Raw genomic sequence first — 99,365 nt, 5'->3', positions numbered from 1 at the left:
GTCACGCTCGCTCATCGCAATCAATCCCATCCGCAATCTCCCAGGTCATCAAAACCCGGGGAGAGTGACATTCTTACTTTGCAGGATCAGGACACTTTAACTTTGCGGCTACACGATAAGATCGCGTAAGCGTTGTTATGGAACTTACAAATATGGTCCCGAGACAGGTCCGCGTGACCCAGTCGACGCGGGCCTTGGCGCAACTTCGAAGCTGTTGAATGCGCCCCCGGCAGACCCGGTGCGGTTCATGGTCCTCCCATGAGTATGTACAATTACAGCCAACTAAAGGAGCCAGTTCTTAGGGCGCAAGGCGAAGGTCGGCGTTTGTCCGCATGCATGTCATCGTTTTTCATGAAATTGTCTCTTAGGAATCATTTTTCATGAGCAAGGATCGGATTTCATGAGACGGCTATGGCCCAGCACGATGGAAAACAGCCAAACGATCCTGGGGGTTGCCGGCTCATCGGTGAAGACAACATGGAATTGGGCGAAATCCACCTGAGCTTGTTCGCCGGGAGCCGTTTCGACCCGAACTTCAAACCCGTGTTCGGAGGACGGGCGGACGTCTCTGAGAAAGTCCGTGACTGCAGTGTAGCCGCCGGAATATCCGCGTTCCTTCAGCTCCCGCAGGAGCCGCCGTCCGCTAAGACCGGGATAGGCCGCGGTCCATAGGCAAGTGCCTCAAGGCCCCGTTCGATATATTTGCGGATTGTCTTTCGATCGACGCCGGTCTGCCTGGCGATCGCAGACACCGACAAGCCCTGCCGGTGTAAATCTAAGACTATGACTATCTCCCCGAGTTTGATGACCGCCAATCCCCTCTCGACCATCGAGAGTAGTATCGGAGATGCCGTGCCGCCGGTCTTCCCGGGCGAGCGCCGAAAAGACCGGCGGCGTCCCTCAACTCGAGAAGATTCAAGTGGCACTTTTGGAGAGTATTGATCCGGTATCGACAGCAGGCCCAAGAGAGCGAAAGACCGGATGTCCTTCCTCGCTGACAACCTGATGGCCGACCTTGCCGTTACCCCCCGCGCGTTAGAATGAGCGAATGAACATTTCGAGCGGCGAAACACGGATTTGGCTGTCCTGTCAGGCACTCTGCGTAATGCGCAGCAAATGGGTCGCGCGTGCCTCGATTACACCGCGAATGGTCTTGAGAATCCCATGGGCGATACCCTCTTCCTTAACTGCCGCCAGCAGCTCGTCGGCCTCTCCGGTGATACGGCTTGCAAGCTCAGTCAGGTCTTTGATTAACAAGCGCTGCGCGCTCTTTGTGTCCGGCACCAGTGTTAGCCAGTGCTGCAACTGAATTGTGTCAGCAATCGATCGTCCACCAATCGGCATGGCGAGCTTTTTCGCCCCAGGTGCACCACTGTTTTGGTGTTTTTTGATCGGTGCGATGCCCCGTGGATTGAGTTTTCAAAGAGTTCAAATATTCTATGGCTCGCCCGACAAGAAAAAATGTTTCAAAATTAGAAGTATACTGAGTTCAACTAGGGAAGGACCGCATGCTCATCTATTCCGACGAGAATATTGAAGTAATTCACCGCGCGGGTTCATCGCCTTATCTTCTTGTCACCTTTAATGAGATGGAGATGCAGGCGAACGGCAGTCGGTTCTGGGCGCAACGGTTTTGCGAAAAAGCCGACATTGCCGCGCTCGGCTTCATCAGCCGGCGGCCTAATTGGTTTCCGGCAGCGAGCATCGTTAAGGCGGTCGACGCGGCGCAACCCATTTTGCGTGCCGCGCCGGAGCGTGTCCTCTACGGTCATTCACAGGGCGGCTATGCGGCGCTGCGTTATCGTCGGCGCTTCGACGCGACCGTCGCCATCGCCTTCTGCCCGCAAGCCTCGATTGACCCGAATGCGGTACCGTTCGATCGCCGGTTCACGCGACATTTCTCGCCCAAGCTCCACACCAGTATGGGGATCGCCCCCGACCAAGCGGCCGGCCGGGGCTATGTCTTTTTCGATCCGTTCCATTCGGTCGATCGCCGGCACGCGGAGCAGATCGCGGCGCTCCAAGCAGAGACGCGGCTCGTTCCGGTCCATATGACCGGACATGGCACCGTGCGAGCCTTCACTGGGACAGCGCGGGCTCTTTCGCTCATCGACTCTTGCCGAGCAGACAACCTCACGGGCCTACGGGAACTTGCCCGCGTGGTTCGTGTCGCCGCACCCATGAGGCCCTATCAAATCGCGGTCTCGGCAATCGCTCGCCATCCCGCTTGCGCCGACCGGTTGCAGGCTCGCTTTGGCGAGGGCTTCTCGCCCGTGGAGCGCGTTAATTTCCTATATCATCGGGCCAACCGTCACATCCGGGATAGTAAACTCGCTACCGCGCGGGAAATGCTTGCCGAGGCCGTGGCACTTCAGCCTGCCAATATCGGTTTTGTTCGCCGGCTCGAGGAGCTTGATAGCCGTATAGCCCGAGCCCGCGACGTGGCAATTTCTGGATGAGTGGCTCTTTATGAGTTCATCCTTCCAGCGGCTTTTGCCGCGGCGGCCACCGCGTCCCACTCCGCCAGCACTCGTTCCTGAGTGAACCGCCGCGCACTTTGTTCCGCGTCGCGCCCAAGATGGTATCGCAGCAGCGGATCCCGCAGGATCCTTCCAAGGGCCGTCGCCAGGGCGTCGATATCTTCCCGTTCGACCAGGATTCCATCTTCGCCATCGCTGATCATTTCCTCGGGCCCCCATTGGCACCGAAACGACACGGTGGGAATTCCGGCGGCCATCGCCTCCAGCAGCACGATCCCCCATCCCTCATAGCGAGACGAGAGCACGAACACGTCGGCTGTCTCCACCCATTCTCCTGGCCGCTTCGTGACGCCAGGCATGCTCACCCGGTCGGCAAGACCAAGCCGGTTCCTTTGCGCCTCAAGGTTTGCCCGCTCCTCCCCTTCCCCCCAAATGCGCAAATGCCACTCCGGCAGATCCGGCGCGATTTTGGCGAATGCCTCGAGCAGCAGGTCGAAGCCTTTTTGGTGGGTCAGGCGTCCGACGGCAGTCAACGTGTTATCCTGTCGTCTGCTGTTCCAACCCGGCGGCAGATCGGATGCATTAGGAACGACCCAGCCACGCTTGCGCATGATGGGTGGAAAGGTTTCGAGCGCCCCGCGCGTCATCGTTACCAAGCCGAAGGCGCGCGGGTAGAGCCATCGCTGCAATCGCTTCCAGCCGCGTCCAACGGGCTGCAGTTCGGGATTGTTGCGCTCGGAAACGATGATCGGCACACCAAGCCGCCAGCCCGCGAGCAGTGTGAGAACGTTTGTTCGCGTGAGGAAACTGAGGATGAAGGTCGGGCGGGACGCTCGAAGCGCGGCTGTAAGCTTTCGCATCCTGCGAAACGCCATCAGACCGGAATGAAGGTTCGATCGAGGCCGCCCTGCCCCACCGAGCCGCCAGATATCGATATGCGGATCGATCGGATAATATGCCTCCGAAGTCGGGGCCTCGAAAGTAATGATGGTTACCTCATGCCCTTGCCGTGACCAGTGATTTGCCACCAGGCTAACGACATGCTCGGTACCGCCGGCGCCGAGTGCCGGCACGACGATCGTGGTTCTGGTCGTTTTTTGGTCCGGATGGTCGTGCGCGCCACAATACGGGCTCGTTGCCATTCGTTGATGTTCCCCGTCGCGTTCCACACGTCCTCGGTCAATTAGATGATGGTTGTTACATTCCGGATCGCAGTTGCAGTGTATTCTGTTTTACCCGCTGCCGCGACGGCTTCAGTGCGCCGTCAGGGGGTGCCGATGAGCAGCATTTGCAGGGTGTAAAAGGGGCATCTCAAGCGTGTTCGGGTGACCTCTCATGCTGCGTTGGCGGACGCGTTCCTCGTTTCTCGCCGAAAATCCGGCAGAATCTGGTTTCGGTCCATTCTGTCGCGAGCAGACCGTATGCTCGAACCGATCGCAGCTCTCTGCATGCGCGAACGAGCTGCTGACCACGCGGTCACTTCGTAGCGCCCACGACGACGTTCCTGACGACGTCCGCGATCGTCCTCATTGCCTGCTCGTCGAAACTGGGATCCACCAGAAAGGCCAGGCTCGTTTCTCCGAGAGACCGGGCGACGGGAAGTCGGTGCGCCGGCACCATGCCGACGTTGATGAATGCCTGTTCCCGATAGATTTCCGAGCAACTGCCACTAAAACACGGCACGCCGCGGCCATTGATCTCCGCCACAAGCCGATCCCGGTTCCATCCGTCGCGCAGCATTTCTGGCTTCACGAAACTGTAGAAGCGATACCACGCATGGACGAACTCCGGCGGCGGAATTGGGGCGCGAAGCGCCGACAGATCCTTGATGGCGTCGTGAAGGATTGCTGCGTTGACCGCACGGATATCGTGAGTGTCGGCAAGCGTGGCGAGCTGCGCCGTCCCGAGCACTGCCTGTATCGACGTCATGCGCCAGTTGGTGCCGATCGTCTCATGCAGCCAACGGAACCCCGGGGGATGCTCCGTCTTGAACACGGCATCGTAGCTCTTGCCGTGGTCCTTGCGGCTCCAGGCGCGTTTCCACATGGCCTCGTCGTTTAGTGCGATCAGGCCACCTTCGCCGCCCGTCGAAATTATCTTGTCTTGGCAAAACGAAAATGCGGCGATCTCGCCGAACGTTCCGACGGGGTGGCCTGCTATGGAGGCTCCGTGCGCCTGGGCGCAGTCCTCGATCACCCAGAGATCGTTTTCGGCCGCCAGCGCCATGATTGCCGGCATGTCGCAGGGCCAGCCGGCGAGATGAACCGCTATAATGCCTCTGGTCTTTTTTGACAGGCAGCGGCTGATCGTCTCTACCGTGATGTTCTGGCTCTCCTCGTCGACATCGGCGAACACCGCCCTACCCCCGGCCATGACCACGCAGGATGCGGAAGCTATAAAGCTCCTGGGTGTAACGACGACCTCGTCGCCGGGCTGCAGGTCGAGTGCATGAAGTGCCAAGTCAAGCGCGACGGTTCCGTTTGCAAGCGCGATCGCATGTCGCATGTCCAGATAATGTTCATAGGCCGCTTCGAAGGCGCGAACGTGAGGTCCAGTCCAGGCGTTGACCTCGCCGGTTCGCAGCACGTTGCAGACGTCTGCGATCTGCTGTTCATCGTAGATGGGCCATCGATGCATCTGTGTCCCCCCGAACTCCACCCTGTCATGAGCGCGTCTGTGGCAGCATCCAACGAACAAGGACGAACGCTTCGGCCGCTTCGCTCATCACCGTCGCACCGCGCAATTGCGCCAGCGCCGACAGCGTTCTCGTCGATCGCTCGTGTGGCGGCGAGCGGATCTGGGACGCAAAACACTGCATTGCTTCGAGCTTCTTTTCGAAATAGCTCGAGATGTCGACGAAGACGTTCGGCGTGAAGCCCGGAGTCAGATAGGGCGCGTTCCAGTTGGTCTCGGACAATGTTTCATAGGCCAGTATGCGATGAGGGAAGCTTTCCTGGTGGGGGCGACTTGCCACCAACGCCGAAAGAAACGCCAACTGATGATCTCGATGAATGTCGCCGGGAAATGGCAGAAGAACTGTCTCGGGAGATAGGAGACGAACGAGATCCGAGAGCGCACTGTTGACGGCGGAATGCCCGGCCAGGTCGAGTCCAGCCGCTTCGAAACCGAGCCAGAATGTTTCCTCCACGCCTAGCAATGCGTGGGCCTGATTGGCCTCCGATCTGACTAGAGCGATGCTTTCCGAAGTGAAGGCGGGAGGCCGCCCCTCGGTTACGATCGCCACGAACACCCGCTCGCCTTCCGCGGTCAGTCGAGCGATCGTTCCGCCCGCTCCCAACACCTCGTCATCCGGGTGTGGCGCGATCACCAGGGTTCGGCCAAACGAGAGCGGAACAGGCAACGCAGGACCCCTCTTTGCCTTGGCTCGCTTGCTCATCGATGGCTTTCTCCTAGTGGTGCGAAAGGCGCGGCGGCGCCGTATCGTTCGGCGACATGACGCCGTGCCTCTGCCAAGTGCCTGTCGTTCCGCTTCTCGCCGGCGACAAGGGTGAGTACGGTCATGACGAGGATGCGCGTGTCGAGCCATCGACCCGCATGATCGACATACCAGATGTCGAGCGCCAGTTTCTCCTCGTTCGACAGGCGTGTATTGCCGTTGACCTGCGCCCATCCGGTGATGCCGGGCAGTACCCGGCAACGGACCCGGCCGAGCTCACCGAATTCCGCGATGGTTGTGGGACCAAGCGGGCGCGGTCCGACGAAGGCCATCTCACCCCGCGCGACGGAAAGGAATTGCGGCAATTCGTCGAGGCGCGTGCGTCGCAGAAACCATGTCAGTCTCGTCGCGCGCAGATGGTCGGGCAACAGGTGTCCGTTCGCATCGCGACCTTCGCGCATGGTACGAAACTTGACGATGGAAAATGGCTTAGCCCCGAGACCGGCACGCAATTGTCGAAAAATGAGTGGCCGACCGAGTGTGGCGAATACAATCGCGGCCGCCAACAGCATCAGCGGCAGGCAGAGGATAAGCAACACGCCGGCGATGAGAACGCTGTCTACCCGGCCATTTTCAGCTGGTAAAGCTATAGGGCCCATCTCGAGTGCATGTCGGCCGTTCCGTCTCAATCCGCTCTCCGTCACGTCGTCTGTTTGGTCGGCGGTGCCGCCGTGACCGTGCTTGCTTACATGCCCGTTATTGCCACCACCAAGACGTCGCCCGGCAGCATTTCCGTTAATGGGGAAGCCTCAATGCTCGCCGGCTTGCCGCCGACGGGGTTGCGGCGGATCTCGTAGGTGTAACTGATCTTGGTTTTGTTTGCTTCATCGGCGCTCGCCGCCGCCATCAGCAGAATTTGCTCCTGGGCAGCTTGCCTGCTCGCGATCAGTTTCTTGATCTCCACGTCGCGCTCCTGCAGTTGCATGAGAATTTCCTTCTCGCGATCCGCCCCGAGCTTGGCGAATTCCAGCTTCATTTCGCTCAGCTCCCGCCGTGAACGGGCAAGCGTCGCGAAGGTCTCAAGCAACTGGGACTTTTCGTTCGATGCGTTGCTCCTGGCGCGTGAAAGGTCGCTTTCGGTGTTGAGTTCACGCTTGCGCAGCGAGCTCACCCGCGCCAGGTCCTTTTCATTGATGTCGACCACTTCCTTTTGTTGAGCCACAAGTTGATCGAGGATGTCTATCGCGCCTTGCCCCTGGACAATTCCTTCCGACAAAATGGCGCTCTGTGATTTGTTGGCGGCGAGATCGGCACTCAGGATCTTTTCCTCGACCTCGATAACCCCTTTGAGAGGCAGGTCGGCGAGGTATCCCCTGGCGACTTCCGGCACGTCCTTCAGGTCGATCTTCGCGCTGTTCTTCAGTTGCGCAACCAGACGGGCAGCGTAAATCGCCTCATAGACGATTTGCGCGTCAGCTCCCTCAATCTCGCCGCGGAGCCTTGCGCGTGCCACGATCCGGTCGGACGGATTGACGGATGCGATCTGGGTGCCGCCAGCGAGACCCACGGCCTGTTCTACCGTCAGGCCGCCGTAGAAGGGGAAGGAACCGGGGCTTCGCACTTCGCCGAGAACGAAGATCGGACGAAACGTGGAGATGTTGAGCGAGAGCTTTGGATCAATCAGGATTTCCCGGGAACGGTACTCGGAGCGTAATTTTTCCAAGGCCGCGGTCACCGTCAATCCAGCGATCTTGACGGATCCAATCAAAGGAAATTGGGCATCGCCGTCGCTCGAAATCGTTACCGTCACGGGAATCTCGGCGTCGTCCAGGAAGTCGAAGGTGAGGATATCGCCAGTAGACAGCCGATAGTCGGCGGAAAGCCCTCCCCCCGTCGTCACGCTGAGCAGAAAACACAGGATCGCTGCGAGAAGATATTTGGAAATCCTTCTCGCCAGGCTCCTGTCGAATGAGCTCGTGATTCCGGTCATGCGATTGCGCCTCTCGAAAGAAAAGACAACGCTCGGAGATCGTATTGTCGGCGACTATATTCTGACGTTCGCCGAGCCGTCAAAGGATTTTGGTTGAAAATAAAAAGATGCGGTAACATTATAATACATATCCCGAAAGGGAGAGTAATTTCGATTTTTATTACCCCGATGGATTACCCCTAAAGAGCTACCTAGACTGTCCCTTCTCTCGCCGGCGCCCCCGGCATGATCTTCTGGAACGCGCGTGACGATCCGCAAGAAACTACGACGCGCCATGAAGGCGTTCGGCGACATCGCGAGGCGGGAAAAAAGCCTTAAGGAGAGGCTGCAGGCGGTCGCTCATCTGATGACGGGCAATTTCCTCGGCTCGATCATTGGGCTCGCCGGTTTTGCCTTGACCGCGCGCGCACTCGGTCCGGCCGACTATGGCATGTTAGCGCTGTGCTTCGCATACATAAGGGCGGTCGAGCGGCTGGTCAGCTTTCAGTCCTGGCAGCCGCTCATTAAGTTCGGGAGCGAGGCAAAAGAGGCCGGGCGTAACGACGATCTGCGCGCCATCTTGAAGTTTGGACTCCTTCTCGATGTCGCAGCCGCGATCGCCGGTTGCCTGATCGCAATCTTGCTGGTTCTTCTCGCCGCACCCTTCTTCGGCCTCTCGGAGCCGGTGAAAGAACTGGTACTCGTTTACTGCTTCGTCTTGCCTTTTCAGCTTTCCGGCATGCCGACCGCGGTCCTCAGGCTTTTTGGCAGGTTCACCTCCCTAGCCTACGGCCAGGTAATTTCGAGCCTCTTGCGCGTCATCCTCTGTTTTCTCGGCTACATAACCGGTGCTGGGCTGTTCGAATTCGCATTGATCTGGATGGCAGCGCAGATCCTGAGCGCCATTTCGCTGGTTACTTTTTCCCTAGTTGCCCTCAAGCGCGAAGGCTTGCTTCACGGTCTGGCGTCGGCGTCAATGGCACAGCTTCGGACCCGCTTTCCCGGCCTATGGAAATTCGCGATATCGGCGAATGTCTCGCTGACCATTCGCGCAAGCGCCAACGAACTTGACACATTGCTGGTCGGCTACCTCGCCGACCCGGCTTCAGCAGGGCTGTTTCACATCGCCAAGCGCGTCGGTCGCCTGGCGCAACAGGCAGGTAGCCAGGTCCAGACGGTGCTCTATCCTGAACTCGCTCGCGCATGGGCCGCGGGCGCGAGCGCCGAATTCCGGCGCGCCGTGTCCCAGACGCAGTGGCTGCTCCTTGCATTCGGCGTCGCGATGATAGGTGCATTCTACGTCTCGATCGAGCCGCTGCTGAAATGGACAGCCGGACCGCAATTCGTCGGCGCCGCGCCACTGGTGATTGTCCAGTCGATTGCCGTAACACTAACCCTCGTCGGTGCCGTCTTCCGCTCAGCACTGTTGGCGATAGGAGAGGAACACAGAGTCCTCACGAGCGTGTTGATTTCGGTCGTGGGCTTTTACGTGACGGCGTTGATCTTCATTCCGCAGATTGGCGCCATGGGCGCCAATGTTGCCCATATCGTCATGTCAGTCGTGTGGCTGGCGATGATGTATGTGGCTTATCGCCGGCGCATCTAGCCGAACATCTTCAGTCTGTGGGATAGCGTCCGGCGATGCGCTCTTCAGAAAGCCACTGCATGAAGTCGTCGAAGTTCGACCACCCGTTACCGTCGCCGTCGACCCAAGGGTCATTGCTGACCGCTGCGGCACCAAACTGCGGCTCGATCGCGTCGGCCATGCCGTCAACATCGGAATCGAGATAAGGCTCGCCATTGGCGATTTCCGGCAGGGCACCCGGCACGCTGACCATCTTGCCGCCGCCCTTCTGCCCGATGGGCCCGATTTCGGCGATCACCCGTGTGTCAACGCCATCACGCGGGAAGGCGCCCGCGGTCGCCGTGACGGAGGCATAGACCGCCTCGGCCGGCTCGGGATTGGCAATCGCCAACGGACAAGGCGGCTTGTCGACGACGAAGCCGAGCGTGTCGGGCGCGATCGCGACGATCGATTTTTTTCCAAAACTCCAGGTAACATTGCCGCTTTGGTAGAGCTTCGGGTTGTCGACACTGGCCGTGTCGTTCCAGTTCATCGCATAGGTGACTTCGTTGGTACTCGGGCCTGCCTTGAAGTAGTTACCGACAAAGGAGATCGGCGTCCCCCCGGGAAATTGCGAGAATATTTCGCCCCACTCGGACGCTGCGTTAAAGAAGAGATTGTTGACGATCTCGATGCATGAGCCGCCATAGTGGTTATTGTCCGGGTTCCTGTCTCTGTTGGAAACACAAGCATTTTTCCAGAAGCTGATGTTTTGTGGGCCCCGCGGATCCGAGCCGAGAAGCGCGCATTTGCTGTGCTTGTTCAAGCCTTCGGCAAACAGGGAATTGGCAACGGTTAGATCCGTCGTGGTGGCATAGGCGTTGAAGTTCTCATCCGTCGCCCAGGACGTCGACACGTGATCGACATAAACCAGCCGACTGTCCTCGATCGTCACGCCATCAACATTCGGTATCGAATTGGAAAACTGCGGCCGCATCCGCAGATGACGGATGATGACGTTGACTGATCCCTTGACGACGAAGGGCGTGTGTAGACCCTCGCTGTTTGTCTGGTCGATGGTCAGCAGGATGCCGCCACCCGGTGCCGTCTGGCCGAGAACGGACAGATTGGCGTTCTGGTCCCGCACAACCAATGAACTTTTCAGCTTGATGGTTCCGCCGACCTTGAACACGCAATTGCGCGGCCCACTGAGATCGATGCAGGCGCGCAGGCTACCGGGGCCAGCGTCGTTGAGGTTGGTGACCGGGATGATCGCCCCGCCCCTTCCTCCCGTTGCCATCTTTCCGTAGCCCTCAGCGCCCGGGAATGCCGGCTGTTCCTGTGCCAGGGACAGTCCCGCCGCCGACGTCAGCGCAAGGAAAGCGCCGGTGACCGCACTGCCCCTACGAAAGAAAGGCAGGCGAAACAACAAACAATTCGAATTCGAAACCGCCTTCGCTGCGTCTGTCATGTGAAATCTCCTGCTAGGGCTCCACATCGGTTCGCCGGGACAAGAAGGCTGGGCGAACGATAGTGGTTTTAACTCAAGTCAACGAAGGGCACCAGCCTACCCTCGAACTCGCTTTCGCAGCGTGCGAGGGTTTCACGACTTTTTCCATGAACACTGGATCTAGCGCATAGGTGCGCACTGCGCCGTGAAATAGACCCAACAATCGGAGTTATGCCGCCACCCGGCCAAGTAAATGTGCCCCGAGCCAGCAGTTGGCCCAAAAGGGGCAACGGGCTAGGGCGTGTCCGTCTTTGCCTGTTGCCACAAGTCGGTCAGCATCACGCCTTTCCTGCCCCAATTATCGGTATCTATTTCATCGATCACGACAAAGACATATTCGGGATTGCGGCCCAACTCTTCGACAAGAACCTCTGTCATCCTTCGGATGACAGCGCGCTTCTGATCGACGCTGGCGATCCCTTTTGCGATCTCAACTTTTACGTAAGGCAACGGCTAACCTCCGTGTTTCCAGACCGACTCTTGTCTCTTATGATGACTGGTCCTGGCACATGGTTGCCATCCCCGTCCTGTCCTCCATCACTCGGCACTGCAATAGGCAGCTCGGTCAAGGTGTAAGCGGACACCGCTTACGAAAAACCTACGCCACAGTATCCTAAACTCTCCGAAACTATCCCTCCCCTGTCACTCCCGGATTATCCTGTTACAAGCCCGTCGATGTTGTAGAAACAGGATGCTTATAGAAGGTGGGCAGAGGTTGTCCGTCGATTGGCACGGCATTCAATGTTGGATTACAAACGGTGATCAGACCGCATAACCGAATTTTCCAAGATCCAAGCCAGTTAGCTCCATAACACGGCAGTTGCTATCACGATAATGGCCGGCAACGAATGCGCGTATGTTACGGTCAATTTTCCTGTTTAGCCGTTCGTCAAATGATTGCGGAGTTAGGCGTTCGAAGACCGGCTTCATTCGTGCGAAACGCCGCGCGAAGCGGGGGATTTGAACTATCCCGCCGCGGCTGAGTTCGTTGTTGCTCATGAGACGGTTTGCAAAGCGTTGAACGAACTGCATCGTGACTGGACGCCTGCTGTTAGTGACGACCTTTGCTATCGAGGCGGGAGGCGGCATTTCCATGAACTGGCTGATTTGCCCCACGAAGCTTTCCAAGTCCCGCACCATCATCTCGAAAGGTAGCACTAGAACGCTGCCAAAGAGCTCCTGATAGTGCCGGATCAGTCGGTCGAACTCGTAGACTTCGAGACGGAACCCAGGCATGCGTCCTAATTGTGGTTCAGGCGTCTCAAGAAACCGCTGGAGCGAGAGATCCCCGCCGTCGGTAATGTACTGGCTATATATCGATCTGATCAGCGATACCTGCTCTCGCACCACGATCAGAATTCTTGCCGCGGGGAACGTACGCACGAGCCGGTCCGCAATGAGCATGCGATCATAACCACCGCTTGGCGGATATCCGGAGAGCCGTTCGTGGCTAAGGACGAAGCGCAGACCATTGTCGCGCGCGGTGTCGATATAGGGTAAGTAAAGGCTTCGGCACACAAAGGGGTCGAAGACGAAATTGTCGGGGAATGCGATGTCTTTCACAATGCGCGTTCTCGACCCGCCTATGTTGCTGGAGTAGCCATTGATGGGTTGGAAGCAATGGTCCTGAAGGTAGGTCGATCCGGTCTTGTGATAGCCGATATGGATAAGTATGTCGGCGAAATTTGCGTCCGCGGGTGCGGTTCCTCCGCTGTCATTCACCCGATCGAAGTTCATCTCGCCCCCTTCTCAGCGGGCGCCTTTGGCTCCGCCGGTTGGCTGCAGTCACCTGCCTGATGCAGGAATCCCATTTTGCCATGATGGTTTCGGTCGAAAAGCGGAGGACGGTTTGATAGCCGGCTTCCGCAAAGCTTGCGCGCAGGCTTTCGTCCAGCATCAAGAGCTTCAATGCTGCCGCTAAACTGTCGACGTCGTCGACGGGAACGAGAAGACCTGACACCCCGTCCTCAATGATCTCCGCCGGACCAAAGTCGCACCGAGTGGAAATAACCGCCAGCCCTGCCGCCATCGCCTCCATCAGAACGTTGGGAAATCCTTCATAACGCGAACTGAGAACGAATAGGGCGGCGTCATCAATCCAGGAGCCGGCCTTTGCCGTCACCCCTGCGAGCGAGATTCTGTCCTGCATGTGCCGAGCCCGGATCCTCTCTTGCAATTGATGTCGGTCCGGACCTTCGCCGTAAATCGTCAGGCACCATTCGGGAACCTCCGCACAGACATTGGCAAAGGCTTCAATAAGCGTATCAAAGCCCTTCTGATCCACCAGCCGCCCAACTGCCACGACACGTAAAGCTCTACGGGTAGGTTTAAGGATACGGCTTCGGTCACAAGGATTGCCGATGACGACCGCCTTTGTCCTCAGCGATGTGGGCAGAGTTTTGGAAATGGCCTCCGTTTGCATGATCAAGCGGTGAGCTTGGCTCAGAACCAAAGGTTCGATCATGTTCCAGAGAAAATGCTTGGGTTGAGCACCGGGATTGTTGCGTTCCGAAACGAGCACCGGAATGCCTAGGCCGCGCGTGGAAAGCAGGGAGACAATGTTGATCTTCGTCAGAAACGAAAGCACGACATCCGGGCGAAGCTTCCGGAGTTCTGCACGGAGGCGCAAAATCCGATTGACGGTTTTGACAGAGCTCCTTGAAAACGGGCCCTCTCGTGCGTCCGGCAATCGGTGGACAGTCACGCCGCTTGGCAAGGAAAAGTAAATGTCATCCTCATCTGAGCTGAAGGCGAATACATGGACTTCATCGCCGCGCGCGTGGCGGTCTTTCACGATGAGGCTGACGACCCGTTCCGTTCCTCCGGCGCCGAGGCCTGCTTCAACTAACGCAAGTCGCATGCTTCCTCACAATCGCACAGTGCTACCGTCGGTTTTGCTCGGCTGGGAATGATCGGGGCGTTCTTAAGTTTTGGCGTACTGCCAGCTTGATCAAGGCTCTCCCAATTCTCCACCGTTGCCTGAGAAGCGAGACGAGCGCGCGGCACCAATTTTCATCCGAAAGGCCCTATGCCTGTTTCAGCGCGGCAATGTGAATCAAGGTGTTAGTCTAGTTCAAAGTGCTCCTTGTAGTCCTGCTTGAGGCGGTCGGGCTGATCTTCCTTTCGAAGGACGCAGTTTCCAATGACAAGCCTTTCTATCTCGGTGCCCATGAAGCAGTGGAAAGCGTCTTCTGGAGTACAGACGATCGGTTCGCCACGCACATTGAAGCTCGTATTGACTAGAACCGGGCAGCCGGTGCGCGCCTTAAAGGCAGTCAGCAAGTCCCAGTAACGGGGATTGGTCTCTCTATGCACCGTCTGCACTCGGGCCGAATAATCGACGTGAGTAACAGCCGGGATCTGCGATCGTGAGACGTTCAGGCGGTCGATGCCGAATAATTCCTGCTCATCAGTGTTCGGTTGATGTCTTCGACTTTCCAATACGTCGCCAACAAGCAACATGTAGGGACTGTCAACATCGATATCGAACCAGTCCGATACATCCTCGCGCCTGACAGAGGGCGCAAAGGGGCGAAAGCTCTCGCGATATTTAACCTTGAGATTTAGCGTTCTCTGCATGGTAGGCGACCGCGGATCGCCCAATATGGATCGCGCCCCGAGCGCTCGCGGCCCGAATTCCATGCGGCCTTGCATCCACCCCACAGCCTTCTCCTCAACGAGAGCATCGACGGTGCTCTCGGTAACCTCGCTGTCCGAAAGAACGCCGTAGACGGCTCCGGCGGTAGTAAGGCGCTGTTCGATCTCTTTTTGGCCGTAGGCGGGGCCAAGATATGCGCCCTCCATGCTATCGCGACCATTGACCTTCCGACCATTGCTGAGGAAACCGTGCCAAACAGTAAGGGCCGCGCCAAGAGCACCTCCGGCGTCGCCGGCTGCCGGCTGGATCCAGATATTCTCGAATATGCCTGCCTTAAGGAGCTTACCGTTTGCGACGCAATTCAGCGCGACACCACCGGCAAGGCACAGGTTTCTTTCGCCCGTTTCAAGTTGTGCAAAGCGTGCGAGCCTCAGGACCACCTCTTCGGTCACTGCTTGGATGGACGCAGCCAGGTCCATTTCGCGCTGGGTTAAGGCGGATTCCGGTTTTCGTGGTTCGCCTCCAAAGAGACGATGGAAGGCCGGGGAAGTCATTGTAAGACCAGTGCAGTAGTCGAAATACTGTTGATCGAGGCGAAACGAGCCGTCCTCTTTCAAATCGATCAGATGATCCAGAATAGTTTGGGCAAAACGCGGCTGCCCGTAAGGTGCTAAGCCCATAAGTTTGTATTCGCCTGAGTTTACCTTGAATCCCGTGTAATAGGTGAAAGCGGAATAGAGTAGGCCCAGAGAATGGGGGAAGTGTATCTCCTTGAAAATGGCGAGGCGATCGTCGGTGCCATGCCCTATTGATGTGGTGCACCATTCGCCCACGCCGTCCATTGTCAGCACGGCCGCATTCGAAAAAGGAGACGGAAAGTAGGAGCTGGCTGCATGCGCCATATGGTGCTCGGTGAACAGGAGCGAGCCTGTCCACTCTTTCGAGCCAGCCAGTTTTCCCAGCTTCTGCCGCAGAAGTTTCTTTTGAAACAATTTTTCCTTGATCCATATCGGCATCGCGGTCTTGAACGAGCGAAAGCCTCTCGGGATCGTTGTGAGATAAGTTTCAAGCAATCGCTCGAACTTCAAGAATGGCTTTTCATAAAAGACGACGTGGTCGATTTCGCTCATGCCGCAGCCTGCCTCGGCCAGACAGTACTCAACCGCCCTCATTGGAAAGGCCGCATCGTGCTTCCTTCGGGTGAAGCGCTCTTCCTGCGCCGCAGCGACGATACGTCCGTCCTCGACTAAGGCCGCCGCGCTGTCATGATAGAAGGCCGAGATTCCAAGAACTCGCACTCACCCTCTCCGCGTCAGAACAGAGTGTAGATAAAGGGAGCAACCGCGGTGCCCTGGGTCAGGACCAAAAGAGCTCCAAAGACTGCGACCATGATAAAGACGGGCAGCAGCCAAAACTTCTTTCGGACGCTCATATAGTGGAAAAGCTCGCGTACCATTTCCATGTTTCGGTCCTTCTTCGACGTTCGATCACAGCAAAAAAACCGCGTCGTCAGAACTGATTTCGCATTGTGGACGGCTCCGCCTCTTCTAACGGATGGTTGACCCAATAGGTGACCGCCGCCCGGTCAAATTTCAGTGCGAGAGGGTCGTAACCTCGCATTCTCAGGAGCAACCCTATAGGCACGAACGTTGTTACATAGATGATGAGCATCACGACGGGATTGACGACCTTGAACAGGAGCAGGCCGAGCTTGCTCCAAATCTCATTGGGAATTGTGAGAGAGGCCGGGTAAATAAGAGCCAGCAAGACCAGAAGGCCACCGACGCTCGCAAAGCCCAACATGACCGGTGTCATTGTTCCGGTGATTATCCATCTCGCCACAACAAGGCAAAGGAGGATACCGCCCACCGTGTAACCGAAGTTACGATTCGATGGCCCTTGCGGAATATCCTCGAATAATTGCTCGTGCGATTCGCTCACTGTTTCTTGCCCAGAATGTACAGAACAGAAGACGGTAACGGGCGTAGCTCGATTATGATTTCATACGTCTGGCGGGGATTCAACAGGTGCGCAAAGTCTCGGTCAATATACCAATGGATATAGACGTCGCCCCACATTGCTTCTCGCAGTCACCTCATATTCGTTACCATCCTGGACGACCTATCGACGGTTTCCAAGTGTCGGCTAATGACATCAGCGGCAAAGGCTGCCCCCTCGCGGCTGAAATGGCTGTCCGGGGCATACATGCGCGCCGGGTCAGGTTTGCCCTCTAACGCATTGCGAAGATCAATGACCTCGATTCCCTCGGCCGCCGCGGCATCGGTCACGATTGTGCGGAGCTGATCGTATACGCGGTCTGTAGAAAATGGGCCGACGAAGCGGTCGACCCGCGGCACATATACAAGGGTGAATCTGCCGCCCCATGAGGCGGTTATTGTTTTAGCTCGGTGCAAGGTCTCCCTGAATTCCGGCATTTCACGAGCCGCCTTTGGGTAAATCAATCCGAGCCTAGTAAAAGTCTGCTGCAGGGCCAGGAAGTTTCGAAGCATCGCTGTTCTTGTCAGTATATCAATGTAGTTGATGGGCTTGCTGTTGTTCCGGTTCAAAATGACTCTGGCCTGAAGCGATGCCGGCTGTGCGGTTAACTGTGTGCCAAAGTGGGCGGCTGGCGAAAGCGCATCGCGCAGCCAAGGTTTGCTGAGCTCATTCTCGAAATTCTCCCAGTCATTGCCCTCGAAGAAAACCATCGCCACGTGGCGTGGTCGAAGGAGTGGCCCAAAGCGGCCCAGCGTCGCGAGCTCAAGCAAAGGGCCGTTGCCGCGAATTCCCGCGCCCGCCGTTGAAAAACCGCTGGCCCTTAGACGCGACGCAAGATCCTGGCCTGGTGGCAGGCAAAATCCCTCGACGAAGGAATCACCCAAAAGCATCAGGTCCATCGGGAGGTCGTAAACATCGTCCGGATTGTTGAAGCCATAGCGGTCCGCAGTGTACTTTATGATTTGATTGTCAGGTGTACACAGGACGACGCTGGTATTTGGGAAGCCCGACAAAAGGGCTGTCGATAGCTTTTGTGTTTGCAAAAAACGGTTCAGACTGCCTAGGGCGAAGCCTCGTACGATATTCTTGTCCTGCTCAACTGTTTCAGCCTGAGCAGGGTTGAGTTGACCCAGCATAGCCAGTCGCACCGAGATCGATTGGAAGGCGAGAAACGCCTCAAATGCGAAAAGGGCCACGAGAACGCTCAGACCGTAAACGCCAACAGCCATTGCAAAAGACGGTTTGGCCAACAAACCTATTCCCAGGAAGGCGATTCCAAGCAGGCCGGGGATGGCAACGTAGCGAATGAAAAGTGGAACATCCGAGGCAAAATCCCGGAAATTTAGGAGCGCATATGCGGGGCTCACCAGGAGATAAACTGCAATGAGCACGCAGATTAATATGCCAAGGTTTCTCTTGATCACAACGTTTCCGCTTTCTCGCCTTTGCGCTTCAAAGCTCGCTTCATGCAAACCGCGCCTCACGTCTTCCTAAGATCGGGTCTCGTTCGTCAGCCATTGCCGTTTCGCCAGGTTTGCGAGCTCCACCCGCGTTGAAATACCAAGTTTGCCGTAGATGCTGTGAAGATGAAGCTTGACTGTGCCGGGAGAAATTCCAAGCTCGTCCCCTATCGCCCTGCTACGCAATCCATCGGCGGCAAGACGCGAAACCTCAACTTCACGCGGTGTCAATGCTTGCAGCAGAGAGTTGTATTGGGATTCACGTTCGCGCAGCCGGTCCAGCGCACAGACCATGTTTCTGTCCGTAAAATATGTGCCGCCGGTGGCAACGGTCCGCAGGCAGTTAAGGAATATGGTCGGTGCCTGTTCCTTCAGTACGATGCCATTCACGCGATATTGCATTGCTATGGCAAGATCTTCGTCGCTGATATCCGCGGTAAGGACGACAATTGGCAGGTCCCACCCACGGGTGCGGATGTAATGAATGAACTCGAGTCCGCTCATTCCGGGAATTCGCAGATCTACGACGACGAGGTCAATCCGTTCCCGATCGATCGCAGCAATCGCGTCGAACGCACTTCGACATGTGACGACCACCCAGGTATTTTCCTCGGTCTCGATCATGCGGCGCAACCCGTCCAGAACAATCAGGTGATCATCGACAATGACAACGCGCAGGCTCATTGGTGCACCGGCAATCTGATCAAGATCCGTGTCCATTGCGCAACCCTGTCGATCGAAAGCTCTCCACCACGCGCTGCGGCGCGTTCGCGAAGGCTGCGAGGTCCGGTCTTGGTATTCTTCAGTTCCGCATGATCAAACCGTCGCTCAAAGCCGAAGCCTGATCCATCATCATCGACCGTTAACAAGATCGTACCGGCATCCAGTTGTAAGTTGATTTCAAGTGTTTTCGCACCACCGTGACGCACCGCATTGGCCGTCGCTTCGGAAGCCATGCGTATGAGCTCGTAGACCATCGTGGCGGGAAGACGCAGATCTATGGGGCTTAAAGCGAAGCGAATATCAATCGACCATTGCTTGCGCAAACGCCGAGCCAATGCCTCGAATTGCCGTGCTAAATGAGATTCGGCGAAGTTGCGGTATCCTTGGCCTGGTTCGAGCGCGCGGATGAAAGCGCGAAGTTCGCGTTGCTCATCGGCAAGCATGGCTTGGATGGCCGTCACACGCCCGTCGATCTGTTGATCCTCCCCGAGAGTGAACGAACGCAGGGACTGGAGTTGCAACGCCGTTCCGGCCAGAGCTTGAAGTACTCCGTCGTGAAGATCGCGCCCGATCTTGATACGTTCCTCAACAGCCGCTGCATCGCTAAGCCTGCGCATCAAGATAGCCTGCTCGAACAATGCTTTGATCCTGTCGGCGATGACCTCTGCAATGGCCACGTCGTCAAGCGAAAGTGTCGGTGGATCCAAGAGAAAGATGCGTGCCTCAAGATCACCCACTCGAAATTGCGCCGAGACCGCAGAGGCTATCGAAAAATCGCCAGCGAGAACAGGTGAAACAGGCGACACTGCGTCGGCCCATTCGTCGAAATATCCCTCGCCCCGGTGGATGAGGATTTGAGAATGGCTGGCGTCGGCGATTAGCAGGCTGGCGCGCTGCAATGGTTCCGCAACCCATGGCCAATAGGCGTCCGGCGGCAATTGCGTGACACTGCAAGCGCCATTCTCGCGAACTGCTACATAGGTCCATGGCTCGTCCGGGTCGCTCCAGATCAGGAGTGCGCGGGGCGAGCGCATCACGTGCGCTGCGTATTCAAGAGCGGCACCAGCGGGCCACTCGGGTCCTTCGGGTGTCGCAGGAGTTTTCTCCACCAGGCGCAGCATCTCCGCGCGAACTACTTCTTGGTGAGCCCCGAGCCAGACCAGTAGAACGCCGGCGACAGTCACGAATAGGATGTGTGAGACGTCCGTCGTCACGTCAGCACCGGTATCGAACGCTACCAGGCAAACAGGAACTGCCATGCAGATGAGCGCTGTCCAAAACGCACCTCGCCAACGCCAATGCAGCGTTGCACTCAGGAGAACGAAGGGCATGAATATGAAAAATGGACTGGAAGCGCCACCTGTTAGTAGCATGAAAAAAACAAAGGTAACGACATCCACCGCATGGCGTATCAGGGTGCCGCTTACACGCGAAATCTTACTTCGCCAAACATGGATTGCGCAGAGGATCGCGTATGCGAGGTAGACCGACAGAAATGGAAGTACAAACTGGGGAGGACGCGGCTGATGCATCGCGCCGAGCCAGGCTATCGAGAGGCTTGCGATCACTGACATGATACGGCCAATAGCAATGACCTTATCCGCACGTGCACGGTGTGTGTTGATCCAGGTCGTTCGACCGCGTGCTGCGTCCGCGTCGCAGGTGTTGCTAAAACCTTGGGGTCGAAGAGGCGAGGCAATGTTGCCCCTAAGTATGAAGTTCCGCCAGGCATTCATACGCATGGCCCGTCTCCAGCGATGACCGAGCTAGGGCCGCCTTACCCTCGCTCGTAAACGGCGCTCAGAATTAAGCTATTGATTGCTATCTGCTCTATACGAGACCGGCGGTTGCTTCCTCTCAGACACTGGATTTGCTGCATTCCAGCCTGAAACGCTTAATTACGTCAGCATAACATACTAAAAAATGAACTTAAACCGAATGATCAATTGCATAGCCTTGCCCGTGCCAACGACCGACTTTTTCAACGGGCTGGTAGGCCCATTTTCGCCAGCGTCGCCTTCTTGCTCATTTGGGATTCGGAGCAACTGACAATTGTCTTCTTCACAGCAGAATTGAAGTCTGAGTTATGCCGCGGAAATATGATGAAAGCTGTGGTGGCGCCAATCGACGGTTTCCGGTGGGGGAATATGTTCTCGTATAGCTGATAACTCGTCTGTGTCATTCGACTGCGGGGGCAAATCTAAATGGACCAGCTTGGGCGCTGCGCCATAATTTGCAGCGAAGTTGTAAAGAGAATTGCTCGCGAAATATACGATCGAAGCGGAAGTTACCGCTTCGCGCACTCGTTGCTCGTCGCCAATTTTTACGTAAAGCACGCCTGGGATTGACAGTGGCATTGTCCTGACGACCGGATCGAGAACCAAATTAACAGCCTGGTAGGTCACGTTGTTCAGGATAAATACGACGAGACCATACTGGCTTGACCGATAGCCTGCTTCGATCAATTCCGCAGGGACCCGCCCGTTCGATGGCATGATTTCGATGACGCTGCAACCTAACATGGTCAACTCCAGCCCAATCATTCCGACTTGGCAATACCGCCGTACGCAGGACAGTCATCGCACAGCAAATCACCCATCGGATTATCCGCCAGCCATTCAACAAAAGACTGTAACTCGTTCCCCGTTGGCAGAGTATATGTCGTTGGATATATCGGTGGAAATTTCCGATGCGAACGGGATGCACGGTCGTTTGCGCGGCACGTCCGAAACTGGGTGATATCGATGCCCGAATTGAAGAGCTGCGGCGGGAGATCGTTGTTCTCGGCTAGCAAAAATCGGCATTCGAGACGGTGATCAACGTCTACCACTCTGCGTTCGTTTGTGGGACTTGCATTCACAATGCCGCTTGATTGTCATTAGACCGCCTATCATTGGTCGAAGCGACGGGGCTGACCCAATGCGATACTTTTGATATCGGTTCCCAGGTTTCTAAATTTTCTGGCTCGATGAGCGCTTTGTGGCCGACGGCGACGATTTCGTCAGGCCGAAGCTTGCGGCTCAACTGGCCGGGATTGCTTGAAAATGCAAAACAAGCCGCCGTCTCTGCCTCAACCTACCAATTTCCAGCCCTCAGGGGTGGGTCTGCACATGAAGGCTGGACGGCTGACGATGGTCTTTACTGCAGCGGCGAGCGATCGACAGCCGGCAGTCGGATTGTAATGGATCATCGGAAGAACCCGCGTTAGATTAGCTCAACCGCAGAAAGGACCGTGGCTCCCAGGGAGAGGCGATCCGGGGAGAAGAATATCCTGAGCGACGTTGACCGTCTCGTAGTGGCCTATCCATTTGTGGGAGATGAAGTCGGCGGCAGCCACATCTCCGCCGTTGGTTTGATCTGTGCGCTCGATCAATCGAAATATAAACCACTTGTCATTCTGCATCAGCCCGGAAAGGCACTTGAAGCCTATCTCACAGAACGTGGAGTGTCTTTCGTCAAGTCGCCCGAAGTTGCGGTGATGTCGCCTCGCCATTCATATGGCGTGGCTGGCAAGCTCTCGCGCGGTTTTGGATATGCACGAACCACTGCGCTACTCAGTTCATTCCTTCGTGAACATGAGGTTGATATCGTACATACCAACGACGGCCAGATGCACGCGACCTGGGCCCTGGCGGCTCGCCTTTCCGGCGCGCGGCTGCTTTGGCATCATCGCGGCGATCCCGATGCCTTCGGCGTTAACGTCATGGCGCCTCTATTGGCAAATCACATTGTTACGGTCTCGCGCTACGTGCAGCCGACGCGGCCGATCCTGCCGGTTTCCCATAAGCTGAGCGTACTGCACAGCCCCTTCGATCACCCAACCATTTTGCCCGATCGCGAAGACTGCAGGCGCGAATTCGTCAGGGAACTCGACCTGCCCGAGGAAACCCGCTTCGTCGGCTATGTGGGGGGCTTGATCGACAGGAAGCGCCCGGTCAGGTTTGTCGAGGTCATCCACGCTTTCCTCCAGCGCTTTCCGGATTTCCCGCTGGTTGGCCTCGTCTTCGGAATCCCATCACCAGACCTTCCGAACCCGGAACCGGAGATGCGAGCGCGCGCGCTGGAACTTGGAGTCGAGCGGCGTATCAAAATGATGGGCTTTCGCGCGCCGGTCGCGCCTTGCATGAGTGCGCTCGACGCATTGCTGGTTCCGGCCATCAACGAACCCTTCGGGCGGACGTTGATTGAAGCCATGTTGCTCGAGACCCCTGTGATTGCGACCCGCCACGGCGGCAACATCGAGGCAATCGTCGACGGTGTGACTGGTTTCCTCGTTGAGCCTGAAAAGCCGGAGGCCTTCGTCGATCCGCTGGCGAGACTGCTGATGAACGCCGGGGAACATCGCCGCATCAGTTCGACGGCTCGTGAAAACGCTTTGACGAAATATGGCACCGAGGCTCATGTCAAAGGCATCAGCCTGCTTTACGAGCGCATCGTTGGACGCGAGTACCGGAGCTTTGGAGTAAGAAGGACAGCACCCTGAGTTTGGCCTTGAGGAGCAGACGATGGAAATGGGCGATATCAACTTCCTGATCATTGGCGCAACGAAGAGCGCCACCACCTGGTTGCAACAATCGCTGCAATTGGATCCACGTGTCCATATGCCGGATCCGGAGATCCATTATTTCAGTCGCTACCACGATCGCGGAGATGGTTGGTATCTGGAGAATTTCAAGCCGACCAGCGAGGGTCTTGTCATCGGTGAGAAGTCGAACTCCTACCTTGATACCCCTGCCGCCGCGGCGCGTATCCACCAAAGTCTGCCGCACGTCTTACTGGTGGCACAGCTGAGAAATCCCGTTGAGCGGGCCTATTCCGACTACTGCATGCTCCATCGCCGCGGCGAGGCGACTGGTGACATCGAGCGCTATCTCGATCCGCGCCAGGGTGCGGGCGGCAGGTTCCTCGAGGGTGGGTTGTATTTCCGGCAGTTGCGCCGGTTTCTCGAGTTCTTCCCTCGGGAAAGGCTGCTCGTTCTGTTTTACGAAGACCTCAAGAGGGATGCCGCCGGGCAGGTTCAGGACCTGCGGCAGTTTCTCGGCCTTGACGGAAACCCCGCTTTTGAGCCAGTCGCTCAGAGGGTAAAGGACAAGACCAAACCTCTGGTGGACGCCAGATTACGGCAGATACTCAAGCCACTTAAACCGATCGTTGCCCCCTTGCGTGACACGAAAGGCTTCGAATTTTTGAGATCAATGATCTCGGCAGAGTTCAAGTATGTACCGCTCAACAAGGAATTGACCTCGCGAATGATCGGTTACTATGAGGACGAGACCGACCGCCTTGCAGGTTTGCTTGGCCGCGACTTAGGCGACTGGTTGAAAGCCCCCATGGAAGATGTCAAGCGCCCATCGGTGTAGGCTTTTGGGGCGCCACCCATGGCTCGAACTCGGGTTAGGAGCGCCGGACCTGCAAACCCAAGTTGTCCGTTCTCCTCCATGAGCCCAACCTGCTCCTGAGCCAGTCATGCGGCGATCTCCACACCGGCTTTGGCCGATAGATGCCGGCAAAATTTAGGATGCTCCCGATGATCCTCGCGCGGCTTGTCGTTAGTCGCTCGACAAGGTCAAGGAGGTTCTTCTCGTAGGTCCGCTCCGCAGCGGCAACCACAAACACCGCATCGACATGGCTTGCGAGCCAGATCGCGTCGTCATCATTATCGGCCGCAGGCGTATCGACGATGATAAGATCGAAGTGCCTGCGCAGTTCTCCAAAAATACGCTCCTGATCCTGGAGCGTCAGACGCGAGGTGAGAACGTGAACAAAAGGAAAGTCAGGTGCTTGCGCGCTAATTGAGGTCAGATCGGTGGCGCCATCGGCCACAAGATCGAGATTGAATGGCCTTTGCGGCGCTCCGATCATCGTGGTCGCCCCCGTAGGGCCGGGGTCCATGTCCAGGATAACGGAACGCAAACCGTTCAGAGCGGCAACGGTGGCCATGCCCACGGCACAAGTTGTCTTGCCTTCATTGGCTGAAGGAGAGCAGAACATCACGACTTTGGATGCGTCCTGGCTCTTCCAGCCGAGACATAGAGAGCGCATTGAGCGTGCGAATGGTGAGCGTGGGTCGGCGAGAATGGAGCGATATAGCGTTTGATCCGGTTTCAACGTCGCCGTTAGATCGGGGATGGAGAGATAGTTCGGCTGGTTGACGATCGCTTCGAGCGTGCGGGCCGTCCGAACGCGTCCGTCCGCCGCCTCGACCGCCATCGCGCCAACCATGCCCAGCAGTAGCGAAGCCAAGCCGCCAATGGGAATGAGTAAGCCGGGCTTGGGAAACGACGGATCGATCGGAACTTCGGCGAACGACGCAATGCGGGCCGTGGCCTTGATCTCATCCTTCTCCGGATCGAGCGTGCCGAGTCTCAGGACCACTGCATCATAGCGCTTCTGCTCGGTCAGCAGGTCACGCTCCAATTCACGACGGCGAATTTCATCGAGATTTCGGTCCTGCATTTGTTTCTGCAGCCGACCGACTTCCTCCTGGAATTTCTGCACCCTGACGGTTGCGACTTTCGCATCGTTTTCCAGTTCCTGGAGGATGCGATTGATTTCACCTTCGATCACTTGGCGATTCGACGCCAATTCCGCATCGACCTCGACTACCTGGGGGTGGTTCTTGCCAAATTTCGAGGCAAGTTGGGCCCGGCCGCGTTCCAGCCTTCCTTGTTCGGTTCGCAGCGAGCCGAGCAGGTCCGACGTCATAACGCGGCCGGCGGAGTCGATGCCGGTCTTTGAAAGAATGTTCTTGGCCTCATTATACTTCGCCCATGCGCCGGCTTCGTCGACCCTCGCCAGAATGAACTGCTGATTGAGCTGTTCGGTGCGGGCACGCAGAACATCGTCGCGTGGATCGAATGTCAGGTCGCTGCGCATCGTGAAGTCGGCGATCTCGCGTTCCTTCTTGGCTATCGACTGCACTAGATCTTTGGCCTGGGTGCGAAGGGTATCGACAGTCGCATGCGCTGCAAGTTCTTTCATCTGGGTTGACCAAACCACGTAGTCCGCTGCTACGCCATTGGCGATCTCGGCTGCATAAAGCGCCAAGGGATGCTGAACGTAAATTGTCATCGCAAGGCTTTCGCCCTTGCGATCGGCAGAGATGGCAGCGGCGAGTTTTGTGATGACCCGATCACGGTTGACTGGGTCGAGGGTAGTGGGCCGATGAACATTCTGGCCCGCCGTCACGCGCCGCGGTCCTGCCTGCGCTTTGCGTGGAGACCACCGCCATCCCCAAAACGACGATGCGTCTTGCTGAGTGTCTGCTGACAATCTGGCATTGAAGTATGGGTCTTCCATCAAATTCAAGTCGTCAACCACAAAGCCGAGGAATTCGCGAGATTTGATGAGATCCATTTCGGTCTCCATCGCGGACTTGTCACGTTCCTGCTTTTGCAATTCGATGACGGCTTCGTACGGCCGGATATCGTTGCGGTCGAAGACGAGCGTCGAGGAGGCCGTATAGATCTTGGTGAGCGACAGGGTAATAATGGTAGCGAGCAGGGTGCCCGTCAGGGCTGTAATCAAGATGAGCTTGGCGTGGCGCCGGAAGAAGTCGACGATATCCGCAAGTTCATAGGACGAGGTGTCGCGCGAGACCGGCGGTACTGGTCCAAATCGGCGCCCACCCTTCTCATCGGCTTCGTACTCTCGGTCATATAACAGCATGATGGCCTATCCCGAGTCCTCCGTTGGAGCCATTTGCGTCCACGTCGGTCGGTCAACAAGTGATATTAGGCTTCACATTCGCCTATTTACTTGGGAGCAGTTTGGGAACAATGTCAAAGGGAATTTTAGCGGATTCATTTCAAGCATGTGTGCAAATATGTGGCCTGTAGAATAACGAACTCATTTCCCAATGGTTGTGGTCGACGTCAATGACGCACATGACACGAACGTCCGGTGTTCAGCCGATCTCCTCCGACCGACACACCTTTTGGCAAAGGATTGAATTCGCCTGTGCCGTGTGTGCCGTTTTCCTTTCGGCGGTGAATTTCTTGCGCACGAACATGTTCTATTTCACCTTGAGCGACTTGTTGTTTTGCGCCGCTCTTGGGTTGCGTGCGCTTACCGGTGGATTGCCGCTACGGCTGTGGGGGCGGGCATCGGCGACTGTGTGGCTTTGCGGTCTGGTGTTGCTGTGCTCCGGGCTGATGATCAGCAGCCTTCTGTCCACCGCCCCGATACGGGGCATCGTCATCGTCGGGCAATATCTGTTCGCCTATCTGGTTGTTGCCCTTGTTGTTTGCGGGCGCGATCTGGGCACCATGTGGACCTTCGCCAAGGTCTACGTAGCGTCGATCTTCCTCATGTGCTTGCATGGGATTTACCTGATCCATATCGATGGCCAGAAGAACACCGCTTTCGTAAGCGGCAATGGTCGCTTGACGGGATTTGTCGAAAGGGAGAACGAATGCGCGGCCGTAATCGCGCTTGCGATGCCGATGCTTATGTTGCTGGCTTCCAAGGGAAAAGTCGGCAAAGTCTATGCGATCGTCATTGGGGCAACCATGGCCTATGGCATCTTGCTGACGGGTTCGAATACCGGTCTTGCCGGCTTTGCGTTCACTTTCCTCGGGTTCATGGTCCTGAGCGGCAGCTGGAAGTATGTCGTGGTCGGCCTTGCCTGTTTGACACCCTTTGCCATTTGGATTGTGCACTCCGGCCGCGACTACCTGCCGGCGGTCTTTCAAAAACGCGTGCTCGGCGCCTTGGAAACGGGCGATCTAAGCCAGGCTGGAACCTTTGACCATCGCGTCGAATTGATGCATGAGGCCCTTGGTCGAGTGCAGGAGACATTGTGGATCGGTGTCGGCGCCGATCAATACCAAGTCACCAGCGCCATCAGGCAGCCCGTGCACAACCTGTATCTTTTGTTGTCGACCGAAGGCGGAATCATGGCCGCCATAGGTTTTGGTGTTATGATTGCTGCCACGTTTCTCCCGATTGTGCGGACGTATCGCGTGCCGGGAGGTGCAGCTTACGCTGCCTGCGCGCTTGTCAGCGTGTCTATGTTCGCGTTGATGGCTAATGCGTTTCCTCACCTTTATGGGCGGTTCTGGACTGTCCCAATAATCCTTACGCTAGGACTGGCAACAAGCTATTGTCGCGCTGTGGAGAAAAGGAGCATCGGCAATGGAGCGCTACCGCCTGCGCGAATATTGCGGGCCGGACGCCCTAGGTCAGGGTTAGGTCCTATTCGCTAGTTCGTGCGCGGAAACTGTTTGAAGGAACGCAAGTTTCTGTCGCAACGCAAACTGTCAGATGCGGTTCCAGTTGCTGAGGGCGAGGATAAGTGATGCTGGTCGAAGTGGAAGAATGCTTTGAAGCATTGCGTTGCCCGCGCACCGGTTCGAAACTGGCGCGCGTTTCACCCGATGTGCTGAAACCGGTCTGTCCCGAGAACCCCGAGATGTCCTATCGCCTGGTCGACGGCAAGCCGGTTATGATCGATTTTTCGGAATCCGTGTTTAGCGAAGGCGATTTCCTACGCTCGAAGGCGGCAAGCCCCATCGAGCGCAAACAATACGGTCGCTTGACAAGGTTCTTCAAGAAACTGCTCTCGCCGACAAAAAAGAGTACTGTCTCCAACGTCAATCGATTGGTTGATGACCTGCAGACGACCGCGGCCCGCCCGGCCAAGCTTCTTGTCATCGGCGGCGGGAGTATTGGCCAAGGAATGGAACCGCTCTATGAGCATCCGGAGATCAGCGTCTACTCCTTCGACGTCTATGCCTCCCCCCTCACCCAGTTCATAGCCGACGCCCATCAGATTCCCTTGCCGGACGACTTTTTCGACGCAGTGGTCATCCAGGCCGTTCTTGAGCACGTCCTCCAGCCTGCCCAGGTCGTGTCCGAGATCTGGCGCGTCCTGAGCGACAAGGGGCTCGTCTACGCTGAAACGCCCTTCATGCAGCAGGTGCACGAGGGAGCATTCGATTTCACCCGGTTCAGCGAAAGCGGCCATCGATATCTGTTCCGCTGGTTCGAGACGATTTCATCTGGGGCCAATGGTGGCCCCGGCACGCAGTTCATGTGGTCAGTCGACTATCTCGTTCGCAGTGTCTTTCGGTCGGTGATGCTGGGCAAGCTTGCAAAGCTCGCCTTCTTCTGGACGCAATATCTGGATGCGATCATTCCCGCACGCTTTGCGGAGGATGGCGCAAGCGGCGTGTATTTTTATGGTCGGAAAGCGCAGGCGCCGATTTCCCCGAAGGCCATTATCGCCCACTACCAGGGGGCGCAGGGGCGACACGCCTGACCCGACCTACCCTTTTAGGCTAACCCGTTCTCGCTAATTGCCACCGGGGCGGCGCGGACCTTAAATTCGAACATCATTTACGAAACCTGTTTCGGGAAGCCGCTGTGCCGCTTTCCCGACGACAATTGATTTGCGCCGGTCGATTTCGCAACGCGACACAAAGGGGTTGTCGCATGGCTCTTTCGCATCTTGCCCGCCTTGAGGCCGAAGCCATCCACACCATGAGGGAGGTCGCGGCAACATCCGCCAACCCAGTGCTGCTTTATTCCGTCGGCAAGGATTCAAGCGTGCTGCTTCATTTGGCGATGAAGGCATTCTTTCCTGCAAAACCACCGTTTCCGCTGCTTCACGTCGATACGACCTGGAAGTTCAGGGAGATGATCGCCTTCAGGGACCAAGTCGCACGAGACAACGATCTCAGGCTTATCGTTCACATCAACGAAGATGGTGTCGCTCAAGGCATTAGTCCTTTCGAGCACGGTTCGAACGTCCACACCCACCTCATGAAGACGGTGGCATTGCGCCAGGCGCTGGAGAAACATCGCTTCGACGTGGCGATCGCGGGCGCGAGGCGCGATGAGGAAAAATCGAGGGCGAAGGAACGGATCTTTTCCTTGCGCACTGCCGGTCAGGCTTGGGATCCCAAGCGACAGAGACCGGAGATGTGGAAGACCTTCAATACCAGGCTCACGCCGGGAGAAACCATGCGGGTCTTCCCGCTCTCGAACTGGACTGAACTGGATGTCTGGCAATATGTCCTGCAGGAAAGCATCGCGGTGGTCCCGCTTTATTTCGCCGCCGAACGTCCGGTCGTCGAACGGGACGGCATGTTGATCATGGTTGATGATAACCGCATGCCGCTGCAGCCGGGCGAGATCGTCCGTCAGCGCCAAGTGCGTTTCCGCACCTTGGGGTGCTATCCCCTCACCGGCGCCATCCCGTCCACGGCAACGACTGTTCCCGAGATCATCGAGGAGATGGTCTTCAGCCGCTCCTCGGAGCGGCGCAACCGGCTTGTCGATCGCGACGAAGCGTCCGGCATGGAAAGGAAGAAGCGGGAAGGATACTTTTGATGCACGGTCAACCTTCGGTATTTTCGCCTGAAGTGGCGGGGCTCCTTGATGTCGAAGGTAGCAAGTCGCTTCTTCGCTTCATCACCTGCGGATCGGTCGACGACGGAAAATCCACCTTGATCGGCAGGTTGCTCTATGACGGCGGCTTGATCCTGGAGGATCAGGTCGCGGACCTGGGACGGGAGAGCGAACGGCAGGGAAAGGTCGATCACCTCGATTACTCGCTGCTGCTGGACGGGCTTGAGGCGGAACGAGAACAGGGCATCACCATAGATGTCGCCTACCGTTACTTCTCGACCGCCAAGCGCAAGTTCGTCGTCGCCGACACGCCCGGCCACGAGGAATATACCCGCAATATGGTGACCGGCGCATCGACGGCGGATCTGGCGATTATCTTGGTCGACAGCCAGCACGGCATGCTGCCGCAGACCTGCCGCCACACCTACCTCGCCTCGCTTCTTGGCATTCGCCACGTGGTCGTTGCGGTGAACAAGATCGATCTCGTCGGCTATCGCTCGAGCATATTTGAAGCGCTACAGACCCACTATCGCAAATTCGTGCTGACGCTCGGTTTTGAAACCGTGCAGGCCATTCCCGTATCAGCGCGTTATGGCGACAACGTCACCTCCCGGTCAATGCACACGCCATGGTACCAGGGGCCGAGCCTGCTCGAATATCTCGAAACCGTCGATGTCGGCAAAGAGGTCGCCGAGCGCCCGTTCCGCTTTCCAATACAATGGGTCAATCGGCCCAATGCCGGGTTTCGCGGCTATGCCGGCGAGATTGCGTCCGGCCGGATAGCCGTCGGTGATCCGGTCACGGTCGCCAAGTCTGGACAAAAAACGGCGATCAAGTCCATCGTGACCTATGACGGAGAAGTCGCAAGCGCCGAGGCCGGCCAGGCCGTTACCCTGGTTCTTAGAGATGAGGTCGATGCCTCCCGCGGCAACATGCTGACGTCGCCATCAGCTCGGCCTTTCGTCGCCGATCAGTTGCAAGCTCATGTTATCTGGTTCGACGCCAACCCTTTGCTTCCGGGCCGCAGCTATATCCTGAGGACCGAAACCGACAGCGTCAACGCGACGATCACCAAGCTCAAGCATCGCGTGAACGTCAACAGCTTTGCCCGGGAGGCAGCCAAGTCGCTGACGATGAACGAGATCGGCGTCTGCAATATCTCGACGCAGGCTCCGATCGCCTTCGACGCCTACAAGGACAACAAAGCAACCGGCAATTTCGTCATCGTCGACCGCCTGACCAACGACACCGTTGGCGCCGGCATGATCGATTTTCCACTGAGGCGCGCGGCCAACGTCCACTGGCACGCCATGGACGTCAACAAGCAGGCGCGAAGTGCGCAGAAACAGCAGACACCTGCCGTCCTGTGGTTCACGGGGCTTTCCGGCTCTGGCAAATCGACGATCGCCAACGCGCTCGAACGGATCCTCAATGCCCATGGCAGGCATACCTATCTTCTCGACGGCGACAATGTCAGACACGGCCTGAACAGGGATTTGGGCTTTACTGACGAGGATCGGGTGGAAAACATCCGGCGCGTGGCCGAGGTGGCAAAATTGATGGCGGATGCCGGCCTGATCGTTCTGGTTTCCTTCATCTCGCCGTTCCGCGACGAGCGGCGCATGGCACGCGAACTGATGGCCGAAGGTGAATTCATCGAGATTTTCGTGGATACGCCGATCGAGGAATGCGCTCGCCGCGATCCCAAGGGGCTTTATGAAAAGGCCCGTGCCGGCAAGATCGCCAATTTCACCGGCATCTCGTCACCCTATGAAGAGCCGGAGCATCCGGAGCTGCGCCTTTCGACTATCGACAGCGAGCCGACGGATCTCGCCCTCCAGATCGAAGATTTTCTCGCACGGCGACAGTTGCAATGAACGCGTTGTCCGAACTTTTCGAGGAGACGGCACTGGCTGCGGGCATCGCCGTTCTCGATGTCTATCATGCCGGCGCTGACGCCGTTGCGAAGGCCGATGGATCGCCCGTTACCGAAGCCGATCTCAGGGCCGAGGCGGTGATATTCGAACGTCTCGCCAAAGTTTCGCCCGGTACCCCCATCGTCGGGGAGGAGGCGGCAGCTGCGGGCTGTGCTCCCTCCGTTGAGGAAGGCACCTTCTATCTGGTCGACCCACTCGATGGCACCAAAGAGTTCATTGCTCGCCGTGACGATTTCACTGTGAACATTGCCCTTATCGAGAACGGCAAGCCGATTGCCGGTATCGTGTATGCCCCGGCCTTGCGACGAGCCTATGTTGCGGCCGGTGGCATCGCGCAGCGCCTGGAGATCGATCGCTTCGGTCGCGTGTGCGAGCGACGGGAGATCCGCGCGCGCGGTCGTGAAACCGCGATCATCGCGGTCGCGAGCCGCAGCCATTCCTGCGCGGAAACCGAGAGATTCCTTGCCCGGCACCATGTCCAGGAGTGTACCTCGGTTGGTTCATCCCTAAAATTCTGCCTGCTGGCCGAGGGGCGGGCGGATGTCTATCCGCGTTTTGGCCGGACGATGGAGTGGGATACTGCCGCCGGTGATGCGGTATTGGCTGCTGCCGGCGGAACGGTGCTGCGCCTCGACGGCTCGGTCCTGAGGTATGGCAAGTGCCGGCAGGTGAGCGATTGCGACTTCGCCAACCCTCACTTCGTCGCCTGGGCCGCGGCCCCGCCTGAGGGTTGGTGCTGACTGTCGTCGGTGCATGCGGTCGTCGCTTTGTCGTCTATTTGCATACGCGCAAGAAGCAGGCGGTTTACCAGCCTGACGTCGAACCGTTCTTCCGCCATCCGGCGCGAAGCGCGCCCCATGGCGGTAATCGCGGAACGCTTCTCAATGAAGCCTTCCATCGCTTCAACAAGCGACGAGACGCTGCGAGGTTCGATCAAAACGCCGTTGACACCTGGGTCCACCGTTTGCCTGCAGCCGGGTAGATCCGTCGTGATGATTGCGCGTCCGGTCGCCATCGCCTCCAGAATGCTTCTGGGGATGCCTTCCCGGTAGTAGGAGGGGAGCACGAACACACTGCACGCCGCAAGGTACGGACGCACATCGCGGGTGGTTCCAAGATACTGCACCACACCTTCCTGCACCCATCCAGCGACTTCTCCTTGGCTAATCGCCGTCGGGTTGGGATCATAGTGCCCCAGCAGTCGGAAGATGGCGTCGGGATGGCGCGCGCGGATTATCCGCGCCGCAGCGACATATTCCGGGATGCCCTTGTCGCGCAGGAGCCGGGCGATCAGAAGAAAAACCGTCGGCTTAAGCGGTGGCGTCGATGCGTGGTAGTAATCAAGATCGACGCCCGACCCCGGCACTGTCGAGACAATAGAGGGGTCGTCGACCAGCCGGCGCTCTCTGATGTCGGCAAGATCCGCTTCGTTATATACGAAGACGGCCCGTGCCTTCTTCATCGCGCATCGGTAGAGCCCGACGCAAACCGAGCGCAGCGATCGGCGAACGGCGCTTTCGTCAGGCTCGACAGCGAACATATGGCCGAGTCCGGTGACGAGAAAGAACCTATGGGGCACCGCGCAGAGCCGCGCGGCAATGCCGCCGTAGATGATCGGCTTCATCGTATAGGGCAGGATCGCCGCCGGACGTTCTTTCAGGAAGTGACGGACCAGTGCGGCGAGCGTCACAAGGTCAGCAAAGGGGTTCAGCCCGGCCCTCGACATGGGAATTCGGATGAAACGCACACCAAGCGTATCCAGTTCTTCTTCCACGATCGGATCATGGTCAGGGGCCATGGCATCGACATCAAACCCCGCCTTGACAAGATCCTTGATCAATTCGCGACGAAAGTTCGTTAGCGACGACGTCAAGCTCGCAATCAGGACTATCCTGGTGCGGGGTGCTTCCGTTTTGCTGGGAACGGTTTTTGATGCCTTCATGGCCGCTACCGCATACGACGGGCTGCGTTGACCGGTGCCTGCCACCCAATTTGCCGCGCCGCATTGGTGGCTTGCTGGTCGAGGATCTCGTCGTAGAGCGCGAGGTGGCTGTCGACGTAGGATCTCAGCGAGAACCGCTCGACGACGCGCCTACGCGCGCGTTCTCCCAGTTGCCGCCGGGCGCTTTGCGACAGGCAGAGGATCGACGCGGCAAGTTTTGCAAGGCCATCTGCGTTTTCCGGTTCAACGACCATCTGCCGGTCTCCTAGCAGCCATGCGCAGTCTCCGACATCGGTGGCGATCGCCGGCACGCCACTGGCCATTGCTTCAGCCACGACCAGTGGAAATGCTTCCCCCCAAGCCGACGACAGCATGAATAGGTCGAGGCCCGGCATCAGGCGGTCAATGTCCGCACGTGCGTTTGAGACGGTGATCATCGGTGTTATGCCGAGTTCGGCCGCCAAATGTCGGACGATCCCATTTTCGTGGCCGTCGCCGATCAGGATCCCGTGAGCATCAAGCCCCAGGCTGCGAAGCGTGGCGATTGCACGCACGAAGGTGCCATGGTCCTTCATCGGATGTGCGCGCGCGACATTGCCGACAAGAAAGCGCTCAGTGGGCACTGAGAGCGCGTCGCAGAGATACCGTCGCGCGTCGGGCCGTGGGCGAAACTGATCGCAATCGACACCGTTTGGAATGATACGCCGCTTGTCCGGATCGAAACCCAGCGCTTCGTGCTGGTCGGCCGACACCCGCGAACAGTAGGAAATTGCGCATGTGCGATGGGAAAGGGAAGCGCTCAGCCGGATAACGGCACGTGTCAGCAGTTTCTCTGAGGCGAGGTTGGCGATGGAGTGGTGAATGCTCCATATGGTGGGCTGTCGCTCGCCGAGCAGCGCTCCGAGCGATGCTGCGACATTGCCGTGATACATCCATCCGTGAAGCAGGCTCGGGCGAGACGATCTCACGATCGCACGCAGTCTGACCAAGGCACGAGGGCCTGGTCGAGACTGGTTCATTTGGAGTGTCGCGATATCGATGTTGGCCGCTTGCAAATCGCGCGCGATCGGGCCGGGCGACATCAGCGACAGCACGGAAGGGTCGTAATGCGTTTGAGCGAGCTTTGCGCCAAAGCGCGCGAGCATGTATTCCGCACCGCCGACATTCAGCCCCGTGATGCAATGAAGTACGGGGATCCCTGCCATGCCATGCTCCTTCCTTGCGTACACCAATACCTACTGACGCGGCCTGCTGGTGGTCTGCGGCCGCACCGCCGTCTTTTTGCCGAGCGCGATAACGCCAACACTGCGACCGGTCGATCGACGAGCCGCCCTTGCTGCGGAAATCATGTCTTGGGGGATTTCCGCATTCGGCAACAATTGCGCGATCGCTGCCAGAACAGAACTCTCGTCACATCGTTCGGCATCGCGCTGCATACGATTGAATGCGCTCTTCAACACCGAAGAGGGCACGGGTTGAGGGACCGCTCCAAGCACGCCGGGGATGGCCGACTGGATGCGCTTATCGGTCGGATCGAACAGTTCCTCGAACAGCTTTTCGCCCGGTCGGGATCCAACGATCTCGATCATGATGTCCTTGTCCGGCACGAAGCCCGCCAGACGGATCATGCGTCGAGCGATGTCAATGATCTTCACAGGCTCGCCCATGTCGAGAACGAAGATTTCGCCTTGGCCTATCTGCTTCTGAAAACCGTAAGCCGATGCCTGAAGCGTCAGCTCGACGGCCTCTCGGATGGTCATGAAGAAACGCGTCATTCTCGCGTCCGTGACCGTCAACGGACCGCCCTTGGCCAACTGATGCTTAAAGAGCGGGATAAGGGATCCGCTTGATCCAAGCACGTTGCCGAAGCGAACGGTCATGAAGCGGGGTCCCTGCCCGCTTGTGACACCATCGAGATCGAGCGCCTGGCAATAGAGTTCGGCAAGCCGTTTCGTCATGCCCATTATGCTGGAGGAGTTCACCACCTTGTCGGTAGACACCTGCACCATGGCGAGTGCACCGAACCGCTTGGCTGCGTTCGCGACGTTCATGGTGCCGATGACATTGGTCAGGACGCCTTCGCAGGGATTGATCTGAACCATGGGCACATGTTTGAGCGCGGCGGCGTGGAAGACCAGTTCCGGCAAGTGCGCTTCGAAGATCTCATTGACCCTCTGGCTGCGCCGAACGCTGCCAAGGCAGTTCGAATGGCGGATCTCCGGAAACTCTTCCTTTAGGCACAGGTCGATCGAATAGAGATTGAATTCGGTATTGTCGACCAGGACGATCTCGGCCGGGCCGCAAGCGGCGATCTGGCGGGTAAGTTCGCTGCCGATCGACCCGCCTGCCCCAGTGATAAGAACTCGCCGGCCGGCAATCAAGCGCCTGATGGCGTCCTTGTCGAGGGCGGCCTGCGGCCGTTCGAGCAGGTCTGTCATTTCGATCGATCGGAGCTCGTATGGGTTCTCGTTGCTGGTCTGCTTGAACTCCGTAGCGCTTTGCAGCCGCGAGACTGCGATCCCAAGGCGTTCGGCGGCTTGGAGTAACTCGCCCGAAGCCGTCTCATCGAAGGACGACAGGGGTTCGGTGAAAACGATATGGCAGGGTTGCTTGCCCTCGGCCCTGAGATCGGCGACGACCTGTTCCAGATCCTCGAGCCTGCCTGCGATCGGTACCCCATGCAGCATCAGGCCAACTTGAGATTCACTCGTGTCGAGACAGGCGACCGGCACATAGGGCGCCGCCGGATCGCGAAACAAAGCGCGTAGATAGAGATCCGCGGCGTTGCCGGCTCCAACCAGAAGCAGGGGAACGCGGTGGCGATGGCCATCGGCGTCGGCCTTTTCCGAACGCTTGTTTTTGGAAGGCAGGAATTCGTCTGCGCGGAAGCTTAAGCGGGAGGTCGCAAGGAAGGCAATCAAAAGCAGCGATTGCAGCGGCACGACAGTTCGCGGCATATCGGTGAGGCGTGTCGAAAAGAACAAAAGGGCGATGAGCACGAGCGAGGTCAGGACCACCGCGCGGATGATAATCACGAGGTCGCTGATTGACCCGTATTTCCAGTTTCGACTGTAGAGACCCGAGAGCGGGAACATGGCCGCGCAGACCGCCAAATACTGGGCAGACGACCAAGCCAGGATCTGCATCGTATCGGGGCGATCGCTCAGGCCTCCAGGCCCATACCGCAGGAATAGTGCGAGGAAAAGCGCGATCGCAGCGGATGCCAAATCCACCGCATAGAGAGCAGCGTTCTTTCGTGCGCCACGAGCGGCCGATTTGAGTTTCCTGACGCCAAGCTGCGCAAGTGTGATCGCGGCGTCCCGGGCAGTTGCCGGGAACGCTGCGCTGTCTGCGATGGCTCGATGATTCATTACACGAAATGCCCACGCACCGTAAAACGCCTTAAAGGCGGTCGGAATGCGAAACATAACGCCCCTCCTTCGACATGGCTTCGCTAACCGGTGGCCAGAATGGGCCGGGCGAGTAATACGACCGAAAGTATATGCGTTACTTCTGGTGGAGTTCCGTCAATTCCATAGCATAAAAAAGATATACGCTCTCGACCTGTTCGGTGTCGGAGCGTGTTTTACCTTTTCCCTATTTGCATTGAACTCTAGAGACCACTTTGATTTCGGAAAGTAAACTAATTTTGAAGGATTAATCCTTTGGGGCGATAAACGTAATCTACAAGATCGATGGGTTTTGATGGCGCAGGCAGACGTCCATAAAGATCAAGCATTTAGGTTCGCAAGTGTCGAATTGCGACAAGTGAGGGGATTAAGGACAGCGGTCGAGCGCTAACTCGAGTTCGTCGAATGTAACGATTCGTGATTGTGCCTGGTGCATCGGCGTCGGCGCGTCGCACCGGTGGATGCGATCGTCGCGCAGGATTTGAACGGTCTGCCAGCCCCTTGTTCGGGGCGTGACAAAATCCTTGATGGCATTGTCGGCAACATAGGTGAGTTGCGCTGCCGTTAGATGCGACGCAGTCTCGACAGCTTCGAATGCTCTTGGGTGTGGCTTGCGATAAGACATGCCCCAGGCATCCGTAAACAGGACGAGGTCAGCTTTATGCTCGAGTCCAAGGGCTTTGATTTTCGAACGCTGGGTCGAGACTGGTCCATCGGTGATGATGCCGATGAAGTCATCGTTCGGGCGATCGAACAAAAAACGCGCCGCGTCGGGGGCAAGTGAGATTGATGGCTGATGGTGCCGGTAAATCGTCACCAGTTGCTTTATCAGAGAAGGGTCGACCTCGCCCTCCGTTTCCGCAAGCGCAAGATCGAAAACCTGGCCCCTGACTCCCGCCGCGAAAAGACGGGCACACCGCACAGCAAAATCGGTCTGTCCGGTTCTTTGCTGCCACCATGCGCCGACAGCCGCAAAGCCGCTGAAGACGAAGTCGCGCTCTAAATAGAGTGTGTCATCGAGATCAAAGATGATCCCGCGAGCAAAGGAGCGCATTTGGTCACCCGTCAAAAAGAGCCTGATCATAGCGCAACATGAGTACTCCATCTCGCCAATCGTCGTTGGCGCTGACGGGAAGGCCGGCGACTTCCTCAAGCAGCCACTGCGCGAAACACGCCCCGGCGTGATCGGCAAGCGGATAACCGCCTCCGAACCGCGCGTTGAGTTCGATTACCTGCAATCCGCGGGTTGCATCGGCGATTGCCTGAAAGCAGAGGGCGCCGCGTGCGTCGGGCAGTGCCTCAGCCATCCCCCGCGCAAGCGCGGGAAGCTCCGACAGGCGCACAGTTCGCCCCTTCTCGACTTCGCCCGCCCGCACCGAGAGCCGTTCGTGTGCGATGCAAGATCGGGCCACGCCATCACGATCGATGAACATGCTGATCGTGTATTCGGGGCCGGAGAGGTATTCCTGGACGATCATCGGTTCGGCGCAATCTTTGGGAAGAGCGCTTGGGTCGCGGATCATACTGATGGAGCGACTGGCGCTGCCTGAGCGCGGCTTGACGAAGACCGGCCACGTCCAGTCGGAGATCGCCTGACGGGCATTCTCCAGCGTATCGGTGCGTGGGACGGCGAGGCCCGCCCGGTGGAACGTGTGCATCGTGCGCAGCTTGTCCCGGGCGATTTCCACCACCAAGGGCTGGCTCACATGGATCCGTGTTCCCGCCTCGGCGAAGCGCTCGGTGTTGAGGGAAAACGGCAACAATTCGGGATCGATTGTCGGCACCACGAGATCGACGTTTTCTGTTCGACAGATGTCGGCGACGGCGTCGATGAACGCCTCGTCGTCACAACTGGGCACGGCGTATGCCCGATCGGCCGTATGACAGGCGGCACTGAGCTCCGGCCTCCTGTCACACGCGATTACTCGCAGCGTCACATCAAGCCGCGCGGCCGCGGCGCGAAAGCACTGGATGAGTTCGACCCGCCGTCCGGCGGAAGAAAAGAGAACGCACAACTCCCGTCTGCTCATCGTTAAAGCCCTCCGTTGGCGCCTGTCGTCCTGGATTCAAGCTGCCCCTGTCTAAAGTCCCGGGCGGCCATCCGTCAGCTTGCCATGTAACGCTGGCCGATCCCCCTGCCAGTCAATGACTTCCAGGCAATTGCCGTCTCCACACAAGACGAGGAAGCCGGCTTTCGTGTACACTTGGACCTGGCCCGTCAGGCCGATATATTTGCCCGCATTCGGGTGCACGGTCGCGCGGGTGACAACGATCTTGCGATCGCCGAAAAAGGTGAATGCCCCGGGATAAGGATCGCCGACGGCGCGAATGAGGCGCTCGATGTCCACGGCCGAACTTCGCCAATCGATCAACCCATCCTCGGCTCTTCGGCGCGCGCAATAGCTTGCGCCCTGTTCGTCTTGCTGGATACCTTTCGCCGAGCCCTTCTCCAGAAAATCCGTCGCCTCGACGATCATCTCCGACAGGTTGCGCGTATGCTTGTCGTAGAGGGTCCGCGCGGTCTCGTCGGCGGCTACGTCGAACAATCGTTGCAGCAGGATGTCGCCGGAATCCATGCCATCATCGAGCCAGAAGAGGGTCGATCCCGTGACCTTTTCGTTGCAGAGTATCGTCCAGGGGATGACTCCCCGCCCCCGTAGCCTTGGCAGGGCGGCCGGGTGGAAACCCAGGCAACCGCGTGCAGGGATGCTTCGAAACTGGGGGCCGCAGATCTGAGACCACCCGATGACAAGGATGACATCGGGCGCGAACTGTCGGAGGGTTGCAAGCGTGGCCTCGTCGTTGACATCAGAGGTTTCGACAACATCGATCCCTGCTCTTCGCGCAATCGGCATAAGGTCGGCATGATCCGAATGTCGACCTGCTTTTGCACCGGGAAGGGTGAGGAGCAGGCCGGGCGGGCGACCCACAGACACGAGCGCTTCAAGAGCGATCCTCGAACCCTCGACTGTCCCGACGAATGCGACGCGCATCGATGATAACTCCGTAACCTAGGGAGAAAGGCAAGCTTGGGATGCAGCCTATGGATGGCTGCGTCAAAATTACATCATACTAAAATTGAGGCCAGTGGATTTGTTGGACACGAAACGCGTTCCTCCTTTTCCGGGGCCATCGCGAAGGCTTGTTCCGCTGTCCCAATTGAACCGGTGTTGATTTCATGCCCGCAAAGCCTTGATTTGCATGGGCCGATCGATGTTCAGGACAGACTGCTGTTGGATGGGACAAGAAGAGCACTTAGTGCGGTTCTCAAAGCCTGCGAGGGCTTCTTTGTGCCGATATTGTTGAAAAAGTCCCAAATCGTGGGTTTGCCGAAAAGTCGGCCAATTCACGTTCTGCGTGAATGTTTGCCGTTTGATGCTGAATCAATTCCGCTACACGGCTCACACGCTGCTTGATCGAAAATTGGCAAGGCCCCCACGCCAATTTTCTGTGTCGGCCTCTACGACCCTTCAAATAATCAGACCTTATAGAAAAGCCGACTTTTTCCGCCACAAGCGGTCGCGGCAACCGCGGCCATTCGCGTTGACTACGGGGTTAGTTGGCGAGAGACGCTGCACTCTGACGCTGTTCGCGATGATGTCCGCTGGGTTGTCAGCCTCCGCGGCTCGCCAAGGAGGAGGCGGCGATCAATCGGCGCGCGTCAGCCGCCGACAAGCACTCAATCGCGACTGCCTTCCTGCCGAGGCCAAAGCAACGTCGTCATGAATGTGGCAAAGGCGATGGCCACCAGTATGTAAGTGACGCGGGTGGAGAAGGACTCGGCGGCAGACCCCGGAAGCGGTGAGACGCCGGTTCCGAATACGAGGAGGAAGATCGTCAAGGCGCCCGCGTAAAGTTTGGCGGCCGGCGCACGCATGGCGGCACGACCGCCAAATACCAGGCCGGCCAGCAGGACCAATAGAAAGAGGAAAATGAGGGACGGCCGTAGCTGAAGCAGCCCGAATGCGACGGACGCGGCCACGCCTCCAGTGATATTGGTTATCACGATCCCCAGGGCCGCGCGCGTGCTGGCTGTTGCGTCGAATTGTGAGAGCAGTGACACGACTGTTATCGGAATGACAATCGCCGTGGCTAGCGCTTCGCGTGTCAGACAGGCAACCACCGCGATCAGGAGTATGGTGGTGTTGGCGGCAGCGTAGTGTGCCGCACGCGGATATGTCGCTGCCGTCGCCGGCTTAACAGTGGGGCTGCCTTTGTCCGGGATAAAGACATATGCCAGCCACATCAAGAGCATTCCGGTCACCACACCCTGCACCAGGATCATTAGAATGGTGTCGCCGAGATCCTCGTTCAGAATTGTGAGGAGCGGCACCATAACCGCAATGACCAGAACAAGAAAGATTGTGGGGCCGCCCTTGCCGTTCGCCTGCTGGTAGAAACATCCAAAGTAAATCAGCCCAAGCAGTAGCAACAGAACCGGCGGCCGGTCGCCAGTCAGCATCGTTACGAATTGCAGAAGTGCTCCGACGACAAGAATAAACAAAGTGACCGCTAACGCCTTTTGCAACGGCATAGGGCGATCACTGGCGATGAGAAACTGTGCTGCAAACAATGGCCCAAGGAAGGGGATGATAGCCCCCGAATAGACTGAGCAGGAAAAGCCGACCGCAACGGCAAGCGCTATGCGCAGACCCTTGCGCTTTACATTGACGCGGTCCTCCTCGTGCGAAAGATACGTGTCAGCTGACATAGGTCAGGACCGACAGAATTCGGATCCAGAGACTGCCAAGCGCATTGGTGATCGGGTGGTCCCCGGTATAGATCACCACATTCGCCTGCGAACCGTACCGAACGCCCTTGGGCCGCCCTTCGTCGAGGACCAGGCGGACGGGAAAGCTCTGCGGTGTTCGCACCCATCCCGTGTCTGTGGAAATCTTCGGCAGGCCCGTTGCCGGGTCGACACTCCCCTGAGCCACTCCCATCCCGATGCCTTCAACGGTCCCGGCGAAAATCTGACCGGGGAGAACATCGAAAAGCACCTCCGCACGGTCGCCGGCGGCAACCATCTCAAGGCTGTTTTCCTTAAACGCGGCGGTGATCCAGATCGTGCCGGTATCGATGAAAGTCATTGCACTCTCGCCAGCGCTAAGCATACCACCGACGGAAAGCTGAAGATTGGTGACGACGCCTTCCGCCGGCGCTGAAACCGTCGTGCGCAGCAGATCAAGCTGAGCGGTTTCAAGCGCCGCGAGCGCCTCCTTAAGCTGTGGATTGTCCTTTCCCGCAGGCCCAAGCTCCTCCTGAGCCCGCACGAGCTCGGCTGTGGCTGCATCCACGCCTGCATCTGCCTGATCCAGCGCGGCTGCGGCCTCATCATACTTCGCCTGGGCGTAGATTCCGCGCCTGACAAGTTCCATGGCGCGGGTGGCTTGATCCTGGACGTTGACGCGCACTGCCTTCGTCTCCACCACCTTGGCCTGGGCGACATCGACGGCCGCCGTCGAAGCGCCGATCGTCTGACCTACCCCTGCAAGGCGTGCTTCCGCCTCCGCAACGGCGAGCCGGTACTGTTCCGGGTCCAGACGAAACAGCATCTGGCCGGACGTCACGGCGCTGTTGTCGGTCACGCCCACTTCAATGACCCGCCCGGTAACCTCCGGCGCTACGCCAACGACGTATGCACTGACGGTCGCCTGCGAGGAAGAAGGAGTGCGCCGCTCCATGAACACCGTCACGACGAACAGAAGCAAAGCCATCAGGAGCACAGTGATTGCGACCGTGCGCTGCGGGTTTTTCTCTTTAACAGGCGCGCTCACTGTATTTGGAGCATCATTATGAGGGGCCTCAGTTGCATCCGACGCCATGACGTTTCCCCCCTAAGATCACGCGGCCGTCGCGCCGAGGCTCTCCTTGCGCCAGCACCTGCGTTGGATTGGCAATTTAGTCCTAAGCTGTCGCCATCGCAACGGCCGCCGATGCGACCCCAGGTACCCACCCATAAAACCGCGCCAGGCTGAGGCTGCATCGGCTTCTCAAATGGCCTGTTCGAGGCGCGTCCAGCGAGCACTTTTGCGTCTGTCTTGCAGGAAGACCGAAACAGGTAAATAATCAGCCAGAGTACCGAGCTACCTGGGAAATCCGGATTGGCTGGGAAGGGGGCCAGCAACAATGGAGCCGAACGTGACAATCCCTGAGCGCGCGCCGTCGCTCTTGAGAATGCTCGACGCTGCACTTCAGATCGGACTCGTAGCCTTACTGATCTTTGCCTGTAGCCGCATCATATTGCCCTTTGCTGGCATCCTGCTCTGGTCGGTCATCCTCGCGGTCATGCTCTATCCGCTGCACCAACGCTTGGTCGACCGGGTTGGCAATCGCTGGTCGGCGACGTTAATCGGGTTGGTCAGCGTTGCGCTGCTGCTGGTTCCATTGGTCATGGTTGTGGCGTCGCTTGGATCTTCCATACTTGAGTTCGTCTCGGGCTTGCAAGACAGCAGCCTGACGGTGCCGCCGCCGCCGACATGGCTTGCCGACCTCCCGCTGGTCGGCCAGAAACTGACCGAGACATGGGCTCTCGTTGCGACAAACATGCCGGCGGCGCTTGCCAAGTACGGCAAGATGCTGGGTGGAATTGCATCATGGCTGGCGTCGTTCGCGGGCGGTTTGGCCGCCGGTCAGCTGTCATTCGTGCTTTCGTTCGCAGTCGCTGCCGTGCTCATCGCCTATGGCGAGGGCGCCACCGAGTTCGCCAGACGTCTGTTGGAACGTATCACCGGCAGCAAGGCACAAGGTACCCGGCTGGTTGCAATGACGGCCGCGACGATTCGAGGTGTGGCGGTCGGCGTAGTCGGCGTGGCCGTCATCCAGTCGCTGCTGATCGGGATAGGCTTTTTTGCAATAGGTCTTTCGGCAGCCGGAGTTTTGACGCTTTTGGTGCTATTGTTTGCCATCGTGCAGGTGCCGGCGGTGTTGGTAACGCTACCTGTCATAGCCTATGTTCTTGCGACGGAAGCGACCACGCCGGCGATCATCTTTTCGATCTGGACCATCATTGCCGGGCTCAGCGACAACCTCCTCAAGCCATTGATGCTCGGCCGCGGACTTGACGTTCCAATGCCGATCATTCTGATCGGTGTAATCGGCGGCATGATCGCTGACGGGCTTCTCGGCCTGTTTGTGGGCCCTGTGCTCCTGGCTGTTGGCTATGTACTGCTCATGGAGTGGCTGCGGGACGAACCCATTGAGGGCGGGCCGCGAATTGAATATCCGCCTCCATGATCGCGGTCATTGCTCTTGGCTTGCTGGCGATGTTGGCATGATTAGCATTTCAGGTGCTGGCATCGGTTTTCGCCGCCCGTTACTTCGCCCGGACCTCCCTGTGGCGGGATGACTGCGAACACCTTGCGTTCGACTAGGCCATCCTCTTCGAGTTCCCTTAGCTGCTTGATCAGGAGCCGCTGTGAGCAGTCACCGAGTTCTCTTTTCAGGGCATTGAACCGCAAGGTACCCCTGAGAAGATGATACAGGGTCATGCCTTTCCACTTGCCGCTGATGAGATTGAGCGCCGCATACATCGTGACCGTGGCGTTTGCCTGCGTTGGCGCCTAATTGAATGTTGAGTAAAAATTTACTAAAGACGATTTCGAAATGCCGTTGCATATGGCACATTCGCCAATGACAACGATCGCCCTATGACAACAATGGAATGACGGCATGGTCACTATCAAGGAAATCGCCAAGAGTGTTGGCGTGTCGTCGGCTACGGTTTCGAGGGTGCTCAACTACGACCCCGCCCTGTCGATCTCACCGGCAAAACGGCAAGCGATCATCGAGACGGCCGAGGCTCTGAACTATGAGACCCCGCGCAATCGCAACAAGGCGAACGGACAGGCTGCCCCCAGCCTTTTGACCAAGCTCGTCATCGTGCATTTTCTCGAGCCTTCGGACGAGATTGCCGACCCCTATTACGTCGGCGTGCGGCTTGGCATCGAAAGCCGCTGCCGCGACCTGAGGACGGAGATCGTCAAGGTCTTCCATTCAGACGCGCTGCCTGAGGCGTCCCTGCTTGCAGGCGCATCGGGTGTCATCGTCATAGGCAAGCATTCCGACAACGAGATCGCATGGCTGAGCAAGTATGCTCCACATGTCGTTTTTGCCGATTTCGACCCGAGGAGCGACCTGATCGACAGCGTGTTTTCCGATGTGGGGCTCGCCACGTGCAAGATCCTCGACGCTCTGAAGTCCAGCGGATACAAGCGCATCGGCTTTATCGGCAGCCACGAGAACCTCAATGGCACTGTCCAGCATTTCGCCGAGCGCCGATGTGTGGCTTATATCGACTGGCACAAGAAGAACGGCACCTTCGCGCCTGAGCTTTTGGCGCTCTCCGATTGCTCATCGGGTCAGAGCCTCCGGCTCGAAACCGGCTATCGTCTCGCGCGCGATCTGCTGTCGCTCACTGACCGGCCGGATGTGATCGTGACATCCAACGACAACATGGCAATCGGCACCTATCGGGCGATCCAGGAGTTCGGCCTTTCGATCCCGGGCGACATTGGCGTCATATCCTTTAACGACATCCCCGTTGCCCAGTTCCTGACGCCGTCGCTGACCACGGTGCGCATCCATGGCGAACATATCGGCGAGACGGCCGTCGATCTGTTGTTAGAGCGACTTTCCGGCCGCAGCTACGGCAAGCAGGTACGCATCGCCACCGAACTCGTTTGGCGCGACAGCTGCCGCAAACCCCTGGAATCCTTGTCGTTGTGAGCTGTTCGTTGCGCGTGATAAATATTTACTAAATCTTCCTTGCGTGTTGCCTGAATTTCGGTAAATCTTGCGCGGACGGCAGGAGAGGAGAACCTGCCCTCAGCAAGTTTCTAGGGAGGAAACGATGTACCGCAAAACGAACCTGTCGCGCGTTGCGGCTGGCGTGCTCGCCGCAGCAAGCCTGCTTGCGTCCACCGCCGCCTTTGCCGGGGAAGTCACGATCTGGTGTTGGGATCCCAACTTCAACGTTGCGATCATGAAGGAAGCTACGGCGCGCTATAGCGCGAAGCATCCCGAAACGACGTTCAACATCGTCGATTTCGCCAAGGCCGATGTCGAGCAGAAGCTGCAGACGGCACTGTCGTCGGGCACCACTGACGCGCTGCCGGATATCGTGCTGATCGAGGACTACGGTGCGCAGAAGTACCTCCAGTCCTTTCCCGGAGCCTTCGCCGAGCTTTCCAGCAAGGTCGATTTTTCCGGCTTCGCGCCCTACAAGGTTCAATTGATGACGATGGACGGGGCCGTCTACGGCATGCCGTTCGATTCCGGCGTCACCGGCCTCTACTACCGCAAGGACTATCTGGAGCAGGCAGGCTTTAAGCCTGATGATATGCAGGACCTGACCTGGGACCGTTTCATCGAGATCGGCAAGCAGGTCGAAGCCAAGACCGGCAAGAAGATGCTCGGCCTCGACGTCAACGATGCGGGCTTCATCCGCATCCTGATGCAATCCGCCGGCGGCTGGTATTTCGATAAGGACGGCAATCTTTCGATCGAGAACAACGCCGCCCTGAAGGCAGCGCTCGAAACCGAACAGAAGATCCTGCAGGCCAATATCCATAAGCCGGCTGCCGGCTGGACGGAATGGGTCGCGACCTTCACCTCCGGCGATGTCGCCACCGTGACAACAGGCGTTTGGATCACCGGTACGGTCAAGGCCCAGGCCGATCAGTCCGGCAAGTGGGGCGTGGCACCGATTCCGAAGCTTGACGTCGAGGGCGCCTCGCATGCGTCCAACCTTGGTGGTTCCAGCTGGTACGTAACCGCCAGCTCCGCCGAGAAGGACGAAGCCATCGACTTTCTCAACGAAGTCTATGCCAAGGACGTCGATTTCTATCAGAAGATCCTGACGGAGCGCGGTGCCGTCGGCTCGCTGCTCGCGGCCCGCAACGGTCCCGCCTATTCTGAAGCCGATGCATTCTTTGGTGGCGAGAAGGTCTGGCAGAACTTCTCCGACTGGTTGGCGAAGGTTCCAGCGGTCAATTACGGCGTCTTCACCAACGAGGTGGACACGGCAGTAACGGCGCATCTGCCTTCGCTTGGCGAGGGCGCGCCCATCGATGACGTGCTGAAGGCGGTCGATAGCCAAGCGCAGGGCCAGATCCAGTAACGGCTCAAAGGCAGGCGGCAACCGCCTGCCTTCTCGCTCGGGCGCATGCGGCCATCACGTCGCGTGCCCTCCGCAACATCATCCCTTTTCGTTGAGGGCACCCATGGCTGCCGGCAAAACAGGCGGATTGAAGCGCTACTACGACCTCAACGGTTGGCTGTTCATCGCCCCGTCCTTGCTTCTCATCGCAATCTTCCTCGTCTATCCGATTTTGCGCTCGCTCTACCTGTCCTTCTTCTCGGGCAAGGGAATGATGATGAAGTTTGCCGGCTTCGGAAACGTTGCACGGCTATGGAACGATCCGGTCTTTCTTCAGGCTCTGAAAAACACCGTCACCTTTTTCATCGTCCAGGTGCCGATCATGATCACGCTGGCGCTTCTGCTTGCCGCGGTCTTGAACAACGACAAACTGAAGTTCATCGGCTTTTTCCGCACCGCCATTTTCCTGCCCTGCGTCGCCTCGCTCGTTGCCTATTCCGTGCTTTTCAAAAGCATGTTTTCCGTCGATGGCGTGGTGAACTCCGGACTTCTGGCGGTCGGCCTGATCGCCACCCCGATCGGCTGGCTGACGGAACCTTTCTGGGCCAAGGTGCTCGTCATCCTGGCCATCACCTGGCGTTGGACCGGCTACAACATGATCTTTTACCTTGCTGCCTTGCAGAACATCGACAAGTCGATCTACGAGGCGGCGCGGATCGACGGCGTGCCGGCATGGGCTCGCTTCGTCTACATCACAGTACCAATGCTGAAGCCGGTGATCCTGTTTACGACGATCATCTCGACCATCGGCACGATCCAGCTGTTCGACGAAGTCTACAACCTGACCGAGGGCCGCGGCGGCCCGGCGAACGCAACGATCACCCTCTCGCTCTATATCTACAATCTCACCTTCCGCTTCATGCCGAGCTTCGGCTACGCGGCAACCATTTCCTACGTCATCGTGATCATGGTGGCGCTTCTATCCTTCCTCCAATTCTACGCGGCGAGGGATCGGTCATGAACGCCTCACGCCTGGCCGCCACCGCATTGCAATACGCCTTCCTCGCGGCTGCAGCCTTCCTGTCGATTTTCCCGTTCATCTGGATGGTGATCAGTTCGACGAACAAGTCGATCGACATCATTAGCGGCAGAACGGGTATCGGAGATGCCTTCGGTACAAATGTCACCAACTTCTTCGCACAGGTCGACGTGCCACTGGTTTTCTGGAACTCCACGAAGGTCGCGGTGCTTGCGACGCTTTTGACGATCGTCGTGTCGTCGCTCGCCGGCTACGGTTTTGAGATGTTCAGATCCAAGGCGCGCGACCGGATCTACGCGCTCGTGCTTCTGACACTCATGGTGCCGTTTGCCGCGCTGATGATCCCGCTGTTCATGATGATGGCGAAAAGCGGCCTCATCAACACGCATATCGCCATCATGCTGCCGACGATCGCGTCCGCCTTCATCATCTTCTACTTCCGCCAGTCGACAAAGGCCTTTCAGACAGAGCTTCGCGACGCCGCCAAGGTCGACGGCCTCAAGGAATGGCAGATCTTTCTCTACATCTACGTTCCGGTGATGCGCTCGACCTACGCGGCCGCCTTCGTCATCGTCTTCATGACCAACTGGAACAACTACCTCTGGCCGCTCATCGTCCTCCAGTCGAACGAGACCAAGACGATCACCCTCGTCGTCTCCTCACTCGCCTCGGCCTATTACCCCGACTACGGCGTGGTCATGATCGGCACGGTCCTCGCCACGCTCCCCACCCTCCTCGTCTTCTTCGTCATGCAGCGCCAGTTCGTACAGGGCATGCTCGGCTCAGTGAAATAGGAACGTCGTCAATGCGCATTACTGAAAACTTCAATGCCAACTGGGTCTTCCGCCACGGCTTCGAGCCGGCACATGTGCAAGCACTTCAGCCGGGTGAAACCGTGCGCCTGCCGCACAGCGCCGTCGAGCTGCCTTACAACTACTTCGACGAGACCGATTACCAGAAGCCCTTCACCTATCAAAAGCGGCTCGACTGGCGCCCGGAATTCGAGGGGCGCGAAGTCTCGCTCATCTTCGATGCCGCCATGGCCGACAGCGTCGTCTATCTGAACGGCCAGGAGATCATCGCGCACAAGGACGGCTATACGCCCTTCGAGGCGCGACTGACGCCGCATCTCACGCGTGGCGAAAACCTGATCACGGTCAAGATCGATGGCTCTGAGAACCCCGAGATCCCCCCCTTTGGCGGCCAGATCGACTACCTCTGCTATGCCGGCATCTACCGCGACGTCTGGCTGAAAGTGACAAACCCCGTCTCGATCGCCAATGTGAAGATTGAGACGCCGGATGCGCTTGCCGAGAAAAAGTCCGTCACCGCTCGCGTCTTTCTCGCCAATCCGCAAGGGCACACGTTGTCCGGCACGCTCTCTGCCAAGATCCGCCGCAGGGGCGGCGGCGACGTTGCGGCTTCCTCGATCAAGTTCGATGGCAACGAGGTGGCCCTCGCCTTTCCCGATCTCACCGATATCGAACTCTGGGATATCGACAATCCGGTGCTCTACGCCCTGTCGCTCAAACTTGAGACAGAGTACGGCGAAGACGTGCTGACGCAACGTTTCGGTTTCCGCACTGCGCTCTTCACACCGGAAGGCTTTCTGCTGAATGGTCGACCATTGAAACTGCGCGGATTGAACCGGCACCAGGCCTTTCCCCACACCGGCTACGCCATGGGTCGGCGCGCGCAGGAAAAAGACGCCGACATCCTGAAGCATGAACTCGCCTGCAATGTCGTGCGCACATCACACTATCCGCAGTCGAAGTGGTTCATCGAGCGCTGCGATGAGATCGGCCTGCTCGTTTTCGAGGAGATCCCCGGTTGGCAGCATATCGGTGGCGAGACCTGGCAGAAAGAATCGATCGAGAATGTGCGCCGCATGATCGAGCGTGACTGGAACCATCCTTCGATCATCATCTGGGGCGTTCGCATTAACGAAAGCCAGGACAACCACGCCTTCTACGCGGAGACCAACCGTCTGGCGCGCGAGCTTGATCCGACCCGCCAGACCGGCGGCGTACGCTTCATCACCAATTCGGAATTGCTCGAAGACGTTTACACGATGAACGATTTCATCCTCGGAAACGAGGAGTTGCCGGGCAACAACCGCGGGCGCGTGGTCCTGCGCGATCGGGTGGAGACGACGGGCATTCGCCGGCCGATCCCCTATATGATCACCGAATACAACGGCCACATGTATCCGACCAAGCGCTTCGACCAGGAACAGCGCCAGGCCGAGCATGTGACGCGTCATCTCTTGATCCTCAACGCCGTTGCCGGCGACCAGGATATTTCCGGCTCCACCGGTTGGTGCATGTTCGATTACAACACCCACAAGGACTTCGGCGCCGGCGACCGCATCTGCTATCACGGTGTGCTCGACATGTACCGGATACCGAAACTTGCTGCCTATGCCTATGCCTCCCAGGGAGATCCGAACGACAATGTCGTGCTTCAGCCGGTGACCTTCTGGGCACGCGGCGAACGCAATATCGGCGGTGTACTGCCGCTGATCGTGCTGACGAACTGTGACTATGTCGAAGTGAAGTTCGGCGAATGGCCGGTAAAGCGGATCTACCCCGACAGGGAGAACTACCCGCATCTGCCGCATCCTCCCGTCGTGCTCGACCTGCGCAGCGTGACGGCGGAAGAATTCGGCACCTGGGGTCGAGTCTGGTGCGAAGGTACCTTTACCGGCTACGTCGACGGCAAAGCCGTAAAGACGCTGACCCTTCCGGCCGACCCGGTCCCGGCGACGCTGGAGGTCGTAGCCGACGATACGGAGCTTCGCGCTTGCGAAAAGGATGCGGTGCGCGTGGTGGTGCGCGCGCTCGATCAATGCGGCAATCTGCTGCCCTATTTCGAAGAGCCTGTCCTGCTTTCGCTGGATGGCCCCGGCCGGATCATAGGGCCCTCAGAACATACGCTGAAGGGCGGCGCGACCGGCTTCTGGATCGAGGCCGGCGAGGCCAAGGGCAAGCTCGAACTAACGGTGACGAGCCGCCGCTTCGAGAACCAGTCCATCACCTTTACCGTCAGCTGAGTACCCGCCATGGCCGAAGTCCGTCTTACCGACATTCGCAAGCGCTTCGGCGCGCTCGAAATCATCAAGGGTGTCGATCTGTCGATCGATGCCGGAGAGTTCGTCGTTTTCGTTGGCCCATCGGGCTGCGGAAAGTCGACGCTGCTGCGCATGATCGCCGGTCTGGAGGACATCTCCTCCGGCGAGCTCACAATCGGCGGCGAAGTCATGAACGACGTTGACCCCTCCAAGCGCGGCATCGCCATGGTGTTTCAGTCCTATGCGCTTTATCCGCACATGACGGTGCGTGAGAATATGGGCTTCGCGCTCAAATTCGCCGGTATGGCAAGAGAGGAAGTCGATAGCCGGGTCAACGACGCGGCACGAATTCTCGAGCTTGAACCGCTGCTGGATCGCAAGCCGAAAGCGCTCTCGGGTGGTCAACGGCAACGCGTCGCGATCGGCCGCGCCATCGTGCGCAATCCGCTCGTCTTCCTGTTCGACGAGCCGCTGTCGAACCTGGACGCCGAGTTGCGTGTGCATATGCGCGTCGAAATCGCCAAGCTGCACAAGGAACTGAAGTCGACCGTCATCTACGTGACGCATGACCAGGTGGAAGCGATGACGCTGGCCGACAAGATCGTCGTCCTGCGGTCGGGTGTCGTCGAACAGGTGGGCGCACCGCTCGATCTCTACGACGACCCGGCAAACACCTTTGTTGCCGGCTTTATCGGCTCACCGCGCATGAACTTTCTGAAAGGCCATGTCGCAAACGTCGCAGACGGCCGCGCGACTGTGGCACTCACGAGCCAGCCCGGTGTCGCGTTGACTCTACCCGTTACATCGACATCTGTTGCCATCGGCGACGTCGTCACGCTTGGAATTCGCCCCGAGCATTTTCTCGCTGAAGGCAAGGGTGATGTTGATCTCACAGTCAAGGTCGATGTCGCAGAGCACCTCGGCAATACCAGCTATGTCTACGCTCATGTCTCGGACAGCGAGCGGATCATCATCGAACACGGTGACGTCCGCAACATCGCAAGTCGCGAAACCCTCAGCATCGGCATCGCCGCATTACGGTCCTTCCTGTTCGACAAGGATGGCATCCGTCTCAGATAGCGAAATCGGTGGCTCCGTAGCAGAGGCGATCGTTTTCCTAGCCTTTTCGGCTCGACCGATGGTCGCGCGTCATCGCCGCTCGAAGGAAGGGGTAACGGCTGTCCTGCCCCCGTCCGACCTCGAAGAAGCGCCGCTTGCGCGCAAGTGATCGAACTGTGCGCAAGCGGCGTCGAAACCCGTCAACTGACGAAACCATTGTCTCAGTTCAATCGCGAGCCCTGTGACGAAAACAGGTGGATTTTCGCCAGATCAGGGGCGATCGCCACGGTCTGCCCGGGTCGAAGCTCCATTCGATCGCGGATCACCAATGTCGTATCGAATGCGCCGAGCTTGACGACCAGATGCGTCTCGGCGCCAGTCGGCTCCACCACGCCGACTGTCGCTGGAATGCCGCTCTCGGCAATAGCCAGATGCTCAGGCCGGATGCCATAGGTGTGCGCAGCACCGCCGGAATAACCCGGCGGCAGCGGAAGCGTTTTGCCGTCCTCTGTGACGAACTGCCCATCGAGGATCGAGCCGTGGAAAAGGTTCATGGCGGGCGAACCGATGAACGTGGCGACAAAGGTGTTTACGGGTCGATCATAGAGGTCGAGCGGCCGGCCAATCTGCTCGACCACACCACCACGCATGACGACGATCCGGTCTGCCATTGTCATTGCCTCGATCTGATCGTGCGTGACGTAGACTGTCGTTGTCTTCAGCCGCTGGTGCAGATCCTTGATTTCGGCACGCATGGTTACGCGCAGTTTGGCATCGAGGTTCGACAGCGGTTCGTCGAACAGAAACACCTGGGGATGACGGACGATCGCACGGCCCATCGCCACGCGTTGGCGCTGGCCGCCGGAAAGTTGCTTCGGCAGGCGGTCGAGCAAAGGTTCGAGTGCCAGGATATCGGCCGCCTCCTTTACCCGGCTTTGGATCGCGGCCTTGTCCTGTCCCTTCAGCTTCAGCGCAAATCCCATATTCTCCGCCACAGTCATATGCGGATAGAGCGCGTAGCTTTGGAAGACCATGGCGATATCGCGTTCTTTGGGCGCGATATTGTTGACGATGCGGCCGCCGATGCGGATCTGGCCACCGCTGATGTCTTCGAGACCGGCAAGCATACGCAGCAATGTCGACTTGCCGCATCCAGAGGGCCCGACGAGTGTGACGAACTCGCCATCCTCGATGTCGATGGAAACATCGTGAATAACCGGAACGGCGCCATATTGCTTTCTAACCTGTTCGATCGTGACAGATGCCATTGCTTATTCCTCCCCTTGCGCGATCACAGTTCGAGTTGCCAGATCGTGGCGGCGGTAATGTTGCCCGCGGGCGCTGATAGGCGTGCCGTGCTGACGGCGGCAAAGCCTGGCAGACGTTTCGTTCCCGTCCAGCGACCGTTGTCGGCGAAGACCTCAATCGAGCCGACATCGAGGAAAATACGCAGCGTCGACGGTTGCGCCCCGACAGCGATGTAGCGCGGTGCGCCCTTGCCGTCCGGCAGGTCGTAGTGAATGATCAGGCCTTCCGCTCCGAGCTGAACGCCGAGGCCAACGTCCGGATGATCAAGCTCGAGATGAAACTGCGCACCCGGCCCCGCGAGTTCGATGACGATCTCGACCGCCCCGTTGTTAAGGCCGACAGGCTCCTGCCCCTTGAGTTTGTTGTCGTCGATCAGGTCACGACGCAGCGTCGCAACCGTTTCGACCGGCGGCGTCAGCAATGCGTCCTTTTCCAGCAGCAGCTGGCGAGGCAGTGTCATTGCCGTTGGAAAGTCTACTTTTTTTGACACCTCGGTCCAGTTGGCAAGCCAGGCGATGCCGATTGGCCCGGATCGATCGACGAATGCCTGGAAAGCATAGGCATCGGTCGCGAAATCCAGTTCCTGCTCGAATTCCTTGACGAAGCTGCGGCCGTCGAAGCGGCCGACAGTCGCCGCTGTGATGTTCCGGCGGCCGGTCTGCGGGTCGCGGCTCGTCAGCAGTCCGAAGATGAGCGCCCAGCGCGTTTTCGGATCATCAGCCGGGCCGTCGAGCGGCACGATGCATGGGCACTCCGCCGCCGTCATCCCGTACCGGTCTTCCCGGTGGATAATGCCGACAAAGGTCCAGTCGGAAGCACCGTTCGGATCGCCACATTCGTAGAGCAGGACGACGCCGCCGGCGCGGTCGCGGCTGCCGATCAACATTTTCCAAAGGTGGTCCGGGCCCTTGAAGACATAGGGGTCGCGAAAGTCGAGCGTCAGGTCAAGGCCGGACGGCCGGTGGGCAAGAATGATCTCTTGCGCGCCGGCCGTGATTTGGTCGTGCGATACCGCCGTCAATTGGATCTGCTCTTCGGGTTCCCGGTCCTTGACCTGCTCCGTGAAGAAGACACGGATACCCGGTTCACCTGACGATAGCGGAATTGCCGAGCCGGAAAACGCCCCGCCGCGGCCATCGGCGCGGGCCGAAAGGTCCGAGGAGGGAAACAGGAAGATCGGCAAGTGTCGCCAATGAATGTAGTCATCCGATACGGCATGGCCCCAATGCATGGTGTTCCAGCGCAGGCTGTGCGGATAGTGCTGGTAGAAGAGATGGACATGGTCGCCGAAACGGCCAAACCCGTTAGGATCGTTCATCCATCCGAAGGGTGGGCGGAAGTGGTACCCGCCGACGACCGTCGGCGCCGCATTTTCCCGGCTGCTGTGCAGGATCTGAACGCCCTCGGTCAGCACATTCTGGTGCTGAAAGGCATAGGCAACGGAGACCTGCGTTGTGGTCGGATCATAGGAGAGAACGGTTCGACCGCCCTGCCCCAGGTCCAGGCTGCGCTGCTCGAATTCGTCGCTGTTGGACGCCATCAGACGGTCGATTTCGCGGCCGGCCACGGTCGCTTTGATCTCGGCCGATGTTCCCATCTGTCTCGCTTTGAGCCAGATGTGGATCGTGGTCGCATCCGCAAGGACTGCGCTGATGTTCTCGACGTCTGCCGCGGCGGCCGAAGCGATTTCTGCATGCGTTGTCATTGATCAACCTTTCACGGCCGAACCAACGAAGGAACTTACGAACCAGCGCTGGAAGGCAAGATAGAGGGCGAGGATAGGCAGCATCATCAACACGGATGCCGCCATAGCGCGGTCCCAATAGATGCTGTCCTGGCCAAAGAACGTAGCGATCGCGACGGCTATGGGCCGCGCATAGTCGGTCTGGGTGACGAGGATCGGCCAAAGGTACTGGTTCCAGCTCTCGATCCCCATCAGGATCGAGACAGTGGCAAGTGCCGGCAGGCTGAGCGGCAGGAAAATCGACCGGTAGATGCGAAAGATCGATGCTCCGTCGATCTGCGCGGCCTCGAAGAGCTCCTTCGGAAGCTGGGCAAAGAATTGGTAGAAGAGGAAGATATAGAGCGGGCTAGCGATCCAGGGCACGATCTGCACGGCGAATGTATCTGTTATTCCGGCGCGTGACACCATGATCACGAGCGGCATGATGATGCTTTCCTGCGGAATGACGTAGAGGGCTATGACCAGCGAAAGGATAACTGCGCGGCCGCGTACGGAGCCCCAGGCAAGGACAAAGCCTGCCATAGAATTGACGATCAGGCCCGACCCGACCGTCAGCGCGAGGATGATTAGCGAATTCAGCAGATAGCGCCCAAAGGCAAGCTCGCCTGAGAAATTGCCGACCTCCGCAAAGTTGGCGAGCGTCGGATCGGAGACCCAGAACGCCCTGAAACTCCCCATGTCGGCCAGGATCTGGAAACGATCGTCCTTCAGGCTGGCAATCAGCAGCATGAACAGGGGGGAGACGATGACGAGCGCGATAACAAGGATGCAGGCCGTCTGGACGATGCGCAGCGAACCAACGGCCGAGCGGGTGTGCATCGCCTGAGCGTGTGGTGTGGAAATTGCGATATCAGACATCGAAACGCCTCAGAAGTTGATGCTGAAGCAGCGCGATAACGAGAACGATGAGAAAGAGAATGACCGATACGGCCGAAGCATAACCGAGCTTCTGCTCCTCGAAGCCGGAACGCACCATGTAGTGGACAACGGTCTCCGTGCTGCTCTTGGGACCGCCTTGGGTCAGGATGGCAACCTGGGTATAGAGCTTGAATGCCTGGATTGTCGTAATCACCAGCACGAAGACATGGGTCGGCCGCAAGCCTGGCATGGTCACATGCCAGAAGCGCTGCAGCGCGTTCGCGCCGTCGATCCGCGCTGCGTCGTAGAGTTCATCCGGAATGGACTGAAGGCCAGCGAGATAGACAATCATCTGGAAGCCGTAGGCCTGCCAGGCCGACAGCAGCACGATCGAGAACATTGCCCAGTTGGGGTCCCCGAGCCAGTCGATCGGTTCGATGGCTCCGCCCGACAGGAAACCGATCACCTGGTTGAATGGTCCGGTCGGGTACTGAAAGAGCGTTCCCCAGATGACGCAGACGACGACCATCGACGTGATCGCTGGCAGGAAGAACAGTCCGCGAAAAAGATTTCGAAACGGCATCTTCTGGTGCAACAGCAGTGCGGTGGCAAATGCCAGGCCGCATTGCACCGGCAGGATCCAGAAAGTGAAGCGCGAGACGTTCCAGAGCGATGTCCAGAAAAGATCGTCCCTAAAGATGCGCAGGAAGTTGCCGAAGCCAACAAAACGGACCGGCGTTGGCCGCGGCACCAGCGGTTGATTGGTCATCGCCGTCCAGAACGACAACAGGAACGGAACGATAAGGAATATCGTCAGCAGCACCACCGCCGGCGCAAGCATGCCCATCTCCTGAAACAGCCGGCTCTTGTCCCGGCGCCAGGCGGGACGCGCTGCAATCGCCGGCTCGGCTGATTGTTGCAATGTCATATTCTCCTCCTCCTTAGATCGATGCGCAGGCCGGCGACGGGTACGATGGCGTTAGACCGGCTGCGGCCGCGCCATCGTGGTCCCGTCGTTGGTTGCCTATTGCTGCTCGTCGAATGGCGGGTACCCGTCGTTCTCCTCGATGTCCTCGTCGATCTTGGCCGCGGCCGCCGACAATGCCGTCTTGGCATCGCCCCCGTTGAAGATCTCGTCGACGGCCTGCATGAAGGTCGATGTGATGACTGGATAGGCTGGATGCGGGGGACGCGCGACCGCGGTCTTGGACGCCTGTTCGAATGCGACGGCGAGCGGACCACCGGTGTTGTACAAGGGGGATGCTGCTGCGAAGCTCTTCAAACCGGGATAGCCGGAATCGGCGATTGCATAATCCCGGTAGAGCTTGTCCTTCAGCATGAAGCTGACAAACTTGCCGGCGATGTCCGGATGCTCGGAGGCCGTCGTGATGCCCCAGATCCAGGTGCCGTTGGGGCTAGCACCCTTCGGCCCGAACTTCGGCAACGGCATGACGACGATGTCGTCCTTCATCGACGCGGCAACTTCGGCGTAGAACCAGTGGCCCCCGAGTGCGAGCGCTGCAGGATGGCCTTCGGCGAAGAACTGGTTGGTGCCGGACGATTGCGGCACGACCCAGCCGTTCTTGACCCATGTCTGCATCATCGTCAGGGCCTTGACGCACGCATCGCTATCTAGGGTGCCTGTCGATTTCCAGGTCGTACGATTGATCAGGTCGCAGCCCGCCGACTGCAGGATCGGGCCGTAGGCGTAGGTGATCCATTCGGTTTTGATGCCGTATCCGCGAAACGTGTCGATCGGCCACTTGACGCCATCGACCTTTGCCAGTTTTTCGAGGTAGCCTTCGAACTCCTCCTGTGTCCAGGCTTCGTCCACGGACTTCGGAATGCGGGCGCCGATCGCTTCCAGATACTTCCTGTTGCCGTAGAGCACGACGGAGGAGTCGGTCAGGCCGATTGCATAGAGATCCTTGTCGATCGGATAGGTGCCCTGGGCGATGTTCGACGGGGTCATGTCATCGAGCACATCCTGATCGATCAGAGGCTTGATCGGCTGCAAATAGCCGGACCAGACATAGTTGGCGAGGAAGGGGGCATCGAGCTCCATGACATCAGGCAGTTGTTTGGACATGACCGCTGCGCTGAACTTTTCATTGTAGGCATCGTGCGGTGCGTAGATCAGCTCGACATCCACATCCGGATTGGCGGCTTCGAAGCGTTTGGCGACTTCGCCATAGGTCGAAACCCAACCTGGGTCGCCTTGGTGCATGACATGCAAGACTGTCTTCGCCTCTGCACCCACGGCGGTGGCCATAAGGGCAACCGACCCCATTAACATTGAAAGTAAACGTTTACCCATCGCTGCAACTCCTCCTCAACAGGGTTTGGTCTTTCAGTTTGATCAGACGGATGAGCGCTCCACCAACTGGAACGCGAGTTTGCGCACCTCGCGGGGGGCGCTATTTTCGGCAAGCAGAATGTCTGCTGCCAGGCGGCCCATGGCACGGTGCGGCAATGCCATGGTCGTCAAAGGGGGATCGAGCCTGGTGGCAATGTCCACCTGGTTGTCGAAGCTTGCGACTGCGACGTCATCTGGAATTTGTGCACCCACCCGGCGCAATGCGGCGTAGACTTCCATGGCAACGCGATCGTTGCCGCAAAGGATCGCATCCGGGCGCTCCGGTCCGTCCATCAGCGCGGTTACGTGTGCAAGCACGAGGCTGTGCGCCCGGTCGCTATAGATCGCCCGGCGGACCGCCGGCAGGACGCAGGCACCACCTGCATCAAGCCCGGCTTCGTCAAGGGCACGCCGGAAACCGGCTTCGCGCAGCTCTCCTGCCAGAAGCCCCGGCAGGTTGATAAAGGCAATGTTCCGGCGGCCAGCCTCGATCAGATAGGTCGTGATCTCGTGAGCGGCAGCGATCTCGTCCGGCACCAAGGACGTCACTTTGCCATTGGCCTCACGGCAATTGATCATGACGCCGACCGTATCTGCGAACTCCGCCGGCAGCGATACCATCTTGTGATACATCGCGGCGTAGGCAATCGCGCGTGGGCGGAAGCGGCGCACCTCTTCAAGCACGGAGGCCACGTCGCGACCTCCGCCGAGCGTCATTGCAAAGACCGCCATGTCCGCCGCGCGGGCGGCACCATCCAGTCCGCGGATGATCTCGGTGGCGAAGGGCGAGGTGATCAAGTCATCGGCAACGACACCGATCAGTGGCATCCAACCCTGTCGCATGCCACGAGCGGCCAGGTTAGTGACGTAACCCAACTCTTCGGCGATTTCCTTGATGCGCAGTCGCGTTTGTTCCGACATCCGCGCCGAGCCGCCATGCAACGCGCCCGAAACGGTCTTGATGGAAACGCCAGCGCGTTCAGCAATATCGCTCAATGAGGTCGTCACGGGCAGGCCCTTGGGTTAACGGTTACCCAGTAACTACCCGATCGCGATAATTGAGTCAATCTCAGGCACCAATCAACTGCAGTAGGGGTTTGTAGCAAAGGGTTTATCACCCGCACCGGCATAGCATGTTGATTGCAACTGACCCGTCCGGCTGGCGACCGAAGGAAAGCCCCGGAACTGGGAGGTTCCGGGGCTTCCTCGCCGCGCGACCGGGAGAAAAAGCTACGCGGCGTGAACCTTTCTTTCGCTTCTTGCCCATTCCGGGATCCAGTTTCCGTGAGCGGCAAGCAGGTCGTCGGTGAGCGACCAGATCTGATCGAGATCGAGCTCGGCGGCCGTGTGCGGATCCATCATGGCCGCATGATAGAGATGCTCGCGGTTCTCCGTCAACATCGCCGCGACCGTCAGTTCCTGCACGTTGATGTTGGTGCGGATCAGTGCGGTCAACTGCGGCGGCAGATCGCCGATAAAGGTCGGCTGTATGCCGTTTTCATCCACCAGGCATGGCACTTCCGCTGCGCAATTGTCGGGCAACGAGGTGATGCAGCCATTGTTGCGCAGGTTGCCGTATATCACCGAGGGCTCGCCGGTCCAGACGGAGTTCATGATTGAGGAGGCATACTCCTTCGACGGCTTGACCTCGATCTTGTCGGCGGAGCGATAGGCCGCCGCCTGCCCTTTCCAACGCTCGATCTGCTCGATGCAGCGCTTGGGATATTCGTCGAGCGGGATGCCGAATTTTTCGATCAGATCGTCGCGGCCTTCCTTGATGAAATAGGGCGTGTATTCGGCGAAGTGCTCCGAGCTTTCGGTGACGAAATAGCCGAGCCGCGTCAGCATCTCGTAACGCACCTTGTTCGGGCAACGCGGATTCCAATGGCTGGGCTTCGGGAAGCGGCCTTCGCGATAACCGCGCAGGAGATCTGGATAAAGGTTGCGATAGGATCCGTCCGGCTGGCGGTGCTCGAATTTGAGGAAGAACGCCATATGGTTGATGCCGGCCGAGCGGTAGCGGATCTCCTCGTAAGGAATGTTCAGATCCTCGGCGAGTTCCAGCGCCGTGCCCTGCACGGAGTGGCAAAGGCCGACCTGCTTGATCCGGGGATATTTCTCGGCGATCGCCCAGGTGTTGATCGCCATCGGGTTGACGTATTGCAAGAGGATTGCCTCGGGGCAGACCTCGGTCATGTCGGCGCAGATCTTCCACAGATGCGGCACGGTGCGCAGCCCGCGCATAATGCCGCCGACGCCAAGTGTGTCGGCGATGGTCTGACGCAGGCCATACTCCTTCGGCACCTCGAAATCCGTGACCGTGCAGGGCTCGTAGCCGCCGATCTGGAATGCAACGACGACGAAGTCGGCACCATCGAGCGCCTTGCGCTGGTTGGCATGCAACTCGATGGTGGCTTTGGCGCCGAGCGTTGAGATCAGTTTCCGTACGACGACTTCGCTTTCCTCGAGCCGTTGCGGATTGATGTCCATCAGCGCGATCTTTGCATCCGACAGGGCCGGACGCTGCAGAACGTCGCCGATGATGTTCTTCATGAACACGGTCGAGCCGGCGCCGATGAAAGTGATCTTGGGTTGTCTGGTCATGGATTGCCTCTGCTTTCTGACGATCATGCTGCCACATCGAAGGCGGCTCGAACGAGCCGCTCGGTGTAGGCGGTCTTGGGATTGGTAAGAATGTCGTGCACCGGCCCCTCCTCGACGATCTTGCCGTTCTGCATCACCACGACGCGGTGGCAGAGTGCGCGCACGACCTTGAGGTCATGGGAGATGAAGAGGTAGCTCAGGCCCCGCTCGTCCTGTAGTCGGCGCAAGAGGTCGATGATCTGCGCCTGGACCGAAAGGTCGAGCGCCGAGGTCGGTTCGTCAAGCAGGATGAATTCCGGCTCGAGCGCAACGGCGCGGGCGATGGCGATGCGCTGGCGCTGGCCGCCGGAGAATTCATGCGGGAAGCGCGACAGGATATTGCCCGGCATGCCCGCGGCGACCAGCGCATCCACGACCCGGTCGAGCCGTTCCTTGCGGTTTCGCCCTATGCCGTTGACGACGAGCCCCTCCTCGATGATCTGGCCCACCGACATGCGCGGGTTGAGCGAGGCAAAGGGATCCTGGAAGACGATCTGCATGCGCGAGCGCAACGGCCGCATTGCGGTGCGGTCCTTGTCGTGGATCGGGACGCCGTCGAAGAAGATTTCGCCGCCATCGGTGTTGATCAGGCGGATCAAGGCCTGTCCGAAGGTCGTCTTGCCCGATCCGGATTCGCCGACCACTCCGAGCGTCTCATGCTTGCGCAGATTAAGGCTGAGACTGTCGACGGCAACCAGCTCGGAAAGCTGGGGTCGGAACAAGCCGCCCTTCTTCAGCATGAAGGACACGCGGACGTTTCGTCCATCGAGTATGATCGGCACATCGTCCGGCAGCGGATTGGCCGCCCCCGATGGTTCCGACGACAAAAGCCGCTTCGTGTAGGGATGTAGCGGATTGCCGAACAGATCGGCGGTGGTGTTGTGCTCCTTCACTTCGCCATGCTGCATGACATAGACGTAGTCGGAAAACTGGCGCACCACGGTCAGGTCGTGGGTGATCAGGATCACCGCCATGCCGAGCTCGCGCTGCAAGTCGCGGATCAGGTTGAGGATCTGCGCCTGAACGGTAACGTCGAGCGCCGTCGTCGGCTCGTCGGCGATCAGCACGTCAGGCTCGTTGGCAAGCGCCATGGCGATCATCACCCGTTGGCGCTGACCGCCGGAAAGCTGGTGCGGATACTGGTTGAGCCTGAGCTCGGGATCCGGGATCCTCACATGGCGCAGCAATTCAAGCGCGCGCTCGGTGGCCGCGCGTCGGCCGAGCTTGCGATGCGCCCGGATCGCCTCGACGATCTGCGCGCCGACCGTGTAGACGGGATTGAGCGAGCTCATCGGCTCCTGGAAAATCATCGCCAGGCGATCGCCGCGCAGACCCCGGCGCTCGCGCGCGGAAAACTTGAGCACGTCCTTGCCGTCATATTCGATGCGGGACAGCGAGGCGATCGTCGCGCGTTTCGACAGAAGCCCCATAATGGTGCGCGCCGTCACCGATTTGCCCGAACCGGATTCGCCAACGATGGCGATGGTTTCGCCGCGATAGAGCTGGAAGGACACGTCCTTCACCGCCTCTACCGTGCCGTGTTCGACCTTGAAGTTGACCGCGACGTTGCGCGCGTCGATGACCGGCTTGCCGTCTCGGCTCGAAAGGTCCTTCCTTTCGACGGGAGCGGCGGCCATGAAGTCGATTGTTTCTGCCATGAGACGCTCCTCCTCAATAGGGATCGATTGCATCGCGCAGGCCGTCGCCCAGCGCATTAAAGGCGAAGACTGTGACAAGCACGAAGGCAACGGGCGATAGAATCCAGGGATAGGACCCGATGACCGAATAGGTGGCGGTGTCCTGCAGCATCAGTCCCCAGGAAATCAGCGGCGGCTTGACCGCAAAACCGAGGAAGCCCAGGAACGATTCCAGCAGCACCACCTGCGGGATGGACAAGGTGACGGCGACGATCACATGGCTCATCACGTTCGGGAAAATGTGCTGGAAGATGATGCGCCGGTCGCTGGCGCCGACGGCAATGGCGGCTCTCACATAGTCGATACGGGCGAGCGCCAACGTCTTGCCGCGAACCTCGCGCGACATCTGCGCCCAGCCGAGCGCCGACATGACGATGATGACGAAGGCGAGGAATACACTCGTTGGCGCCGTTACCGGGATCAGCGACGCCAGTGCCAGATAGAGCGGCAATTGCGGGAAGGCCAACACCAGCTCGACGAAACGCTGCGTCCAGGCATCGAAGCGCCCGCCGAAATAGCCCGACGCCATGCCGACGGTCGTGCCGACGACGGTGACGATCGAGACGACGATCAGGGCGATCATCAGCGAGATGCGCGACCCATGGAGAATGCGCGAGAGCACGTCGCGGCCGAACTTGTCGGTTCCAAGCAGGTGCACCGGTGAACCGTCGATCGCGCCGAAAAGGTGCCGCTCGGCCGGGATCAGGCCGAAGAGCCGATAAGGCGATCCCTTGACGAAGAAGCCGAGGACCTGCGGATTGGCATAGTCCGGGCCGATCTTCGGCTGGAAGGTGATGGGATCGAGCTCTTCGGTCTCGCGCAGGGGATAGCTGCGTGGCGGGAAGGCGAAATTGCCGTCCTGATCGCTGAAGTTGATTGCCTGCGGCGGTGCGAAGCCGACACCGGTCGCCTTCGGATCAACCGGTGACAGGAAATCGGCGAAAATCGCCATGACGAGCAGCAGACCGACGAGGATCAGTCCGAGCATCCCGGTCCAGGAGCGCTTGAACCGACGCCATACGAGCGCCGAATAGCTTTCGTTGTGCTGTTCGTCCTTGGGTTCGACGGTAAGGGGAATGGCGCTGTGCATTTCGACGGTCATGCGTGGGCTCCTCCCCCCATGCGCACGCGCGGGTCGAGAGCGGCGAGCAAGAGGTCTGCGATGATGTTGCCGAGGATCAAGGTCGCCGAGAGCACCAGCATGAAGGTCGCGGTGACATAGACGTCTCCCACCCACATGGAGCCAACGATGGCGGGACCGACTGTCGGCAGCGCGAAGATGATTGCGGTCTCGATTTCGCCGGTCAACATGTAGGGCAGGACGACGCCCTGATACATGATCAGCGGATGCAGGGCATTGGGCACGGCATGGCGCATGACCACGGCCCCTTCGCTCAAACCCTTCGCCCGGGCGGTCTCGACATATTGCGCATTTAGCGTGTCGAGCAGATTGCCGCGCATCACGCGCATATTGTAGGCGAGGCCGCCGAAGGTTGCGATCGCCACGACCGGCCAGACATGTTTGATGAGATCGACGAACTTGCCCCAGGACCAGGGCGCGCCGCCATAGCGGGCGGAGTGGAAGCTGTTGATTTCGCTGACATTGAAGTGGAAGACGAGGACATAGACGATGATCAGCGCCATCAGGAAGCGCGGCACCGTCATGCCGAGGAAGGAGACGGTCGAAAGTAGGCTGTCGATCCAGGAATATTGCCGGGTCGCTGCAATGATGCCGAAGGAAATGCCGATAACCGACGCAAGGATATGGCAGACGAGAGCAAGCACGAGCGTGCGCGGCAAGCGCTCGCTGACGACATCGGCGACGGGCTTGTTGTAGTAGAGGCTGTGGCCGAAATCGCCGCGCGTCAGAATGCCGGTCATCCAGGTGACGTATTGGACCGGCATCGACTTATCGAGACCATGCTCCTTGCGATAGGCCTGGGCCTGCGCATCGGCCTCCTCGAAGGAGGCCCCGCCCTGATTGATGAGCTGCGAGCGGATGTAGTCGCTATAGTCTCCCGGCGGCGCCTGGATGATGGCGAAGGTCGCTACGCTTAGGACCAGCAGCACCGGAATGGCAGAGGCGATGCGGACAAGCAGAAATCTGAACATGCCGTTTCCTTCTGTCGGATGGGCTTGCAGTGCGCCGGCTAGACGGCGCACCGGGTGAAGGCGGGTTCCTCCTCCGGCCCGAGAGCGGGCCGGAGGAGGCGAGGTCTCGTCAGTTGCTCGGCCCGCTCTCACCCGGTTTGCCCGGAAGCTGCTCGGCGAAGAGTTCGAAGTCGGCCTGCTTGTCGGCCGCCACGAAGACCCGCTCGCGGATGATTGTGTCTTCCGCCCAGTTGAACATCAAAATGGGCGCGCCTGTCGGAATGTTCGAGAAGCGCTTGTTGATGATCAGCGCGCCGGGATATTCGGTCAGACCAATCGTATCGACATTGGTCGTGGCGACCTTCTGATACTGCTTCATCAGTTCCGCGCGCTCGGCGTTGTCGTTGGTCGCGATGAACTTGTTGACGATGTCGACAAGCTCCTTCTCGAACGGCATCAGGTCAGGAACACCGCCTTCCGGAGCGCGATGGTGCCAGCTCGTTCGCGGGCCGGTTGCCGCGAGTTGCGGGGTGTTTTGAACGACGGAAGCAAATTCCGCCTGATTGCGGTGCACCATCCAGTCGAAGCGACCGGAATAGTTGGCCGCGTCGCGCTGCTTGCCGTCCAGCGCATTGAGCACGACCCGCAAGCCGAGCTTCTCCATTTGCCCGATGATGCCCTCGGCCAGATTCCTGTCTGTGCCTGTGTCTGAGCCAACCAGCAGCACGATCTCGACATCGCGCCCACCGAGCTTGTCGGACGGGAAGTTGACAAAGCCGTTGCCGTCGGTGTCCTTGAGGCCGACTTTGTCGAGCAGCGCCTTCGCACCGTCGAGGTCATAGGGGTAATAGACCGTCGACTGCCGATCGTAGAAGCTCGTACCGGAGGAAATGCCGCCCGGATAAATCGCCGTGAAGGGCCCCTTGACCAGAGCCTCACCGAGCTTCTTCCGGTCGACCGCCATGGTCACCGCCTTGCGGAAATCCTCGTTGCGGTTGAGTTCGCGCACCGCCTGGGCCCGCTCGTCTGGCTCACCCCAGCCATTGGCCGAGAAGTTCATGTGCATGTTGTAGCCGATGAGACGCGGACCGAAGGCCAGCCGGGCGGGGGCTGCCTCGTCGGCTGCGCGCTTCAGCGATTCGACGAAGTTTTCCGGCTGTTCCAGGTTTGAGAAATCGCCCGAACCGGCGACGGCCTGCACGTCGCGGTCGGCCCAGGTCGAGAGCTTGTAGTGAAGCTCGTTGAGGTAAGGCAGCTGGTTGCCGGCCTCGTCGACCTTCCAATAGTAGGGGTTGCGGCGCAGCACGATGATGTCGTCCGGCCGATAGGCGACCGGCACCCACGCACCCATCACCGGTATATTCATGTATTCCGCCGGAAAGCCGTTCTTGTACTGGTCATAGGTCGTGCCAGCATATTTTGGATGTTTGGTCTTGAGGATATGCGACGGGCCGGGGCAGAAGGTGCCATAGGCCATGGCATAGAGGTGCTGGCGCGGGAAGGCCTCCTTGAAGGTCCATTCGACCGTATACGTGTCGATCTGCTTCAGCGTCGTTCCCTCGCCGAAGGTCTCAGGCGTCGCGCCGTTCAGGGGCGTCACGCTCGGATCGAGAACATTGTCCTCCCAGTAGAACATCACGTCCTCGGCGTCGAAGGGATCGCCGTCCGACCATTTCGCGCCCTCGACGAGATGCATGGTCAGCTTGTGACCGTCCGCGGACCAGTCCCAGCTCTTTGCAAGGTTCGGCAGCGGTTCGACGTCCTTCGCCTCCACCTGGAAGAGCGGCGCCGTGCGCGTCAGACATTCCGACATGCCGATATCGATGCCGCCCCAGCCCTGGCTTTGGCCGGCGCTGTAGTTCCAGCCCTCCGGCCGGCCGCCGATCACGTGGCGCAGCGTGTCGCCATAGACGCCGACGCCGTCAGGCATGTTGCCGGTCTTAAACACCATCGGCTCCTTCGGCAGGCGCTCGGCGACCGGCGGCAGCTTGCCGGCCTTCACGTATTTTTCCGTAACCCAGGTCGGCTCCTTGTATTCCGGCAACGCCTTGAACTCGGCGATCGAGTCGCGTGGCACGAAGGTGATCTTGCCCTGCGCCGGAAACGGTGGCTGCTCGGGCACGACAGTCGGCTCCGATGCGGCCGCCTGCAGCGCGAAGCTTGAGATGCCGACAAGCAGCAGGCTCGCCATTTTTGTCAGTCGGTGGCTGTTCATGGTCTGTGGTTCTCCCTCATGTATCTGCCACGCCGAAAGGTGGCCTCCTCCTAGAAAGTCTCAGAATGTCCCGCGGGGGCGGGCATGTGGCGGCAAGCGGGGTCCGCGTCTCCTCACGCAGTGGCCCCGCCGGCCGTCAACCGGCGGCGCGGGCTTTGGTCTCGTGTCGCTCGGCGCGGATCTCGTCCACCGAGCGCACCTGGCGTCGTGCCGCCCCGTTCCAATCGCGGGTCTTGACGGTCGCCCGGCTCAGGCGCTCTCTGGCACCGTCGATCGCGTGGGCGTATTGCGGTAGCCATTTGGCTTGTGCGACGACCATCTCGTCGACCATCTGCCAGACCTCCTCTGGCGTACAGATGGCGCCAACCAGCGGATCGTGCAGCATCGCCAGCTTGAGCAGATCGAGATCGCCTGAAATGGCCGCATGCACCGACATACGCTGGACATTGATAGAGGACAGGCAGGTGGCGGCGCAGGCCTCGGGAAGCGTGATGCCCGAGACCATGTTGATGCCGAAGCGATCGACGAAGCCGGGAGACTCGATGATCGCATCGGCAGGCAGATTGGTGATGACGCCGGTATTCTTGACGTTGAAATGGCCGCGATAGACGCGCCCCGTCTCCAGAGCCTCCAGGATGTGGCTGGCGTGCTCGTTCGAGCGCTTTGTCGCATCGATCGGACGCCGGGCATCCTCCAGGAACTGCGGGAACTCGGTTTCGAACCAGTTGCGGGTTTCCGTCGAATAGCGGAGGTAGCCGCCGGTTTCGCCATGGATCCAGTCCGACATGTCGATCCAGCGGGTGATCTCATCCGGACGCTTGCGATACCAGGGAAGGTATTCGGAGAGATGGCCGTTGCTCTCGGTGGAATAGACCCCGAAGCGCTTCAGCACGTCGATCCTAAGCTTTTCCTGCTTCGAGAAGACCGGATGAGCCTCGAAGGCGGCGACAAGTTCGTCCTTGCCGATCTTGCGACCGCGCAGCCTGATGTCGACGAACCACGTCTGGTGATTGATGCCGGAGCAGATGAAGTCGAGTTCGCCATCCCCGGCGCCGAGGATCTCGGCGATCTGCTCGCCGCCATGCTGGACGCCGTGGCAAAGCCCGACCGTGTCGACCTTACCGTACTCGATCGCCGCCCAGGTGTTCATCGCCATCGGGTTGGCATAGTTGAGGAACTTCGCGCCCGGCTCGGCCAGTTCGCGGATGTCCTTGCAGAAATCGAGGATGACCGGAATGTTGCGCTGGCCATAGAGTATGCCGCCGGCGCAGATCGTATCGCCGACGCACTGGTCGACGCCGTATTTGAGCGGGATACGGATATCATCGGCATAGGCACTGAGCCCGCCGACCCGCACGCAGCTGATGATGTAGCGCGCGCCTGAGATCGCTTCGCGGCGGTCGGTGGATGCTGTGACCCTGGTCGGCAAGTTGTTGGCTTCGACGATCTTGTCGAGGATCGACTTGATCATGTCGAGGTTGTGCGCGCTGACGTCTGTGAGCGCGAACTCGACATCGTGGAACTCCGGAACGCAGAGAATATCGGTAAAGAGCTTCTTGGTGAAACCAACGCTGCCGGCGCCGATGATGGCAATCTTGAAGTTACTCATGCTGTCCTCGTCGCTGTTCGTTCAACCGAATAAAGGCGGTCTGGGTAAAATTGGTGCGCCGACAAGGTTGCGCCAAAGCGCGGTTCCCTCCCGGTTTACTCCCCACGTGCCGCCTGAAATCGGCCGTCTTGCCTTGTTGTGGGGCATTATGCGTATAATGTTTGGCGTCGCCAGAGAGGTATTGTGCTTTCATGGGTAATTCTATGCTGAAACGGCTGATCGAGAATGGCCCTGCCATGAAGACGGTCTCGCTACCGCGCGGGCGTCACAGCCTGCACGCCATGCCGACCAGCACGGGCTATGAGATCCGCACGGACGGAAGTTACGATTGGGATGGTCGCAAGCGGGGACAGACACCGTTTACCGTGCTGCAGTATACGATCTCAGGCGCGGGAAACCTGCGCTACGAAGCGCGCAATCACCGTGTGCGCGAGGGCGAAACGCTTCTCTTGCTGGTGCCGCACAACCATCGCTACTGGCTCGAGCAGAATGGTCGGTGGGAGTTCTTCTGGATATCGATGAACGGCGAAGAGGCACTGCGCATCCACAAGGCCATTCTTTCGACAACCGGCCCAATCCTGAACCTGAAGCCCGAGACAATCGAGCATCTGGCAGACTGCAGTTTGCGGCTGATTTCAGGCGGCGGCGAAGCGCCGGGCAGCGCATCGGCAATCGCCTACGAGGCCGCAATGGCACTCTATGACGACGTCTTCGGCGCCCATCCCGTATTCAGCCAGGAATACCGGACAATGCAGCATGTCATTCAACATATCATGGCGAACCTTGCGCATCCCCTTCCCGTCGAGACGCTTGCCGAAGTGTCTGGGCTCAGCCGCGCGCACTTCTCGCGCGTGTTTGCCGCCAGCGAAGGCATGCCGCCCGCGGAGTTCGTGCTGCGCAAGCGATTGCAGCGGGCAACGAAACTTTTGACAAAGGCGGCACATCTCTCGGTCAAGGAAGTGTCGATCATGTCCGGCTTCGAAGACCCGAACTATTTCGCCAAAGTGTTTCGACGCTATTTTGGTGCGAGTCCCACCGAGTTCCGTACGACCGGGATGTATTCGAGTGTCGCGGCGAAAAGCCAGGAAGCGGTCAATCACTCTCGTGGGGAAAACGAATAGCCAACGTTGCGGCCAGCGTGCTTTACGTCACAATCTCGCCTTCTAGGCCAATGGCCCGCCCCATCCAGCGATGCGAAATTGCCGAACTGACAATCTTCCTTGAGCTCTCTGCACCGGTTCTGCGCGTTCAATGCGCTGCTTAACGCTTGGAGCTTTTAAGTGCCGGTCAGCCAGGGGATCGCTTCGCACCAATCGTTTGCCTGTCCTGGAGCGGACAAGCAACGCAGCATACGCATAGCTGCATTGCACAAAAAATGTTTTCCAAATGATCAAAAAACGATCATAACGCTCACAGCTGATGCACATGGCGGCTTCTCCTCCCAGTGCCGCCGCAGCAGCTGTTCCCCTCTGGAGGTTTTATGACCTTCACACTTCATGGGCCGCGGTTTTCCGCAGGCCCATTTTTTTTGCCAAAATTTTTGGCCGGCCCGATCAATCGGCGCGACCGGTCAGCGCAGAAACCGGTTGCCATTCGTGTCCGACGATGGCTCCTCCCACCTGACACTCCCTTGATCGCGCTTAATGCCAACCGGACGGCCGCTGGCAAGCAGCCCTAGGATACAGCCGCGCAGGGATCAACTAGCTGTGTCGCAGAGGGTCTTCTTCTTCGGAAATGCGTCGCCAACGTCGATCGGCTGATCAACTGAAGCGAAGTGTGCGCTAAAGCCATGCCCGGAGAGCTGCGTCGTGCGCGATTTATGATTTCGGCTTTTGTCGGTCAAAGTCTCGAACTGACATAGCCTCGAGCTACGCCTTGACCAGTGTGGTTGCCCGGTGCGCTTGGCGCCCATGTCGCTCTGCAGTACGACATGTGGCCGCACTTGTTTTGCCCGGAAAGGCGAGTCGGCTTGCAAACCTCAGGCCCGTCTGCAGTCGGCAAACACGTGTTGGATTATCTAGGGCCGACTAGCCTCGAGGATTAGCTCCTCTGCCCCAACGGGCTCTGCTTGCAGATCGGGTTCGGGACTCAGATCCAGTTTCCCCCAGATCGATGTCTTTTGGCTATCGGCCTTCACCTTGCGGGACGGCTTTATCTCAACAATAAACGGCTTTGTCTGCTGACGCATAGATCCTCCAAGCGACGAATCGCGTTCAAACGATACCGATTGGGCAGGCGGAAGCAACTGCCAGATCAGGTGAGTTCACCGCCACCCGGCAGAACACATCGCCGTGGAAGATCGGGTGACCACGCGGTCCCACTCAGCTGCTGACGCTCTTCCGGCTCAGTGCGAATCAATTGATTTGGCTGCGGAAGTAGACTGCCGGGAGCGGCGATTTCGCCGTTTTGCCCTGTTGGCCGTGTCAGTCAGTGCAAGAAACGGTTGACAACGCCACGTGAAGGGCCCGCAAAAGCAAGGGATTGTTGGGCGGAAAGGTGACGCCAAAGTGCCGCCAAGCTGCTGATAAGTATACGGAATGCGTCAAGGAGAAAGCAGTGGGATGCCGCTTCCGCTGCAACTGCTAAGTTCTTGTTATCCCTAAAGCGGCTTGTCGACCGACAACGAATCGTGTCTCTACTTCCAGACGGAAACAATGCGTCAGACGCGAAGAAACCGTTTTGAAGAGACCCCGATGTTGAAGCCCGCGAATCCCCAGGTTGAAAACGAGACGACTTCCGAGCGTATCACACGCCAGGCGACCGCGCTTTCGGACCGTCTGCGGGCCGTTGGTGAAATTGCTTTTCCGCCGAAGGCGATGAAGAGCCTGAGGTCGTTTACCTCAGGAGAGGTCGCGCAGATCGTTGGTGTATCGGACGGTTATCTCAGGCAATTGTCCTTGGACGGTCTCGGGCCGATGCCGGAACTGGGCACCGCTGGTCGCCGTTCCTACACACTGCGCCAAATCAACGAGCTTCGCGCCTATCTTGCCGAAGCACGCCCGAAGGAAGCCTTGAAGTTCTGGCCGCGCCGCCGCGTAGGTGACAAGCTCCAGATCATCAGCGTCGCCAACTTCAAGGGCGGCTCAGCCAAGACGACGTCATCGCTATACCTCGCACAGGGGCTGGCGCTGCAGGGTTACCGCGTTCTGGCGATCGACCTCGATCCCCAGGCGTCGCTGTCTGCCATGTTCGGTTACCAGCCGGAATTCGACATTGCCGAAAACACCACCCTCTACGGCGCGATCCGCTACGATGAGGAGCGGGTCAACATGCGTTCGGTGATCCGATCGACCTATTTCGAGGGCATAGACCTCGTCCCGGGCAATCTCGAGCTGATGGAGTTCGAGCATGAAACCCCGCGTGCAATGGGCAAACGATCCGGACCCGAGGATCTGTTCTTTCGCCGCGTCGCTGCCGCCATCGATGAAGTCGAGGCGGACTATGACGTCGTTGTCATCGACTGCCCGCCGCAACTCGGCTTCTTGACCATGGGCGCCCTCAATGCGGCAACCGGCATGCTGGTGACGATCCACCCGCAGATGGTCGATGTCGCATCGATGAGCCAGTTCCTGTTGATGACAGCCGATCTCATCGCGGTGATCGAGGATGCCGGCGCGCATCTGAACTACGATTTCATGAAATTCGTCGTGACCAGGCACGATCCGCGCGACGTGCCCGAGCAGGAGATCGTCGGACTGTTGCGCGACCTCTTCGGAAGCGATGTCCTCAGGGCTACGGCATGGAAGTCGACGGCCATTGCCAATGCCGGCCTCACCAAGCAGTCGCTGTTCGAATTGTCGAAGGGCGCCGTCGGGCGGTCCGTTTATGACCGAGCCATGGAATCGGTCAACGCGGTCAACACCGAGGTGATCGACCTGATTTCGAAGGTATGGCAGCGATGAGTGATTGCTCCCATTCCGTGCCGGTACTCTTTCCCCTTGGGCGGGGAATGTTGTCTACAGACAACGCCTCGCCTGTAACGAGGAGGTCCCTCCATTGAGCAAACGCACCCAGTCCATTCGCTCGATGTTTTCCGGCCAGAGCGAGCACTCCGTTGATGGTGACATCAAGCGTCCGGCGCTGCCGCGTATGAGCTCCGGCGCAGTCCGCTCGCTCAAGGACACCTTTTCGGACGTCGAGAAGGAGTATGAAGTTCTTCGCGCAAAGCTCGCGTCGGGCCAGCTCGCCGTGGAGATCGACCCCACCCTGATCGATCCCTCGCCTTTAGCCGATCGCTTCAGCGAGCAGGACCCAGCCAGTTTCGAGGCACTGATAACTTCGATCCGGGAAAGAGGACAGGAAATTCCCGTCCTCCTCCGCGAGCATCCTTCTTTATCCGGTCGCTACCAGAGCGCTTACGGACATCGGCGCATTCGTGCCGCTCGTGCGCTCGGCATTCCCGTCAAAGCCTATGTGCGCTCGCTGAGCGATGAAGATCTAGTCGTGGCGCAAGGTGTGGAGAACTCCGCCCGCGAAGACCTGAGCTTCATCGAACGCGCGGTATTTGCTTGCCGTTTGGAGGATGCCGGCTTTGCCCGTGCGCTGATCCAGTCGGCACTTTCTGTCGACCGGGCTGAAGTTTCCAAGCTGGTCGCTGTCGCACGCGCATTGCCGCGCGAACTTGTGGACGCCATCGGGCGGGCACCGAAAATCGGTCGAGGCCGCTGGCAGTCACTGGTTGATGCGATCGGCAACGAGCCGGCATTGAAGCGCGCCTTGGCGGTTGCAACCAAAGCCGGCTTTACGACACGGGAAACGGATGACCGCTTTATGCTGGCCTTTGCGGCCGCGACAAAGTCCGAAAAAGGGCCAGCCGCTGGGCTTGCACCTGAGACTGTCACTAGTGGATCGGGTGCGGAGATCGGAAAAGTGGCCACGAGCGACAAGCAATGGCGCCTGTCGATCCGGCGCGATCGGCATGACGGATTTGCAGATTATCTGACGGCGAAATTGCCCGAGCTGTTTGAAGCTTACGAGGCGGCGCTGGAGAAAACGCAGAGCAGCGCCGAATAGGGCGCCGTCCTGAAGACTGAAAATATAGAGGAGCAGCACGGCAAAAGAAAAAAGGCCCCCGAAACACCGTCTCTGAAGGCCCTTTCTCGTCATTTGGCGATTTCGAGATTCGCACTTCCGGGATTCACAGTCAAGACTCTCTTCGGAGATTTGGCGCCGTTTCGGTGACCGGCATTCCTTTGCCTGAAAAAAGGTAAGGCTGAAATGGACAGGTTATCCGTAACGACGCCATTCGGGCGGCGGCCGATGTCGCTTGCCCTGGTGAAGGGACAAATCAGATCGTCCGGCATCAAAGCCGGAAAAACCGTCGACAAGTGGAAGGTGCTTCGCGACGTATGCGAGGCACGGACCCTTCTTGGCGTCCAGGACCGCGCTCTGGCTGTGCTGAACGCACTTCTGTCATTCTATCCGCAGGGCGAATTGGCTGAGGGCAATGACCTCGTCGTGTTCCCGTCGAACGCCCAGCTGACCCACCGCGCCAATGGCATCGCCGGCAGCACGCTACGCCGCTGCCTTGCTGCATTGGTGGAGGCGGGCCTGATTTCGCGCAAGGACAGCCCCAATGGCAAGAGATATGCACGCAAGGACGGCGAAGGCGGCATAGAGGAGGCCTACGGCTTTGATCTCGCCCCGCTTTTGGCCCGCTCGGAAGAACTGGCAGGCCTGGCCCAGGAAGTTGCGGCAGAACGCCGGCGGTTCCTGATCGCCAAGGAGCGTGTCTCATTGTGCCGCCGGGATATTCGCAAGCTGATTACTGCCGCGATCGAGGAGGGGGCATCCGGCGATTGGGGGCACGCCGAAGACATGTTTGTCGCGCTTATCGCACGAATTCCACGCCGACCGAGCCTCAAGGATTTGCGGGCCATTGCTGACGAGATGACGCTTTTGCACGAAGAAGTCGTCAACATGCTGGATGATAACGCGATTTCCGAAAATATGGCTAGCAATGATGGTCTATCTGAGCAGCACATACAGAATTCAAAACCCGAATCCTTCAATGAACTTGAACCAAGCTCTGAAAAAGAGCAGGACGAAAAGCCGAGGGCGGAAAGCGGAGCAAAGCCGAAGGGCGTACAGCCATTCCCGTTGGAGATGGTTTTGCGGGCCTGCCCCGAGATCAAACCTTTCGGCCCGGACGGCGTGGTTTCGAGTTGGCGTGATCTGATGATGGCCGCGGTGACCGTCCGCTCGATGCTTGCGGTCAGCCCGTCGGCCTATGAGGAAGCGTGCGAGGTGATGGGGCCGGCGACGGCTGCGTCCGTGGTGGCTTGCATGTACGAGCGGTCCGGACACATCAATTCGCCCGGCGGTTATCTCAGAGATCTGACAAACCGGGCGCGGCGCGGGGAGTTCTCGCTCGGGCCGATGCTGATGGCACTGCTTCGTGGGGCGCCGACATCCAATCTGGCTTCTGCGTCGTGAGCCGGGCTGCGGTTGGGCAAACTGCTCTCGGCTTGACGCTTCCCCACGTGAACTGCACCTAGCCGGAGACAGCGACTGCCATCGGTCAGGTAGTGTTTGCCACACCCGGGTCCGGCCATGACTTCGAAAGGTTTGACATGCAGGTCGCCGTTTGCGGAGGTCTGGTCTCGGCTGTCGGCGTCACCACAGCAGTCGCCCTCCCCTTCTCCTCTTTAGTCTTGGTAGGGGATGCAGTTAGCGCGATTGCTGCGACACCACCGGGAGGTAGACAGTCGGGGTTGACGGCTTGTTGCCAACAAACGAGCTTCCGACAAGGAGATAGGCCGAAAGTGCGAGGACCGAGATGAGTAAGATACCAACGGGCAGGCCGCCGGAGGTGTGACGTTCTGGCTTTAGGTAGTTTCTTTCACCCAACATAGCGAACTCCATTTGCACGTCCGGAACGGGGAAAGGGTGCAGGTGGTTCCCGGGAAACGGGCGGAGCTGAGGGACAGGTTCTGAGAACCTGCGGCCGACATTTTAGCACCATGACCGGTGTCTCGCCTGAGACCGCAGGTAGCATGTGGCCCGGATATCTAGATTGTTCGCGCTTGTTCGTAGCTAATTCGGGCGCTTTCAAACAGGTGGCGCTGAAATATGCTGACAAAGAACCCCGCACCCTGGTCGTTCAAACGCAGATTTCGAAATCTGGGCCCGCTGCTTGGAGAATGCGGTCTTCAGGCTGAAGGTGCTTGAGACCCGTCAGTCAAGTGATTCACACGGGATCGGCGTGCGCAAGCGGTTTTCATTTACCGGAACAGACCTAAGGAAAAATGATCCGATGCCGGCGACTCCCGACAAGTGGCTCGATCGCACGCCTTGTCATGGTCCGTATTTGTTGCCTTCGCAATTGAGATCTTTCGACCTTCACTGTTCAGCGCGATCGGTGCTTAAGCACGAGACCGGAAAAATGGCATCGATGCGCAGGGTTCAACATGATTGGAAGCGACTGTTGCGAGAGCCCAACAGTGAGCTGCCAGCACTGCGACCGACTGTTGGGCTCCGCATAATCGCACGAGCATCTCGAGATCGGCGTGCGATATGTGAAGGACTTCCACCTGGGCCCGTCTCCCTCGAGGCAAACTGCTCGTGGGGTCGAAACAACTCCGGCGCTCACCGGCGCTTTTACAGTTGCCGACGTCCGAAACCGTCCTTGGTTATGACGGCAGCAAACACAAGTGGCGGGAAATATGACGAAAGCATCGCAAGATATCAGCGGCGAGAGGCAAGTGTCTTTTCGCAAAGGCCTGTGATGATTGGCCATGGCGGAGGCACCGTCGCAGGAGATCGACCACGACCGGCATTTGAGCCGCATCTGTTTTTCGGGCTACCATTTGGGGCTCGAACAATCTGTCGGATCGACCAACGCTCGACGGTGTATTAACAACTGCTTGTTTAGCGGGCGAATTTGATACGGTTCAGACATGCGACCTCAAGCGCACCTCCGATGTATACCGCGCAGCAGCCTCGTCGAGAGGTTCCGTTGACAGTCACGGTTGCGTGACTGCGTGCGGAAAACGGCGACATCGCTCACGCTATCACCGACCACTCGAACGAGTGCCAGTTGAAGAGCGACGATCTCATTTCCAAGGACATCCTGCCAATCACTCAAAGGCTCGACGGTCGAGCCGGTCATTCGCGCTGCAAATCCGTCGCGGAAGTCTTGATTGTCGTAGCGTGAGCCTTTTGAACAACCGCTTTCGGTTTCATTTGCCGAGGAAAAGCGGGGGCGTGTTCACCAACCCTGACACTAAAAATTGCGCACAACGACCCTAGGCAATGAGTAGTATTTGCTCGGGCTCGCCTCGGGTTGGGAAGCTCAGGGCGGCCAATTCCAGCCTTTCCCTAACTCGTGACGATGGCGTGTTAAAGTCAGACCTTTCCCGAAAATGGCACCAGCTTGCTGCTTTGCCGTTCGTCAGGTCGCCTTTCCTTTCGCAGCAACTGCGGTGAGACGTTCCATTGGCGGGCGTTGTCGCCGTGCACAGTCACCGTTTTGCGGTTGCGACGGATGACGATTCCAGCCTGCGTCTGGCCGTTACTGTATTCGAATATCACGCGCTCGCCGATCGCCAGTTCAAGCAAGGCATGCGTCCTTCTGCTGATGCAGAAAGTGCAGCCGGTCGACGACCGCATCGTGCAATTCGATCAGCTCTACTTCGCTCGAGGTATCAAGGTCGAACTTCTGTATGCTGGCTCCATTCATGAAGATGGTTGCCTGGAACATGCGCCAACGCAATCGCGCCGCACCAACAACCCACAAGATCCTCCGGCAAAAGGGGAAATCCGCCGCCGTCACCGTTTCTGCCCCATGTCCTACCAGGCAGGAGCGTCCGGACCCGATTTGGCGTGTGCTAACTACATGAACTTGCTTTCAATGTACGGCCTAACAGAATGAAAAGTTCAGTTTACTTCCGCCACGCAAACTCTACTGCAGAAAGGGTCTGATTGTGGATATGGCGAGGTGCGCTGGTTTCGGATTAGAAATCCTTTGAGATTCCACTTGGCGGCCTTGCGTTTGGGTCAGAAAATTCGGCAGCAAGGCGCGGGGCTGCCATTTTCAACCCGCGCATCGCCCGGCTGTTTTCGTTGTCGGGCGACATGCAAACCTGGTCCGGTAGCGATACCTAAAACTAGTCTCTCTTCCACACATTAGGAGGGGCTGATGGGCGCGGAGGCAGTTACGAAGTTCTCGGCGGGAATGGTGCGGAAAGATGGAGTGCTCGCACCGCACGAAGTGACTGCAATGCTGCGGCTCAAGAAGCTGTGAGCAGAGGCGCATCGCGTGAATAGGAAACTGCCTGTCCATACAAGGATCCAAGCCGTTTTGGCGATCCTGTCGCCAGCATCCGATTTGCACTGCATGTGCCTATGTCGTGACCCTTTGTGCGTATGTCCGCAGTTGAGCAAATTCCGTGGCGCTGATGCTCACAGCTGTCGAGGGAAAATCAACCCATGCGCCGCATCGATCTGGTGGCCGGATTTTCGCTACAGGTATGTCGCGCGAAAGAGTGCGGTGGCTTTGCCTTTCCAAGGATGGATTAAGCAAGCGCCCAAAAGCGCGTAGACGTAGTCCGAAAAATTGCGCCGTATGTCGAAACGGTTGATGCCCAAGTTGAAGATTTCAAGGGCACCATGCTTGGCACAATTGATGAAAGATGAAGACGCGTTGCCCGGCGGGCCCGTCAGTTTCATTCAATACCGATCGGCCGGAACCCGGCGCAGGGGTTACCTACTGGACAATCAGGGGGCGATGGGTTGCCGGTTTGGGAGAACCGATACAACGGGTGTGGCAGTTCGCGAGCAATTCGCCGGGTGTTTCGTCGGGAGTGCGGACCGTGTCCGACCAAGCCCAAAGGCGGTTCACCATCTCCAAACCTCCAATTGCGCCATGATCCCGCACGTTTCGTCGTTTCGCCCAGATCATGATGCCTCAATCGTTGTTTTGAAAGACGAGTTCAAAAACGAGCGAATTTACGCACCAAAGCTCCATTCCAGCTACGATATTGCCTGTCACCAGCATCGTGATTGGACAGCGCCAACGACTAGGAACAGGCTGGTGCTGGGCTGGCTCTCGCAACGTCGTTTGATTGGAGGCGACAATGAAGCATCACACCTTGGAGCAGTTGCAGACCATCGCGCAGATAGAGCCAATTTTCGGCGCTCGCGGGATGACACGCCGACAGCGACTGGAACGTTGGGCCGAGTTGCTAGAGCAAATTCGGCACAGGCACCTCGACACGCTTCATGAGACCGAGTTCCAGTTTAGCGACGAACGAAATGCACTGCGCAGCGACTACTCGCCGATAACGGTTGCCTTCCGCGATCCAGTGCTGCATGCGGCCGGCTTGGACAACGACACCTACGGCGAGGCGAAACGGTTCTTTGAGATCAGTGACGAGGAACTGCATGACATCGTCTGCTACTGCCACTTCGGCAGGACGGTGAGTGCGGCTGCAGCGGCTCGCCAGGTCCGAAGCTTACTCTCGGAGCGTCCGCAAAGCTTCTGGTCGGCGGTGGCTGCATTCTTTGTCGCCTAGGTGCCCTTGAACCCGATTTTTGCCAATCTATGTGGGCGCAATGGACGCCGCTGAGTTGCCTCAAGGGTGACATGGTTCTGTAACGAAAATGCGGTTGATTTGCGTTGCTGACAACGAACTTGTGCCTTGATGTCGTAGGCAGATCTGGAGTTCATTACGTCGCCTACCATTGGCCGGCGCAGCCGGCCAATGGTAAAGTTACGGGAGCCGTGTCAGGCCCGCAGGTTGTCAGCCGATGTCTTGCCTGATTTGCGGTCCTCGACGAGATCGTAGCTGATCTTTTGGCCGTCGTTCAGACCACGCATGCCTGCCCGCTCGACGGCAGACGCATGGACGAAGACGTCCGTGCCGCCATCGTCGGGCTGGATGAAGCCATAGCCCTTGGTCGAATTAAACCACTTCACGGTACCAGTCGCCATAACATTCCCCTTCGTGAGCCTTGGAACCAGGGGTTCGCATGGCGTTTGTTGCGCCATCAAAACTAATGGATCGGGCGGAGAAGGGAAGAGGGTGCTTGAAATTAAGTGTTCTGACAGGTTCCTTCGTACCCTTACCGCCGCGCGCATCTTCGTCTGTAAATTTCGCGACCTCTGTGGAAGCATCAGAGGCCGGCACGGCCTCGGGGCGGCAGTCAGCTGACTTAAGCGAGCCCGGTGAGGTTTGATTTGTTGTCTGCAGACAACGATGGCGGTTGACTATACAGCAAGACAGCACGCATAGGTGGTATTCAGGGGATTTGACCTGGCCCGGTACATGCGTTGTTGTCTGCAGACAACATGGGACGATGCATGAGCCCCGCTCGTCATAGCCGCAGCCAGCCGCGTAGGCGCATCCCTAAGTAGGCAGCGGCGTCAAACCGCGGCGCTGTTTCGGCAACGCATGCAGTTTGCCGGTGGACGAATGCCAAGGCGAAGTGTTTGTGCGCGTCGTGCTGCCTTGCTTCAGTGCCAACGACATTTGAGATTGGATTGGACTGCATCGTCGCGTCGCGCTGGCTGCGTTGGGTCGACGGCCCGCTCCCGTTGTTGTCTGCTGACAACAACCGGGCTCAAGACTGCCGGAAGCCGGGAAACGCGTTCTGGCTTATTTTTCGTTGTGCCGGCCTGGTCGGAGCTCAAAACGGGTGATCTCTCCCTAGATGCGCCCTCTTCTGGACTGCAGGTGTTGGCAAGGTGGCGACGTTGTCTGCAGACAACATGGCGCCTTCCGTTTCACCAAGTGTCCGTTACGGCGGGCCAGCGGCTATCACCCCGTGTGGGCAATTTTGAAGATATGGAACCTGGGATTCTCGTCTGCGTTGATCGTTAGGAAGGAGATCCTAGATGCAAGATGACAAGACGAAGACAACCAGCCCTCGCCGACTCGCGGCAGGTAGCCAGAAATATGAAGTCGGCTATTTCGCAAAAAAGCACGGGATCAAGGAGAGTGACGCCCGGCGTATCATCAAGCAGCATGGTGGCGATCGCGACGCTGCTGATAGAGCCGCCAATCGGCTGCGGGGATAGTTGGGCATATGTTCGTCGCTGCTGTTGACGCAGGGTGGGAGCAATTACTCGCGTCCACCCAGTGAGTGACAATGTGCCCATGGGCGCCGCGGTGGATCGCGTTAGCTTCTGCATCTGGAGCGGTATTTGTCGTTGCCTTCTGAGGTCATAGCGTGTTGCCGCGCTACATCGGTTGGCGCCATGGGACCCGGGCGAGCCACCGGAGTTTGAAGCCCTATCGCGGTAAGGCTGGTATGCGGCCGGCATAAAAAGTGCCCGCGATGGGACATATTTCAATGCGAGCCTGCTGTTCGGGACAAGATGGGATGAGCGCGACTCTACCGAGCGATCGATTCATTAAGCGTTGCCAATTGGAGCATTGGCGGGGATATCGCCTCCCGGGTCGACTGTAATGAATGCGTATTGTTGGCTTCGGTCTTCCAATCGTCGCTTTCGTGAAAACGTGCCATTCTATACGATCGGCGTGATGCCCATGCCGGCATCGCAACGAACCTGCGGTACGCGATGGGAATTTCTTGCCAGGCTAACTGGATTGGATAAGGCCGTACAGGCCGGGCTACTTCGCATGGCAACCTGGGCACCGACACACGCAGCAAGTTGGGATGATTGCCATGGCTGGGACCCAGTCGATTGCCGTTGAAGGGGTCTGTGTACGGGCGTCGCCTACCAAATCTTTCAGCTTCCAGATTTTGTAATTGCGGACCATGCTCGAGAAGCGACCCAGTTCGGCACAAATTGCCGATCCTGCTTCGAGCGATATTCTTCTCGTCGATCGTGCATCGGGCGATCGCCGGTTCAACCTCGGTCGTCGGGTAACGCTTAGGACGCCGGCCAAAACTTGCGACATTACGATTCTACATTACCCGGATTCAGTGTTGGAGTTGGTATCATATCAAGTTGACTTACACGGTAGTGCCTTTGACATAGAGTTGACGGAGGCTAGAATGCCTATACCGGCGCGCCCAAGCGGCGCGAATGGCATGATAAATCACACCGAGCAGTCGATCCTATCCGACCGAGCGCAACGCTTGCAACGCCAAGAGTGACGGAAGGGAATGACCGATTGGCTTCTGATTGCCAGAACTCTGCAGCATATTCAATTAGTTAACAATCACTGATTTCGACTAGGGATGCGACAAGAACCAAGCGGCGGCCGCCATGACGCCCACAGCCGTCAGGCACAATTGGGCGAGAGGCCAAGTCCGTTGGACAAACGCTTGAGGTGCAAGCCGAGCGAGGCTTGACTCCCGACTCCACCATCTCCGCCGGCAATCACCACCATTTGTCGTAATAGCCGCGCCAGCTCCCCACCACCTGATGTGAAGGATGCTTGGTTCGCGTAGCGCGCGGCGCCTCGAACCCATAGAAAGGATGTGCGCCGTCCACGGCTGCTATTGGTCCGGTGCTGAGACGGTTGCTACGTGGGAATTTTTATCTCAGAACCTGTAGACCGGTCAGGGTTCCAGCTCTCGGCTCGAATCGGTCCAATCCGCCCCCTTCGGGTGGCGCCACTGGCGGCCCGGCCCGATTTGCAAGTGGGCCGATCGTTCGCTTACGAGACCGATATGTGCTTATATCGACAACTTGTCTTTGGTTTGCTTTAATTACGCAATCACAACGTGGGGGCTTCTATGGCTTGGGACGGTTGGAACAGAGATGGCGATGGATGTGTCAGGATATCTGCAGTCCTGGCTTGGAAAAGTGCAGCACTGCTAGGCGAAAATGCCGATATCGGCTTGCGGATTGAGTTCTCGGACGAACCGGCATCGCACCACGTCAGCGCGCTTCAGTTCGGCCTGACAGGGGCGCAAGCGAGAGCCTTGAGCGCCGATCTGGCAGCTCATGCCGATAAACTGGAAGCGCAGCAATTCGGCATATCCACATCGATGGGAGATCGACAGCACGCCAGTTGACGCGATGCCTGAGCGGCGCGCACGGCGTGTTGTCGGTCTGCAAGCGCTCCCATGCGCGCTGATGCGTTCGTACTCTGCCATAACCTTCGTCGAGAGGAGAAACCGTATGTTCAGTGAATCCGGGGTCCAAGGTGAGGTCGAGGCCGCTGGTGAACTTGGTACTCGTTGGCTGGAGCCACAATCAATCGCTGTCGAGATTCTGCATCCTTCGTTGCTCACGGCGCTTGAGCAACGCAACGACGTGGCGGATTTTCAAGGCTTCCTGGCCCGTGTCTATGAAATGCCGGGAGATACCCAAAACGGCTTCTTTCATATCGCCGTCAATCCTACGATATCCGAGGCTGCAGGCCTCCATACCGTCAGCTTGATCATGGGCGAAAGGTATGCGGAAGACATTGAGCTTGCCATCGGTCCGATCTGGCTCGATGCAGGTGACGAAAATGAAGCGGCGGCCGAACTCTACGCAATCTTGAAGGATGTCGGCCGGCTCGCCTGACCTGAGGGAAACACAGACCTTCGGGGTTCGCGGCGATTGGCCCGCAAAGCGAATCTATGCGCCTGCGACACCGATAGTGTAGCTTGCTTGCAGAATGCCGATTTCGAGCCGTTCGACGTCGAAGATGAATTCCGACGCCTCCGCCGCAGAAAAAACGCTGTCGCTGCCGTTCATCGTATCGCGCTGCGGGCGCGCTGCGTAATCGGGGTGGCCTTGATAGACGATATCGCTGAGCGGTTCGTCGAACAGGAGTTGCGTGACCAGCAACTCCATGCCCTCAATCACGATACGCAGATGGACATGGACGGTACGGCCACTGTACCAGCCAGGATAAATGCTGAGAAAATTCACACGGCCCTCGGCGTCGCTGATCTGCCTGCCCCGCAAAAACGCGAGGCTGCTGGCGTCTTGATCGTCCGCGTTGCACATCCCTGCCGCGCGCCCGGAATAAACGCCGCGCGTATCGGCATGCCAAATCTCGACGCCTGCGCCTTTTATCGGGTTGCAATCCTCGGACCGCAAAAGGCGCAAGCTGATGCGGGTGGGCAGTCCGTTGACGCCTTCCGTCACGTCGCGTCGGATGGGAACGTCATTGGTATGGCAGGGACCGAGGGTCTGCGCGAGGGTGGTGACGCATTGGGGTTGTTCGCGAAACACCGGATCGGGCAAGTCAGCGGGTACTCCAGCCGTCCCGCCGGCTTGCAGCCCCGAGGCGGTCCAGTCGATGCTGTCACGCGACACCGCATCGCCGCCGCCGCCGCTCCTGCCGGACAGCAGAGCAACGCTTGCTCCTGCCAGAAGGGCTCCTCCTCCAAGAATAATGGTACGTCTTCTCATCGCCTGACCGTTCCCAAAGTTCGCAACGAAGATCACGCCCGCTGCACACCAATAGATCAACAGCGACAGTGAGCAAAATTACGTTTTCGTCACACGACGCGTCTCGTGCCAGTACTTGTCACCACTATGTCAAAGTTAATTGTGCGAGGGCGCCCCTTAAGATCAGCATGGCGAGCTACGACGTCGGAAACCGAACAGGATGTCTGAATGCCCGATTGGCGCGCCGTAATCCTTGAGCAGGCAGAGATCGCCATGGCGGTCGAGAGAGTTGTACTGCAGGCCCTGTCACGCGAGCAGCTTGCCAAGGCAGAAGCGCTGCACCTGTGGTCACGGGTTGGGGAACTTTGCGTCAAGGCGCAAACCGTCGGCGACGAAATGGAAGACGGCCACGCGGATCTCGAGGCGATCAAGGATTTCGAGGCGATCGAGGACATGTATCGCGCGCTTCATGCCTCGCTCGACGCGCGCCTGGTGATGATGGCAGGGCTCGGCCCGCTGGTGTGCTCTGACGGACTTCACTGAAGGTCGAGCGCATATCCAGTCGGCGAAAGCACCGAACTTGTCTTTGTGCCGGCTACAGACTCTACTGCAACGGAGGCTCACCATGTCGCTATGGTGAGCAGCGTTTGGCCGTGTAGTCAGCCGATTCGGTGCGGACGGCGGATAGTTGGCCGTGCCGACCAAGATCGGGTGTGCACGAAGGCAGTTGCTCTTACTGCAGTCGGTGGGTATGCCGATGCGTTGGAAGCAGGTCGGATCTCGTTGCTTTGTTGCCAATAACCGACCGGAACGCCGCTCTTGTCGCACCGTCACCTGTCCCAGGCACCAATCTCAACGGGCCCTTTTCCGGCCCCCCCCGCAATATGGATCGAATTGATGAGTGTCGTCGCGTCGTATTTGTATCGCAACGGAAGGCGTGCGGATACGCTCGAGCTTTCCGGACAAGCGCTGGTAATGGATGAAAGCGAATTCGCCTGGATAGGGCTTCACGACCCGACGCCGGAGGAAATGACGGCAGTTGCCGCGGCATTCGGGCTTCACCCACTTGCCGTTGAAGATGCGCTCAATGGAAATCAGATCGCCAAGGTGGAGGTCTACGGCGAGCAACTGTTCGTAATTGCCAAGACGGCCCATCTGGAGAAGGACAAGATCGTCTACGGCGAGACGGCGATCTTTGTCGGCAGACACCACATCATCACAGTCCGGCAGGGCTCGGCACGCAGTCACACAGAGTTGAGAGCACAGCTCGAGGCATCGCCGCAATTGCTGGCGCGAGGGACCGATTATGTCCTTCATGCGGTCATCGATTTCATTGTCGACGGCTACCTGCCGATCGTTCAAACGATCGAGGACAAGGTTCTCGGCATGGAAAAACACATGCTTGTAGCCTTTCTAGAGCGGGATGAAATCAGGCGAATTTTCCGGCTGCGGCGGCAGGTCATCCTGTTCCAACGCATTCTCGGTCCCATGTCGGAAGTCGCCAGCAAACTGGTTCATCTGGAACTTCCGTGTGTCGACGATAACGCCAGACCATATTTCCGCGACGTGCTGGATCATATCAGACGCGTCGAAGGCATGGTTGCGGGTTTGCGCGAGGTCATCACATCCGTGTTTGAAGCCAGTAACCTGCTTGAACAACAGAGACAAGGAACGATCACGCGACAGCTGGCTGCATGGGCTGCGATCCTTGCGGTGCCTACCGCTATTGCGGGCATTTACGGCATGAACTTCAAACACATGCCCGAACTCGACACGCTCTATGGCTACTACGTGGTTCTCGGGGCGATCGTCTTTCTCTGTGTGGTGCTCTTCTTGCGCTTCCGCAAGGCTGGGTGGCTTTAGCACAACGAGCGCTGCGTCGGCCTGCGTGGGAGAGGCCCTGGTGGGGGGAGCGTAGTCGTTGAGGGAGCAGAGGATCGACGCCTGGACCATGGAGGTACGCCTTTGGCGCCTGTTGGTTATCCTTGGGCGCGCTGCTATCATCGAAAGCACGCGCCGGCCGTTAAGGCAGAGAACCACGCGCGCCGGTGAGGGACGGGAACAATTCTGATGTGCCGCGCTTTCAGTAGTGCACGCGCAAAAACGATCCAGAACTTAATCCCTCCGGATGGTGTGCAAGATGAGCGACCCTTCTTGGAGGTCATCTTTTATGGTTCACGGCTAACACCCGACAGAAGGTAACCTGTGACCATGAAACCACCCACTCGTGTATCCTGTGATAGAATGTCTCTGCCAACAAAATGCTATGATTGATCTCTCGCCGATTACCACCGTGGAAGCCCTCGAACGCTTTCGCGAACTCCCACCCGCCTATAGGCGCGAACTCGCTGGCCTGTGGCGCGGCTCTGGATTGCCAACAGGCCATCCCTTGGATGGGGTTCTTGAAAACCTCGGCTGGTTTGGCAAGCGCTTTCATCCGAACCTTCGCGCCGATGCACTTCTGTTTCAGTTCGGTCCCAATCGACTGGTCGCGCTCGATCCGGCCTATATCCCACTGGGATTGACATTGCGCCTGGGGTCAATCGGGCGCACCCCCTTGGCTCGTCATTGTTTTCGATTCCTGCAACGCCCCCTGCGGGCGTGTGGGCCAACCGCTACCCTCGAGATGCAGGACTTCGAAGGAATACGTTCAGCAGCCATGGTCTATGACCGGCAGCCAATCACGGACCGATTTCGACGGATCGGCGACGATCAGTTGTTTGGAATGATGTCGGCCCACCGTGACCCTCGGCCCTATTTCTTCATCCTGACGCGTCAGGAATAGCGCTGCCGCCGGCATAGTGTGTTGGGAACACACCTCGATGAAGCAGATGTCCAGTGTACTCAAGTTCTTAGCCGGCTATCCGCATAGCTTCGATGGGCGCTAAATATTTATGCCGCTGGTTCCACCAGCTATGAGGTTTCGTGCCCCGTTGGATGGTTGCCGTCATCGACGACTTCGGTGTCGGGCCGATCTTCGCCGTCAGCATGTTCCTGGTGCCAATGCCCGGTTCGGTCTTGATACTCGATTTCCGCGTCTTTCCCCGCGCTTTGGTGTTCTTGAGCGGCTATGCGCGCGGCTTCAAGAGCATCGTCATGAGAGGGGAAAGTTTCCGAGAAGACATCGCCCGACTTGTACGCCCAACCACCGTCATGGGGGACAACCTCGTATCTCGCTTTCGTCATATACACCTCCGATGCAAGAATTCCGGTTTGACGACGCTAGGCTGTTTTTCTGCAACCCCATGGCTCCCGCCTAAACGTATGCGCGGTGTTTCAACAGCCGCTATGAGCGTCCCCAACCGGGCATGTCAGATCCCATATAGGGTGCCGAGATCATGTTTGTACCGCATCCAGAGCCTTCCGCGGCACACCGGCACACCCATCACCAATCTGCAAGGTGCAGATCACTTGCATGTCCAAGACTTCCAATCGTTATCTTCCCGGCACCCGGGGCGTCGATTTGGAACAATACATGTCGACGCTCGTTGGAAGGCCATGAACAGAAACGAATTTGTTACAGCACTTACGATATCGACACTGATCTGCGGCCCCGCCATGAGTTTCGAACTTTTGCCAGAGACAATCAATACGGCGTCGCTCTATTCTATTCCAACAGCCGAAACGACATCGACGCGTCCGGACAATCCGGATCCTGCCATTGTGCAACTTCAGGTGCTTTTGGACCGGGCCGGCGCCTCCCCAGGCGTGATCGACGGGTATTTCGGCGAGAATGTCAGCAAAGCGATCGCAGGCTTTGAGGCGATGAATGGGCTACCCTCCGATGGCAAGCTCGATCCGGAAGTTATCACTCGTCTCAACAACAATGCCCCGGTCGTTCAGAGCTACAAGATCACCGCGGCAGATACGACCGGCCTGGTTCAATCGATCCCGGCGGACTATGGTGAAAAAGCCCGGATGGATCACCTCGGTTATACGAGCGTGGCGGAGAAGTTGTCCGAGCGCTTTCATATGGACATCGACCTGATCACGACGCTCAACCCGCAAGCGTCCTTTGCCGCCGGAGAAACGATATCGATAACGATGCCAGGCCCGCCCAAGGCCGGGAAGGTCAAACGGATCGAGGCCAACAGACGGACGGCGCATCTCTATGCCTATGGCGAAGACGGCACCCTATTGGCAGTCTATCCAGCAACCATCGGCAGTTCCGAGACACCTGCACCGTCGGGTAAGCACAAAGTCAAGGGCGTGGCGCGAATGCCTACCTATGTCTACAACCCCAAGATCAACTTCAAGCAGGGCGACAACAGAAAAATTCTGACAATACCCAGTGGGCCAAATGGGCCAGTTGGCACCGTATGGATCGATCTTTCGAAGCCGACATACGGCATCCACGGGACACCGGAGCCTGCCCTTATCGATAAGGTCGGTTCGCATGGTTGCGTGCGCCTTGCAAACTGGGATGTAGAGGAATTGGCCGCGATGGTCGAACCAGGCGTCTCTGTCGAATTTGTGGAGTAACTTCCGACATCGAATGCGACCGCATGGATTGGCCTGCGCACCTCCCCGTTGAACGGAAAGCAACCGGCTCTTGATCCGGTATCAACTGTCGTGCGCAGATCTCAATAGGCGATCAAGCGGAGCTAGCTCACGCTGTTCTGATCCCACGCCACCGTTATTCACGCGATTGGCCCGGGGACGCCCGCGGGCAGCCTTTCTCGTCGCCATCCTGAGCATAAACACCCTCCGGCGGCCGCAGCTGCTTCATCCTCTACCGGCACTTGCGCGCCCCCTCCCCGGCGCGTCGCGGCCAATCATGGGGTTTCGCCCTGACAGTGCGCCCGACCACCACCATGTCGCCATTTCGCGCGGGGCCTGCAGAAATCCGCAGCAACTGTCACCTCAATGCGCATTCGTGGGCTTGACCCGACCGGCTTTGCCTCTTCCGGTTATCCTCACGCGATCCGCAAGCCCGCAGACGAGGCGACGGAGCCCGGCAATAATCCGGCGATCGCGCGAGGCATGGCAATCGGCTCTTCCAGGGACCGGCGCGGCGTAGGGGAGCAGGCTGCTACAGGCCGCGGTGCAAGCAAGGGCAAGCCCTCCTTCACGTCCGTTTCGGCCCTGCGGGTGCATGCGCCGCTTATGGCCTTGCGCTGCTGGAAGCTCCCGCCGCTCAGGCGGTCCAGAAAGGAGCCACACCATGCACACCAAGCGCGACACCTATCAGATCATCACCGATACCATTCTCCAAGCCCTCGAAACCTGCGGACCCTGCGAGCGTCCCTGGGTCGGCCCGTCGCTGACCATGCCGGTCAACGCCGTGTCAGGTCACGAATACCGCGGCACCAACGTCGTCATGCTGTGGGTCGCCGCAAACGAGGCCGGCTACGCGGAAAATCAATGGGCGACCTTCAAGCAGTGGTCCGAAAACGGCGCAAGCGTCCGCAAGGGCGAAAAAGGCACCCCGGTCATCTGGTTCAAAATGCTAGAGCGCCAGCGTGACGAAGTCCGCGACATGGACGCCGAAGACGAGAATGGCGGCCGCATTCCCTGTGCCCGCCTCAGCTGGGTGTTCAACGTCGCTCAGCTCGATGGCTACCAACCCGCGAAGGCTCGCGCGCCCGAGCACAATCAGGTGTCCCCGATCGAAACGGTCGATGCCCTCATCACTGCGAGTGGCGCGAAAATCCGCCACGAAGGCGCAAACGCCTTCTACCGGACCAGCACCGACGAAATCGTGCTGCCGCCGCAACACCTGTTCACCGGCACGTCCACCAGCAGCGCCACCGAGGCATTTTACGGCGTCGTCCTGCACGAGCTGACCCACTGGAGTGGACCACGGCTCAAGCGCGAATTTGGCAAGCGCTTTGGCGATGATGCCTATGCCGCCGAAGAGCTGGTTGCCGAACTGGGCGCAGCGTTCCTCTGCGCCCGCCTGGGCGTTTCGGCCGAGCCTCGCGCCGATCATGCCAAGTATCTTGCCAGCTGGATCAAGATCCTGAAGGGCGACCGCAAGGCGTTCATCACCGCCGCCAGCAAAGCGTCCGAGGCCAGCGATTACCTGCTGGCTCTCCCAGACTGAAAGGAAGCGAAGGAGCGAGCTACCAGCGCGTCTTTAGACGCGCAAAGGTCCTACAGCAGAGGCCGCCTCCTTCGCTAATTTTCGCTGCGTGGGGCCCCGCCAAGAACGGTTGGACATTTTGGTGCAGTTTGTCGGTCTAGTGTCGAGGTCCATAAACAGCCGCTCAGACAAGCGCACCGATTGGAAGGGTTGGGATCGCAGTTCATCGGCACTCGCGCGATTTGCCCTGCTCGATGCTGGCCGGTTTCTAGTTGGAAGTCCTGCGTTAAAGCCTCAAATCGGCAAAAGGGCATCAGGCTTTACATCTGCAACGGATGCGTAGGTATGGGTCTCCCTTACACCGGGTAAAGGCAATATCACCCGCTCTGCCCCTGTTGTACATCGTGGCGCCGAGTGGTTTCGCAGCTGCGTCCATAGCCGAGATTGCGACGCAATTCGTGATCCAGGGCTTCCTTGCCGGTGCGGTTGCGATCGTTCTCTATACTTATACGGTTCATCAACTTGGCCCGCGAGAGGCCTCGCTGTTCATGCCGTGCATTCCAGTGACGACGTCTGTGGTCGGGATGGCAGTGCTCGAGGAAATGCTGACCCTTCCCCAGTTCGTTGCTATCGCTGCCATTACATTTGGAATGGTGTTCCCAATGCTACAAAAATCCTGAACTTCGCGGCAAGTTCACTGGCGTGGGCCATCGATAATCGACTTTGCCTGACATCACCTCCCTCCAGGCGACCAGTCGCGACTGAACGTTTTCGTTAGGCCTGTTGGATGCAACCGTCCCATCAGGTGTTAGATACCGTACTCGCGGAACATCGCGGCCTGCGGAAATGGATTGAACCTACGACACCGATCGGGAGGCTCCATTCGTCAGAGGTTCGATTGCCATGTCCCTCTCACCCACTGGTGACAGCGCTCCCTCGGCGGGCTCGATGAGGCGTGTCTGACCGAAGATTGGCTGCGCCTCGATCGTCTTCCGCAACGGCAAGTCGGCGTTTTCTTACCCCTGTCAGCTGCGCCGCCATTCCTCGCGCACTAACAAAACTGCGACTTGCCGCCCTCCATTCCATTGCGGCCCTATGGGTGCGGACCAATCGTCCCCGGTCCTTGCGACAGCCATCGAGGCCGCAATGGTGCGGCCCGACACAGCGAAAAGGAACACGACAATGGCAACCATTGGCACCTTCACCTCCACCGAAAACGGCTTCAACGGCTCAATCCGCACCCTCGCACTCAACGTCAAGGCTCGCATTGCCAGGGTCGAGAACCCCTCCGACAAGGGGCCGCATTTCCGCATCTACGCCGGTAACGTCGAACTGGGCGCGGCCTGGCAGAAGACCTCCGATCAGGGCCGCGACTATCTTTCGGTGAAGCTCGACGACCCGAGCTTCTCAGCCCCGATCTACGCAACACTTGCAGAGGTCGAAGGTGAGGTTGACCTCAAGCTCATCTGGTCGCGGTTGAACCGGGACTGAGACCTAGATCATGGCCCCGCTACATCAGCGGGGCCGACCTCGTCGAATACGGCATCTGCAGCAATGCTGTATCCATTGGAAAGAGACGCCGAAGCAGCACGGCAACATCGCCGTAGACTCTAGATCGTCTGCCCAGAACAGATTTCCGCGTTTAAAAAAAGGGGCCGCGCCCACGGCGGAGGACCCCAACACTGGGCGATCGGCGACGAGCGCGTCGGTCGCCTGCCTCACCTCGGATCGCGTCGTTCATCGGTCGCAGCCTCACGAACGCTATCGATGCCATGACCTGCCTTATAAAACTCCGACCGACGCAAGCCGCGGGCGGATTACGAGGTGCGGCTGCGACAGCAGGAATTTGCACCACCCGGTGCTTGTGGAATTGCCAGTATTTGCATTTGTGGAACGGTTGTCACCGCCCACCTTTTTTGCCGTGTGTGGTTGCCCTGCACTTGCGACGAAAACAAGACTCAATCATCGTCGGCTGCAGCATGCGATCTGGGGGGTTCCTGCATGGCTCCATCGGTTGTTTGAAACTACACGCAGGTAGGAGCATGACTGTGGCATCAGGTTCGCTGAAACTCTTGAGTTACGCCGTCCTTCTCACGTCCATCACCGCATCGGCGCATGCCCAGTCCAGCAGCGAGGAGCTAGCGAAGAAGCTCTCAAACCCAATTGCGTCGCTGATCAGCGTTCCATTCCAATTCAACTACGATCAGGGCTACGGACCGAACGACGGCGATCATACCGTGGTGAACATCCAGCCAGTAATTCCAATTTCGCTCAATGCAGACTGGAACCTGATTTCCCGTACGATCCTGCCTGTGACCTGGCAAGACGACATTGCCGGACCGTCGGGGAGCCAGTTCGGCCTCGGTGATACGCTGCAGAGCTTCTTCCTGTCGCCAGTCAAGCCAACCGATGGAATCATCTGGGGTGTTGGCCCGGTGTTTCTGATTCCCACAGCAACCGACGAGTTGCTTGGAAGCGGAAAGTGGGGCGCGGGGCCGACCGGAGTGGCTCTCAAGCAAGACGGGCCCTGGACTTTTGGGATATTGGCAAACCATGTTTGGTCGTTTGCCGGACAGAGCGACCGAACGGATGTCAGCTCGACCTTCCTGCAACCGTTCATCTCTTACACCACGCCGGAAGCCTGGACCTTCTCCTTGAACACGGAGAGTACCTATGACTGGGAAACCAATGACTGGTCGGTTCCAATTAACTTTCAGGTCTCCAAGGTGGTAAAGTTCGACGAACAGCCCGTGAGCTTTGGCGTGGGCGCGCGTTACTGGGCGGAATCACCGGAAAACGGGCCTGACGGCTGGGGAGTTCGTGCAATCGTTACGTTCTTGTTCCCAAAGTAGCAACTTTGCAACGCTCACTACTGTGCCGTCGAAACTCTGGCTTTTGGCGACACTTGAACCTCGCCCGCTCGCTAATTCGGATCGGGCGCCTTGCCCTTGGATAACCATGGACAAATTATCTGCTCCCAACCCAATTCTTGAAATAGCGCTTGGGACCGTCATGGTCATTTTGATCATGTTGGTACACGGCGTTGGCATTCGCACGATCAATCGGCGTTTCAGCAGGTCCTGGGTTCTCGTGAACAACACCACGCCGCATTGGCGTATCAATCTCTTGCTTGCGGTCGCGATCGGATCGCTGGCAATCCTTCATTTCGCTGAGACTCTCGTGTGGGCAGCGCCGATATCGATGATGGGGATAATCCCTTCAATGCGGGACAGCTACTACTTCGTCCTGGAGAGCTACACGACGCTTGGTGAAGGCACGGTAAAACTACCTGATAGTTGGCGTTTGATCGGGCCGATCATGGCGGTGTCGGGCTTGTTTACATTCGGATGGACGGGCAGCGTTCTGGTTAGCATCATGACCGAGTTCGGCAAGCTCGACAGAGGGCAGGCCAAGAAGGAATCGAAAGACTCCGAAGGATGAAATCGGCAAGGCTTGGGACGCACCAGTATAGGTAGGATGTGATTTCGGCGACATTTCGGACAATCTCGACGTCGCCGTCATGCTGCCGCTGAGGCACGGTATGATCGCTAAAGGATCACCGGGGAGCTAACCGGCCTTCTTCACCTCGGAATCCCGGCGACGGGCTGGGTCCGGGGGGCGGCGGCGCGTCGGCTGGGATGGCTGCCGTCAGCGCATTTGCGATTTCGGCCCATTACAGTCGTCGTGCTCAATCTGGGAGAGCCTGATGTCCTGCAGGAGGCGGAAGAGCGACGCCGCCAGAAAACCGAGAGCCGCCATGAACAAAACGGCGGCTCCTGGTTCGTGGCGGTACCCAACAAAGGCGATGACGAATCCGAAGATCAGAAGAAACGTGACGCCGATTCCTGCCAACACGGCCAGGTGAAGCGCATTATTGAGCACACGTTCTCGCCGCCGCAGCTCGGTCATCTCCTTCTTCAACCACGCTCGGGTATCGCTTTCGTCGATCTCCCGAAGCTTTCTGATCCGCTCCGTAACGCCGGAAATCCGACTGGCCAGAATCGCCACCATCGCAGCGACCGCGTTGAGCATGAACGCCGGCGCGACCGCGTGACTAATCATGTTCGCAAGCTGGTCAGCTTCAACAGAGACCATGTTTCTCCTCCAGGTGTTCTCGGCCACCACCGGATATGTCCAAGGCGAGTTGTATCATGCACAGTTTTGACCCTCGCAGGACTGGCTGGCCGGCGCGCGCTCCTATTTGGACTTGCCGGATGATCCCTTCCGCTGGTGGCGCGGGTTTCGTGGGAGGATAGAAGGCACGCTCATCGGACTTGACGCTTTGGCAGCTGGTGACTCGGGGCACAATATAGTTGGCGTTGTGCTTCATATACTTAGCCTCCCATGACCGCCCGGCCCGTCGTGACGCATGGCGCAACGTAGGCCGGAGGGCCCAGAAGCTTGGAGCGGCCGTAAGTCCGCAATCGCGGTTAAGACACTACGGGATGACATTGACTGCACGCGCGGCCACGAGCACGAGTGTAAGGAGCGCGATGGCGCTTTCGAGCATCATCAGGAGCTTCGCGCGCGGCGTGAGCGGCAGCACATCGGTAGGACTGAACGCCGTAGCGGTATTAAACGCCAGAAAAAGATAGTCGACATAGAGCGGCCGCCAATTGGCTGATGCGAATTCGGGAGCCGACGACTGGGGAAAGAGCCAGTCAGGTCTCCTTGATATCCCACGCGCGATGCGTGAGGGACCACCAGAATCGACCTGCCAATAGAGAAGCGAGAACGCCAGAACGTTGGTGATCCAGATCGAAAACGATGAGCTCAACAACGACACCTTTCGCGTCTCGGGCGGGTGTATCGTAATGATCCCTATCATATCGCCAAGTTCTGCGGCCGTATTGGCAACGTAGAGACTGGAAAGGACCATGATCGCAACGTGCTCGATCCGCAGCCAGACAGCATTCTCGGTCGACACCGTCACCATGATCATTGGAACAATAGCTGCTATCAGGACCCCGAATGACACCCATCGAGGCAGCGCGGAGACGTGATGCGGTAGAACCTCCAAAAAAGCGAAGACCGCAATGATTGCCAGAACCGGGGGCCAGCGGCGTTCGTCACGACCTTGTTGGATGACATTGCTCATCGCGTGGTCCCGATTGAGATCTTGAAGTTGCCAACGCCTTCCTGCTGCATCCGCCACAGGTGTATGTCATGTTACGCTATTCGCCTGTGATGCCCTACTTCATCGCCTGACCCTGTCGGGTGTCCGTGCAAGCCGACCGCCCTTCGCCGATGAGGCGATCAATGAAGTTGCCGCCTACACATCGCCATTGAGATTGCCGCTCATGAGCCTGCCCCCTTTTTGAATCGGACAAGGTCCGTTTGCGCAAGGCAGCCACGCAGACATCAACAAGCGCTCACTCCCGTTTCATCTCGCCCCGCGGGCGATCCCCACACGCAATTGTTGGTATTTTCGTATTGCCAACGCGCCAGTCAATTGCCCTTAAGGGATCCTTTCCGTCTGCTTCGAAAAGGATCATTATCTCGTGCCTCTCTCGGAGCTGGGCCAAATTCTTCCATTACCTTTCTAAAGCCGCCGCTCGCGCTACCAACATGATGCCGCATGAACTGAGGTGCGCGACACGATTGGCGGAAGCAAGTCTTCAGACCCTCCGATAGGCGCGGGGCTCAGAGTACCGCCTTTATCTGAACATCGACCGGCCTGGGCTCGGCGATGGCAGACCGCTGGCCTCCAAGCCCTCAGGAACAACCTCAACCTTTTGTTAATCCTAAATTCCTTGCCAGCAGGGCGATTTCACTCATAATAACGCTTAGGCAGTCATTCCGGCTGAAAAACCGTTATTCGAGAGCTCCCATGCAATGAACGCTAATTCACCTCCCGCAGCCCGTGCGCAGCCAACGCAGTTCGAGGACCTCATCCTGGAGCAGGGCGATCTGATCTCGAAGAAGCTCCATCTCCTCAGCATGCAGCAGTTTCCCCCGAACGCCAAAAAGCTGCTGCGTCAGTTTTCTCTGAATGAAGTCGCACAGTTTCTTGGCGTGTCGCAGAGCACCCTGAAGAAGCTGCACCTTGAAGGTAAGGGTCCCCTCCCCCAGACATCGACGTCTGGAAGGCGTTCCTACAGCGCCGAACAGATGGTGGAGTTGCGCCGATATCTCGACCAGCATGGTCGCTCGGAAGCGCGCCATTACATGCCGAAACGCCGAGCCGGTGAAAAACTTCAGATCATCGCGGTCGTCAACTTCAAGGGCGGCTCAGGCAAAACGACGACCGCTGCCCATTTGGCTCAGTACCTGGCTCTGACCGGGCACCGGGTACTAGCAGTCGACCTGGACCCGCAGGCCTCCTTGTCGTCGCTTCACGGTTTCCAGCCGGAACTCGACCAGACACCATCGCTTTACGACGCGATCCGTTACGATGAAGAACGCCGGCCGATTTCTGAGGTGATCTTACCGACGAATTTCCCCGGTCTTGATATCATCCCAGCGAACCTCGAACTGCAGGAGTTCGAGTATGATACGCCGCTTGCGATGTCTAACAGAAGCTCGAACGAGGGTAAGACCTTCTTCACGCGTATCTCGCGCGCGTTGGCCGAAGTCGATGACCGATACGACGTCGTGGTGATCGACTGCCCTCCCCAGCTCGGTTATCTCACCATCACGGCGTTGACTGCAGCCACGAGCGTCCTGATTACGATTCATCCTCAGATGCTCGATGTGATGTCTATGGGACAATTTCTCTTGATGCTTGGCGGCATCTTGAAGCCGATCCGCGATGCGGGCGCGGAGGTTAATCTGGAATGGTATCGTTATCTGATCACCAGGTACGAGCCGACCGACGGACCGCAAGGACAGATGGTTGGCTTCATGCAGACGCTGTTTCACCAGTTCGTCCTGAAGAACCAGATGCTGAAATCAACGGCGGTGTCGGATGCCGGCATCACCAAGCAGACACTTTATGAAGTCGACAAGAGCCAGATGACGCGCTCGACCTATGAGCGCGCCATGGATGCCTTGAATGCTGTCAATTCGGAAATCGCTGACCTGGTCCACGCCTCCTGGGGACGTAAGGTCGCCGGCTGACGATCGTCAATGGGATGACCGCTCATGCGGTACAGACAAACGGAGTAACGAGATGGCGAGAAAGAACTTACTGGCAGGTCTGGTTGACGCGGCCGATACTCCGCAGACAGACATCGCGCCTGCCTATCCAATGCGCGGTGCATCGAAGAGCATGGTTCGTTCGCTTGATGAACTTTCCAGGCAGGCCGACAAGTTCCTTGAAGGCGAAACGATTGTCGAACTCGACCCGGATTCGATCGACGGATCCTTCGTGGTCGACCGCCTTGAGGATGACCGAGAGGAATTCGAAGCTCTCAAGCACGCGATTGCCGAACGAGGCCAGGATACGCCGATCCTTGTGCGCCCTCACCCGTCGGCGTCTGGTCGCTATCAGGTGGTGTTCGGACATCGCCGTGTCCGGGCCGCCCGCGAACTCGGCGCCAAGGTCAAGGCCGTTGTTCGAGCGCTGGATGATCGCACGCATGTCATTGCGCAGGGGCAGGAGAATTCCGCGCGCGCCAATCTCTCCTTCATCGAGCGGGCGAGCTTTGCCCATCGGCTGGAGGCGCTTGGGCATGATCGCTCGGTAATCTCTTCATCCCTTACCGCCGACAAGACGGCGATCTCGAAGATGATGACCGTGACCGAACGGATTTCGCCGGAGGTCATCAGGAGCATTGGCCCTGCCCCGTCGACCGGACGCGATCGTTGGCTTGAGCTCTCGCTGCTCGCTGGAAAGGCGGACAACGTGGGACAGATCGGCGAAGTTCTGGCACAGCCCTCGTTTGGCTCGCTCACCAGCGACGAGCGTTTCAATGCGCTCTTCAACGCGCTTGCGACCTCGAGGAAGCCTGTCAGGAAGGCGGTGCTCCAGGTCAAGGATCACTGGCAAGCCGAAGATAAAGCTGTGCAAGCTCAGTACTCGAACTCCGGCAAGGCATTCGCGCTTTCGATGAAATCCAAGAATGCCGGGCGGTTTGGCAAATACCTCGCAGACAATCTGGATCGGCTTTACGCCGAATTCCTGTCCGCGAAGGGTTGAATGGGAGCCCCAAAGGGCTTTCGTTTCGATCACTTTCTTTGCTGGGAGGCTTGGACAGATTGACCGTTTGCAAAAAGTTTGCCTGCCGGCAAACAGAAAATTGGTTTGCAAACCCCATAGTGTATGCGGGAATTTGATCAGTATAAAAGCCGGTACGGAAAAACGCTCGCGAGTGGCCCGTACGCAAAAAGTTGTCGGCCGGCAATTTCGGCACAATCCAATGAAAAACCAATGAATTAACGCCGTGCGGATTACACGCGGAAAATAGAATGCCGAGCACACCAGGCCGGCGGTAGCGTCTGCGGCCCGGACGCAAACGCGCTCAGCAGCACCGCCTGAATCGCGCAGATCGATCAGCCAGACTCGCTTTTGAGCGATGTTGCGTCTATTGAGACAGGCGGTTGTTGGAGGTAGCACCGCGGGCAGGGCTTTGGCGAACGGGGCATTTGATGCCGATTTCGGATCCATCTTTCGCAAGATCTGATGAACAGTCGGTCCCTACCGTTATCGCGCGCGAGTTTCCATCGCGCGACATTCGCCTATCATTCGATCCGGCAAGTGCAGCCTGCGCCGGTCATTGATTGTCAGGCTGCTTCTATGTCTGTGCGCGAGAAATCGTCGCCTTTGAAAAGCAATGGCTCGTTGCGCGACTTGGCCAGCGCATAGGAAAAACAGTCCCCAAAATTCAGGCTCGCCGGGTGCCGGCCCTTGCCAAAGCTGCGCCAGGCACGTCTTGCAATAGCAATCTGTTCCGCGTCGACAGCGACGACTTCGACACCCGCTTTGTAGAGCCATAGATCGAGCTCGGCAGCGCCCGCCTCGCCGAGGCGAGCCTCGATCACGATGGACAGTTCAAGAATTGTCGCAGCTGAAATGAAACGCCGCGGA

The 99,365-nt window shown here is 58.4% G+C and carries 83 protein-coding genes and 2 pseudogenes; 37 read left to right on the top strand and 48 right to left on the bottom strand.

What is annotated here, in order from left to right; all coding sequences use genetic code 11:
* Positions 1–399: 399 nt before the first annotated feature.
* Positions 400–830, bottom strand: a pseudogene (locus tag ASD02_RS37125) (helix-turn-helix domain-containing protein); the annotation flags it as partial.
* Between the two features lie 259 nt (positions 831–1,089).
* Complete coding sequence (locus tag ASD02_RS17615; RefSeq protein WP_057220989.1) at positions 1,090–1,344, bottom strand: hypothetical protein; 255 nt, start codon at positions 1,342–1,344, stop codon at positions 1,090–1,092.
* Between the two features lie 164 nt (positions 1,345–1,508).
* Between ASD02_RS17615 and ASD02_RS17610 the strand changes: the two genes are divergently transcribed.
* Positions 1,509–2,459 (top strand): alpha/beta hydrolase, encoded by a 951-nt coding sequence (locus ASD02_RS17610; RefSeq protein WP_057220988.1) that lies wholly within the window; start codon positions 1,509–1,511, stop codon positions 2,457–2,459.
* A gap of 8 nt (positions 2,460–2,467) precedes the next feature.
* Here the strand turns inward: ASD02_RS17610 and ASD02_RS17605 are convergent, their stop codons facing one another.
* The 5 genes from ASD02_RS17605 to ASD02_RS17585 form a co-directional block, all read right to left on the bottom strand.
* Positions 2,468–3,622, bottom strand: coding sequence for a glycosyltransferase family 4 protein (locus tag ASD02_RS17605; protein WP_057207739.1), 1,155 nt, complete (start codon positions 3,620–3,622; stop codon positions 2,468–2,470).
* Positions 3,623–3,956: 334 nt separating this feature from the next.
* Positions 3,957–5,117, bottom strand: a complete 1,161-nt coding sequence (locus ASD02_RS17600) for a DegT/DnrJ/EryC1/StrS aminotransferase family protein (protein WP_057220987.1) — start codon at positions 5,115–5,117, stop codon at positions 3,957–3,959.
* Positions 5,118–5,142: 25 nt separating this feature from the next.
* The gene (locus ASD02_RS17595) at positions 5,143–5,877 is read right to left on the bottom strand and encodes a PIG-L deacetylase family protein (protein WP_057207737.1); all 735 of its coding nucleotides are present in this window, start codon (positions 5,875–5,877) and stop codon (positions 5,143–5,145) included.
* Positions 5,874–6,566 (bottom strand): sugar transferase, encoded by a 693-nt coding sequence (locus ASD02_RS17590; RefSeq protein ID WP_234907959.1) that lies wholly within the window; start codon positions 6,564–6,566, stop codon positions 5,874–5,876. Before ASD02_RS17590 ends, ASD02_RS17595 begins: the two co-directional genes overlap by 4 nt.
* A 56-nt stretch (positions 6,567–6,622) precedes the next feature.
* Positions 6,623–7,867 (bottom strand): polysaccharide biosynthesis/export family protein, encoded by a 1,245-nt coding sequence (locus tag ASD02_RS17585; RefSeq protein ID WP_057220986.1) that lies wholly within the window; start codon positions 7,865–7,867, stop codon positions 6,623–6,625.
* Positions 7,868–8,141: 274 nt separating this feature from the next.
* Here ASD02_RS17585 and ASD02_RS17580 point away from each other — a divergent pair, with 274 nt between their 5' ends.
* Complete coding sequence (locus tag ASD02_RS17580) at positions 8,142–9,452, top strand: oligosaccharide flippase family protein (protein WP_057207734.1); 1,311 nt, start codon at positions 8,142–8,144, stop codon at positions 9,450–9,452.
* 10 nt (positions 9,453–9,462) lie between these two features.
* Here the strand turns inward: ASD02_RS17580 and ASD02_RS17575 are convergent, their stop codons facing one another.
* The 11 genes from ASD02_RS17575 to ASD02_RS17530 all read right to left on the bottom strand — a co-directional run bounded on the left by ASD02_RS17575 (position 9,463) and on the right by ASD02_RS17530 (position 21,221).
* Positions 9,463–10,881, bottom strand: a complete 1,419-nt coding sequence (locus tag ASD02_RS17575) for a hypothetical protein (RefSeq protein ID WP_057220985.1) — start codon at positions 10,879–10,881, stop codon at positions 9,463–9,465.
* 273 nt (positions 10,882–11,154) lie between these two features.
* Positions 11,155–11,370, bottom strand: coding sequence for a 4-oxalocrotonate tautomerase family protein (locus ASD02_RS17570; protein ID WP_057220984.1), 216 nt, complete (start codon positions 11,368–11,370; stop codon positions 11,155–11,157).
* 312 nt (positions 11,371–11,682) lie between these two features.
* Positions 11,683–12,657, bottom strand: a complete 975-nt coding sequence (locus tag ASD02_RS17565) for a hypothetical protein (RefSeq protein WP_057220983.1) — start codon at positions 12,655–12,657, stop codon at positions 11,683–11,685.
* Entirely contained in the window at positions 12,635–13,780 is a 1,146-nt protein-coding gene (locus ASD02_RS17560) for a glycosyltransferase family 4 protein (protein ID WP_057207730.1), read from the bottom strand. The genes ASD02_RS17565 and ASD02_RS17560 overlap by 23 nt, the downstream gene beginning before the upstream one ends.
* A 203-nt stretch (positions 13,781–13,983) precedes the next feature.
* Positions 13,984–15,816, bottom strand: a complete 1,833-nt coding sequence (locus tag ASD02_RS17555) for a carbamoyltransferase (protein ID WP_057220982.1) — start codon at positions 15,814–15,816, stop codon at positions 13,984–13,986.
* Positions 15,817–15,830: 14 nt separating this feature from the next.
* Positions 15,831–15,980 carry a DUF5989 family protein gene (locus ASD02_RS39220; protein ID WP_107027808.1) on the bottom strand — a complete coding sequence of 50 codons (150 nt, stop codon included), beginning with the start codon at positions 15,978–15,980 and terminating at the stop codon, positions 15,831–15,833.
* 47 nt (positions 15,981–16,027) lie between these two features.
* On the bottom strand, positions 16,028–16,459 hold the full coding sequence (locus ASD02_RS17550) for a hypothetical protein (protein WP_057207728.1): 432 nt from the start codon (positions 16,457–16,459) through the stop codon (positions 16,028–16,030).
* A gap of 149 nt (positions 16,460–16,608) precedes the next feature.
* Positions 16,609–17,940 (bottom strand): GDSL-type esterase/lipase family protein, encoded by a 1,332-nt coding sequence (locus ASD02_RS17545; RefSeq protein WP_057220981.1) that lies wholly within the window; start codon positions 17,938–17,940, stop codon positions 16,609–16,611.
* A 66-nt stretch (positions 17,941–18,006) separates the two neighbouring features.
* The gene (locus tag ASD02_RS17540) at positions 18,007–18,696 is read right to left on the bottom strand and encodes a response regulator transcription factor (protein ID WP_063978352.1); all 690 of its coding nucleotides are present in this window, start codon (positions 18,694–18,696) and stop codon (positions 18,007–18,009) included.
* Positions 18,657–20,441, bottom strand: a complete 1,785-nt coding sequence (locus tag ASD02_RS17535) for a sensor histidine kinase (protein ID WP_244494237.1) — start codon at positions 20,439–20,441, stop codon at positions 18,657–18,659. The genes ASD02_RS17540 and ASD02_RS17535 overlap by 40 nt, the downstream gene beginning before the upstream one ends.
* A 342-nt stretch (positions 20,442–20,783) precedes the next feature.
* On the bottom strand, positions 20,784–21,221 hold the full coding sequence (locus tag ASD02_RS17530) for a hypothetical protein (protein ID WP_146160908.1): 438 nt from the start codon (positions 21,219–21,221) through the stop codon (positions 20,784–20,786).
* A gap of 773 nt (positions 21,222–21,994) precedes the next feature.
* On the opposite strand from ASD02_RS17530, the gene ASD02_RS17525 reads away from it, so the two are divergent.
* Entirely contained in the window at positions 21,995–23,182 is a 1,188-nt protein-coding gene (locus ASD02_RS17525) for a glycosyltransferase family 4 protein (protein ID WP_057207725.1), read from the top strand.
* A gap of 22 nt (positions 23,183–23,204) precedes the next feature.
* The gene (locus ASD02_RS17520; RefSeq protein WP_057207724.1) at positions 23,205–24,059 is read left to right on the top strand and encodes a sulfotransferase; all 855 of its coding nucleotides are present in this window, start codon (positions 23,205–23,207) and stop codon (positions 24,057–24,059) included.
* Between the two features lie 34 nt (positions 24,060–24,093).
* Here ASD02_RS17520 and ASD02_RS17515 read toward each other — a convergent pair whose 3' ends face one another.
* Entirely contained in the window at positions 24,094–26,367 is a 2,274-nt protein-coding gene (locus ASD02_RS17515; RefSeq protein WP_057220980.1) for an exopolysaccharide transport family protein, read from the bottom strand.
* Between the two features lie 209 nt (positions 26,368–26,576).
* Here ASD02_RS17515 and ASD02_RS17510 point away from each other — a divergent pair, with 209 nt between their 5' ends.
* From ASD02_RS17510 to cysQ, 5 genes are all read left to right on the top strand, one after another.
* Positions 26,577–27,905: an O-antigen ligase family protein gene (locus tag ASD02_RS17510; protein ID WP_082555560.1), complete on the top strand. Its 1,329-nt coding sequence runs from the start codon at positions 26,577–26,579 to the stop codon at positions 27,903–27,905.
* Positions 27,906–27,997: 92 nt separating this feature from the next.
* Positions 27,998–28,960 (top strand): class I SAM-dependent methyltransferase, encoded by a 963-nt coding sequence (locus tag ASD02_RS17505; RefSeq protein ID WP_057220978.1) that lies wholly within the window; start codon positions 27,998–28,000, stop codon positions 28,958–28,960.
* Positions 28,961–29,133: 173 nt separating this feature from the next.
* A complete protein-coding gene (cysD, locus tag ASD02_RS17500; protein ID WP_057220977.1) occupies positions 29,134–30,033 on the top strand; it encodes a sulfate adenylyltransferase subunit CysD in 900 nt (299 codons plus the stop codon).
* A complete protein-coding gene (gene cysN, locus ASD02_RS17495; RefSeq protein WP_057220976.1) occupies positions 30,033–31,928 on the top strand; it encodes a sulfate adenylyltransferase subunit CysN in 1,896 nt (631 codons plus the stop codon). Before cysD ends, cysN begins: the two co-directional genes overlap by 1 nt.
* Complete coding sequence (gene cysQ / locus ASD02_RS17490; RefSeq protein ID WP_057220975.1) at positions 31,925–32,728, top strand: 3'(2'),5'-bisphosphate nucleotidase CysQ; 804 nt, start codon at positions 31,925–31,927, stop codon at positions 32,726–32,728. The genes cysN and cysQ overlap by 4 nt, the downstream gene beginning before the upstream one ends.
* Here the strand turns inward: cysQ and ASD02_RS17485 are convergent.
* The 6 genes from ASD02_RS17485 to ASD02_RS17460 all read right to left on the bottom strand — a co-directional run bounded on the left by ASD02_RS17485 (position 32,683) and on the right by ASD02_RS17460 (position 40,333).
* Positions 32,683–33,975, bottom strand: a complete 1,293-nt coding sequence (locus ASD02_RS17485; RefSeq protein ID WP_244494236.1) for a glycosyltransferase family 4 protein — start codon at positions 33,973–33,975, stop codon at positions 32,683–32,685. The two genes, cysQ and ASD02_RS17485, sit on opposite strands and share 46 nt — an antisense overlap.
* Positions 33,936–35,135 carry a glycosyltransferase gene (locus tag ASD02_RS17480; protein ID WP_057220974.1) on the bottom strand — a complete coding sequence of 400 codons (1,200 nt, stop codon included), beginning with the start codon at positions 35,133–35,135 and terminating at the stop codon, positions 33,936–33,938. Before ASD02_RS17480 ends, ASD02_RS17485 begins: the two co-directional genes overlap by 40 nt.
* Before the next feature lie 30 nt (positions 35,136–35,165).
* Positions 35,166–37,301, bottom strand: coding sequence for a nucleoside-diphosphate sugar epimerase/dehydratase (locus tag ASD02_RS17475; RefSeq protein ID WP_082555561.1), 2,136 nt, complete (start codon positions 37,299–37,301; stop codon positions 35,166–35,168).
* Positions 37,302–37,707: 406 nt separating this feature from the next.
* On the bottom strand, positions 37,708–38,394 hold the full coding sequence (locus tag ASD02_RS17470; protein WP_063978353.1) for an HAD family hydrolase: 687 nt from the start codon (positions 38,392–38,394) through the stop codon (positions 37,708–37,710).
* A gap of 4 nt (positions 38,395–38,398) precedes the next feature.
* On the bottom strand, positions 38,399–39,370 hold the full coding sequence (locus tag ASD02_RS17465; protein WP_057220972.1) for an ATP-grasp domain-containing protein: 972 nt from the start codon (positions 39,368–39,370) through the stop codon (positions 38,399–38,401).
* A 51-nt stretch (positions 39,371–39,421) separates the two neighbouring features.
* Positions 39,422–40,333: a methionyl-tRNA formyltransferase gene (locus ASD02_RS17460; protein ID WP_057220971.1), complete on the bottom strand. Its 912-nt coding sequence runs from the start codon at positions 40,331–40,333 to the stop codon at positions 39,422–39,424.
* A 54-nt stretch (positions 40,334–40,387) separates the two neighbouring features.
* Here ASD02_RS17460 and ASD02_RS38280 point away from each other — a divergent pair, with 54 nt between their 5' ends.
* The gene (locus ASD02_RS38280; RefSeq protein ID WP_156408412.1) at positions 40,388–40,756 is read left to right on the top strand and encodes a hypothetical protein; all 369 of its coding nucleotides are present in this window, start codon (positions 40,388–40,390) and stop codon (positions 40,754–40,756) included.
* Between the two features lie 263 nt (positions 40,757–41,019).
* On the opposite strand, the gene ASD02_RS17455 is transcribed toward ASD02_RS38280, so the two are convergent.
* Both ASD02_RS17455 and ASD02_RS17450 read right to left on the bottom strand, forming a co-directional pair.
* Positions 41,020–42,051 (bottom strand): DUF2955 domain-containing protein, encoded by a 1,032-nt coding sequence (locus ASD02_RS17455; protein ID WP_057220970.1) that lies wholly within the window; start codon positions 42,049–42,051, stop codon positions 41,020–41,022.
* Positions 42,041–43,057: an HlyD family secretion protein gene (locus ASD02_RS17450; RefSeq protein ID WP_225906447.1), complete on the bottom strand. Its 1,017-nt coding sequence runs from the start codon at positions 43,055–43,057 to the stop codon at positions 42,041–42,043. The genes ASD02_RS17455 and ASD02_RS17450 overlap by 11 nt, the downstream gene beginning before the upstream one ends.
* Before the next feature lie 412 nt (positions 43,058–43,469).
* On the opposite strand from ASD02_RS17450, the gene ASD02_RS17445 reads away from it, so the two are divergent.
* A complete protein-coding gene (locus ASD02_RS17445; RefSeq protein ID WP_057220968.1) occupies positions 43,470–44,576 on the top strand; it encodes an AI-2E family transporter in 1,107 nt (368 codons plus the stop codon).
* A 41-nt stretch (positions 44,577–44,617) separates the two neighbouring features.
* On the opposite strand, the gene ASD02_RS17440 is transcribed toward ASD02_RS17445, so the two are convergent.
* Complete coding sequence (locus ASD02_RS17440; RefSeq protein WP_082555558.1) at positions 44,618–44,872, bottom strand: helix-turn-helix domain-containing protein; 255 nt, start codon at positions 44,870–44,872, stop codon at positions 44,618–44,620.
* Positions 44,873–45,011: 139 nt separating this feature from the next.
* Between ASD02_RS17440 and ASD02_RS17435 the strand changes: the two genes are divergently transcribed.
* From ASD02_RS17435 to ugpC (ASD02_RS17410), 6 genes are all read left to right on the top strand, one after another.
* Complete coding sequence (locus tag ASD02_RS17435) at positions 45,012–46,067, top strand: LacI family DNA-binding transcriptional regulator (protein ID WP_057220967.1); 1,056 nt, start codon at positions 45,012–45,014, stop codon at positions 46,065–46,067.
* A 124-nt stretch (positions 46,068–46,191) separates the two neighbouring features.
* Positions 46,192–47,460 carry a sugar ABC transporter substrate-binding protein gene (locus ASD02_RS17430; protein ID WP_057220966.1) on the top strand — a complete coding sequence of 423 codons (1,269 nt, stop codon included), beginning with the start codon at positions 46,192–46,194 and terminating at the stop codon, positions 47,458–47,460.
* Positions 47,461–47,563: 103 nt separating this feature from the next.
* Positions 47,564–48,460, top strand: coding sequence for a sugar ABC transporter permease (locus tag ASD02_RS17425; protein WP_057213861.1), 897 nt, complete (start codon positions 47,564–47,566; stop codon positions 48,458–48,460).
* Positions 48,457–49,272: a carbohydrate ABC transporter permease gene (locus tag ASD02_RS17420; protein ID WP_057220965.1), complete on the top strand. Its 816-nt coding sequence runs from the start codon at positions 48,457–48,459 to the stop codon at positions 49,270–49,272. The genes ASD02_RS17425 and ASD02_RS17420 overlap by 4 nt, the downstream gene beginning before the upstream one ends.
* A gap of 11 nt (positions 49,273–49,283) precedes the next feature.
* Positions 49,284–51,530 carry a glycoside hydrolase family 2 TIM barrel-domain containing protein gene (locus ASD02_RS17415; protein WP_057220964.1) on the top strand — a complete coding sequence of 749 codons (2,247 nt, stop codon included), beginning with the start codon at positions 49,284–49,286 and terminating at the stop codon, positions 51,528–51,530.
* Positions 51,531–51,539: 9 nt separating this feature from the next.
* The gene (gene ugpC, locus ASD02_RS17410) at positions 51,540–52,628 is read left to right on the top strand and encodes a sn-glycerol-3-phosphate ABC transporter ATP-binding protein UgpC (protein WP_057207705.1); all 1,089 of its coding nucleotides are present in this window, start codon (positions 51,540–51,542) and stop codon (positions 52,626–52,628) included.
* A gap of 200 nt (positions 52,629–52,828) precedes the next feature.
* Here the strand turns inward: ugpC (ASD02_RS17410) and ugpC (ASD02_RS17405) are convergent, their stop codons facing one another.
* From ugpC (ASD02_RS17405) to ASD02_RS17350, 12 genes are all read right to left on the bottom strand, one after another.
* Positions 52,829–53,875 (bottom strand): sn-glycerol-3-phosphate ABC transporter ATP-binding protein UgpC, encoded by a 1,047-nt coding sequence (gene ugpC / locus ASD02_RS17405; protein ID WP_057213855.1) that lies wholly within the window; start codon positions 53,873–53,875, stop codon positions 52,829–52,831.
* A gap of 23 nt (positions 53,876–53,898) precedes the next feature.
* Positions 53,899–55,620, bottom strand: a complete 1,722-nt coding sequence (locus ASD02_RS17400) for a beta-fructofuranosidase (RefSeq protein ID WP_057220963.1) — start codon at positions 55,618–55,620, stop codon at positions 53,899–53,901.
* A gap of 3 nt (positions 55,621–55,623) precedes the next feature.
* Positions 55,624–56,517: a carbohydrate ABC transporter permease gene (locus ASD02_RS17395; RefSeq protein WP_057207702.1), complete on the bottom strand. Its 894-nt coding sequence runs from the start codon at positions 56,515–56,517 to the stop codon at positions 55,624–55,626.
* On the bottom strand, positions 56,510–57,445 hold the full coding sequence (locus tag ASD02_RS17390) for a sugar ABC transporter permease (RefSeq protein WP_057220962.1): 936 nt from the start codon (positions 57,443–57,445) through the stop codon (positions 56,510–56,512). Before ASD02_RS17390 ends, ASD02_RS17395 begins: the two co-directional genes overlap by 8 nt.
* Before the next feature lie 96 nt (positions 57,446–57,541).
* Complete coding sequence (locus ASD02_RS17385; protein ID WP_057220961.1) at positions 57,542–58,834, bottom strand: sugar ABC transporter substrate-binding protein; 1,293 nt, start codon at positions 58,832–58,834, stop codon at positions 57,542–57,544.
* Between the two features lie 42 nt (positions 58,835–58,876).
* Positions 58,877–59,881 (bottom strand): LacI family DNA-binding transcriptional regulator, encoded by a 1,005-nt coding sequence (locus tag ASD02_RS17380; RefSeq protein WP_057220960.1) that lies wholly within the window; start codon positions 59,879–59,881, stop codon positions 58,877–58,879.
* Between the two features lie 222 nt (positions 59,882–60,103).
* The gene (locus ASD02_RS17375; protein ID WP_057220959.1) at positions 60,104–61,477 is read right to left on the bottom strand and encodes an alpha-glucosidase/alpha-galactosidase; all 1,374 of its coding nucleotides are present in this window, start codon (positions 61,475–61,477) and stop codon (positions 60,104–60,106) included.
* A gap of 23 nt (positions 61,478–61,500) precedes the next feature.
* Positions 61,501–63,153 carry an ABC transporter ATP-binding protein gene (locus tag ASD02_RS17370; RefSeq protein ID WP_244494238.1) on the bottom strand — a complete coding sequence of 551 codons (1,653 nt, stop codon included), beginning with the start codon at positions 63,151–63,153 and terminating at the stop codon, positions 61,501–61,503.
* 34 nt (positions 63,154–63,187) lie between these two features.
* The gene (locus ASD02_RS17365; RefSeq protein ID WP_057220957.1) at positions 63,188–64,315 is read right to left on the bottom strand and encodes an ABC transporter permease; all 1,128 of its coding nucleotides are present in this window, start codon (positions 64,313–64,315) and stop codon (positions 63,188–63,190) included.
* Entirely contained in the window at positions 64,312–65,325 is a 1,014-nt protein-coding gene (locus ASD02_RS17360; RefSeq protein ID WP_057220956.1) for an ABC transporter permease, read from the bottom strand. Before ASD02_RS17360 ends, ASD02_RS17365 begins: the two co-directional genes overlap by 4 nt.
* 109 nt (positions 65,326–65,434) lie before the next feature.
* Positions 65,435–67,519 (bottom strand): ABC transporter substrate-binding protein, encoded by a 2,085-nt coding sequence (locus tag ASD02_RS17355; protein WP_057220955.1) that lies wholly within the window; start codon positions 67,517–67,519, stop codon positions 65,435–65,437.
* Between the two features lie 136 nt (positions 67,520–67,655).
* The gene (locus ASD02_RS17350; RefSeq protein ID WP_057220954.1) at positions 67,656–69,128 is read right to left on the bottom strand and encodes an alpha-glucosidase/alpha-galactosidase; all 1,473 of its coding nucleotides are present in this window, start codon (positions 69,126–69,128) and stop codon (positions 67,656–67,658) included.
* Between the two features lie 191 nt (positions 69,129–69,319).
* Between ASD02_RS17350 and ASD02_RS17345 the strand changes: the two genes are divergently transcribed.
* The 4 genes from ASD02_RS17345 (at position 69,320) to repC (ending at position 75,563) form a co-directional block, all read left to right on the top strand.
* Entirely contained in the window at positions 69,320–70,249 is a 930-nt protein-coding gene (locus ASD02_RS17345) for an AraC family transcriptional regulator (protein WP_057220953.1), read from the top strand.
* Between the two features lie 1,572 nt (positions 70,250–71,821).
* Positions 71,822–73,030: a plasmid partitioning protein RepA gene (repA, locus tag ASD02_RS17340; RefSeq protein WP_057207692.1), complete on the top strand. Its 1,209-nt coding sequence runs from the start codon at positions 71,822–71,824 to the stop codon at positions 73,028–73,030.
* A gap of 94 nt (positions 73,031–73,124) precedes the next feature.
* Positions 73,125–74,141, top strand: coding sequence for a plasmid partitioning protein RepB (gene repB, locus ASD02_RS17335; RefSeq protein WP_057207691.1), 1,017 nt, complete (start codon positions 73,125–73,127; stop codon positions 74,139–74,141).
* 204 nt (positions 74,142–74,345) lie between these two features.
* On the top strand, positions 74,346–75,563 hold the full coding sequence (repC, locus tag ASD02_RS17330) for a plasmid replication protein RepC (RefSeq protein WP_057220952.1): 1,218 nt from the start codon (positions 74,346–74,348) through the stop codon (positions 75,561–75,563).
* A gap of 1,911 nt (positions 75,564–77,474) precedes the next feature.
* Here the strand turns inward: repC and ASD02_RS17320 are convergent.
* Complete coding sequence (locus ASD02_RS17320; RefSeq protein WP_244494235.1) at positions 77,475–77,687, bottom strand: hypothetical protein; 213 nt, start codon at positions 77,685–77,687, stop codon at positions 77,475–77,477.
* 19 nt (positions 77,688–77,706) lie between these two features.
* On the opposite strand from ASD02_RS17320, the gene ASD02_RS38985 reads away from it, so the two are divergent.
* Positions 77,707–78,000: a hypothetical protein gene (locus tag ASD02_RS38985; RefSeq protein WP_162255911.1), complete on the top strand. Its 294-nt coding sequence runs from the start codon at positions 77,707–77,709 to the stop codon at positions 77,998–78,000.
* A gap of 1,204 nt (positions 78,001–79,204) precedes the next feature.
* Entirely contained in the window at positions 79,205–79,642 is a 438-nt protein-coding gene (locus tag ASD02_RS17310) for a hypothetical protein (protein ID WP_057207688.1), read from the top strand.
* A gap of 212 nt (positions 79,643–79,854) precedes the next feature.
* Here the strand turns inward: ASD02_RS17310 and ASD02_RS17305 are convergent, their stop codons facing one another.
* On the bottom strand, positions 79,855–80,061 hold the full coding sequence (locus ASD02_RS17305) for a cold-shock protein (protein ID WP_057207687.1): 207 nt from the start codon (positions 80,059–80,061) through the stop codon (positions 79,855–79,857).
* 903 nt (positions 80,062–80,964) lie between these two features.
* On the opposite strand from ASD02_RS17305, the gene ASD02_RS17300 reads away from it, so the two are divergent.
* The 3 genes from ASD02_RS17300 to ASD02_RS17295 all read left to right on the top strand — a co-directional run bounded on the left by ASD02_RS17300 (position 80,965) and on the right by ASD02_RS17295 (position 83,556).
* Positions 80,965–81,147: a DUF3606 domain-containing protein gene (locus ASD02_RS17300; protein ID WP_057207686.1), complete on the top strand. Its 183-nt coding sequence runs from the start codon at positions 80,965–80,967 to the stop codon at positions 81,145–81,147.
* Between the two features lie 1,631 nt (positions 81,148–82,778).
* Positions 82,779–83,060: a hypothetical protein gene (locus tag ASD02_RS38275; RefSeq protein ID WP_156408411.1), complete on the top strand. Its 282-nt coding sequence runs from the start codon at positions 82,779–82,781 to the stop codon at positions 83,058–83,060.
* Positions 83,061–83,166: 106 nt separating this feature from the next.
* Positions 83,167–83,556: a hypothetical protein gene (locus ASD02_RS17295; RefSeq protein WP_057207682.1), complete on the top strand. Its 390-nt coding sequence runs from the start codon at positions 83,167–83,169 to the stop codon at positions 83,554–83,556.
* A 54-nt stretch (positions 83,557–83,610) separates the two neighbouring features.
* Here ASD02_RS17295 and ASD02_RS17290 read toward each other — a convergent pair whose 3' ends face one another.
* On the bottom strand, positions 83,611–84,393 hold the full coding sequence (locus ASD02_RS17290) for a protocatechuate 3,4-dioxygenase (RefSeq protein ID WP_057220991.1): 783 nt from the start codon (positions 84,391–84,393) through the stop codon (positions 83,611–83,613).
* Positions 84,394–84,600: 207 nt separating this feature from the next.
* Between ASD02_RS17290 and ASD02_RS17285 the strand changes: the two genes are divergently transcribed.
* The 3 genes from ASD02_RS17285 (at position 84,601) to ASD02_RS17275 (ending at position 87,157) form a co-directional block, all read left to right on the top strand.
* Complete coding sequence (locus tag ASD02_RS17285) at positions 84,601–84,915, top strand: hypothetical protein (protein WP_057220950.1); 315 nt, start codon at positions 84,601–84,603, stop codon at positions 84,913–84,915.
* A gap of 354 nt (positions 84,916–85,269) precedes the next feature.
* A complete protein-coding gene (locus ASD02_RS17280) occupies positions 85,270–86,235 on the top strand; it encodes a magnesium and cobalt transport protein CorA (RefSeq protein ID WP_057220949.1) in 966 nt (321 codons plus the stop codon).
* A 403-nt stretch (positions 86,236–86,638) separates the two neighbouring features.
* Positions 86,639–87,157 (top strand): DUF4334 domain-containing protein, encoded by a 519-nt coding sequence (locus tag ASD02_RS17275; protein WP_057220948.1) that lies wholly within the window; start codon positions 86,639–86,641, stop codon positions 87,155–87,157.
* 128 nt (positions 87,158–87,285) lie between these two features.
* On the opposite strand, the gene ASD02_RS17270 is transcribed toward ASD02_RS17275, so the two are convergent.
* The gene (locus tag ASD02_RS17270) at positions 87,286–87,558 is read right to left on the bottom strand and encodes a DUF2188 domain-containing protein (protein WP_057207678.1); all 273 of its coding nucleotides are present in this window, start codon (positions 87,556–87,558) and stop codon (positions 87,286–87,288) included.
* Between the two features lie 312 nt (positions 87,559–87,870).
* Between ASD02_RS17270 and ASD02_RS17265 the strand changes: the two genes are divergently transcribed.
* Both ASD02_RS17265 and ASD02_RS17260 read left to right on the top strand, forming a co-directional pair.
* Complete coding sequence (locus tag ASD02_RS17265) at positions 87,871–88,854, top strand: L,D-transpeptidase (protein ID WP_057220947.1); 984 nt, start codon at positions 87,871–87,873, stop codon at positions 88,852–88,854.
* Positions 88,855–89,536: 682 nt separating this feature from the next.
* The gene (locus tag ASD02_RS17260) at positions 89,537–90,418 is read left to right on the top strand and encodes a zincin-like metallopeptidase domain-containing protein (protein ID WP_057220946.1); all 882 of its coding nucleotides are present in this window, start codon (positions 89,537–89,539) and stop codon (positions 90,416–90,418) included.
* Between the two features lie 273 nt (positions 90,419–90,691).
* On the opposite strand, the pseudogene ASD02_RS39800 reads toward ASD02_RS17260, so the two are convergent.
* Positions 90,692–90,784 (bottom strand): annotated as a pseudogene (locus tag ASD02_RS39800) (ArsR family transcriptional regulator); the annotation flags it as partial.
* Between the two features lie 17 nt (positions 90,785–90,801).
* On the opposite strand from ASD02_RS39800, the gene ASD02_RS38980 reads away from it, so the two are divergent.
* The 4 genes from ASD02_RS38980 (at position 90,802) to ASD02_RS17240 (ending at position 93,838) form a co-directional block, all read left to right on the top strand.
* A complete protein-coding gene (locus ASD02_RS38980; protein ID WP_277996359.1) occupies positions 90,802–91,077 on the top strand; it encodes an EamA family transporter in 276 nt (91 codons plus the stop codon).
* Positions 91,078–91,579: 502 nt separating this feature from the next.
* A complete protein-coding gene (locus tag ASD02_RS17250; protein ID WP_057213826.1) occupies positions 91,580–91,888 on the top strand; it encodes a DUF736 domain-containing protein in 309 nt (102 codons plus the stop codon).
* Between the two features lie 551 nt (positions 91,889–92,439).
* Entirely contained in the window at positions 92,440–93,249 is an 810-nt protein-coding gene (locus ASD02_RS17245) for a hypothetical protein (protein ID WP_057213824.1), read from the top strand.
* 106 nt (positions 93,250–93,355) lie between these two features.
* Positions 93,356–93,838 (top strand): hypothetical protein, encoded by a 483-nt coding sequence (locus ASD02_RS17240; protein WP_057213821.1) that lies wholly within the window; start codon positions 93,356–93,358, stop codon positions 93,836–93,838.
* Positions 93,839–94,045: 207 nt separating this feature from the next.
* Here ASD02_RS17240 and ASD02_RS17235 read toward each other — a convergent pair whose 3' ends face one another.
* Positions 94,046–94,492 (bottom strand): DUF2721 domain-containing protein, encoded by a 447-nt coding sequence (locus ASD02_RS17235; protein ID WP_057220944.1) that lies wholly within the window; start codon positions 94,490–94,492, stop codon positions 94,046–94,048.
* A 343-nt stretch (positions 94,493–94,835) separates the two neighbouring features.
* Positions 94,836–95,495 (bottom strand): hypothetical protein, encoded by a 660-nt coding sequence (locus ASD02_RS17230; RefSeq protein ID WP_057220943.1) that lies wholly within the window; start codon positions 95,493–95,495, stop codon positions 94,836–94,838.
* 737 nt (positions 95,496–96,232) lie between these two features.
* Between ASD02_RS17230 and repA (ASD02_RS17225) the strand changes: the two genes are divergently transcribed.
* Both repA (ASD02_RS17225) and repB (ASD02_RS17220) read left to right on the top strand, forming a co-directional pair.
* Positions 96,233–97,456 (top strand): plasmid partitioning protein RepA, encoded by a 1,224-nt coding sequence (gene repA, locus ASD02_RS17225; protein WP_057213813.1) that lies wholly within the window; start codon positions 96,233–96,235, stop codon positions 97,454–97,456.
* Positions 97,457–97,508: 52 nt separating this feature from the next.
* Positions 97,509–98,477: a plasmid partitioning protein RepB gene (repB, locus tag ASD02_RS17220; RefSeq protein ID WP_057220942.1), complete on the top strand. Its 969-nt coding sequence runs from the start codon at positions 97,509–97,511 to the stop codon at positions 98,475–98,477.
* Between the two features lie 584 nt (positions 98,478–99,061).
* Here repB (ASD02_RS17220) and ASD02_RS17215 read toward each other — a convergent pair.
* Positions 99,062–99,365: type II toxin-antitoxin system VapC family toxin (locus ASD02_RS17215; protein ID WP_057258473.1), on the bottom strand; the 304-nt coding region annotated here is incomplete at its 5' end.

The sequence above is a fragment of the Ensifer sp. Root1252 genome, assembly GCF_001425885.1.
GTDB lineage: Bacteria > Pseudomonadota > Alphaproteobacteria > Rhizobiales > Rhizobiaceae > Ensifer > Ensifer canadensis.
The sequence above is the reverse complement of the archived record's forward strand: the minus strand, read 5'-3'. Positions and strand labels throughout refer to the sequence as shown.

Bases quoted from the DNA above. Each gene is read 5' to 3' on its own strand.
- ASD02_RS17615 (WP_057220989.1), bottom strand. From the start codon at position 1,344: ATGCCGATTGGTGGACGATCGATTGCTGACACAATTCAGTTGCAGCAC.
- ASD02_RS17610 (WP_057220988.1), top strand. From the start codon at position 1,509: ATGCTCATCTATTCCGACGAGAATATTGAAGTAATTCACCGCGCGGGT.
- ASD02_RS17605 (WP_057207739.1), bottom strand. From the start codon at position 3,622: ATGGCAACGAGCCCGTATTGTGGCGCGCACGACCATCCGGACCAAAAA.
- ASD02_RS17600 (WP_057220987.1), bottom strand. From the start codon at position 5,117: ATGCATCGATGGCCCATCTACGATGAACAGCAGATCGCAGACGTCTGC.
- ASD02_RS17595 (WP_057207737.1), bottom strand. From the start codon at position 5,877: ATGAGCAAGCGAGCCAAGGCAAAGAGGGGTCCTGCGTTGCCTGTTCCG.
- ASD02_RS17585 (WP_057220986.1), bottom strand. From the start codon at position 7,867: ATGACCGGAATCACGAGCTCATTCGACAGGAGCCTGGCGAGAAGGATT.
- ASD02_RS17580 (WP_057207734.1), top strand. From the start codon at position 8,142: ATGAAGGCGTTCGGCGACATCGCGAGGCGGGAAAAAAGCCTTAAGGAG.
- ASD02_RS17575 (WP_057220985.1), bottom strand. From the start codon at position 10,881: ATGACAGACGCAGCGAAGGCGGTTTCGAATTCGAATTGTTTGTTGTTT.
- ASD02_RS17565 (WP_057220983.1), bottom strand. From the start codon at position 12,657: ATGAACTTCGATCGGGTGAATGACAGCGGAGGAACCGCACCCGCGGAC.
- ASD02_RS17560 (WP_057207730.1), bottom strand. From the start codon at position 13,780: ATGCGACTTGCGTTAGTTGAAGCAGGCCTCGGCGCCGGAGGAACGGAA.
- ASD02_RS39220 (WP_107027808.1), bottom strand. From the start codon at position 15,980: ATGGAAATGGTACGCGAGCTTTTCCACTATATGAGCGTCCGAAAGAAG.
- ASD02_RS17540 (WP_063978352.1), bottom strand. From the start codon at position 18,696: ATGGACACGGATCTTGATCAGATTGCCGGTGCACCAATGAGCCTGCGC.
- ASD02_RS17535 (WP_244494237.1), bottom strand. From the start codon at position 20,441: ATGCGTATGAATGCCTGGCGGAACTTCATACTTAGGGGCAACATTGCC.
- ASD02_RS17530 (WP_146160908.1), bottom strand. From the start codon at position 21,221: ATGTTAGGTTGCAGCGTCATCGAAATCATGCCATCGAACGGGCGGGTC.
- ASD02_RS17520 (WP_057207724.1), top strand. From the start codon at position 23,205: ATGGAAATGGGCGATATCAACTTCCTGATCATTGGCGCAACGAAGAGC.
- ASD02_RS17515 (WP_057220980.1), bottom strand. From the start codon at position 26,367: ATGCTGTTATATGACCGAGAGTACGAAGCCGATGAGAAGGGTGGGCGC.
- ASD02_RS17510 (WP_082555560.1), top strand. From the start codon at position 26,577: ATGACGCACATGACACGAACGTCCGGTGTTCAGCCGATCTCCTCCGAC.
- ASD02_RS17505 (WP_057220978.1), top strand. From the start codon at position 27,998: ATGCTGGTCGAAGTGGAAGAATGCTTTGAAGCATTGCGTTGCCCGCGC.
- cysD (WP_057220977.1), top strand. From the start codon at position 29,134: ATGGCTCTTTCGCATCTTGCCCGCCTTGAGGCCGAAGCCATCCACACC.
- cysN (WP_057220976.1), top strand. From the start codon at position 30,033: ATGCACGGTCAACCTTCGGTATTTTCGCCTGAAGTGGCGGGGCTCCTT.
- cysQ (WP_057220975.1), top strand. From the start codon at position 31,925: ATGAACGCGTTGTCCGAACTTTTCGAGGAGACGGCACTGGCTGCGGGC.
- ASD02_RS17480 (WP_057220974.1), bottom strand. From the start codon at position 35,135: ATGGCAGGGATCCCCGTACTTCATTGCATCACGGGGCTGAATGTCGGC.
- ASD02_RS17475 (WP_082555561.1), bottom strand. From the start codon at position 37,301: ATGAATCATCGAGCCATCGCAGACAGCGCAGCGTTCCCGGCAACTGCC.
- ASD02_RS17470 (WP_063978353.1), bottom strand. From the start codon at position 38,394: ATGCGCTCCTTTGCTCGCGGGATCATCTTTGATCTCGATGACACACTC.
- ASD02_RS17465 (WP_057220972.1), bottom strand. From the start codon at position 39,370: ATGAGCAGACGGGAGTTGTGCGTTCTCTTTTCTTCCGCCGGACGGCGG.
- ASD02_RS17460 (WP_057220971.1), bottom strand. From the start codon at position 40,333: ATGCGCGTCGCATTCGTCGGGACAGTCGAGGGTTCGAGGATCGCTCTT.
- ASD02_RS38280 (WP_156408412.1), top strand. From the start codon at position 40,388: ATGGCTGCGTCAAAATTACATCATACTAAAATTGAGGCCAGTGGATTT.
- ASD02_RS17455 (WP_057220970.1), bottom strand. From the start codon at position 42,051: ATGTCAGCTGACACGTATCTTTCGCACGAGGAGGACCGCGTCAATGTA.
- ASD02_RS17450 (WP_225906447.1), bottom strand. From the start codon at position 43,057: ATGGCTTTGCTTCTGTTCGTCGTGACGGTGTTCATGGAGCGGCGCACT.
- ASD02_RS17445 (WP_057220968.1), top strand. From the start codon at position 43,470: ATGGAGCCGAACGTGACAATCCCTGAGCGCGCGCCGTCGCTCTTGAGA.
- ASD02_RS17440 (WP_082555558.1), bottom strand. From the start codon at position 44,872: ATGTATGCGGCGCTCAATCTCATCAGCGGCAAGTGGAAAGGCATGACC.
- ASD02_RS17435 (WP_057220967.1), top strand. From the start codon at position 45,012: ATGGTCACTATCAAGGAAATCGCCAAGAGTGTTGGCGTGTCGTCGGCT.
- ASD02_RS17430 (WP_057220966.1), top strand. From the start codon at position 46,192: ATGTACCGCAAAACGAACCTGTCGCGCGTTGCGGCTGGCGTGCTCGCC.
- ASD02_RS17425 (WP_057213861.1), top strand. From the start codon at position 47,564: ATGGCTGCCGGCAAAACAGGCGGATTGAAGCGCTACTACGACCTCAAC.
- ASD02_RS17420 (WP_057220965.1), top strand. From the start codon at position 48,457: ATGAACGCCTCACGCCTGGCCGCCACCGCATTGCAATACGCCTTCCTC.
- ASD02_RS17415 (WP_057220964.1), top strand. From the start codon at position 49,284: ATGCGCATTACTGAAAACTTCAATGCCAACTGGGTCTTCCGCCACGGC.
- ugpC (WP_057207705.1), top strand. From the start codon at position 51,540: ATGGCCGAAGTCCGTCTTACCGACATTCGCAAGCGCTTCGGCGCGCTC.
- ugpC (WP_057213855.1), bottom strand. From the start codon at position 53,875: ATGGCATCTGTCACGATCGAACAGGTTAGAAAGCAATATGGCGCCGTT.
- ASD02_RS17400 (WP_057220963.1), bottom strand. From the start codon at position 55,620: ATGACAACGCATGCAGAAATCGCTTCGGCCGCCGCGGCAGACGTCGAG.
- ASD02_RS17395 (WP_057207702.1), bottom strand. From the start codon at position 56,517: ATGTCTGATATCGCAATTTCCACACCACACGCTCAGGCGATGCACACC.
- ASD02_RS17390 (WP_057220962.1), bottom strand. From the start codon at position 57,445: ATGACATTGCAACAATCAGCCGAGCCGGCGATTGCAGCGCGTCCCGCC.
- ASD02_RS17385 (WP_057220961.1), bottom strand. From the start codon at position 58,834: ATGGGTAAACGTTTACTTTCAATGTTAATGGGGTCGGTTGCCCTTATG.
- ASD02_RS17375 (WP_057220959.1), bottom strand. From the start codon at position 61,477: ATGACCAGACAACCCAAGATCACTTTCATCGGCGCCGGCTCGACCGTG.
- ASD02_RS17370 (WP_244494238.1), bottom strand. From the start codon at position 63,153: ATGGCCGCCGCTCCCGTCGAAAGGAAGGACCTTTCGAGCCGAGACGGC.
- ASD02_RS17365 (WP_057220957.1), bottom strand. From the start codon at position 64,315: ATGACCGTCGAAATGCACAGCGCCATTCCCCTTACCGTCGAACCCAAG.
- ASD02_RS17360 (WP_057220956.1), bottom strand. From the start codon at position 65,325: ATGTTCAGATTTCTGCTTGTCCGCATCGCCTCTGCCATTCCGGTGCTG.
- ASD02_RS17355 (WP_057220955.1), bottom strand. From the start codon at position 67,519: ATGAACAGCCACCGACTGACAAAAATGGCGAGCCTGCTGCTTGTCGGC.
- ASD02_RS17350 (WP_057220954.1), bottom strand. From the start codon at position 69,128: ATGAGTAACTTCAAGATTGCCATCATCGGCGCCGGCAGCGTTGGTTTC.
- ASD02_RS17345 (WP_057220953.1), top strand. From the start codon at position 69,320: ATGGGTAATTCTATGCTGAAACGGCTGATCGAGAATGGCCCTGCCATG.
- repA (WP_057207692.1), top strand. From the start codon at position 71,822: ATGTTGAAGCCCGCGAATCCCCAGGTTGAAAACGAGACGACTTCCGAG.
- repC (WP_057220952.1), top strand. From the start codon at position 74,346: ATGGACAGGTTATCCGTAACGACGCCATTCGGGCGGCGGCCGATGTCG.
- ASD02_RS38985 (WP_162255911.1), top strand. From the start codon at position 77,707: ATGCAGAAAGTGCAGCCGGTCGACGACCGCATCGTGCAATTCGATCAG.
- ASD02_RS17310 (WP_057207688.1), top strand. From the start codon at position 79,205: ATGAAGCATCACACCTTGGAGCAGTTGCAGACCATCGCGCAGATAGAG.
- ASD02_RS17305 (WP_057207687.1), bottom strand. From the start codon at position 80,061: ATGGCGACTGGTACCGTGAAGTGGTTTAATTCGACCAAGGGCTATGGC.
- ASD02_RS17300 (WP_057207686.1), top strand. From the start codon at position 80,965: ATGCAAGATGACAAGACGAAGACAACCAGCCCTCGCCGACTCGCGGCA.
- ASD02_RS38275 (WP_156408411.1), top strand. From the start codon at position 82,779: ATGGCTTGGGACGGTTGGAACAGAGATGGCGATGGATGTGTCAGGATA.
- ASD02_RS17295 (WP_057207682.1), top strand. From the start codon at position 83,167: ATGTTCAGTGAATCCGGGGTCCAAGGTGAGGTCGAGGCCGCTGGTGAA.
- ASD02_RS17290 (WP_057220991.1), bottom strand. From the start codon at position 84,393: ATGAGAAGACGTACCATTATTCTTGGAGGAGGAGCCCTTCTGGCAGGA.
- ASD02_RS17285 (WP_057220950.1), top strand. From the start codon at position 84,601: ATGCCCGATTGGCGCGCCGTAATCCTTGAGCAGGCAGAGATCGCCATG.
- ASD02_RS17280 (WP_057220949.1), top strand. From the start codon at position 85,270: ATGAGTGTCGTCGCGTCGTATTTGTATCGCAACGGAAGGCGTGCGGAT.
- ASD02_RS17275 (WP_057220948.1), top strand. From the start codon at position 86,639: ATGATTGATCTCTCGCCGATTACCACCGTGGAAGCCCTCGAACGCTTT.
- ASD02_RS17270 (WP_057207678.1), bottom strand. From the start codon at position 87,558: ATGACGAAAGCGAGATACGAGGTTGTCCCCCATGACGGTGGTTGGGCG.
- ASD02_RS17265 (WP_057220947.1), top strand. From the start codon at position 87,871: ATGAACAGAAACGAATTTGTTACAGCACTTACGATATCGACACTGATC.
- ASD02_RS17260 (WP_057220946.1), top strand. From the start codon at position 89,537: ATGCACACCAAGCGCGACACCTATCAGATCATCACCGATACCATTCTC.
- ASD02_RS17250 (WP_057213826.1), top strand. From the start codon at position 91,580: ATGGCAACCATTGGCACCTTCACCTCCACCGAAAACGGCTTCAACGGC.
- ASD02_RS17245 (WP_057213824.1), top strand. From the start codon at position 92,440: ATGACTGTGGCATCAGGTTCGCTGAAACTCTTGAGTTACGCCGTCCTT.
- ASD02_RS17240 (WP_057213821.1), top strand. From the start codon at position 93,356: ATGGACAAATTATCTGCTCCCAACCCAATTCTTGAAATAGCGCTTGGG.
- ASD02_RS17235 (WP_057220944.1), bottom strand. From the start codon at position 94,492: ATGGTCTCTGTTGAAGCTGACCAGCTTGCGAACATGATTAGTCACGCG.
- ASD02_RS17230 (WP_057220943.1), bottom strand. From the start codon at position 95,495: ATGAGCAATGTCATCCAACAAGGTCGTGACGAACGCCGCTGGCCCCCG.
- repA (WP_057213813.1), top strand. From the start codon at position 96,233: ATGAACGCTAATTCACCTCCCGCAGCCCGTGCGCAGCCAACGCAGTTC.
- repB (WP_057220942.1), top strand. From the start codon at position 97,509: ATGGCGAGAAAGAACTTACTGGCAGGTCTGGTTGACGCGGCCGATACT.